This is a genomic window from Paenibacillus xylaniclasticus, from assembly GCF_004001065.1.
Taxonomy (GTDB): Bacteria; Bacillota; Bacilli; order Paenibacillales; family Paenibacillaceae; genus Paenibacillus_T; species Paenibacillus_T xylaniclasticus.
Map to the genome: position 1 here is coordinate 173,014 of NZ_BIML01000003.1, position 115,343 is coordinate 288,356.

Here is a 115,343-nt window from a genome sequence, read left to right on the forward strand (position 1 = left end):
TAAGGTAGCGGCATGTCGTCTTCGAGCCCGTCGCATCCAGCGTAAGCACGCCGTCAAAATCAAAAAAGATTGCTCTTACCTTTGTCATCTCATCTATTCCCCTGTCGTCATGCTGCGAGTTGTAATTGTACCCCTTATATTTGTTACACAGAAGTCGTTAAATACGAATCGCCTAAGCTTAATTTTGCAACATAAAACACTTGTCCCATATGCTCCGAATAATGTGCCGCGCATTGATGCAGCATATCGAGATTCGAACGCAGCTTGCCTCTTACATCCTGCAGCTCCTCCAGCGTCTCATCCGACACATCAGCCAGTACCTTAATAATAAGCTGCATATTCCGCTCAATTAGTTCAACCGCTTCTTCCTTCTTCATATTCGCTTGCTCCAGTAAGCTTCTTCTATCAATAACTAACCCTTCATGCAAAATACAATTTCTTACCCGGATCATAACGTTGTCTTCGATGTGCCGAAGAATCGATGGAATGCTCTGAACGGACGGGCTAGGCGTCCAATTCAGCTGCTCTTCACTAAGCTGATCAATTGCTTTCAGGAGCCTCCTACGAATTTCCTCGAACTTCTTCGTCAACCATTGGCGGTGAAATTCATATTTCATAGCATCGTCCTCCTATTATAGTGTTTTCTCACTCACCTAATGAAAGGAGCAAACTATCGCTTCCTTCTCTTAAATACGATAATAACTTCCCGCGATTGGCCTTGGTAGCTGCTCGTATCGAAGCAGGAGACAAGTTCCCAGCCCTCGAAGCCGTAATTGTTCAGCTCCTGCTCCAGCAGCTCCTCATTCACTTTACCGCCTAAAAATCCGCCTGTTTTTAGCTTGATCGTTTTGTATTCCCATTGCTCTATAGAACTTCGCTCCTAACCGACTCATGCTCATCGTTCTGTCATATATTCCGATACTCCCTAATCATACTCAATAATATAGTAACCAAGAGCATTGATAATCTTCGTACCGTTGCGCTAATGAATCCGCTGTCCTCTCAATGCTAATGTCCATGAAACACATACTTCGGTTGATAGCGGTCGATATAATCAACGAAGCATTGAAATCCCCGATGACATTCATCGACGCCATCGCCGCATGAAATGATGAGTTTGATGTCCTTTAACCGGGTCCTGTCAAAATGATCCCAAATATACTTAGATTCCTCGTCAGATACGATCAAGATTTGCAATAGACGCTGCATCGACGTTTCATCATTAATTGTATCAAAGCACCAATTCAACCGATCCATAACTTCAATTCCACCAACACTTGCTCCCATCTTGCTTTCATCTCTTCCCGAACCGCTGCATCTGCGAGATTTTCTTGATGGAAGCTAATCGTTGTCTTGTCGCTGCCGCTGGCAATCGTTCGAATTTGAAGCGTCGACGGCTTGCTCCAGCTCTTCGGCTGCCAGGTTAGACGAACGTTCTCAGCCTTGTTCACTACCCGAATCTCCCCGGTAATCCCATCGGCAGTTACGTACGTTTCGCCAGCCTGCAGTCCGGTTAAAGCTGTGCTGCCAAGCCATACCTTTATACCATGAGCAGAGGATATAAGCTGCCAAGCCGCCTCTAGCGGAAGCGGAAACGTTCTTCGCACACCTACTTGGAACCCGGCGGCTTTAGTTTGCCCGATCGGTTTAGTTTGCTTATCCACCTTCTTCCCTCCCCTAATCGTATCTCGTACATCGCATTTACGATTCTTCGCTTCGGATTACATTATTTCACGACCATGTACAACCCCGAACATGCCTTTCATTGCGTTGTGCGCTTGAAGACCGTATTTGTTATAAAACGTCTCTTGGCCATCGAATACACATAAACCGACAAACGCTTTACTTCATCTCCAAATAATCGCCCGACATCTCGAATGGCACCTCCGACTTCCCGTCTTGGACCAAACCGTTCAACTCGATCTGAGGATGGTCCCAATCGAGCGGTGCAGATGTACCGAACACTTCGAATATTGGAGCAGTAAACGTAAATATAAGGGCTCCTCCTGCCTTGAGATGATTCGGTCGAACTCCCGACTGCCCTTCCAGCTTGAAAGGATTCCCTTCCGATCCACTTGTCTTAATGATCGGATAGTACAAATACAAATTGACGTACTCCACATCCTGCAGCCCATTATTGCGAACTTCTACCGTGTAGGATCTGATACCGTCTTCCAATTGGGAATTAATCAATCTGATCTGAATATCTTCAGCGTTAAACTGAAGCTCGTGAGCGTTGAACTGAATTTCTGGCAGTGAGCATCCATTAACAATCAGCATGAACAACAAAATGACTGCCCCTATCCGCTTGCGGGTCATAGCTTACCCCCTTCGAATTGCATAATATCCAAAAGCTCGCTGCTGACAATGTCCTTATCGTTCCGTCCATGTCGTTCTTACGTAGCCTAATTTCATTCCGGCTGACTCCAAATTGCGATGGCTTTGAGAAGCAAAGGAGCATTGGCATACGACCAGTTTACAACTGAGCGAATAGGCGTCTGAAATTCTACGTGCTATAAGCTGCTGATGCAGCCCTCGCCTCCGAAACTCCGGTAAAGCTGGTGCGAACGTCAACTACTATACAATGCTACGGCGCCTCCAAAAGTTTGAATCTCGATTCCTTCCGGATTGCCGGGCCGATCATTCTATAAAAAAAGACGAGGTCTCTTCGACTTCGCCATCCTACTCTATATAATTAAGTATAATATACCATATTTTATGTAAGTCATAAACACCGAAAGCTACTTCATTTCGACTGACCATTCCACACAGCCCTCATTGTAATAGGTAACCTCTACATGATTCCTCACGATACCGCTTAGTCTTCCTTATAAAAGGGCATCAACCGGTCCGCTTCATTTAAATCGATCCGCATGATTTCGCCAATTTCATCCGGACTGACGATCTTCTCGCTGCCTCCAACGATTTCCGCTCTGAACGTAATAAATACGACAAACTCGTCTTGTTGCTCTACTTCTCAGCGAAAATTGCACGAAAGCAGCCTGGCTACGTTAGCGGATTACCTCCGAACTTTTCCCATAGAATCGGATATTTCTCAGGCAAATCGTCCTCATCCCAATCGATCTCGATATCTAAAGCTGCATATTCATAACCGCGAGCCTCTAATAGGTCCCAGAACTCGTTTTGTACATCTTCATTATATTCTAATGAACCCGTTCTAAGATACGTATAAGCATCCAAGGCCGCCGACAACACTTCCTCGCATTGAGGCATCAGCTCATCTTCCCAATTCACCTCTAGTATATATTCAGCAAGATATTGAGGATCAGCAAGCGCCTTCTCGAACTTACAGCTCAAATTTCTCGATCAAATCGTGCCGTCCCATGCGTTCCAGAACCTCGCGCTGCTTAGGGCCGATCACATCGAAATGAGGATAGTGCTCGCGCTGGTGAATATATTTCGGCTCCAATCCGTTCGACCTGCACCAATCCGACAGCCGATCCAGATCACTGCAGCCGACCTTGGTCACCGACCGGTTGCCGGGAAACCGTTCATCATACCAATAATGCGTCATTACGGCGATTTCGCCGTTACAAACCCGCCTCTTCCATTCCTGCAGCTCGCGCCGGTTAACACCAAATGCCATTGCCCGATCTCCTTCATTACATTATGATTCATACTGCCACGACGACGCATGCCACGAGATCGTTTGTTCGCGTTATTATACCACAGCTATCCAGTTCGATTAAAGACTAGGAACAGGAATAGGACGAAGGATGCGCTTATCTCCTATAACTGGTATACTAATTAGGATAATTGACGGCTTGGTGCCGCACATACAGAGGAGTTTTGGAATGGCAACTACATTTATGTCGCTTGGTGTCTCGGAAGAGCTGTCAAGCGTATTACAATCATACGGAATTACGAAGCCGACACCTGTGCAGGAGAAGGCTGTTCCGAGAGCACTTAAAGGCACAGACGTCATTGTGCAGGCTCAGACCGGGACGGGCAAAACGCTCGCGTTCGCGCTGCCGCTGCTCGCACGTATCGATACAGAGAAAAGCCAAACGCAAGCGCTTGTACTTACCCCGACGCGGGAGCTAGCTATTCAAATTACATCGGAGATGAAAAAGCTTGCTCCTGCCGCAGGCGCGACCGTACTCGCCGCATATGGCGGACAAGACGTCGAAGCGCAAATTCGCAAGCTCGCCAATCGGGAGCCGCATATTATCGTTGCGACGCCGGGACGGCTGCTCGATCATTTGCGCCGGGAGACCGTCTCTCTTGGCAAAATCCGAATGCTTGTGCTCGATGAAGCGGACCAAATGCTCCATATGGGCTTTTTGTCCGAGGTGGAATCGATCATCTCTCAGATGCCGAGACAGAACCGTCAGACGATGCTGTTCTCGGCCACGATGCCAGAGCCGATCCGTAAGCTCGGTACCGAGTATATGAACAATCCCGAGGATATTCGAATCCGTCCGGAACGGGTAACAGTCGATACGATTAAGCAGGTGGCGATCGAGACGACGGACCGCCGCAAAGAAGATACGCTTGTGGAGCTGATCGGCCGGTACCGCCCTTATCTGGCAGTCGTGTTCTGCCGGACGAAGATTCGTGCGAAGAAGCTGAACGAAGCGCTTCAAGAACGCGGCATCGACAGCGACGAGCTGCACGGCGATCTGTCGCAAGCAAAGCGCGAGCAAGTCATGAAGCGATTCCGCGAGGCTAAGCTTCAAGTGCTTGTCGCGACGGATGTCGCCGCCCGCGGACTTGACGTTGAAGGCGTAACGCACGTATTTAACTACGATATTCCGCAAGATTCGGAAACCTACATTCACCGGATCGGCCGTACAGGCCGCGCCGGCAATGAAGGCATGTCCGTCACGCTGACGACAGCGCGCGACAGCGGTGCCATGGCGCAGATCGAACGCGCGCTAGGCACAACGATTGAGCGCCGCGACGATTCGGCGGTTGCCCGCGGCGATGCGCCGATCCGCGTCAAAGCGGCTAGAGGCGGTGCGGATCGCGATGGCACCGCTAATTCGCGCAGCACAGCTGTCGCCCGCGGCGGGCGGAGCAGCGCGGCAGGCTCACGCGGCAGCGCTGGTTCGCGCGGCAGCCGAGACGGCGCGGCTAGCTCGCGCAATCAAGCGGGCGCCCGCAGCGGACGCGGCGGCGCGGCGGGCGCGCGCGGCGGCTGGAATCCCGACAGCGATTGGTCGCCAGCGGCAGCAACAAGCCGCGGCGGCTCACGCGCCGGCGGAGCAGCCGTACAGCGCGGAAGCGCCTCGCCATCCGGCAGCAAACGAGCAGCAGCCTCCGCTAATCCATGGGATGACGTGTCGCTGGCAGCGGCAGGTCGCAGCGGCGGCAAATCACGCGGCCCCAACAACCGCGGCTCACGCAGCAGTAGTTCGGCTAACGGCCGACGCGGAGGAGGACGAAGCGGAGGCCGTTCGAACGGCGGAGGACGCCGGGGACGCTGATCGTTATTCCTGTTAGCTAACTAACAATGCATGAATGATAACCACTACGACTCGCCGCCTGCCAGATGTCTATCGCTGGCCGGCGGCGATTTCCAGTTTGACGCAATAGAAGGAGTGTTACCGTTGTCTAATTCTCCAACAATCCATCCCGCTCTTCCAGCAGCCTATATTCAACAAACGCGAGAGCTGCTCGGTGACGAGGCGGACACTTTTCTAGCAAGCTATAATGCGCCTCGCGCATATGGATTGCGGCTTAACCCGCTCAAAATCAATACATCTGATATTCTCGAACAAGAGGAGCTTCTAGCTCTTCGTTCGGAATTCCGCTTAACTCCAATCCCGTGGTGCAGAACCGGCTACTATTACGATGAGGAGACTCGACCAGGCAAGCATCCTTATCATGCGGCAGGCTTGTATTATATTCAGGAGCCGTCGGCGATGTCGGCAGCAGAGGCGCTCGAGGCCCAGCCTGGCGAGACGATTCTCGATCTAGCGGCTGCACCCGGAGGTAAAACGACGCAAATCGCAGGTGCAATGCAAGGGGAAGGACTGCTGATCGCCAACGAAATTCACCCTGCCCGGGCCAAAATATTAAGCGAAAACGTTGAGCGCTGCGGTATCCGCAACGCTGTCGTCACCTGTGCAGCCCCCGATCAGCTGTCGGCACGCTTCCCAGCCATGTTCGACCGAATTATGCTCGATGCCCCCTGCTCCGGAGAGGGCATGTTCCGTAAAGACGCCGTCGCGATAGCCGAGTGGTCGCCCGAGCATGTACAGATGTGCGCGGATCGACAAGCGGACATACTAGAGCATGCCGCCATCATGCTGAAGCCAGGCGGACGGCTCGTCTACTCGACTTGCACGTTCAACCGTTCTGAGAACGAGGACGCAATAGCAGCCTTTATTCAGAAGCACCCCAACTTTACGGTGCTGCATATGGAACGGTTGTGGCCTCATCAATGCAAGGGTGAAGGGCATTTTGTAGCCGTATTGACCAAATCTTCGGAAGCCGAAGATGATATCGCAAGGCTAAGACCAGAAGCCGAATTGCGGCCGCGAAGACGGGGCAAACAATCGAAAGGCGGCAGCAAACCGAGCAACGCCGCCAGTGATATGGCCATATTTGATGCGTTTGCCAAGGAACATATCCCCCATCTGCTGTTAGGGCCTGGTGAGCCGATTCGATTTGGAGATGCTTTATACTGGCTGCCTCACAGCAAGGATGGCCAGTTTACCGCTGAGTCCCTCGAAGGATTAAAGGTTGTTCGCCCCGGACTCCAGCTTGGCGAGCTGAAAACGAAGCGAATCGAGCCTGCTCACTCGCTTGCGCTTGCGCTTCAGCCGAATGAAATCACAGCCGCAAAGGTTGTTTCCTATCGTGCTGAGTCGCCGGAAATTGCCGCATATCTTCGCGGTGAGACACTGCAGACCGACGACGGCTTAAGCGGCTGGACGATCGTAGCAGCAGACGGTTATCCGCTCGGATGGGCCAAAGCAAGCAGCGGCCAGCTCAAAAACCATTTGCCCAAAGGTCTCCGCAGGCTGACCTAGTTCCCGTCACAAAGAACAATGGAGTGTCTCCTTCGACACTCCATTGCTATAACACGGCGCTCGTCTCCCATCTCTAATTGCTATGCATTCTTTGTACAGGCCTACCCATTATTCCGTCCCTTCAAGATCCGTAACAACTGCCTCTTCCCGGTACATGACTTACAGCCGATAACGAATAAATCCGAAGCACCGGCCAATGACATATGCCCAAACTGTCGACGTACGGGATAAATGTCCAATCGAATAGAGTTAAAATTCATACTATACTGTATACCGATCAACGAGATATACGCACCCTGCACATTCTCCTTCTCGAAGAACGGAATTTCGATTCAGGGAGGAATATCGCATGTCCGGTGTATACGGCGGAGGTTTCACGACGGCAGGTGTCATCCTGGTACTGTTCATTCTGCTGGTCATTGTTACTCGCGGAATCTTGTACTAATCACTGAGCGATGCGAGACCTATACCAAAACAGCCAGGCAACTTGCTGCCTGGCTGTTTTTCCTGCATTTATTCGCCGTCTCCAAGCACATACTTCATCAAAGCATGCTTGACGCCATCCTCCGCATTCGAGCGCGTACTGACATCTGCGGCGTCTTTGACCTCTTGTGGTGAATTGTCCATCGCAATGCCTAACCCCGCATAGCGAAGCATCGAAATATCATTAAAGTAATTGCCAATCGCCATAATCCGCTCGCGGGCAATGCCACGCTTGATCGCAAATTGCTCCAGCGCATTTCCTTTGCTAGCGGAAGGGTGCTGAATATCGATAAAATATTCCCCGCTCCGAATAACCTGCAGCCCTCCATCCCATTCCCGCCAGTCCGCCTCCACCTTATCGAGCGTCTTCGGATCAGCGAACGCCGTCAGCTTCACAATCCCGCCTTGCAGCTTCGTGCCATGGTCCACCAGAATCGGTGTAATACCGAATTTCGCATATAAATCATAGCCTTCTTGATCGATCTCTTCAAAAATATACAAGTCGAACGCCGTATTCAGATCAAAGTGAACGCCGTTCTCCCGGCAGTACTTCACATATGGCTCCGCCTGCTCTTGAGCAAAGTCGAATTGATGTACAATTGTTCGAGCATCTGCATCGATCGTAGCTGCACCATTATGCGTAATAATAATCCCGCCCAGCTCCAGCTCCTCCAGCAAATGATAGGCCGCGTTCGGCCCGCGTCCTGTACAAAGCATAATTTGCGCACCGCTTATTCCAGCTGCACGCACCGCCTCGCGCGTTCCTTCCGTCAACTCATGATCGTCCGTCAGCAGCGTACCGTCTACATCCAATGCGATTAACTCATAGCGCAGCTCTTGCCGTGTTGTCATCGTAGCACCTCTATTTTTTCAACATACCGAAACCGTGCCTTTCTTCAATCACCAACGATTAAAGTGATTCTCTATTCACTTACCAGCACGATTAAGGCCTATCCTATCACACCACTCTACCACCGAGAAGACGCCATCTATCCGTTGCGATGTGCCCGCAGCAGCTCCAGCTCTTCCTCCGACAATTCCCGATACTCACCAATCGGAAGCGTCTCGTCAAGCACCAGCGGTCCCATCGAGATTCGCTTCAAGTAGACAACCTGCTTGCCGACTGCTTGAAACATCCGTTTAATCTGATGGAACTTCCCTTCATGTATCGTAATTGTAATCGAAGATTCGTAGCCTTCGCGGTTCGGCTTTACCTCGTCAACCGTTAGCTGTGCAGGCATCGTCACATAACCATCGTCCAGCTCTACTCCTTCAGAGAACCGTTCACGGTCGTGCAAGCTGACCGGCGTATCGCCCTGCACTCTCGCTACATAGGTTTTCGGCACATGCTTCCGCGGTGAGAGCAGCTCGTGCGCGAGCTGTCCATCGTTCGTAAGCAGCAGCAAGCCCTCTGTATCCTTATCAAGCCGTCCTACTGGAAATGGAGACAGCACCTGATCCTCCGGCGCCAGCAGATCAATAACGGTTCGGTCACGCGTGTCCTCTGTCGCAGATACGACGCCAGGCGGCTTATGCAGCATCAAGTAAATCACATTGCGGTAGACGACCGTCTCCCCGTTGATCACGACCTCTTGAACATCGGGCTGCACCTGCATCCCGCTGTCCTTCACGACGCGCCCATCGACGGTAACCATCCCTTGCTTCACTGCCTTCTTAATCTCACTCCGCGTACCGTAACCCATATTCGCAAGCAGCTTGTCCAGCCGCAGCCGCGAGGGAGCGGCTGTTTTATCCTTTTTTGCCATTTTACATCCATCTCCATCCGGCAGGCAGTTCATTCTTGAGCATGCCGTCCGAATATTTGCCCCAGCCAAGCGGAAAGCCATCCACGCAGACGAGCGTGTACCCTTTGCTATTCGCGCCCCCAGTTATCGTCAAGCTGTCGGCATCCAGTTGAACCGTTTCACCTTTCAAATATCGCATGATCGCTTCATCCGTCGGCGGTCCGCTCCACACTTGCTTCACTTCTTCCGCCTTCAGCCCCATCGCCAGCGGCTGAGACGGCTCGAATCGGTGAGGACCCGCATCGCCCAAATACCAGCCGGCACGCACGACGCGCAGTCCATCCAGCGGCGGAACCTGCTCCGGCTGCAAATAGACGCGGGAGCCATACGAAATAATTCTCCCTTGCCAGTGCTCTGCTCCGATCAAATACTCGGCAGCGAAGGTGCGCCATGACTCTTCAGGCGTCTTCGCATCTCGGGCAGCACTCGCACCAGCATGCGCCGATTTACCGCCTCGCCGACTGCCGGTTGGCCTGCCACCTCTATGGTCATACTCCTCCCGGCCGCGGCGCTCATGCTTTCCGCTTCGCCGCAGCGGTACCAGCTCTTCACGGTGCACACGCTCCTCGCCCGAACGCAGCGCTTCAGACCTTCGGTGCTTCAGACCGTGAATCTCCTGCCGTCCAGCTGTACGATTCTCCTGCACCAGTCCATTGCCCTCGTCCGTTGACGCCCCTACGTAAGCATCCTCCCTGCGCCGAAGAACGGCGGCAAAATGCCCTTCACCATCTAGCAAATGCGGCCACAGCCTCACCATTCCAGTACGGACAACACCTCTTCCGTCCGCCTGTCCAGATTCCTCCGCGCCAAATGCGCACCACTGCTGCTCGGACCAATCCGGCCTGCCTGGAGCAAATCCCGGCGCAAGCTGCACCGGCACCGGCTCAAGCTCCGGATACTCGGTGAGCAGTCTGGCGATCTGCGTCTCGTTCTCTGCTGGAGAGAAGGTGCAGGTCGAATAAACGAGCACTCCTCCTGGCGCGAGCATCGATACGGCATGCCGCAAAATGTCGCGCTGCATCGCCGAGCACCGCTCAACCGAATGCCGCTCCCATGAAGCGATCATCGAATCGTCCTTGCGAAACATCCCCTCTCCTGAGCAAGGTGCGTCGATTAAAATTCGGTCGAACCAGCCGGCGAACACTGGAGCTAGCGATGCCGGCTCCTCATTCAGCACGACCGCATTGCGCACGCCAGCCAGCTCAATGTTTTTCGCCAGCGCTTTCGTCCGTTCAGCCGCATTGTCGTTCGTTACAAGTACGCCCATGCCCTGCAGCTTGGCTGCAATTTGCGTTGATTTGCCGCCCGGCGCTGCGCACAAGTCCAGAACCCGGTGTCCCGGGCGAACGTCCAGCAGCTCGACCGGCGCCATTGCGCTAGGCTCCTGAATATAATACAAGCCCGCATGATAGTACGGATGCTTAGCTGGACGATCTTCCCCGTCATAATAGCTGCCTGTTTCGCACCATGCTACCTGCCGAAGCCGAAACGGAGAATGCTCGCGCCACTTTGCAGCATCAATCTTTAAGCTGTTCGAACGAAGACCATATAGCCTTGGCGCATCATAGGAAGCCATAAACGGTTCAAATTCGTCTCCAAGCCGCTCCTTCATTTCTTGTAAGAACAGCTCCGGCAATTGCTGCTTTATCATTTCGTAATCCTCCTGCTGGTCACCCCGACGCATTGCTTCGGTATGCCATCATAATGAAAACCGGGCTCACCTCGAGGCATGCCCGGTCTTCATCTATTTCCTGCAGCTACTCCGTAGGCTGATTGCCGCGTTTCGCTTTCATAATTGCAAGCTCAATCTCTTCGGACAGCTGCTTCAAGCCGAATACGTCTTCCTGCTCCCACAGCTCATTGAACTTCAACTGGAACTGCGCCGCCTCGCGGAAGCGATGGAAAAAATAAAGATGCTGAATACTTGTCAGCACACGTGACACGATGTTCGACTTCTCCTCGAAGCCGCGCTGCGCATCGAGAATTTCCTGACGGATGCTGGACATCTCCGCATCGAGCAGCGATGCAGCCTCCGCCGCCTTCTTCAGCCGATCCCTTACATCCTCCGGCAAGCTCTCTTTATATTTATAGTTCAGTGAATGCTCGATCGTCGCCCAGAAATTCATCGCTAACGTCCGAATCTGAATTTCTGCCAGCACCTTCTTCAAGCCGAGCGCCGTCTGAACAGGATACTCCACGATCATATGATAGCTTCGGTAGCCGCTGTCCTTATAATTCGTTATATAGTCCTTCTCATATACAAGCGTCAAATCATGACGAGAACGAATCAATCCGGCCACTCGGTGAATATCATCGACGAATTGGCACATAATCCGAATGCCTGCAATATCCTCGATGCCGCTCTCTAGTTGATCCGGCGGCACAGATAAACGCTTTGCCTTCTCCATGATGCTGGATATTTTTTTGACTCTGCCTGTAACGAATTCAATTGGCGCATAAGCCTCGCGCATCTTCAGTTCCGTTCGCATCGTCTTAAACTTGACTTTCAATTCTTCAACGGTTTGTTCATACGGTTGCAAAAAAAGAGTCCAATCTCTTCCGTCCATCCGGCCGCCTCCTGATTCGATTAGTGATGACTGGAGCCTACCGCTTCCATTATGTTGCGGAAGCCGTCCCGTCTAAGCCGCTCCTTCAGCCCTTCGGTCAGCTCGCGGAACACATCCGGTCCTTTATAAATGAGCGCCGTATATATTTCGACCAAACTCGCCCCCGCGCGAATTTTATCGTATGCATCATCTGCCGTAAAGATGCCACCCGAACCAATAATCGGCAGCTTGCCGCCCGTTATGCGGTATACGGCAGAGATAACCTCAGTCGAACGGTCACGCAGCGGCTTACCACTCAACCCGCCCGTCTCGCTCTTGTTCGGATGCGTCAGTCCTTCACGCGAAATCGTTGTGTTCGTCGCAATAATACCGGATACACCACTGCTCGCAATCGTCTCCACCGTATACTCGAGCTGCTCATCCGTCATGTCAGGTGCGATCTTAACGAGTACAGGCTTCACCGCTTTGGCCCGCTTCGCTGCCTGCGTATCCATCTCTTCCCGAACAGTCGAGAGCAGGAGGCGAAGCTCATCGCCGTGCTGCAGCGCCCGCAGGTCCGGTGTATTAGGCGAGCTGATATTGACGACGAAGAAGTCACCGTGGTCATACAGCTTCTGAATACATAAGCGGTAATCCTCATGTGCCAGCTCATTCGGAGTCGTCTTGTTCTTACCAATATTGACCGCAAGCGGCATCCTGCGGTTGCGGCGGCGCGACAGCTTGTCCACCATCGCATCCGCACCTTCATTATTAAAGCCCATCCGGTTAATGAGTGCTTCGTCGGCAGGAAGCCGGAACAGCCGCGGAAGCTCGTTGCCCGCCTGTCCTTTCGGCGTTACCGTCCCGACCTCCATAAACGCCAAGCCAACGTTCGAGAAGCCGTCCGTCGCCGCGCCGTTCTTGTCTAGTCCAGCTGCCAATCCTACTGGATGCTCAAAGCTAAGGCCGAACAGGCTGACTGCTAGCTCAGGCGACGGCTTAACGCCGTACATCGAGCGAAGCATGGACAGCGCTCCTGGAATTCGAGGCGCAGCAGCAAGCCCGTCGATCGTCAAATGATGCGCTCGCTCGGCATCAAGCGAGAACATAATTGGCTTGAAAATTTTGGTATAAAGCAATGGTGTTCACTCCGTTCAATTTATCTACAGGTCGCTTATTCTCTATCGTTCAGTTTATCTGTTTCTGAAACAAAAGAAAAGAGCCGCGCACAAGCTTACGGCTCACCAACAGGTCTGATAGTCTTGCAGACGGACAAGTAAACGATTACAATATTAATAATCGTCTATTCATTTATTGTCGGAAAGAAGGGTGATGGGCATGAGCGCACCGAAACGGAAAGCGCCAGCGATAAAGGCTAAGCCGGTCGAGACGGTGAACAAGAAGCTTCTGATCTGGCTAAGCTCTATTGTAGGCGTCATAATTATCGGTATGGCACTTTTACTCATTCTGAACAACGCCTAACAGGCGGCTCAGTCCAGCCATGTGTACGTCTTATGGGGGTTTGTCTCGTCCTGCTTCGGAACCAGTCGGAAACGGCTGTCGGGTACCGATACAGTGTCGGGCAAGCCCCCTTGTTGTATCGTCACCTTTGTACCGAGTGGAACAAGATCGTACAGCTCCTCAATGTCCTCGCGATTCATCCGGATACAGCCGTGCGAATCGTCCTTGCCAACTGACAACGGTTCGTCGGTTCCATGGATGGCGTATAAAGTATCCGACAATGTCATCCCTCTGCTCCCGAAAGGACCGTTATCACTGCCGTTCGGATTTTTAACTTTCTCACTAATATAATAAGTACCTCTCGGTGTCCTTTCCCCACCTAGTCCAACTTTATAAGAGCGCACAAGGACATCCCCGCTTAATACCGCTAGCCGGTGCTTTGACGTATCGACAATAATGCGCAGCGGCTCATCCGGTAAGCCCGAAGCGGCTACGGTGCTTGTCCCATTCGATGCCCGCTTCGCGCCGCCATCTGCCCCCTTACCTGACTTATTGCTATTGGCCGCTGCATCCTGCAGCTGAGCGAGCAGCTGCCCGAACATCGCTTGCATTAACGTTGTATCTCCAGATAACGTATTATTCGGGTAAGGCTTCACAAGCTCTTCCATTGACGCCGGCCACATCTCCGTACGGTTATAATAATGCTGAATAGCGCTCGACAATGTCCACCGCTGTTCTTGCTCCTGGCTCCACTGTTCATAAGCTTCGTACGACTTCGAGGCATCAGCAGGTGTACAAGCGCACAGCCTTGACTCGTACCAATTCATCTCCATATGGCCGCCTTGCTCCGTCTGACGTACCGCAAACAACAGCTCGGTAGTGCCATTCCAATTGCGCCAGCCTTCAATGGACCCTAGCTTTGCTGCAATGCCGAGCGCTGACCGCTTCTCGCCCGCGGTCAGTTTAACCATCGCTGCTCCGAGATCCGATGCAGCTGTTGAATCGACGTATACGACGCCGACCGCGGCCGCATCTAGCGGCCTTGAATGGCTGGGCAGCGCCTCTTCTTTCTTCTCCTGTCTGAACGGCAGAAGCAAGGTAATCAGCAGCAGCACAGCTGCCAAGGCGCTCCAGCGCAGCAGCAGTCTTCGCTTGCGTGCGCGGCGCAGCCATTCCATCGCATGCTCCGCTTGAGCTCGTACCTGCTCCTGCGCTTCCGACAACGGGTCAAGCCGTTGTTCGAACGCGGCGAAGATGTCTCCTGCCTGAATAAAACAATAATTCGCTTTCGCTGGCTTTCCCTGCTCTTCGTAATATTTGCCCAACAAGTACCAGCCCATTTGATTGTCAGGGTGCCGCTTCACATATTGCTTCAAATGTTCCGAATGCTGAATTGGCTCCATGGTCGAACATTCCTCCTTTCGAGAGCGCTCTCATCTCTACCTGTTATATCGGCGGATTGATACTTTTCTATAATTCAGATTGAATCGCATAATTAGGAAGAGGTATATCCATATCGTACGACACGAAAAAAGCCTTGTCCCTATCGGACAAGGCTGTTGTTCACATATAAAAGATTAGGCGTTGAACGGAGTATCCGCGATCTTGATGGAATCCGTCGGGCAGCCGTCGGCTGCATCCTGCAGATCATCATACAGCTCCTCCGGAATCGCCTTCGTTCCCGTGTTACCGTCGCCGTCATAGATCGTCTCCGCAAGGCCTTCATCGTCATAATCGTAAATATCAGGAGCCGTTGCTCCGCAGGCGCCGCAAGCGATGCATGTATCTTTATCGACCCAAGTAAATTTACCCATCGTGAACCCTCCTCATTTATTGCATAAGCTGGCATCATTATATTCGTAATAATGCGGATCAGGTAGCTTGTACTTCGAAAAACCTTCAATCATCACTATATAACATATGCTCGTCTGTTTGCAAGGATGTCCCCCGAATTCGCTTATTGCGAATTAATGCGGAAGGATCATCCCCCAGCATACCGGCTGTCAGCACCGCCCCTTCTCCGAACTTGTCGCGCAAGGCGTCCATCGCTTTAGTCAACGCTTCCTTCTTCGGCTGTTCCTCATAATCAAACAGATCGAGTTGAACAGCCGTATCTTCGCGCGGCGTAAGCTGTGACAGCGTAACACCAAGCAGCCTTATCGGCTCGCCTTCCGTCCAGTTTGCATCAAACAGCTTGCACGCTTCCTTATAAAAGATGTCCGCCGATTCCGCTGGTACGTCCAGCGTTGCTGAGCGCTGTATCGTCGTCATGTCCGGACGCCGAATCGTAACCTGCACGACCTTCGCCATCAGCTTCTGCCGACGCAGTCGACGCCCTGTCTGGTCCGCTAGATTAAGAAGCACACGGTGCGCGTCTGCCCGTTTCGTCAGGTCGGCTGGAAGCGTCGTTGTATGGCCAATAGATTTATTTTTCTCGCGCCCCTCTTTGACCGGCGAATCATCTTGACCATGAGCCGCCGCCTTCATCCAAGCGCCGTATACCCCGAATTGACGTGCAAGCAGCGCTTCATCCGCCGCCGCCAATTCGCCGATTGTCGTAATATTGAGCTTACGCAGCTTCTCTGCTGTTTTACGCCCGATACCGAACAACGTATCGCAAGGCTTGTCCCACAGCAGCCGTGGAACATCGCGTATGCGCAATACCGTAATCCCATTCGGCTTGCGCATATCAGACGCCATCTTCGCAAGCAGCTTGTTCGGCGCAATTCCGATTGAGCACGGCAGCGACCATTCCGTTCGGATTCTATCCTGGATCGTTCTTGCAATATCAAGCGGAGAGCCAAACTGCTTCGAGCCTGTTATGTCTAAATAACACTCGTCAATCGACGTTACTTCAACGAGTGGGGTATACTGCATCGCGATACTTATAAATCCACGTGAATAGCGCCGATACAAATCAAAGTCCGGTCGGATTAGCATGAGCTCCGGACATACTCTCGTCGCTTGCCGGACCGTCATTCCCGTCCTTACCCCCCGTGCTCTTGCCGTGTATGAGCAAGTAACGACGACCCCTTTGCGAAGCTCGACGCTGCCGGCAACCGCTGTTGGCTTGTCCCGGTACAGATGCGGCTCTTCCGCCTCATGCACCGAGCAATAGAATGCATTCATATCCAAATGAAGAATGACGCGTCCTTTGGCTGGATAATATCGCTCATTCCCCTCCATGTCTTCTAGGAACCCCCTTCCCCTTCTGATTCGCCCTGCTACAGCCTGATTACCAACAGCATACAATTGAATTCAAGCATCGGCAATGCGAACCTGTACAAAAAAAATAACGCTTCCCCTCTACATTCGTTATTACAAATGGTATAATCGAATTTATGACCTGCCTACGGTAATTGATTGAAGGAGGAGACGTCTAGGCTATGACTAATGCCATCTCGATCTTTGATACGACGCTTCGTGACGGCACACAAGGTGAAGGAATCAGCTTGTCTGCTGAAGATAAAATCAAAATAGCTCTGAAGCTGGATGCTTTGGGCGTTCATTATATTGAAGGCGGTAATCCAGGCAGCAACGGCAAAGACATTGAATTTTTCCAACGCGCGAAGAGCCTTGGCCTCAAAGCCAAGCTAACTGCTTTCGGTAGCACGCGCAGGAAGAATAGTCTCGCCGAACAGGATTCGAGCTTGCTCCGCATTATCGAATCCGGAGTACCGGCAGCGACGCTCGTGGGCAAATCGTGGGATTTCCACGTTCATACTGCTCTGCAGACGACGCTAGAAGAGAACCTGTCCATGATTTATGATTCCATCGCATTCTTGAAGCGTAACAATATTGAAGCGATGTTCGATGCCGAGCATTTCTTCGACGGCTTCAAGAACAACCCGGAATACGCAATCTCCGTATTGAAGCATGCACAAGACGCAGGAGCTGACTGGCTCGTTCTGTGCGACACGAACGGAGGTACACTGCCAGGCGAAATTCATGAGATTGTTTCGCATGTGCGCCGCGCGATTAACGCGCCAATCGGCATACATACGCACAACGACTGTGAGCTTGCGGTTGCGAACACGCTCGCAGCCGTCCAAGCGGGAGCTCGCCAAGTACAAGGCACGATTAACGGCTACGGCGAACGCTGCGGCAATGCCAATCTATGCTCCATCATTCCGAACCTGCAGCTTAAGCTAGGCTATGACTGCATCTCTGCCCAACAGCTGCAATCGCTAACCGGTACAGCTCGTTTCATCAGCGAGATCGCGAATGTGCATATGCCGGTCGGCCAGCCTTATGTCGGCAATGCAGCATTCGCCCACAAGGGCGGCATACACGTATCCGCTATTATGAAGGACTCCAAGACGTACGAGCATATCGTTCCAGAGCTCGTCGGCAATAAGCAGCGAATTCTCGTCTCCGAGCTTGCCGGCCAAAGCAACATCGTATCGAAGGCTCATGAGCTTGGGCTCGACGTTAACGCGAATACAGACAAAACGAGAGAAATTATGAACCGGATCAAGGAGCTCGAGCATCAGGGATACCAATTTGAAGGTGCTGACGCATCACTTGAGCTTTTGCTAAGGGAAGCATACGGCGAATCGACCGAGCTGTTCAAGGTAGAATCGTTCAAGATGCTTGTCGACAAGCGGAACGACCACATGGTTTCCGAAGCAATCGTGAAAATTTCGGTTGACGGCGAGGTCGTCTACACAGCTGCGGAAGGTAATGGCCCGGTTAACGCTCTTGACAATGCGCTCCGCAAAGCGCTCGTACAATTTTACCCTGAAATTATGAACATTCACCTGTCCGACTACAAAGTTCGCGTCATCGACGAGAAGGATGCAACAGCCGCTAAAGTTCGCGTGCTCGTCGAATCATCCGATTTCGATAACACCTGGAGCACAGTTGGCGTATCCAGCAACGTCATCGAAGCTAGCTGGGAAGCGCTAGTCGACAGCATTCGTTACGCTCTGCTCGGCATGTCCAAAATCGAGCCCGTCCATATGAACGTGAACGAACGGCTCGGTCTTGTGAACCATTAAATGAAGAACCTCCAGGAAGAAGTCACTTCCCTGGAGGTTTTTTTGCTGCACTAACAAAAAGCAGAGAGCTGCATACCGCTGCCCTCTGCTGCTTCTCAATATTATGCTCCGTTCGCATATTCCTCTACGAACCGGTCAATGTCCTCCGCTGTAATTACACCGTTAATCCGCTCCACAATCATGCCTGTCTGATCAACAACGAGCGTTGTTGGGAACTGACTAACCTTATATTGCTCGATAGCCTTACCATCGCGATCCATTAAGATCGGGAAGGTCAACTTCTGATCCTCCACGAATTGCCGCGCATCTCTCTCTCGATCCTGGCTGGTTGCATTAATGCCGAGTATAACCATTTTATCACTATATTTCTGATACGATTGCTCGAGCTCCGGCGCCTCTAACTCACAAGGTCCACACCACGCTGCCCAAAAATTAATAAGCGTCAGCTTATCCTTCGGTCCACCCACTGTAACCGCAGTATCCTGTAAATCAGGCAAATCGAGCACCGGGGCCGCATAGCCTGTCTTGGGCTTCGTATCGACTGCCGCTGCATCGGATTCTTTCTTCGTATATTGCGTAACCGCGATCACAACAAGAGCAATTATGGCCAATACTGCTAATATCGTCTTTTGCTTAGGCTTCATTAGCGGTCCTATTCCTTTCGTCATGACACTAGCTCTAAATTTGTAACTGCTAACATGGTATCATGGGCGCCGTCCTTCGCTCAAGCGAACGGAATGTTTCAAATGCAGCAATGTATCAGATGTTCAACAATATGTCACAAACGCCGTTTCGTGGTATCTATTTCTTCGATTTCCTCTCCCTCACTATTGTCGTCCGCAATTCGTCAGTTTATCCAAAATGCTGTATAGATGCGGTATGATATAATGAGAAGCAAGTGATTTTTATATTGATGTCATGATGTCAGGAGTTTTCAGCCCACATGAAACGTTATGCAAATCCCTTATCGGAGTATATCTCCAACGTACCATCTAATGAACATCTTCTATGTATGTCGAACAATATCTATAAATCCATTGCCGCCCACTGCCAGGCCACTCTGCCGAATGAAGCATGCGGCTTGCTGTCCGCTAGTTTTAGCGCCATTATGAACTCCCATACCGTCGTCGAACGGTTCATCCCGATCCCAAACATCCACCCCGAGCCGCTACACGCTTTCGCTTTCGAGCCTAGTGCTTGGACAGCCGCATTATATGAATTAGACAGAGCCAGCCAGCAGATCATCGGCTTCTATCACAGCCACCCTGCCACAGCCCCTGTACCATCAAAGTCCGATATGATCGGCCTACCTGCATCGAGCTCAACGTTTATGCTCATCCTTTCTTTTGCCTCTCCTATTCCGGAGGCTCGTGCTTATCGCTTCACACAAGGCAAGTCTGCTCACCCACTATTCTCTGAGGTGAAACTGCACTTCATGTGAGCCCATTCTCCTCTGACCCGCGCTGGCCGCTTGCGAAGCCAAATCAAACAAGGCAGCCTTTATCGCTTGGCTGCCTTGTTCGTACTATCTACTCAAATATGCGTACAAATCTCCTAATGTTACAACGTTCCGCTCTAATATCCGCTCCAGATACGACACCCATAGCTTAGCTGTCATAATCGAATCCTCCAGCGCATGATGCCGGTTATGGATCGGAATGCCGGCGCTCTCGAGAAGTTCGTCCAAACCGTAGCCATCTGGCCGCCCCGGCTCTAACCACTTGGCAATCATCATCGTATCCAGAACACGGTGCGTCAGCTGCACCTTGGATGTTCTCCACAGCGCCGCATTCAAAAATTGTTTGTCGTGCCCGCTGCCATGTGCAACCAACACTCTTCTCCCGATAAATTCCATAAAATCATGAAGAACCTGCATCAGATCGGGCGAGCCTTCCGACATTTCGTTCGTAATGCCAGTCAGTGAAGTAATATGCATCGGTATTCGGCGCTTCGGATTAACTAAGCTATAGAATGACTCGTTCTCGAAAATTTCATCGCCCTTCACGAGCACACCGCCGAACGAGATAATTTCATCATCATTGTATGGGTAAAAGCCCGTCGTCTCCAGATCGAAGACGACGATCTCCAGCTCGCGCAACGGAACATCAAGCGTTGAATGCTTACGCTGCTCTTTGGCCATCGAACGGATAAACGCCATCTGCTGCGCATTAGGAGAACCGAGCATGGATGCGATCGCAGGTGTAATACCGCCCATTTTGTACAGATGCCACATCCGCCCGGCGCCCTTCTGTTCCTTCATTCCCGTCCCCTCCGAATTACCTGAACCTGCTTGAAGCTTGTTTGAAGACACGCCGTTGAAGCTTCTGACCGACACGAAGCCCATCCTTCAGTTCCGCAATCATTTCACGTGTCAGCTTACTTACTAGAAGCTTTCCGTTATTAGCGTACATCCCCATTTCTAACTTCTCTGTTGCCATCAGACGCAGCTTCAGAAATAATCGGAACGTACGCCCGTACGTTTCTGCCTCCGAATCTGTCAACACGCCGGCATCACGCAGCCCCGCCATTCTCGTTAAAGTAGAGGTGCTGCGAATATTGTGCCGAATCGCTAACAGCCGAATCGCGTTCACCATCGGAATATACGCTCCGTACTTCATATCCAGGCTGCCCGCGTCCTCCCCGTACTGCTCCTTGAGCAGTTGACCGAACACACCAATTAGCACTTTATGACGCATCGTATTGTCAAGCATACGCTGTACCATGACCGGATGCTTCAGCATGTCATGGTTAAATGTGTCGTGCAAACGCTTCATGAGATCATCCGCACCATAAACACAGCGACCGTCAGCTACAATAAGCAAATGCCGAACCGATTCCCACGCCGGCTCGTCAAACCAACCATTAAGCTGTTCTACCCATTCGGACAGCGACTTTCCCCACCCTGGATTGTCGCTAAGTACATTTCCTTCGCAGCGCGGAAATCCTAACCGTTCCAGCAGGATAACAATCCTTTTCGACAGCTCGGCAAAATAATGACGGTACGCCTCCCTCTCCTCTGGGCACGATCCGTCCTCATAGACGAGACCGCTGTCTTGATCGCTGGACAGCGTCTGCTCTTCCCTTCCACCGCTTCCGAACATAATATACGCATATGGCACGGGGGGAGAACCCATCCCAGCCCGTGCCATATCTGCTTCTGCAAGTATGATGACGCGTCTGGTCAGCGCATCATAATACTCGTTCAGCTCGGTATAAAATTGTTCGACCGGTAGAGTGGACAGCATCGCTTCCATTCGTGCGTTAACATGATCCCGCAGGCTGCGCAGCGTACCCGCATCATCGGCTTCACCGATTAACTGCAGCAGCTGCGACCGTTGCGGATCGCTCATGCGCCGTCCTCTCCCCTCGGTCAGAATCCATCATAACATTCGTTAAGCTTGGATGTTGTTTTGAGCTTTTTTCATTTGCTCAGGATAACCATACGTGCCATGCTCGCTCAAGTCAAGACCGATAATCTCTTGTTCCTCCGTAACACGAAGACCCATAACCACTTTCATAATGCCAAGTACGATGAACGAAGCGACGAGTACATATGCACCGCAGACGACAACCGATTCAATTTGCACCCACAGTTGGTGCCAGTTGCCCGTGTCAATCAGGCCGCCTACGCCAACGCCTGCTTTATTAGCCAGCTCTTCTGTTGCGAAGATACCGTTTGCCAGCGTACCCCATACACCTGCAGCGCCGTGTACCGACAGAGCAAAGATTGGATCATCGATGCGAAGCTTCTCAAACAATTTAGCAGAGAAGAAGACGAGTACGCCTGCTACTAGACCGATCACAACGGCTGCCCAAGGATCTACGAATGCACAGGATGCCGTAATGGCAACCAGACCAGCAAGCGCGCCGTTAAGCGTTGTCGTAATGTCGGCTTTGCCGGATACAGCCCACGAGATTAACAATGCAGCAACTGTACCAGCGCCTGCGCCGAGCATCGTGTTGAATGCAACGAAGCCGAAGAAGCCGTCACCTACGCCCAAAGCACTACCTGCATTGAATCCGAACCAGCCGACCCACAGCAGGAGCACCGACAAAGCGCTGAATACTTGGTTATGACCGAGAATTTCGTTCGCAGAACCATCTTTGTTGAATTTACCGATCCGCGGCTTCAGCATGATCGTCGCCGCCATTGCAGCAAGTGCACCGGTTAAGTGAACGACAGTGGAGCCAGCAAAGTCTTGTGCGCCGTCTTGCGCGAGCCAGCCGCCGCCCCATACCCAGTGTGCGATAACAGGATAAATAACGATCGTGAACAGTACCGTAAATACAAGGTATACGGACAATTTAGCACGTTCCGCGAAGCCGCCCCATGCGATCGACAACGAGATCGTCGCGAATGCGAGCTGGAACAGGAAGAACGTCGTACTCGGATAAGCGTCGCTTTCAGTTGCAGCGTTCTCCGGACTGTAGAAGAAATCGCCCCAGCCGATAAACTTGCTCAAGCCGCTGCTAATATCGGCGCCGCCGTTGAAGATTCCGTAGCCGAAAGCCCAATAGATGAGTGTACATAGACCAACCGTGAAAATCGTTTTGCCGGCCACGTGACCAGCATTTTTCATTCGAGTCGAACCAGTTTCAAGCAGGATAAACCCGCCTTGCATTAGAAAGACGAGTACGAACGCAACGACGATCCACAATGAGTTCAACCCCATGTTCAGCATGGAGGTCGATGGAGCCTCATCTGCTGCGAATGCCATTGCCGGGAAGAGCAAGAGTAAGGCACTAACCGATAGTAATAATTTCTTAACCACAACGACCACTCCCTTAATGTCATGTATTCTAACATTTGGCGAAAATCTTACTGTCATTATAGTAAGGAAATCTGATTTTGACAATACGTTTTTTACATAAAACACTGACATAAGCGAACAATCGTTATCCGAACGCTATTTTATGTAACATAAGTTTACGTACAAGGTTTGCCTGTACATTTGATATGGATTGGCAGAAGTCTGTATCTTTTGTAAGGGAAATACAGAGGTATTAACTACCTTCTGTTCGTTTCGACTTTAATTTTTTACAATTTGCGTAACTTAAAAGTATGACGTTTGACTGTATGGTTCCTTACCCGTTATCATAAATATAGGCAATTAGGATGTGAAAGAAAGAAGGTGCGAATGTGGCAGAGCAATCATTGTACCGCATCGGAGAGTTGGCTAAACGAGCGAACGTCAGCCCTAGAACGATCGATTACTACACTTCGCTTGGTCTTATTGAAGCTGTACGCCGTTCAGACAAAAATTACCGCCTCTATAGCGATGAAACCCTCATACGTCTCAAACGTATTGAACAAATGAAGACCGACAAGCTGTCGCTCGACGAAATTAAGCGCACGCTTCAAGTATGGGACCGAGTATCACCGGAGGAGCAAGTGTCTCAGAAGCTAAGCGAGCTGCAGAAGCAGCTGGTCAAGCTGGAGAAAGAAGTGAAGGAGCTCGAACCGGTCATTGACCAATTGAAGCCGCGGCAAGCCAATCGGTTATATACCCGACTGCTACCACAGACGGCAGCATGTATTGAAGCACTCATGCTGATTATGAACAAGAGCAATATTATGTAGCTTCTTTACAATCGGGTATACAAACACTCTTCGTATGGAGGGAACACAACTATGTTATTATTTCACCCGATGGATTTTTTAATTTTGATCGCTTTTGCCGTATCACTCTGGGCACAATTCCGCGTTCGAAGTACGTTCAACCGTTGGTCGAAGGTACCTGTTACAAGCGGAATGAGCGGCTATGATGCCGCCCGCCGCATGCTCGACGCGAACGGATTGTACAACGTGCCAATCGAACCTGTTCGGGGCACGTTATCTGACCATTATGATCCCATTCACCGCGTTGTAAGATTATCCGAATCGGTATATTACGAACGTTCCATCTCGGCTGTATCGGTCGCCTGCCACGAGGTAGGACACGCGATTCAGCACCATAAGCGATATCCGATGCTGACGCTTCGCCACCGGATGTTTCCAATCGTCAACTTTGCTTCCGGACTGGCACCGTTTCTCCTAATCGCAGGCTTTCTGTTCCAGGCAACAGGCTTGATTGGAATTGGCATCATCTTTTTCGCCGCAGCGGTAGCTTTCCAGCTCGTAACGCTTCCAGTCGAGTTCAACGCAAGCAGCCGAGCCCGTGATTTAATGATTGCCGAAGGCTTTATTCGCAACGACGAGGAACGAGGCGTCGCCAAAGTGCTTAACGCAGCCGCACTAACCTATGTAGCTGCTGCACTCATCTCTTTGTTAGAGCTTGTGAAGTACATTCTGATCTTCACATCGTCTAACAACGACGACTAATTCATAGGCTGACCCCCTTTAGTTAGGGCGAAGGTAGACCCTACTTCTAACCCCCTACTCAAGGGGGTTAATTACGTTTATGCGAGAAAATGCGATAGCTTTCTACCCCCTTTACGTCGTCTAACTAGTAAGCTCGTTACGGGCTGTAACGAAGCTCAACTTTCTAGTTGTATTTAAATTTATCCATATGCAAATGAGGAATAAAAAAAGACTGTACCTTCTCAGGGATATCGCACGACGTTAGAAGCTCACTTGAATTTGCAACGAACCCAAATTCAAAGTTGACCATTTGCGGAGAGGAGTTGAAGAAAAAGAGGCGGTCCTTAAAGCCTGTTTTCACAGACCTTCTGGACAGCCTCCACACTAACGGTTCCGGTTAAAACCTATTACATCTTATCCTGCATACCGTTATTGAAATAGTCAATCAAGAAGCTACGGAACACTTTTGCAACGAGCGGCAGCTTTTCATTCGTCCGGTGAATGAGGCCAATCGTACGTGTAACACTCGGTGACCTGAGCTTCACCTTCGCCGGCTGCAACGGTCCTGTCTGACGAAGTGCCATCTCCGGAAGCAAGCTGACGCCCATCCCTGCCGCGACAAGCCCACGAATCGTATCCGTCTCCTCGCCCTCAAATCCGATCTTCGGCGTGAAGCCTGCCTCATGACAAGCTTCCCAGACGATTGGACGAAGAGAATAGCCTTCACTAAACATCACGAACGTCTCGTCCTTCAGCTCCGCAAGATCGATCTCCTCGCGGCTTGCAAGCGCATGATTTTGCGGCAATATTGCGTACAGCGACTCCGTTAGCAGCACTTCTCCACAGACTGCTTGGTGATCATCCGGGAATGGCGAGATGAACGCCAGATCGATATCGCCCTGCACCATATCCCGGAGCAGACTCGGGTACATCCCCTGCTTGAAACGGAATTGTACTTTGGGATGCTGCTTACGGAATGCTGCTACTACTTGCGGGACGAGCGACATACCTAGACTATGCGGAAAGCCTAAACGAATTTCTCCTCTTTCCGGATCCATAAATTCATGAATCTCAATAACGGCACGCTCGATATCGTCCAAAATGACTTCCGCGCGCTTTAGAAACAACTGACCGGCAGGCGTTAACTGTAAATTGCGGCCTTTCTGCAGAAACAGCTTGACGCCAAGCTCCTCCTCCAGCTGATGGATTTGTCTGCTGACAGCAGATTGCGCGACATGAAGCTCTTCGGCCGCTTGCGTCACATGCTCTTTCTTGGCCACTTTAACAAAGTAGTATAACTGACGAAGTTCCATGGTATGCCGTCAAGTCTCCCCTTCCTTACTTCCGATAACAACATCCCTATTATAGATACGCAGTTCCTCCCTCTTGGCTTCAATTGGACAAGCCGGAAACAAAACGATTATAATAATGGGTGGTATCCACCAATTATCCGAGGGAGGAAATAATCAAATGTCTCAAGAACGCAAAGCAGCCTTTAAAGGAAATCCTATTACGCTTGTAGGCCCAGAGCTTAAAGCAGGTGACCAAGCGCCTGATTTCCAACTTCATAAAAACTTGCTCGAGACGGTGACGCTGAATGATTATGCCGGCAAAATTAAACTGATCAGCGTCGTACCATCGATTGACACCGGCGTATGCGACGCGCAAACCCGCCGTTTCAACGAAGAAGCAAGCAGCCTCGGAGACAATGTAGTCATCCTTACCGTCAGTGTCGATCTTCCATTCGCACAAGCACGCTGGTGCGGCGCTGCAGGCGTCGATCGTGTCGTACTGCTCTCCGATTACAAATCGCATAGCTTCGGTGAGGCATATGGTGTCTATATTAAAGAATTCGGACTCGATATGCGTTCAATCTTCGTCGTCGACGCGAGCAATAAAATCCAATATGTTGAGTACCTGAGCGAAATGACAGAGCATCCGAACTACGAGGCTGCTATTAGCGCCGTAAAATCGCTCCTGTAATGGCCCATCTCATAGACAAAGCGAGTGAAGGAGCTTCCTTCCTCGCTTTTTATATGATGTCCAATTCTTGTGTCTGCATTATTGAGTTGGGGTCGTCTTGTAAGCCGCCAGCTTCTTGTCCAGTATCCGGTAAATAGCTAAAATGACCCGATAGTTCGCCCCAAGGTCGCCCAGTGATCCACGTGACGCCGAATAAATATCGACCGCACTTGTCCACGCATTCACACCGATTACCGATACGGTAATGTCCATCGTCCGTCCGGTAACCGTCCGTTTCTCCAATACGATCTCACCGACGTTCGGAACCTCGTGTATAACCTTGTAGCCTTGAATTTTCTTAAGTGTCGATAAAACCTCGTCCCAAGCTTGCTCTTTAGACAGCGTGTAGTAATGGGATTTCAATAACGGATCCTTCGCTCTATCCCCTGTTGACTCTTGACTGCGTATCAATCCGATCAAGGTCCGCTTCAACAAACGAAATCTCCCCCTCCGACTTCAATGAACACTAACACCTATAATAACACGATTAGGGCTCATCCGACAAATTATACGTCTTAATATACAAAAAATCCTGGTTCATCATGGAACCAGGATACCCAGTCATTAGAAACCCGCATATGCCGTCCGACTCACATGTTTCTGAACCCGCTCTCGCAGGTGGGTGACCGCAGGAACGGTTATGAAGTCCCCACGAAGGGGCGTGTCAGCCGCGTTCCGATTTAGATCTCCCGTGAAACAGCCATTGGTTCAAAACAACGAAGAGCCGTTACGAACACTGCAGGATGTATCGTTATTATAGACGTTACAGCAGCAAAAGTAAACGTTCTATTGGGCGTTAATTTTTACCGGTAGTTTCTGATTCTCTAGTCCCTACACCCTCGTTAGGCTCTTCCTGCTCCCCTTGTTCCTCCTGCTCAGCTGCATTCTGCTTATCTTGTTCCAACTGGGCTTGTATCTTCTGATAAATAAAATTAAAGTTCCAGAAAGAGATGTATCCGATTATGCTCGCCGTAAAGAACGGGAACAAAAATGTAAACTGCAAGCTCACATAGAACACAATAGCGGCCATAAACAATGTACTGATCGAGCGGAACGGCTTGCCGATCGTAATGAGAATGGAATTTTTCAGCAATTGTATCGTCTTCATGTGATAGTGAACAATCATGGAAAAGAAATTAAACATCGATACGACTAGGATGAACAGGAACCCTACGAACAAATAGGAGATGAGTTGCATGTTCGGTTGATCCCAATACACTTTAAAGTCAATGAGAATGATAGCGTAGGCAACCGTATACAGCAGACCGCCTACCATGCTCTGTACATAATTCTCCTTATAGCCGCGGAAGAACGTCTTGAACAATGGTACGTCAACTTCTCCCATCACCCACTTGCGTGTTACGGTAAATAACGCTGCCGTTGCCGGAAAGAGTGTGAATGGCACAAAAACGAGCGAAGTATACAGCATCGACAATTGAACCTCTCCGTCGGTGCTGAAGAAAAGCGCAGATAAAACGAAAAATAAGAACGGAATCGAGCAAATCGCCCAGAGAATGTTTGTTACCGCAAGACGCATTACCCATTCGGAAATGCGATACATTCCTCCCATGAGGCCTTTCATTTCCATATCGTTTCCTCCAATTCAGACTTAAGCTTCCCGCGAAAGCGGTACCATAATGATGCTCACATCAGAATCGTACTTCTTCAAGCTATAAGAAAGACCGGTGGCTGGCTACGCCAGCGGCGCAGCCCAATCCCCCGGTCTTGTTGTCTTATTGGTTTACGAAATCTTCAGATGCTTGATATTTGCGGCGCGGCTCGCCGGAGCGCTCGCTCCGTCCTTCGCCGCTGCGACCCCGGCTGCCTTCGCCGCGATTACCGCCGTAGCTGCGTCCGCTGCCGTATCCACCGCGACCGCCTTCGCTGCGATTACCGCCGCGATAGCCGCCCTCACGGCTGCCACTGCTGCGATTGCCGCCAAACGAACCGCCAGGATAACGGCGTCCGCTTGAGCGAACGTCTGGACGGCGCTTCTTCGCACGAATCGGATCTTCCGGTGTCAGCTCGATCGCAACATCCCTCTTCTCACCCGTGAGCAGCTTAATCGCTGCTGCGAGAAGATTAACGGAATCATATTGCTCAAGCAAATGTATCGCAATCCCTTTATATTCTTGGAAGTCATTGTTCTGAACATTCTCGATCAGACGCTCAGCCGTTACGCGCTGCTTGCCTTCAATTGCTTCTGCAATGCTAGGGAGCGGCTTACGCGTAATCTTATGACGTGTTACACGCTCGATAAAGTGCAGATGATCGATCTCACGAGGCGTTACGAATGACCAAGCTGTACCCTCCTTGCCTGCACGACCCGTACGACCGATACGGTGTACGTAGCTTTCCGGATCCTGCGGTAGGTCGAAGTTAATAACGTGCGTAACACCCGATACGTCGAGACCGCGTGCTGCAACGTCTGTCGCGACGAGTACGTCGATGCTGCCGTCGCGGAATTTGCGCATCACATTGTCACGCTGGTTCTGTGACAGGTCGCCATGCAAGCCTTCTGCCGAATATCCACGCTTCTGAAGCGCTTCGCTCAGCTCGTCTACCCGACGCTTCGTGCGTCCGAAGATGATAGCAAGCTCTGGCGACTCCATATCGATTAGGCGGCTGAGCGCTTCGAACTTCTGGCGTTCATGTACTTCGATATAAGCCTGGTCGATTAGTGGAGCGCTGACTTGCTTCGGAATAACCGATACATGCTCTGGATTGCGCAGGAACGTCTGAGCAAGGCGTTGGATGTTCGGCGGCATCGTTGCCGAGAACAGCATCGTCTGGCGTTCTTCCGGCACCATACTGAGAATGGTCGTAATATCTTCCATGAAGCCCATATCGAGCATCTCATCCGCTTCATCAAGCACGACGGTCTTAACGTCGTTCAGCTTAATCGTCTTACGGTTAATATGGTCGAGGAGACGGCCAGGCGTACCGATAATAATCTGCGGATGCTTCTTAAGCGCACGAATCTGACGTCCAATTTCTTGGCCGCCGTAAATTGGCAGCGTCCGAAGTCCTTTGTAACGTGTTAATTTACCAATCTCATCCGCTACTTGAATCGCAAGCTCGCGAGTTGGTGTCATAATGAGGGCTACGATCCGATCTTCGCTTGTCGGAATTTTGTTAATTAACGGAATACCGAAAGCAGCTGTTTTACCTGTGCCCGTTTGCGCTTGGCCAATCAGGTCGCTACCGGTCAACGCAATAGGAATTGATTTGGATTGGATCGGGGTTGCTTCCTCGAATCCAAGCTCCGTAATGGCCTGAAGCACTTTCGGCTCCAGTCCGAATTCAGCAAATGTTTTCAAACTTCTTCAAACTCCTTCTATCTTCAGCCTACTTAAAAATATCCAGTTCATTATAACACACCTTGAACAACGAATACCACAAGCGCCGATTGGAAGGATTTGTTGAAATTGTGTCAGAAACGTTTCGTGAAGCTCATCAATGCACCACAAATGCAGTAACGGCGGGCTCCCTCACATCCCGATCAACAGACAAGCCGACTGCTTCCGCAGCAAAAAAAAACGGGATATGCAGCTTATTCTTGATTAATTTTGCAGGTGAAGGCACTTCCTTTTTTTGATCATCCACAATTGCAAACGCTTCCCCAATTGTCATGGTGACCACATGCTTGTTATGTTTCAATGTTATTGTCCTGCTTCCAGCGTCCCATCGCCATTGCAGTTTAAGCTCAGCTGCAAGCTCTTTGGCCGGCACGAGTAGATCTTCTTCGCCCGCTGCTTCACGAGTGGAAAAGAAGACGTCTCGCCCTCCAATCCGAACCGGATTAGCCGTTACCGAATCGTCAGGCCGGATAACGAACGTCCGCACCTGCTGCTCCAGCCTTCTGTTATGCTCATCAATATTATCGGATGTAAGCCGATACGCCGGATTCCGGCCGCCGACAGCTTCTGCAATTGCTGTATTGATGCTGCCCCGATGATGGGACAAATCCTTGTATTGGTTAAGATCGAACGTCCAGCTGCTTTCGGCTTGAAAGTCATACACGTCCGCATTCGGCCGGTCACTCAATCGTTCAAGCATCCATTGGCGCATCGTCATCTGATTCTCATAACGAACCGGATTGGTCTGCTTCCAGACAACGTGTCTCAATACGGAATAAGGCGGATAATAAAAATCGAACTGTACCTCAGGATAAGCCACTACTAGCGGCATCACGTAAGTGTCGAATGCATCCTGTACGTCCGCCAGCGGATCCTCATTCAATCCGAAGTAAGCTTCCTTCTGCAGCGCCTCCTTGTAATCCGCAACAACGAGTTCCTTGCCGAACCTCGTCCAGCTGTCCCAGCTGTCGAGCGTCTCAAGCTCGGTTTGTTGGCCTATCAGCTTCTTGAACGCTCCTTTGGCGAGCTCCGCATAAGGCGTAATACTGAACCAATACGGATAATCGTTCCACAGCTTGTCATCGTATAAGTAACCAGGAAACCCCCCTTCTCCGGTATCCGATTTGGTACGTAGCGCGAAGTAATCGAGTCCCCACAAAACCCGTTTCACTTGACCGGTCGAGAGGGCGAGCTTCGCTGTTTGATACTGTTCGGAAATAATCGAGCCCCGAAGAGGGAGCTTCATCGCTTTCCCGCCAAGCGCTTTTCCGACTTCTGACGGACGAAAGTTCTCGGTCATCGATGTCCCTATAATGATCGTGTCGTAGCTGTAATTCCTCGCCAACCCCGCATTTTGGAACCGTTCCTCATTAGAGTAAATCGGCGGATACCACGACTTGTGGTAATGCTGCAGCGGATCGATTGCCCACGAGAGAAGGATAGCTGACGCAGCAAAGCCTATCGTATATACGCCGGCCAGCAGCACCATACGCTTGGCTGCTCGATTAGTCGATTGCTTCGTCCGACCGAGCACCACAGATCGGGATGGCGCTTCCGCTGCAGTCATGGCTGCTGGATTAGAATGAATAGAAGCTTTATTCGTCACATTGCAGCCCCCTTAGAAGTTGAAATACAAAAACGTACTAATCCGATTAAAATAAAGCAAGGAGTAAATAAAAAGGAATCCAACAAGCGCAGCGGTCGGCCAGCTTGGACGCAGCACCCGCTCCCTCTCGCTGCTATTGCGAAGCAGCAGCACGGCTAGCAGCAGCAATGCGATTAGCATTATGGTCGGCGCCAGCTCCTTCAGGCCATATATCGAAATGCCGGATAATCCAGCCATACCGCGCAGAATGCGAAGTGCCTCCTGCCACGATTCTGCCCGGAAGAACACCCAAGCGGCATTAACGAAATGAAACGTAATCAGCCAAGCAAGCCAGCGCGGCATCTTAGGTCCGTAACGCGACCATAGACGATGCACCACTTGAGCAGCGCCGTGCAGAAAACCCCAAAAAATAAACGTCCACCCTGCGCCGTGCCACAGCCCGCCAATCAGAAACGTAATCATGAGGTTCGCAAGCATACGAGCCTCACCCTTGCGGTTGCCGCCGAGCGGAATGTAGATGTAATCACGAAGAAATCGGCTAAGCGTCATATGCCATCTGCGCCAGAAGTCTTGAATGTTTACCGCCTTGTAAGGCGAGTTAAAGTTTTGCGGCAGCCGGATATTGAACAATAGAGCGAGCCCGATCGCCATGTCCGTATAGCCAGAAAAGTCGAAGTAGAGCTGAAACGTGTAGGAGAGCGATGCGACCCAGCTGTCAATGAAATGAACGGCGCTTGCAAAGCCGTCATCTGCATAGGAAGCCATCGTGTCGGCGACGACTACCTTTTTAAACAATCCGAGTACGAACAAATAGATGCCTGATGCCGCATTGCGCCAACTCCACAGCTTGTTGCGAAGACGGTCAAACTGCGGCATCATCTCGCTGTGATGAAGAATAGGACCCGCTATTAAGTGAGGAAAGAAAGTAACGAACAGCACATAATGAACAAAACTTGCCTCGCGTGCTTTCTTTTTATATACGTCTACCAAATAAGCAATCTGCGTGAACGTGAAGAAGCTGATACCGAGCGGAAGCGCAAGCTTAAGCAGTGAAACCGGCGTGCCGGTTACCGATGACCAATTGGACAAGAAAAAGTCGGCATACTTATAGTAGGCAAGCAGCAGCAAATTTGCCGTTATGCCTCCGATCAATAAGGCTCGTCTGCGTCCGCCCTCCATTCTCACTTCACCGTCTGCTCTTCGAGCGCCGAGCAATCGGCCAATCGTATAGTTAAAGCCGATCGAAGCGACAATAAGCGGTAAGTATCGATAATCCCACCAACCGTAGAAGAACAGCGAAGCTGCCGCAAGCCAGCATTTGGCCGCGAACGTATACCGTATCCGAACCAGCAAGAAATAGACCAACAACGTAACCGGCAAGAACACAAACAAGAACGGGTAAGAGTTGAATAACATTCAGCTTCGACTCCTCTGTCGTATGCGGCGTACAATCGTCATTCGACGTATTCGACATTCGCTTGGGGAAATCCTGTTTATTCGTCAACGTAAGCGTAAGGGAGGATGAGCCGCAGGATGGCTTACTATGCACGCAAGGTCAGCCGCCGATTTATCGCTATCGTGCTGACCGTCGCAAGCGCTGTACTCGTAGCAGCAGGGTTCAATCAATTACTCATTCCGCATCAGCTACTTAGCGGCGGAGTTTCCGGTATCTCGATGATGATCGGTTATCTGCTTGGCGGCAACATCAGCTTGTTGTATTTCATATTGAACGTTCCTATCCTTATTTGGGGATGGATTGAGCTGGGCAAGCGGTTCGTGCTGCTCAGCATCTTATCCGTGCTCGTGACAACGATTACGCTGCAGTTTATCCCTGTTCGCCCTCTGGCAGACGATATACTGCTCGCCTCCGTCTTCGGCGGCATAATTGTCGGATTCGGCAGCGGTTTGTCACTGCGTTATGGCGGTTCGTCCGGCGGATTTGACATTATTGCCTCCATTGTGTCACGCAAACGGGACTATCCCGTCGGCATGTTCATCTTTATATTAAATGGTGCCGTTATCGCAGCGCTCGCATGGTTCACCCGCGACCCAGATATTGCGCTCTATTCGCTGCTCTCGATTTATACAGCTGGCAAAGTAGTTGACTTGATTCATGTGCGACATGTCAAAATTACAGCGTTCATCGTGACCCAAAAGAGCGATCAGCTTGTCAAGAAGCTGCTGGAGGTTAAGCGCGGTATTACGATTATTCGTACGAAAGGCGCTTTTACCGAGCATGAGCAGGATATGCTGATGACAGTTACGACAAGATACGAGCTTGCAGAGCTGCGCAAAACGATTCTTACACTCGATCCGAAAGCATTCGTCAATATTGTCGAAACGGTCGGTGTAATAGGACAGTTCCATAAGCCACTACCATAACGATAAACAAGGCGTGAATGGATTTCCATGGAAATCGCTATTCATTTGTTTTCACCCCTGTTATAATAAAGCTATCCCGTAGAGTTTTTGTTTTACGTTTCTAGTAGCCTGATGTTTTACCCTGAACATGACTAATGAAAGGGTGATGCCGGATGGATATGGAAACTGTCAAATTATCGCGGATAGTGGAAAAGCTGGCGCCTGAACTTGAACCTTTCCTTACCGAACGCGAACGGCAATTGAACATCGTGCTGCGGGATGGGCTAAATGTATTAGAGCCAGAGGATGCAATGGAGATTGTGCAGTTAAGCATATGCGAGCAGCAGAAAGAAGCACGTCTGCATTAATGCTTTACTCTTTGAATAAGAAGCGGAGCATAAAGCGGCCTACACCGCTCGCTGCTCCATACAGGGGCTATCCGGAAAGTCAATGAAAGCGGACTAACGGATCGCCCCTTTCTTCAACTCATCCTTCACCCTATGCTTAAATTGTTGCAATGGGATGCGACAGCGAAGAAGGTTGTACGTTAAATCAGGCCTCCTGTTTTAACGTACAACCTTTTTATCTGGAGACGTAATAGAAATCTACTATTTTCACTACCCGGCAGCTGTTTAGGTTACAAACGTCTACAATTTTCATACATTTTCATCAAAAATCGATCTTTAGACGTCTATTTCTATTTCCAATTCTGCTTTATAATCAAAGAGATTACATACGAGGAGAGAGCACTATGGACATCTTGCTGACCGTGTTACTACTACTGAATCATCTGTTTACTGGAAGCGGTAATGAAAGCGCCTCAGCACAAAAACTGCTGACTGCCGCTGTACAGACTGGCACTGAAGGCACAACGGGCTCCGCAGCCAGCGGCGCAGCGGGACAGCCGTCCAATGTGCTTGTGAAGAAGGACCCGCAGCCAGACTCGCCGAAGATCAAAGGCATCTATGTGACGGCGCACAGTGCAGGCGGCTCGAGAATGAGCAAGCTCCTCGATTTGCTCGACAAGACGGAGCTGAACAGTATGGTCATCGACATTAAAGATGACAACGGATACATTACATATCCGACGGATAATCCAGAGCTGCTCAAGCTTGGCACGTCTCAGAAAATTATTAAGGACTTGCCGGCAACGATGAAGCTGCTGGAAGAGCATAACGTCTACCCGATTGCACGCATCGTCGTCTTTAAGGATACGGTACTGGCTAGGAAGCATCCGAAGCTATCATTCATCACAAGTAGCGGTGCCGTATGGGAGAACGGCAAAGGCCACAGCTTCGTCAATCCTTACCTGCGCGAGGTGTGGGAATACAATGTGGAAATCGCGAAGGAAGCGGCCAAATTCGGCTTTAAAGAAATTCAGTTCGATTACGTCCGTTTCCCAGAAGGCTTCGAGAAGAAGGAAGCGTCGCTGAAATTCGAGAAGACCGAAGAGAAGCGTGTGGACGTCATTGCCGACTTCGTCAAATATGCGCGAGAGCAGCTAGAGCCATTGGGCGTACGCGTGTCCGTTGATATTTTCGGCTATGCAGCGTCTGTACCAGCGGCCGAGGGCATCGGACAAGATTTCGTCAAAATCTCAGAGCAGGTTGACGTGATTAGTCCGATGGTGTATCCAAGCCATTACAGTACCGGCTGGTTCAATGTCAAAGAACCGGACATGGAGCCATACGCTACCATTAAGGGCGCTATGGAGGATACGCATGAGAAGCTTAAGCCGCTCGGGTCGGATACGCCGATCATCCGACCTTGGATTCAAGACTTTACAGCAAGCTGGCTAGGCAAAGGACATTATATCAAGTATGGCAAGGCACAAATCGATGCACAACTCAAAGCGCTTAAGGATACGAACATCGAGGAATTTCTACTGTGGAACGCGAATAACAACTACACTTCAGACGGAAATTATTAACATATAAGTGATGGCTATTATTTATTTTTTACTTCCCTTTATAAGAGCAAGGCTGGCATCAGATCTAATCATCTGACGTCAGCCTTTTTTGTACCATATTATGCTTGTCATTATTGTATTCTCTTTTCCAATATTATAAAATACAATTGTATAAAATTTATATAACGGGAGTGTGATGATCATGCTGCAAGTCGGTACCCCCGCTCCACTGTTCGAGGCAGACAGCACGCAAGGCCGGATCTCGCTTGGCGATTATGTCGGGAAACAGCCGATCGTCCTCATCTTCTACCCAATGGATGAGACGCCCGGTTGCACGAAGCAGCTATGCGCCGTTCGCGATTCACGCTCGCTGTACGCCCAATATGACGCACTTGTTATGGGCGTCAATCCTGCTTCATTAGATCATCACCGCAAATTCGCTGAGAGGCAAGGCTACGACTTTCCGCTTATCGTTGATCGCGGCGGGGAGATCCGCAAATCGTTCGGCGTAGGCAAAATGCTCGGATTAATTGCACAGCAGCGTGTCGTATTCATCATCGACCTCGACGGCAAAATAGCATTTGCTCAAAAAGGTAATCGGCCGACCGAAGAAATTATTAGCGTGCTGCATACGTTACAGAACACCAACTCATAAGCTGGATAATCAAAAAAGCCTTATGCATTCGACATCATAAGCGTATTCGGAATAAAGTCCGCCCGTCTCACGATTCAGCATAAGGCTTTATATGGTTTGTTATTGCGACAAGCGAAGTGCCAGCTCGTACAGATCCATGTTGAACGATTTCTTCGTACTAACGACCTTATCGATATCGGTAGTAACGAGCTCACCCTTAATGATACCGCATGACTTCGCTGATTCACCCTCCATCAGCTTCCGAACCGCGAAATCGCCTAGACGGCTCGCAAGAATACGGTCATTATGTGTCGGAGCGCCACCGCGCTGGATATGGCCGAGAACCGTTACGCGCGGCTCGATGCCATTATGCTTCGTAATTGCATCAGCGATGTCTTGTCCGCTTGCCGCACCTTCTGCCACGACGATAATACTGTGGCGCTTACCAGCTCGGAAATTTTCCGCCATCCGGGTTGAAACCTCCGCCAGATCGAACGGCACCTCTGGCACAAGAATCGTCTCCGCGCCGCTTGCCAGACCGGCGTATAACGCGATATCTCCACAGTGACGACCCATTACTTCAACGATCGAGGACCGTTCATGAGACGTCATCGTATCGCGAAGTTTATTGATTGCATCGACAACAATGCTAACTGCCGTATCAAAGCCGATCGTAAAGTCAGTGAATGGAATGTCATTATCGATTGTGCCCGGCAGGCCCATCGTCTTAATGCCAAGCTTGCTCAGCTTGTTGGCACCTTGGTACGAGCCGTCACCACCAATGACAACCAAGCCGTCAATTCCGCGTTCCCGCAAAATATCTGCGCCGCGCTGTTGGCCTTCCGGCGTCATAAATTCTTTGCAGCGTGCCGTTTGCAGCACTGTACCACCGCGTTGAATAATATCGCCTACGCTCCGAAGGTCCATTTGCCGAAGATCGTTGTTCAGAAGTCCTTGGTAACCGCGCTGTACACCGTATACCTCAATCCCGTGATAGATAGCGCTCCGTACGACTGCACGGACAGCCGCGTTCATTCCTTGCGAGTCACCCCCGCTCGTTAGTACGGCGATCGATTTAATTGCTGACATCATCATGTCCTCCTTATGCTTTCTCACGTATGTCTGGTTCGTATCCAAATACTGTTTAGATAAAAAAACAACCGGGTCCAAGGACTTCCACGCATCAGTCTGCGTGCAATCCTCTTGACATCGCCTTGTCTCTTTACTTTCGGATCGGATAAATATAGGGCAAGCAGCCCTTCTATAATTAGACGGTGAAACTTCGCATCCTGTAGTCCGGCTACATCTTCACGCGCACGTTCAACAATCATCACGATTCTCGACATAAGCGTCTCATGATCCGGATAATAGCTGCAAAAGTTTAAATCTCCGCCTTCCCGATCCTCTGCTTGATCGATCAAATAATCGAGCATTATATGCAGACCGCAAACATGCGGGAAATAGCTGTCTCTAATGCGAGCGGCTTCCTCATCGGACAGTTCAGACACCGATGCAGCCAGAAAAAGCGTAAACATGCCCAGCGTCGAGCCGGTTGCCGCCGCAAATTCATTCCATAGCAAATGCGGCCCAAGCTTCCGGTTCCTCTCGCGCCAGGCAAGCAGCTCCCGCTCTCTTAACTCTGTTCGAATATGTTTATATACTTGCAAATCACAATATAATTGAACAAGCTCCGTTACATACGGCTGTACACAAGAATATGAAGGTAGCTGACGGACTGCCCGTTGGCAGGTACGTACAAGCTCCTGCAAATATCCCCCATCTTCTTGCTCGCTGCGCAGTTCATAATAGAATCGAACCGGGCCGTCCGGATTGATCGCATCGAGCATCGATTGATGCAGCAGCCGAAAATCATCCGGATCGAGCGACGTGCTCCGATCACACAGGTTATCCAGATAGTCGCTTATAGTCTGTAATGCAACGATAAGCATAACGAGAATATGGCGATACTCCGGGTTGGCAGCAGCATAGACCGAACCACCCTGACAATGAAATTGTTTCGTCGCGATGCTGTCTAACGCTTGCGTCCGAAGCTCCTTATCCGGGATCAAAGCAGCCATCGTACGCCATCGGTCCAACTCCCGCCGAACCTCAGGAAGTACGTACTTGTATACCCGATGCATCAAACGCAGTGCCCCGCTTGGCTTCGCTAAGCCTCTTCGTGCAGGAAGCTTCATTCGCACTGGCGCCTCCTTCTTCTATTTCGTCAGGAATGACGCCGCGGTTCAATCTCTTGATTGATGCGGTACCAGATATGTAAATCGTTAATCCGGCTTGCGAGCTCCGCAATATCGGAATTAATCTCGCAGCTAGTATCGAAGTCATCTTCCTCGTATAGACGGGCTTGCTCCATCTGAATTCGCTTCTCCAGTGCAATTATTCGATCCGGGATCGTCCCTCTAATCGTTTCCCACTGCTCGATGATTCGTGCCTGTTCGTCTTCGGAATAGGCATCCCAATCGAATTCAAGTACCGGTAACGGGATACCGAGCCGGTCATTCCACTGAAAACGATATCTGTCCATTGTCCGAATCCTCCATACCTAATTTAACATTTTACTACGTATAAATCTAGCCTTCGACAATGGACGGACAATGTGTACTCATCTCTCGCCCTACCTGGTTCAACTGAGTAATATAATAAGAATGGGCGATGTACGCTTGTACATGCAAGGGGTGAAATTTCACCTAAGTCTTAATTAATGTACGAGAGTGCAGACTCAAGCGACTTTCATCGCAGAAAAAAAATGAGCGATCTTCCATCTTCCACAAAACTATTATCACGCTATCCATACCGCATTCACTTTTGGTGTTATCCCAGCACGCTGGCCCACTCTTACCGCGCTGCTGTATCACTTTTTGTGTCACACCAGCATGCTCAGCCTCTCATTCCTTGCCCACAGCAACAGCAGCATTTCCGCACAAAAAAACCCCCTGCTTAAAGCAGGGGGTTCTTCACGTTGCTAGGGCATCTATTATAAGAAGCTTCTTATCTTATAATTTAATGACGTTAGCTGCTTGTGGACCGCGGTTACCGTCGGTAATGTCGAATTCTACAGCTTGACCTTCATCCAGCGTTTTGAAGCCTTCGCCTTGGATTGCGGAGAAGTGTACGAATACGTCTTCGCCGTTCTCTACTTGGATAAAGCCATAGCCTTTTTCTGCGTTAAACCACTTAACTGTTCCTTTCAATTGAACAACCTCCTAAACTTATCGCCGTATACGACGAATAAATTCATTATACACAGCCCGAAGACAAAAAGCAATCAAACATCAATGACCAACAGCATAGAGCTTCCTGGAATAAAGGGCAACTGGGATTGCTCAAGCCGAGGCGTGCCTCCCGCCTTCCGTATCGCAGCCAACAGCGGCTCCAGATGCGGATATGGCTCCCAGCGAAGCGTTATTAGCGGATAGATCCTTACCTCTCCGCCCGGGCGGCATAGCCGAATCATCTCCAATACCGACTGTTCATGAAACTCAGTTCCGAACTGATCGGCATACAGAAACAAAAAATGACTGCACAGCACCAAATCGAACGATGCGTCTGTGAAAGGCAACGCAGGTAGCGAGCCTGCTACATAGCGACCTTCATTACCAAGAGCCGTAAAATCCTCTGCGAATCGGGCATACGAACGCAGGCGTCCCTCCCGATGAAGATCGACGTTGCCATAATACGAAAAATCAAACCGGTGAGCGAGTGCTCTAATCTTCTCCGTCGACGTTTCGATTTCTTGTCTGGCATCCGCCAGCACCGCTTCCGGTTCTAGGCTATAGCGCGGGTCGACCGCTCTTATATCAATGCCCCTCGACCAGCAGTCTGCCGTGAATGAAGAGGCCCCTGCGGCAACATCAACAATACGTTTGCCTTCCAGGCTGCCGGTCAGGGCAAACATGCGCACATATTCATTATAACCCCGGCATGTCGCTGCTACTCCTACCTGCTCATACACTTCTTGACGTTGTTTCCTCATCTCATCTCGTCTCCTTTACTCTCTCGTCTCATCTCGTCCAGGAGCCGGTCGATCAATCGCCGCCGCATCTCGCTGGATACCCAATGTTACCACCTGCTCTAGTTGATTTCCACCCCTTTTTTTGGCTATGATGAATGCATACCGTAAGAGAGGGGACATGTGCCCATGATCAAGAAGCATCAAATATATAAAACAGACAAATACAACATGCTGACTGTCGAAGTACACGGCAAAACGCTTGTTGTGCGCGAAATTTCTGATCAATGGGGCGAGGAATGTCATACATTCGTCAGCCGTCCTGAGATGCTGAATTGGGCGGAGAACCGGTTCAAGGCTTCTGACTTCGTCGGACGTGAAGAAGAGCGCGAATCGATCATGAAAGCATTCAAGGAAGTATAATCCTAATAAGCGCCTTTCGGGCGGAAGGAATTCCCTAATCCGCGGCGAACCTATTCGGTTACAGCTTCTGCTTTCAAGTTCTTTACGAGAGGATCTAGTTGTCGATGAATACGCAAACTACGATTATTTTCATCATCGCGGCATTCGTACTCGGCGGTCTTATGATCATGTACCGGAGCTCTATACCGGACCGTCTTCGCCGACCGCTTGCCATAACGGCTATCGTTTTTATTTTGTTCGCTTTTTTCCTTATTGTGTACAGTTTGACTACTATGGGCAGCTAGAAGGGCTGACTCAACATGAGCGGATATCCGGGACGATGTATAAGCATACTATTGGCAAACTATGCCTTGAGGTGTTAAGTATTGAAATGGCTGCCCGCTCTAATGTCCGTACTGCTGCCTGCCTTGCTATTAACAGGCGAATCTTGGAGTGAGAAGGCTCGCTCCATACCGTCTGACCGAAGCGCTGCCGCTTCATCGAGTCAGGCGCAATCGCGACTTAATTCCCAATTGAGGAGGAATACGATGTCTAGCGTACCGAAACGTTCCGAAATCGCACCTGAATTCCGCTGGAAGCTTGAAGATCTTGTAGCCAGCCAGCAGGCATGGAATGAAGAATACGAAGTCGCCAAGCAATTAATCAAGAAAGCTGCTGATTTCGAAGGCAAGCTGTCCGACCCTAAGCAGTTGAAAGCTTGCTTCGAGCTCGAGGATGAGCTGTCGCTGCACGTTGAACGTCTTTATGTATATGCCAATATGAAGCATCATGAGGATACGGCGGAGCCAGAATTCCAATCGTTGTCTGACAAATCGAAGAAGCTAAGCGTCGAGACTAGTGAAGCACTATCTTTCGTTACACCGGAGGTGCTGAGCCTGTCCGATGAGCAGCTGGACGCTATGATCAACAATCCAGACCTAGTCGTCTATCGCAAGACGCTTGAGGAAATGCGCCGTCAGAAAGCGCATATTTTATCCAAGTCAGAGGAAGCGCTGCTTGCCCAAGTCGGCAGCATCAGCCAGGCTCCGAATACGATTTTCGGCATGCTGAATAACGCCGATATGAAGTTTCCGAAAGTCAAGGACGAGAACGGCAATGAAGTTGAGCTGACGCATGGCCGTTACATTCAGTTTCTGGAGAGCAAGGATCGCGAGGTTCGCAAAAATGCATTCAAAGCGATGTACGATACATACGGCAAGCTTCGCAACACGTTAGCATCGACGCTGAACGCGAACGTCACGAAGAACGTTTTCTACTCCCGTGCACGCAAATATCCTTCCGCTCTCGAAATGTCGCTGTTCAGCGACAACATTCCGAAGGAAGTGTACACGAACCTGATCGATACGATTCATAAGCACCTTCCGCTCATGTACCGCTACATGGAGCTGCGGAAGAAGCTGCTGGGCGTCGATGAGCTTCATATGTACGATCTATTCGCGCCGCTCGTCGAAGAGTTTAAGCTCGACATTACGTATGAGGAAGCGAAAGCGACCGTGAAGGAAAGCTTGAAGCCGCTCGGCCAAGATTATTTGAACGTGCTGCAGAACGGCTTCGACAACGGGTGGATCGATGTATACGAGAACGAAGGCAAGCGCAGCGGCGCTTACAGCTGGGGCGCTTACGGCACGCATCCATACGTGCTGCTTAACCATAAAGACAATCTGAACAGCATGTTCACACTTACGCACGAGATGGGCCACGCCCTTCATTCGTACTACTCAGACACGAATCAGAACTACCGCGACGCGCAGTATACGATCTTCCTGGCGGAAGTCGCTTCTACGCTGAACGAAGCTCTGCTCATGGACTACATGCTGAAGAAATCGACCGATCCGAAGGAAAAAATGTATCTGCTTACTTACTACGCCGATCAATTCCGGACGACGGTATTCCGTCAGACGATGTTCGCCGAATTTGAAAAAATTGTTCATGAGCGCACTGAGGCAGGCGAGTCGCTGACACCAGCCGACCTGTCCAAAATTTATTACGATCTGAACGTGCTCTATTACGGCAGCGGTATGGTCGTCGACAAAGATATCGAAATGGAATGGGCACGAATCCCTCATTTCTATACAAGCTTCTATGTGTACAAATATGCGACCGGCTTCTCCGCTGCAACGAGCTTCGCAAAGCAAATTCTCGACGAGGGCGCGCCTGCCGTCGAGCGTTACCTTGGCTTCCTGAAGAGCGGCGGCAGCGACTATTCCATCAATATTCTCAAACGTGCCGGCGTCGACATGTCATCGCCTGAACCGATTGAGCAAGCGATGGCCGTATTCGAGGATTTGATTACACAGATGGAGCAATTGACCAAATAACGTTCAAATGAGCAAAGGCTCAGAGGAACGTCGGATATCCGACATTCCTCTGAGCCTTTCGTCATTTCGAAGCGTTGGTCGCTACTTGTCTTTCGCCTTCGCCATCTCTGGGGGCGTCAATATAATCCTGCCGTCCTCCCAATCCACGCGTACGCGCGTATGATCCTTGAACGATTCGTTGTCCAGATAAGCGGCTGGAATTTGCAGCCGACCGGTCTTATCGATGACGGCATATTCGATATGCGTATCGGCTGCCGATTCTTCATGCTCCAACGACGCTATCGATTCCGCCTCCGCACTTACGCTGCGAAGCATCTCTGACGATGTCCGGCCGTCCCGAATCGCTACAACCCGATCGACCTTACGCGCTAACTGCGGATCATGCGTGACGATGACAATGGTAAGACCTAACTCCCGATTGAGCCGACGGAACAAATCAAGCACCTGGTTAGCTGTCTTCGAGTCAAGTGAGCCGGTCGGCTCGTCAGCCAGCAGCAGCTTTGGCTCATTCGCCAGCGCGATCGCGATCGCAACTCGCTGCTGTTCACCGCCGGACAGCTCGCTGAGCCGGTTGTGCCGCCGATGCTGAAGGCCAACCGCGTCCAACAGCTCAAGCGCACGTGCCTTCCTTCTTCTCCCCTTCAGCAGAATGGGCAGTTCCACGTTCTCCTGTGCCGTCAAATATGGGATCAAATTGCGGGCATTATTTTGCCAGACGAAGCCGACCGTTTCTCTTTTATAGCGAATCAATGCCCGCTCCGACATCGTCAGCATATCTTTGCCGTCAACGAACAGCTTGCCTGCCGACGGTCTGTCCAGCCCGCCCAGCATATTGAGCAGCGTCGATTTGCCGCTTCCGCTCGTCCCGATGATCGCCATAAGCTCGCCGTCGTCCACCTTCAGATCAAGACCTTGAAGCGCCACAACTTCAAGCTCCGCTGTTTTGTATATTTTGACTAATCCATCGCAGCGAATCATGCGATCACTCCTCTCCGAGCTTTAACGCTTGATGAACCCGTATTCGGAACAGCCTAATGCCGAGCACAGCTAGACCGACCGCTAGCATAAACAGAACAACCGTCAATATCCGTATATAGTCGGATGGGTCATTCGCAATCTTAAACGGCAGCATCTGTACCTTCATATCGAATGACATCTGGAACAGCGGCACGAACCACTCGCTAGTCAGCCGTCCGGATATAAGTCCGATCAATACGGCAACGCCTGATGTCAACACTTGTTCGCTAATGAGCATACCGATCAGTTGTCCGAATGGAATGCCCATCGCACGCAAAATGCCGTATTGAAGCGTTCTTCCCGACAATGTCAAGATCCAAAACAACAGAAAACCGCTCAAGCTGATGAGCATGGAAATAACAAATCCGAGCGTCATCACCCCGTTAATAGCTAGACGGAAAGGATCGTTACGCGATTCTATCAGCTGCGACTGGCGGTCTGTTACGTTCGCAAGTCTCAATTTTTTCGATTCAAGCTCAGCGAAGACGTCGCTAACTAAGCTGTCCGGCTTCTTCTTCAGCCATACCTGGTAAGGCTCGACGGTTAGCCGGTTTTGAATCGTTTGTAAATGGGCGATAACGAGTCTTGGCTGCTCGCTCTTCTTCCCGTCTGTCGTCACTTTAGAGGTTGGATTCCACGATGGCCAGTAATCGACAATACCGTACACGACGAACGGCGCGGGAGTAAGATCGAGCCAATGAATATCGATCGTGTCCCCAACTTTAATATTTTCCTGCTCCGCCAACGATCGAGAAATGAGTACCGCTGTCGGCTCTGGTGCAATTAAATTCAAATACAGATTCAAATGATGGTCCAACAGATCGCTTCGCAGGCTGGTCACGCTGCCGAAGTCGTCCGTTTTAATCCCCATCAGCTCCACTGTGTTCGTACCGCTGCCGGTCGTTACTTCAGCGCTTGAATTGATATAAACTTGAGCGGCAGCTTCCACCGTCTGCAGCTGCTGATACACCGTAAAATCCGGCTCTATATACTGCACGCGGTCCGGCTTGGCTGTCGTAATCGGCTCAGCCTCTCCCGGCTGTCCCCTCCAAGGAGGAGGGGAATTGTTCTCCCACTCTTGCTTAAGTACAATGTCGCTGCCCGTCGCATAATTAATTTTATCCTCCAGATTATTGTTAATCGTCCGGGCAGAATGAGCACTGAACAGGCCTGTCGCAACGGTCAGCACGAGAAACAGTTTAATGGTCAGAAACTGTCGGGACGATCGGCTCGTCTGGATGAGCACGGAATACAAGGCAGGCGGCCACCATCTTCTTCCGAGCCAATAAACAAGCCGCAGCAGCCACGGATAGATTCGCAGCAAGAGCAACCCAGCTCCGAATGCGAACATTGCCGGCGTTAGAAACAGCATCGGATCGACATTCATCGCCTGGTTATCAAGCCCTAGCTGTTCAAATCCCTTCATCTGCTTGCGGAAGCCGATCAACAAATAAACCGAAACGCCGAGCAGCACGAAATCAAGCGCAAGCTTATGCCATAGCGATACCCCTTCTCCCCGAGCCGCGCTTCGCTTACGGTCGACTATGGAGACGTTCGCTGCAATCATGACCGGAATAAGGACTAGCACGATTGCTCCAAGCATTGAATAAACGGCCAGCCGCACTGCTTCTTGCGACAAATAAACTTCTATCGCATTACGGTTAACGAATTCGAGAAATCCGTTCGCAGAACCGAGCACCTTCGTGAAGAACTGACCGATATATACGCCCCCGATGAGCGCCGGTACAGCAAGAAATAGTGCTTCGATGGCGTAAATACCGACAATTTGTAATCGGCTCGCGCCGCGGCTGCGCAGTACCGAAATCTCGTTCTTCTGCCCCTCGATCATTTTGTTCGAAATGAGAAGCAAATAAAACACGAGCATCATCATAAGCGGTGCATACAGCGCCCATAACAACCGGGACAGCCGCTCCTCTGTATCTCCGAAGCCATTCAAAACGCGGGTCGCAGGAAAATCGAGCTGATAGCTGCCGAGGCGGCCATTAAAATAAGTATCGAACCGGGTAACGTCGCTTAAAAATGTTTCCATATTTCGAAACTTCAAATCGGTATAATCAAGCGCCGCCTGATATTTCAATGAAAACAATTGCATTCGGGACGCTGCTACCGCCTCGTGCTCGAACCATTCAAAAGGCGCGTACATCGAAAGCTTCGTGCTGTCCAGCTGAAATCGCAAATAAGACATGCCATCCTTCTCATGCTGCTCAATAAGTCCGACCGGCTTAAAACGCAGCTGCTCACCGGTCTTGTCGTTATATAACATAATGACCGTATTCAAATCGCGTTTGAAATCAATAAGAAACTTCTCGGTGACAAGCACCTCGACTACGCCATCCACCGGTTCAGCTGCCGGCATGCGTCCGTCGATTAATCGAATATGCTCCTCCAAATCCGATACCGCAACAACTGAGGCGGCTCGGTTCAAAAATTTTCGCTCGGACTCCGTTACATCCTCGGCGAAAGCTGGATAAGCAATCGATTCTCTCACTTTCTGATAGGAGATAACATCCATATCGAAGCGTTGAAACTGCCGGTCAAGGAACTGATCGGCCGCCGCGACTTTTTCGGGCAGTTGGTCTACCTTTCCCATCACGGTTGTCGATACGCGAAACCAGCCGGGATAGTATGGAACCGTTTCGTTCTGCAAGCTCTTCAGCTGCTTCTGCATCGTCTGCTGCATAATCGCATCTGTATACATCGGCATCGAACTGAACAATGCGGCGCATATAAGAAGGCCAATCAGCAGATTAAACTGGAGCCAGCCGTTTTTGCGCATTTTTCGAACGATCATCGTCACAATGGCCACAACATCACCTGCTTTAAGTGCCGGCCTATTAACCGGTTAGTTATTAAGGACGATCTTGTCGCCTTCTGATACACCCTGGACAATTTCAACTTCCGTAGTCGTCGTCAAGCCGATCTCTACGTCCACCTCTTTGCGGCGCTCACCGTCGAGCAGCTGTACGTATTGGCGGTTCAAATAGGTACGAATGGCCGCCTTCGGAAGAATCAATACATCCTCCTTCTTGTCCAGGAACACCTTGACCTCGGCTAACTGTCCAATTCTCGCTTCCATGCCTTCTGTTCCTACGATTAACGTTCTCATGTTATAGTCATCCATACTTTGATCTCCGGTTATCGGTGCCGAATTGGGGGCTTGAATAATTGTCCCTGGGTAAGTTACTTTATTTATCGTCACTTCAGCCGGCATATTAACGTCCAGCCTCGCTAGCTCAGACGGATTGTTCGACTTATAGACGATCTGTGTCTGCTTCGGATCGGCGATCGTCACAATTGTCGAGTATGCGCTTACATTTTCTCCAGGATTGATATCTGCCAAATAGGTCACAACACCGTCGATCGGCGACTCAAGACGAGTGCGCTCCCACTGCGATTCCAGCGCATCAAGCTGAAGCTTGGCCGATTTCAAATCGAGCTTCTTCATCTCGATCTCATCGGTGTTCCCGCTCTTGACCGTTCGTTCAACGTCCAGCTTCGTACGCTCGTAAGCGATGCGTTGAAGCTCCAGCTTCAACTCCAAATCCTCATTCTCTAGCTGAACAAGCAGCTGCCCTTTCTTCACTTCGTCTCCTTGAGAGACGAATATATCCGAGACTCGGGCTCCATTCTGCTTAAAATAAACATTATGCGTCGATCTCGACACAACGGTCGCTGTTCCTTTGAAGTAAGTCGACAAATCACCTTTCTTCACTTCAACGACGTCAAACTCCTGCTGTGCAGGCTTGACGAGTGGAGGTGGAATCGGCTCTTCCTCGCTAGGCAGAAGAGAACACCCTGACAACGTTGTGACTATAAGGCATAATGCCCCGAAGATTAACGCAGCTTTCCTTCTTCTACTCGATATTGTTCCTGCCAATATGCCCATCCTCCAGTGCGATCGTCTGATCCATCATATGGAGCACGCTCAAATCATGCGTCGTCATAATAATGGTCATGCCAAGCTTGTCCACAAGGTCCCGGAACAACCGGATGACGGTCAATCCAGTCTTCGAATCCAGCTCTGCTGTCGGCTCGTCTGCTAGGAGTAAGACCGGATGATGAGCGATCGCGCGTGCAATCGCAACCCGCTGCTGCTCGCCTCCCGACAATTCCCCTGGACGATGCTTCATTCGCTCCTTCATACCGACCTGCTCAAGCGCCTCCTCAGCCATCTTCTTCGTTCGGGACGATGGCACGCCTGCAATTCGTAATCCGAACTCCACATTCTCATAAGCGGACATCAACGGGATTAAACCGTACGATTGAAATACAAGTCCGATTCGCTGCCGCCTAAGTGAGCCCCGCTGCTTCTCCGTCATCGCCGTCAGATCTTCGTTTCCGAGCCACAGCTTCCCTTCCGAGGGACGATCCAACGCCCCGATAATGTTAAGAAGCGTTGTTTTCCCCGAGCCCGAGCGTCCTCGCAGCGCGGTAATCGTTCCTTGCTGCGCCGTAAAGCTAACCGCTTTCAATGCCGTTACGGCACTTTCACCTTTGCCGAAAATACGCGTAACCCCTTCAGCCGTAACTAACGTTTCGCGCGCTTGTGACGCCGTCATCTGCCTGCCCTCCTTCGTCCTGTTCAGCATTAATCATGTCGAGGAGCTGCTGTCGATTGCCGGACAATAAGTTCAACGTCTTCAACGAGTACCCGCGGAGACTGCTCCGGATTCTCAATCAGCTCGATCAGCTGTTGAATCACTTTCGAGCCAATCGATACGATATTCTGATTGACCGTCGTTAATCCCGGCTTCACGATAGAAGCAATGGCCGTATTGTCAAATCCGACGACCGATATGTCGGCCGGCACGTTAAACCCTGCGTCAGCAGCCGCATTCATGACACCAATTGCCATTACGTCTGATGTACAGACGACAGCCGTCGGACGATCGGGCAGCTTCAACAAATTTTGCATCGCTCCATAGCCGCCTTCAATATCGAAGTTGCAAATCTCGACATAATTAGAATAATACTCTAGGCCGAATTCGCGCAATCCCTGTTGATAACCCTCGAACCGTGTCCTGCCTGCGACATAGCCCAAGTAGCCCGATACGAACGCGATTTTCCGATGACCGAGCTCATATAAATGCTTCATCACCTGCAAAATCCCGTTCTGATTGTCGGCAGTGATATAGCCGGCCCGGCGGCCGATCAGATCAGTATCGACGAACATCGTTGGCAGCTCGGCCTCCACTAAATCAACGCCGATCTGATGATCCTTACCAACGCCGAACACGACCATTCCGTCCACGTTACGGCTCGAGCAGTGTCTAACGACGGAATAATCCGGATTGTTGAAGTCCGCTGTCAAATGGAGCAGATCATACCCGCTTGTTTCCAGCGCTTTCTGCATGCCAGTCATCAATTCAGAGACGAACGGGTTCGTCATAATGTTGTGCAGCAGAATGCCGATTGTCCAGGAACGCTTCTTCACAAGCCCTCTGGCTACTACATTCGGCTCATACCGCAGTATACGAATTGATTCGTTTACTTTCTTCCTCGTCTTCTCGCTTACGTCTGAATAATTGTTAATGACTTTCGATACGGTCGTAACCGACACACCCGCATGCTTGGCAACATCCGTAATTGATGCCACAGCCATCACCTCATCATCTCATCGAATCTATCTGTTTAACGCAGTGCTTGTCGCAGCCGGATGAATGCCGCCAGCTCAAAAGGGCCGTCATGTTGACGACCCTTTATCATTTCCTTATTTTACACTAAAATCTATCCACATTAGTATACCATTGCGTTTTTACCTGCGGCAACGACATCTCATTAAATAGTCAACCGATCATTTGGCTTATGACGAGCGCCGCTGCGCCTGCGGCGACGGACGATAAAAGATTGACGGCATCGTTATTCAGCCATCGGAAGCCGCGAATAACTGAAGCAGGGCGTCCGCAATGCAAAGCTCGCTCTGTTTCTTTCATGCATACCTCACAGCGATACATAACCTGCACTGCAGCTCCTAAATAAGAGTCAACAAAAGCGCCGAGCATTCCACCGAGCAGCGCCGTCACAACAATCGTTCCGATGACCGCACCTGCCGCTCCTTCCTCGGACCAAGCACCGGGAATGAGCGCTGCGCATCCAGCAAATATACCGATAGTCAGTGCGCCTGCGGCAGCTGCTCCACTACCGGCCGCAGTAATGCCGCCGCTCGTACCGGCCGGTACACGCTTGCCCGTACGTATCGAGATCGGCAGCACCCGGCTTAACGATCCGAGCTCGGTCGCCCAAGTGTCAGCATTGACGGCTGCCATTACGCCAATGAATGCATACAGCCATCCATTATGCGGCCAAATAGCATTCGCTGCGCACAGCGCCAAGCCGACACCGCCATTGGCCCATACTTGACCGGCATCGCGTGCCCCGGTCTTCTCATAGAGCAGCTCCGCCTCCGCTTTACGGCGATGCTTCCTCTTCCAGCGTGAGAGCATCGAAGAGGTCGTAAAAAAAACGAGTAACGAGCCGAACCAGAGCAGCCCTCCAAGCGCCGTATAGCCCGTACCCATAATGGCTGCCGATACAGCTCCTTGCCGCGTTAACGAGCTCGAACGGACGGCCGTCGCTGCAATGGTTATGCCGCCTGCAGCCCCGATCACCGCTCTCACCCACAGCCCCTCTGCTCCTCCGAACAGCCATGCTATCGATTGCAGCCAATTGTACAACTCGCCCCACATAGTCATCGCCTAGCCTCTTATATGATGATGATGGCAAAATTACTTGTTCAAGGACAGCACCGCTTCCCGCCATCGGTCAGGATAATTCGTACATATCATGACATCAGGATCTAATGCTGCATACTTCTTAATCGTTCTTACATCGTTAAGCGTCCAAAGCATCGTCGTTATGCCCGCTTCCTTAAGCGCTTTAATCCGTTTGGGCGTCGCATGCGGATAGCCGAGTGATAAGAAATCAGCCTTCCACCCCTTCAGCTCCGATATTAAAGACTCCCGCCAGCCATCAATGATTAGACCGATCGACACCTCGGATGACTGTTCACGCGCTTCACGAAGCGTCGGCGGATGAAAGGAGGTCAGTACAATATCATGCTGAAGACCATACTTATACACCAACTTCAGCACCTCACCAGCCAATCCGGCATACCTTCCGTCCGTCTTCAGCTCGATATTCAGACGGCATCGACCGCAGGTTTGCGACAGCACCTGCTCCAGCGTCGGCACCGGCTCCCCCCGGTAGGACTCGTCGAACCAACTTCCTGCATCCAGCTTCTGCAGCTGCTGCGCCGTATGCGCCCTTACTTCGCCGAAACCGTTCGTCGTACGCCCAAGAATATAATCGTGAATGACTACCGGCACGTTATCCTTCGACAGCTGCACATCGATTTCCGTCCAGAACAAATCTGGCTCGCGCATGGCCAGTTGAATCGCCGCCAGCGTATTCTCCGGGGCCTTGCCTGACCAGCCTCTGTGAGCGACACATGGGTTTCTCACAGCCTCACTCCCTTTGCCGTAGCATTATTGCGCTGAAACTTTACCGTCTCGATCAACCTTCGCACCGATAGATATACGGGACAAATAGTCCGTTATATCCGCAGCCTTGGCCGAATCAGCGGGCGCTGGCCTTGATTGCACTGCGACCATCGGATGGAATGTAAGGCTGCATTCCCCGCTCTTCGTGCATACAGCATCTAGTACGCCAGTATCTTTCGTCCGCGGCGTCGAGGTTACATTAAATATAAAGTTGCCCAAGCTATAGGCGATCCATTTGCCTTTATAAAGCTCGAAGCCTTGAAGCACATGCGGATGGCTGCCAATAATTAGATCAGCCCCTGCATCGATCAACACCTTGCCCAAGCTGGTTTGTTCCTTGACCGGATTCTCCGCCCGCTCAACGCCCCAGTGCACGAGAACGACGACAAGATCAGCCTGCTCCTTCGCCTTCTCGATGGCTGCAACTGCACGTCTCGAATCATACCCTTCAGCCAAGCCCGGATGATTCTTATCCGCTTTCCATTCCGTAACAGGCAGTACGCGGCTAATGCCTAAGTAAGCAACCTTAATCCCATTCGCTTCGAGAATGACAGGGGCATACGCTTCTGTGTCGTTGCTGCCGCCGCCAACGCTCGGTACACCTGCCTCAGCCAAGTGCGAAATTGTATCGAGCAGCCCCTCGGTTCCTTGATCGAGCGTATGGTTATTTGCTACCGACACGACATCGAAGCCCGCATCTTTCAGCGGAGGAAGCAGATCAGGTGCCCCTTTAAAAACATATTGTTTATTAGTCGCCGGTGTGCCGCGTGTCGTAATCGGATTTTCCAAATTACCTGCTGTCAAATCAGCCGCGGTCAAATAGTCGATTGCTCCCGAGAACGGAAACTCAAGCCCGTAGCTCCGCATCGTCTTCTCCACAGATGAGCCCAGCATAATATCGCCGACGAATGCCAGCTTTACTGTCTCGCCGGAAGAGTCGCCTCCATTAAGTTCCGATGGCGTTGTACCCTCGCTGTCCTCCTGCAATTCACCCGTAATCGGTGACAATGAGACGCCGCCTACCCGGCTCGACTGATCTTCAGCCTCTTCTGTCGATGTATGGCTGTCTTCTGTCTCAGATTCGCCGACAGGCTCTAATTCATCCTCTTCATTCGGCGTACCCGCAGCTGGCGTGTCTGCACCAGATGATTCTAAGTTCTTATGAGGCCCATTCGCGTCCAATGTTTCGCTCTGCCGCTTCGATTCGGAAGCGGAATCAGAAGGGAACAGAGTAGACCAGAAAACGGCTCCTAATATTAAAATTACAGCTAGCATTGCTAGATTCATAATCGCTAATCTTCGAACACGGCGTTGCTTGCGCTTCTTGTTCTGCTGATGCGTTTCTGAGCGCGATACGTACATAATTGAATAACCTCCGATAAATACTAAGAACTACTAACACAAGTAACGCAAGCCTTATAGTACTTACCTATCAATACAAGCTATTAACCTCTGGACAAGATCTTGACACGAATAGATTTCAAGCTAGCAGACCTTCTCATTATACCAGCAATTGGAGTGTCCATGAAGGTTCATATCACATGAAACAAAAAGCGGAGATCGGCAATCGACCGGTCTTGTATCAGACACGGTCCTCACTTGCCAATCTCCGCTATATACGTTATAACTTATCGTTATTCGCCGTGAAGCTTACCGGCAGCCTCTATAACTGAGTCCGCCAGCACCTCCATATAGTAGGGATCACTGTTCAGCATCCTCGTCCGCTCCATCGACATCCCAATCTCGCTAGTGAATGCCTTCGCTTCGATATCAAGATCGTACAGCACCTCGAGATGATCGGATACGAAGCCGATCGGCGCGACAAGCGCCGCTTCATAGCCTGACTCGCGTAGTGTACGGAGCGTATCGAGCACGTCTGGTCCGAGCCACGGCTCCCGGGTGCGTCCCGCGCTCTGCCATGTGAATTGCCAATCCGTCACACCGGCCGCCGCTGCAACCGCAGCAGCCGTCTCTAGCAGCTGACGTTCATAAGGATCATTCATTTCACGAATTTTCTCTGGCAGGCTATGTGCGCTGAACAGCACCTTCATCCGTCCGTCGAAAGCTTCACCATGTTCCTTCTTCGCCGTAACCGCCAGCTTGTTCAAGCCGTCCTTCACACGCTCTGTCAACGCTTCAATCAGCTTCGGATGAAGGTGGTACGAATCGACGCAGGACATCTTAATCCCAAGCTCAGCCGCCTTCTCCTTCGCTCGTTTATTGTAAGAGCCGACGCTCATAACAGAGTAATGCGGTGCCAATACGATGCTCACCGCCTCCGTAATGCCGTCGTCCGCCATGCGCTGTACGCCGTCCTCAATGAAAGGCTGCGCATGCTTCAAGCCTTGATAGCATGCATATCGGCCTGGAGCAAGCTGCTCCAGCTTGTCCTGCAGCGAAGCGACCTGATGATTCGTATTCTCGCGAAGCGGAAATACGCCGCCGACAATTGCTTCGTAACGGTCACGCAGCTCCTTCAGCTGCTCCGGCGTTGGTGGGTGACCGCGGCGAATATGCGTATAATAAGCTTCCACATCATCCATACTTTGCGGTGTTCCGTAGGACATAACGAGTACGCCGATTTTGTTAGACATGACTGTTCGCTCCTTCTGCTTTGCCCGCTGCAATTGCCTCTGATGAATACCGGTGGATGAACGCCGTCAGCTCCTTCAGTTTGTCCAGCGACGCTTCCGGGAACAGCCCGTGTCCGAGGTTGAACACAAAGCCCGGCTGCTCAATGCCTTGATCGATAATCGTCTTCGCATGCGCCTCGATGACATGCTGCGGCGCTGTCAGCACGACCGGGTCAAGATTACCCTGTACGGCGAACCGACCGCCTAGACGACGTCTGCCTTCCGGAATCGATACGCGCCAGTCCAGCCCGATCACGTTAGCCTTTAGGTCATGCAGCTCCGTTAGCAGCTCTCCGGACGCGACGCCCGGGAAGTAAATTTTCGGCTGTGGCAAATCGGACAGCTCTGCAAAGATGCGCTCGATTGTCGGCAGCACGAAGGTACGGAAGTCGTGCGGCGCAAGCGCGCCCACCCAGCTGTCAAACAATTGAAACGCCTTGCCGCCCGCAGCCATATGGGCACGCAAATAAGCGATGACCATATCGCCGAGCTTGTACATCAGCTTGTGCCATACTTCCGGTTCGCTATACATTAGCGCTTTCGTACGTAAATAATTTTTGGACGGACGGCCTTCGATCAAATAGCTAGCTATCGTAAAAGGAGCGCCAGCGAATGTAATAAGCGGCACTTCCAGCTCGCGGTCGAGAATCCGGATCGTCTCCAGCACATGGCCTAGATCTCCCTCCACATCAATCGGCTTGAGCCGTTCGACATCCGCTGCGGAGCGGATCGGATTCGCGATAACCGGCCCGACATTCGCTACAATATCAAAATCGATGCCGATTGATGCCACCGGATTCATGATATCGGAATACAAAATAGCCGCATCGACGCCAAGCTTTCGTACTGGCATCATCGTGACTTCCGCAGCAAGCTCCGGCTGCTGGCAAATTTCGAGCAGCGAATATTTTTCTTTAATTTTCCGGTAATCGGGGTCGTAACGTCCTGCCTGACGCATGTACCATACAGGCACACGATCAACGGGCTCCTTGCGAGCAGCCCGAATAAATCGGTCGTTGTAGCTCATTTCCGTTCCCCATTTCTACTGATTTCCCTTCGTTTCCATTATGCCCGTTTTGGATGGAGCTAACAACTAGCCCGTTTCGACTTTCGTTGACAATAGTTTGACAATCCTATGAAGGGCACCTTCATCTGTGAACGTTCGTTGTCGTTTCTATAAAACTCGCAGCAGCTCACCTAATTTCGGACCATCAAGCTTTTGCTTCCCCCTTGTCGAATTATGCTATACTGGGTAAACATACAACTTAAGCGGAATGCTTTACCATATACCGTATTACCGTTCAAGCTAACGTCAAGTCAGACAGGGGGTTATCATCTTGGAGCGATGGAAAATAAACTTGGCCGTCCTCTGGGTCGGTCAATTTCTCGTTAATGGCAGCATGACGATGATTATCCCTTTTCTGTCTCTTTATTTGCAGAGTGATCTCGGCGTTCAGGGCGAGCATAACATCTCGTTATGGACAAGCGTCATATTTGCCGCCAACTTTATTACTTCGTTTCTATTCCAGCCGTTATGGGGCAAGCTGTCGGACCGGTATGGGCGCAAGCCGATGCTGCTTCGCTCCGGCTTCGGCATGGCGTTCGTCATGGTGCTGATGGGCTTCGCGGCCTCTCCCTGGCAGCTGCTGCTGCTGCGGATGCTTAACGGGACGATCTCGGGCTTTAATCCGGCGTCTGTCTCGCTCATCTCCTCGAATACGCCGAAGGAACGAATGGGCTTCGCAATGGGTACGCTTCAGTCTGGCGGCATCGCTGGTACAATTCTCGGCCCTTTCTTTGGCGGTCTGCTCGCTGATGCGGTCGGCTTCCGTCCGATTTTCTATTTGACCGGTGCTTTGTTGTTTCTTGCCTCGGTGCTATCGATGATTATTGTCAAAGAAAAATTCGATAAACAAGCCGCAGCAGCCAAACCGCAAATGTCCGTAACGGAAGGACTGCGCAGACTAAGCCGCGTTCCTCAAATCCCAGCGCTTCTGGCCGCAACGTTCCTGATTCAATTCGCGATGATGAGTCCGATGTCACTTATACCGCTGTACGTACAGCGGCTGCACGGCACACCGGAAAACCTTGCGTTCTACGCCGGCTTCGTCAACTCGGTAACCGGCTTGTCCAACATGATCGCCTCGCCGCTGCTTGGCAGACTAAGCGATAAGGTCGGCGGCGAGAAAGTGCTGTTCGTCTCACTTATCGGCGCCGCTGTCGCATTCATCCCTCAGGCGATGGTCCATACGGTATGGCAGCTGCTGCTTTGCCGTTTTGCGCTCGGTATATTCCTCGGCGGACTCGTGCCGTCGGTCAACGCGCTCTTACGCAAGTATGCACCGGAGGGCATGTCGACACGGGCGTTCAGCTTCAACAGCAGCACGCTCGGCCTAGGCAACATGGTAGGCCCGATTACGGGCGGCGTGCTGTCCGCTTGGACCGGCATCGAAGGGCTGTTCCTTCTGTCAGCTGCGCTCATGTTCACGAACGCGGTATGGGTGTACCAGAGCCTGCTTCGCCGCAAGCACATCCAGGCTCAGAATGGAGTTTAACATTCTCCCGCACATAGGGCAGCTTTGCGTTAACGTACCTGTTCTGGTTCGCTAACCGCTCGCCGTTCGCCTCACTGACATGCTAACGTATCAGTTCTCGTACGTTAGCGCCGCTCCAAACATTAAATAGGCTCACTTCACAGCAGCAAGTTTTATTGTCCCGTTGCTGTGAAGTAAGCCTATCCTCGAATACTGATGACTCTGTCGGCTGATTTGCTACTTCACAACCGCCAGTGCGAGCCCGTCGTACGCCGGCAGCATAGCGCCGATCAGCCGCTCGTCGCGCCCGATCGCTTCGTTGAAGGCGCGTATTGCCTGCACCGACGGACCGTTGCGCGTCTTGTCGATTGTTTTACCGCGCAGCAGTGTATTGTCCGCCGCAATGATGGCGCCAGGTCTAGCCAGCTTGATCGCCCATTCCAAATATTCCGGATAGCCGCCCTTATCTGCATCAATAAAGAAGAAGTCAAACTTCCGCCCTTCCTCTGCAAGCGCTGCAAGCGACAGCTTGGCATCTCCAAGACGGTACTCGACGATGCTGCCGAAGCCGGCCGCCTCCATGCTGGACCTAGCAACCTCGGCGAACTCCGGCTTAAGCTCCAGCGACACCAAAGAACCGCCTTGTGCCATTCCCCGTGCTATACAAATCCCGCTGTAGCCGCCGAGCGCGCCGATCTCCAGCGCATCCCGCACGCCTGAAGCCCGGACGAGCAGCGTCAGCAGACGGCCATAGCCCGGCTCAACTGAAATATCGGGCATATCGTGAGCCTCCAAACGCTCCCGAACGCGAACCCAATCCTCATCCACAGCAAACAACCCGTCCACATACGACTCCGGCGTCGGAGCTTCGTCAGAGCATCCCCCGTCCGCATTCGCACTAGTCGATCCCGCGCCGCCCGTATGTCCCGCATCGCTGTTCATTGCCCATCTTGCCAGTCTATCGTCTGTCATTGCCGTTCCTCCAACTCCCTGTTTGTACAGGTAACCTTTTTTATTCTATACTTGATTGTATGATTTTGACCGACGGCGCACAACTGTAAGAGCGGGACGCCGCTTAAGCTACGAAACGGGGATGACTATGACTGAACGTACAATTCAATTAATCGCTACGGCGCCGATGGGGCTGGAAGCGATTGTAGCACGTGAGCTGAAGGAGCTCGGCTACAACGAGATTCAAGTGGAGAACGGCAGAGTCACGTTTACCGGCACTCCTGCCGATATTTGCCGCACCAACATATGGCTAAGAACGGCCGATCGGGTGCTTGTGAAGATGGGCGAATTCGAGGCGACGACATTCGACGAGCTATTCGAGGGAACGAAAGCGCTCGATTGGCCGGACTGGATTCCAAGTAACGGAGAATTTCCGGTAGAAGGACGCTCACACAAATCGCAGCTGTCCAGCGTACCGGCATGCCAAAAGATCGTAAAGAAGGCTGTCGTCGAGAAAATGAAGGATCGTTATGGAACCGAATGGTTTCCAGAGGACGGCGCCCGCTTCGTCATTGAGGTGACGATGCTGAACGACCGCGCACTGCTTACGCTAGATACGACCGGTCCTGGTCTGCATAAGCGCGGTTATCGCAAGCTTGTAACGGAAGCGCCGCTAAAGGAAACGATGGCAGCAGCTATACTACAGCTTAGCCGCTGGGGCCCGCACCGTCCGCTGTACGATCCGTTCTGCGGCTCCGGTACGTTCCTCGTCGAAGCGGCGATGATCGGCTGGAACGTCGCGCCCGGTTTACGCCGCTCGTTCAACAGCGAGCATTGGCCGCTCGTGCCTAAGGAGCTGTGGGCTCAGGCGCGCGAGGAAGCATTCGATGCGGTGAAGGACGATATCCCACTCGATATTGCCGGCTCCGACATCGATCCGTCCGCTATCGAGGTCGCCGAAGCCGCTGTCAAGAGGGCAGGCTTCGCCAAAGAGATTAAGCTGCGGGTGCTCCCCGTCGCTAAGGCGCAACCACAAGGCTCGTACGGCGTCATTGTGACGAACCCGCCGTACGGTGAGCGTCTTCTCGACGAGAAGGAAGCGGAGAAAGCGATCAAGCAGCTCGGCTTCACCTACTTGATGCTTCAGAACTGGTCGTTGTTCGCGATCAGCTCGTCTAAGAGCTTCGAGCATCATTTTACAAGAAATGCGGACAAGCGGCGCAAGCTGTATAACGGGCGCATTGAATGTCAGCTGTATCAATACTTGGGCCCGCTGCCTCCAAGAAACTAATAAACGAAGCATGTTCAGGGAGAACGGTTATAGTCTCCCTGTTTTTTATTGTAATCCCTCATATTTATCCAATTGACTGTGGCCGCCTTGCATTATAAGGTCACTGGACTATAATGAAATAATGTTTATTAATCATGTGTAAAGAAAGAAGGCTTATCAAGGAATGGAAAGATCGTTGCAAAATGCGGCACGGCGCGGTTTGCAAGCATCAGCAGGACTGGCGATGCGTTTTATCGCCATTGACGTGATCGCTTTCTACGCCATCATGATCGTGAAGCTGGTCATGTTCGACCGTTATATCAACGTGAAAAATATGACGATGACGTTCGACGACGTCATTATCGGATTCGGCTCTCTGGCGCTTGCGTCGTTCTGGACGATGCTGTTGCCCAAGCGTGGAAGAATGATTGCCCTTCTGCTGCTGAATCTCGTTCTCACGTTCATCATATTCGCTGACTTGATCTATTACCGCTATTTTCAGGATTTGATCTCTGTTCCGGTGCTAACACAGGCTGGTCAAGTCGAATCGCTCGGAGACAGCATCTTCACGCTTCTGTATGGGGTAGACATATGGTTTTTTGTAGACTGGCCGTTCTATATCGTGCTGACGATACTCGGTCTCCGCAAGAAAAGCAAACCCGCTTCCGACATCGGATTAAGCTTTCATCGGCCGCGGATGCCTATGCTTCGACGAGTACTGTTCCGTATCTCGATGACGCTCATCATTTTCGCTGCCGGCGTTACGCTCGTGTTCGTACCGGTCAATATCGCCAAAAAAACATGGGCGGTCGGCTTATTCGTCGGCAACTGGTGGAACGTCTCGATCTATAACGTGACCGGCGTTCTCGGATTCCACGGCTATGACGTATACCGTTATGCGAACCAGCACTGGATTCATAAAGCAATTGCGACCGAGGACCAAATCAACGAGTCTGAGCAATGGTTCAAGGAGCGCGGCGACGTCCGGCGCGCATTGGAAGCCGATTCGAGTTTCGGTAAATACAAGGGCAGCAATGTGGTTATGGTACAGGGCGAGGCATTCATGAATTTCGTCATTGGAAGCTCAATCGGCGGTCAGGAAATTACACCGAACTTGAATGCGTTAATTAAAGAAAGCGCCTATTTCGACAATTTCTCTCACCAGACGTCGCAAGGCCGTACGTCGGACGCCGACTTCGCTGTCCAATGCTCTCTGCAGCCACAGCCGAGTGGGTCCGTCTTTATTCAGTATGCGCACAACGATTTTGACTGTACACCGGCAGTGCTCAAGGCAGCAGGCTACTCGACCTCGGTATTCCATGCCTACGATGCCGGCTTCTGGAATCGCAATACGATGTACCATCGGATGAAATATGATACGTTCTACAGCCGGACTCGCTTCGCGAACGACGAGCCGCTCGGCTGGTCAATTGGCGACAGCTCGTTCTTCCGGCAATCGGCCGATGTAATCGGGGAGCAGAAGCAGCCGTTCTACTCGTTCCTCATTACGCTGTCGAGCCATCATCCATATTCCTTGCCGGAGAGCTATCAGAAGCTGGACGTTGGCTCATTCAAAGGCTCTATATTCGGCAACTATTTGCAGGCGGTTCATTACGTCGACGAAGCACTTGGCCAATTTATCGCGAAGCTAAAAGAAGAAGGCGTATGGGATAACACGATCTTCCTGTTCTACGGCGACCACGATAACTCTATCCGAGATTGGGCGCCGTTCGAGCAGCTAATCGGTCATACGATGAATGAAATCGAGCGCCAGCAAGTGCTTCACGAGGTACCGTTCATCGTCCATCTGCCGGACGGCGGCCATGCAGGCACCTACCATAACGTAGGAGGCCAGCTCGACGTCTCGCCAACGATTATGCATCTGCTCGGCATATCCAGCGCCGATCTGCATCAGGTCGGTACGCCGCTCATTGTGGACGAACCGCTCGAAGGCAATCAAGTCGTCTATCGCAGCGGAGCATTCACGGACGGCACCGTATTCTATATGGCTCCGACTGACGGTATTCTGGAGCACGGCACATGCTACGACGCTAACACCGGCGGCACAATCGATATATCCGGCTGCCTCGACGGTGCGAAGGAAGCTCACGAGGAGCTAAGCATTTCCGACCAGACCGTAGCGTACAACATTATCGGCCGTCTGAACGAACGAAGCGCAGCGGCGGTCAATAGCGCAAGCACTGATCCCGCTGCTGGTGCCGATACTACGAACTAACGCCACCTAGCTGTAAGCTGCTCACCAGCATAACTAATAACGAAGGCCCCTTATTCATTCCCAACGGAATGAATAAGGGGCCTTCGTGTTCTTCTGTTAAGGCTTAATATATTGCTTTGCCTTCTCGATCGCTTCGTCTTCCGTCGCCGCTTTCAAATACCGGCCATTAATATAAATAAACGGATACTTCGCGCAAGGGCCACAGTAGGACTTGCAGCCCACTTTAATTTCCGATTCGGGAACGAGCTTTGCCAGCTTCGGCAGCATCGTCTTTACGCGGATATGTTTGCATTTGTCGCAGATGCGAATATCGTTAGGCATAATGTTCTGTGCCCGCGCGATTAATGATCGCCGTGATTGCCCCGCGAAGGATTCGACAAAACGAAGCCCTCTTGCGGCACATAGAAGTAATCGACGCGCACGCCGTCAAGGAAATCGACGCCCTTCTCCAGAATGACATCGATGCCGGAATCCGTCGAGACGACAACATCGTTATCCCCCGGCGTACCGATCGACATGCCGTAGTGGGCATGATCGCCATGCGCGTGCGTCACATGAATGCGAAGCAGCTTGCCTTCATTCTCCGGCTTGTCCAGCTCTGTACGGAGCACTTTAGCTGCCGCTCGCGATATTTTGCATTTCATTGTTATCCGCTCCTTCAAATCTAGGTTCGTGACGATTATTAAGCTCGTTTATCTTAACTATTGTATAGAATGCACCGCATATGTCAACCCATAAACTGCAGCGCTGCTGCCGGTATTTGCCGTTTATCAACGGATGCCGTACTTATGCTCCATCCAGCTAGCGAACCCACCAGCAGCCAGCAGCGTAACGGCAATGTCGTCGATCGGGAGGAACGGGATCGGGAGCACGTCCGGCAGCACCCAATACAGGCCGACAGGAATAATAAAAATAAGCTTGTCACGAAGCGCAATACGCGGCTCTTTCAGCAGACGGTAGACCCGAATGAGCGTCCCCTTCCAGCGGCGGAGCGACAGCCATTTGCTCATGCCGTTCTCCTCCTCTTCCAATTCTGTATACACACAGTATACCACGCGAGCAAAGGCCGCTAAACCTGTTGTTCAGCGGCCTTTGCTCCTTTATCAGCTACAGCCGCCAGCTCATCGCCTCCAGCAGCAGCTTGGCAATCTCATCATACATGTCATCGAACTGACTAAGCGGCAGCGGATTGACGCCGATCCCCGCTTCTATCGTAAAGCCTGGCTTCCGATAGGTATGGATGAACCAATCCTTGTAGCCGGCATCGCTGCCGCTCAGCTTCACGGGACGATAACCGCTCACTTGGCCGAGCTTGGCGGCCAGCCATTCCGACTGCTCCGGTTCATATCCCCGATAATTCCAATATATTTCTTGCCCTTGCGTATGGAAAGCAAGCACCAGCTCAAACGGCAGCTCGTTCGTGAAGGCAGCCATCGCTGCAGCCTCCGGCTCGCTAAGCGGCTTCGGGCCGGGATAATCGCGCGGCCCAGGTCCAGGCGTTCCCCTTCGGCGGCACTCCTCCTCCCAGAAGGCAGGAAATTGATCGTTCAAGTCGACGCCTCTCACATTAGCCTTCCAACGATTAAACCGAAACGAGCCCCGGTTCATCGCCAGTAGCTGATCGTACAACGGGTGACCGGTATGCAGCCCTTCCTGCACCAGCTCTACGCCGTCGGGATTCACCATAGGCACGAGCCAGAGCGACACCTCGCTTAGCAGCTGCTTCATATCGTTCCCCCGCCATATGCAGCCCGACTCATAAGCTTCGGCGGCATCCTCAACGAATGTCATCAACAGCGCGCTCGTAATCCACTCATTCGCGTGGAACGAGCCGTTGGCATGGATGCACCGCGCCCCTTTGCCCAGCTTCAGCGCTATAATGGGCTTGCCGAGTACGCTTTGCCCAATGATGGTCGTCTCGACTAAGTCACCATACTTGCTCTGCAGCAGCCGGCAGTCTCTTGCTACTTCCTCGGGTCCATATTCCGCCCTTGCATCGACAATACGATTCGGCGGACCGGCTGGAATACGCAGCAGCGTACCTGTTGTCCAACCGCCGGCGGGAATGCCTTTGTTAGACGCTTCGATCGCGGAAGCCGCTACGCCGAACAGCTCCGACAGCCTCTCCAGTGAATCGCCTTCCTGCAGCGTATACCAGACGTCGGAGGCAGATGGTATTCGCAGCACGATGCCGGGCGGGATCGGTTCCCCTTCCGTCAGACGCGGATTGCAGGCCAGCACAGATGCAGCGGATATGCCGAAATGCCGTGCAATACGAAGCAGCGTATCTCCAGGTCGAGCCGTATAAGAAAGCACGGGATTTCCTCCCTTCACGTTCAATCGGTTATCATACAGGTTTATCCGTACATGTTATTCATTACAGGGATCGCTCATGCAGCGAACATGAAAGTGCTATCCTCCGAATGATGACATGAACACAAAAAGGGCATGCAGCGGCATACCGTCCTTCGGCTGCCTTACTGCTGCCCTTTTACAATTTCATCTTAACCAATATGGGATATCTGCCAGACGACAGGCGTCAGTTCGATCTGCTCACCCAGCCATTGCTGAGCAATGGCTTTGAACACAGCCGGCTGCCCGCTGCAAAAAAAACGATGAACCGGCATACGCTCCGTTACCGCCAGCTTCCCATGCATCTTCAGAACGCTGCGGATTTCTCTTGCCGTCTCTTCAGCCGAATTAATAAGCGCTACCTTGGGACCCATCACTTCACTGATTGCTTCCGCCAGAAACGGATAATGCGTGCAGCCTAGAATGAGACAATCAAGCTCGAGCGGATATTCCCGCAGATGGAGGAGCGAGGAGCGGACAGCCTCATAGGTCTCCTCCGAGCGGAAGTTACCCTGTTCAACCAGCGGAACGAATGTGGGACACGCTTGACTTATAACGTGCACATTCGGCGACAGCTGCATCAATGCCATTTCATAAGCTCTGCTTTTGATCGTGCCTTCGGTGCCGATAACGCCGACGACTCCGGTTCTCGTCCTTCCGAGTGCCGCACGCGCACCAGGATAAATCACACCGACGACAGGGACTCTTACCTGCTTCTTAATGGGTTCCAGCGCGACTGCAGTTGCAGTATTGCAAGCGATAACGATCATTTTCGGCTCGTATTGCACTAAATAATCAACAATCTCTTCCGTAAAGCGAATGATCTCACCGGCCGGCCTTGGTCCGTATGGCGTGCGAGCGGTATCGCCGAAGTAGACAATCCGCTCCTTGGGGAGCTGTCTCATAACTTCCTTGGCAACCGTTAGTCCGCCAACCCCGGAATCTAATATTGCAATCGGCTGCTGCACATCCACACCGCTTTCTGTTCAACAATTATCCAGGCTTCAATAACATATGAAACTCCGCTATGAAATGTACCTATATTGTCATTGGCGATCTATCTTTAGTCATATACGAAAAAAAAGGGGCGGTCCGTCAGTCAGTTTTCACTAACCTTCTGGAAACAACCCCTTCAATACCGCTTACTTATAGTTAGTAGCCGATCGGCTGTAGAGCTGAAGAAGAAGTCTGCGCCTCTTCAATCTGCTCTGTCTCCGGTTCCAATTCGGAAAGTGCGGTCACAGAATCGGCCTCTTGCTCAGACGACTCGATGCCGGCTGTCAGTGTGCTGACAATCGCTTCCTCCAGTTCCTCCTTCACATCCGATCCGCCGCGCCACGATTTAATATTCGTGATGACGTTCGATGCTGCCTGTTTGGCGCGTTCTGCTGCATCTGATGCACCGTCTCCGACTTGCTTCGCCAGACGCACCGTCGTGTCACTTACCTTCTGTGCGCTGTCCGCGATATCGCTGCGCAGCTCTTTACCAGACTTCGGCGCGAACAACAGTGCCGTTATCGAACCGACAACCGCCCCTGCCAATGCCCCGAGCAAAAAGCCTTTCGTACTTGTCGATTTTGCCATTATGAATCGCTCCCTCCACGTTTATCGTACCCATCGTCCTCCCCGGAGCATGCAGACTTTTTCGCGATTTTGTCACGAACGGACTGCCACAGCTGCCAAGCCGTCATGCCGACCTCCGCCCAATCGAGCGCTTCATCTAACCCGCGAAGCTTCTTGTTCTCGATTCGCTCCGCCTGCTGCCGGGCTTTGTTCGATAATGCCGCTGTCATCGAATTGACAGCCGCCGATGCGTTCTCGACCGATTCACCGAGCAGCGACGCCGCTTGGAATAATCCACTTACGGCTCTTAGCTGAGCACTAATCAGCTCCAGCGTCTCATCAGCCCGCTCGGACGTCTTCTGCAGCTTTATCAACAGTGCTCTTACATCCTGCTCCAGCCGCTCCGATGACAGCTGTATCAGCACGACTCGGCTGACGATCGTTCTTAGCCCAATAAGCAGGCCGGCCGTCAGCGCGGCGAATATGACAGTAACGGCAACGATGCACCCTATCGTAATCATGACCTTTCGCTCCTTTCCTGCATCGTCCCTCCGGTGAAATAGACGAATGCCTATTGTGTAGTGACAGTATAAGCACATTGGGCTCGTCTCGACACTACGAATTGACAGGAGATGACAAAAAAAGAACACCGCATGTCCGCTCTGGACAATACGATGTTCCCTGTGACGCATCTTATAATGACTTAAAATCATTTACGATCATTAGCTCTTGTCCGCTGCAGGTCCAATGACGTACGTACACTTACCCCCGCCCTTAGCGAGACATTCTGTACGCTCTACCTTCGCCTGCAGTAAGTCTGCGAACAGCTGCAGCTCGCAAGCGCACGCCTGCTGGTAAGGCTTCGCTACTTGTGCAATCGGACAGTTATACTCATGCAGACGGTAGCTATTGTCGCTCTCCAGCTGCTCTACCTCCACCATATAGCCACCGGCGTTCTGAATAGCTGCCAGCTCGTAGACGCGGCCCTCCAGCTCCTTGCCTTCCATCCGCGGAGCATATCGCTCCAGCAGCTTACGCTTGCGGCTTGCGAACAGCTTATCGATTAATGGAGCCGTCTCTTCATCCGACGACAGCTCGTCGAGCATTTCGAGCGTTAGGCCTTGATAATTTTTCGGAAACAATTCCTCAGATGCAGCCGTCAGCGCGTACATATGCTTCGGTCTTCCGGCGCCCCGCACGACGGACGATTGCTCAATATACCCGTCCTGCTCCAGCGCATACAAATGCCGGCGCACGCCCATCTCCGTTAACCCAAGGCTAGACGCCAGTTCCCCGGCACTCTGAGCTCCCCTTGTCTTCAGCAGTCCGATAACCGTCTGCCTCGTCGACCGTTCGCTGCGAAGTGGGGGATGGCCGATTTCGTCCCTGCGTTCGCTTCGTTTCATCCTCCCACCGCCTCTCCTGCTTTTACGACATTGTAACCGATTTTACTGCTTTCGTAAATTTGCTTTGTATGGATGCTCGGCGCTTGTCTGCCAAAAAGCCTGCTGCCGGCGCACCGGCAGCAGGCTTCTACATTCATTCTAGCGCAGTTCCCGCTCCAAATATTGCTCGACTGCAGACTTGAACCCAGTCAGCAGCTCCGGCAGCTTAGGCGACAGCGGATGAAGCTCCGCACGCGGCCATTCATAATAATATTGGACCAGCGGCTTGCGCAGCTTTACGAGCTCCGATAACGGCCCGCTCATCGTATCCGGCAGCACGTTCTCTTCGGCAATAATGTCGACGAGATCCTCGTAACTGCTTGCATCCCTCATAATAAACCCGTCAATAAGAAAGCTGCCGACATCCGTCACCGTCTCGATGGCGAGATGAAGCGCCCTCTCCTGCGCCATTCCTTCCAGCAGCGATCCGCTCCAACGGCTGACCAGAATGGTCAGCGTCTCCGCAATAGCTGGAATGGCCTCCAGCCGCTGCCGGATCTGATCTACGTTAACGTAATACATGCTGTTGCTGCTGCTCCTTTCTATAGCCGCACGGCGGCTTCTCTTTATTCCACGTCCTGGCTCGAACCCGAGCGACGTCCGCGGCGCTTAAGCCATGCGACCATAATAATGCTGCTAACAATTACGATGATCAAATACGTCATCAACTCGAATACGTCACCCATCGATATACGCTCCTTAGCTAACGAAGTCGACGCTAACCGACGCTTCGCGCGCTTGCGCCATATGCTCGATCACTTTTTTGTGAACTGGATGTACTTGGTAAGCCTCCAATGCTTCCAACGATTCGAATTTTGTAATGAGTGCAATGTCATACGAGCGCTCGGAATGAAGCACGTCCAATCCAACCTCCAAATGCTTCAGCTCCTCTATCTTTCCTTCCATATCACGAAGCACTTGTGCCGTGCGCTCAACGCTCTCAGGACTGCGGTCCTTCAGTTTAAACATGACGATGTGCGTTATCATTTGCTGTCTTCACTCCTGTTATGTCTTCAATTTTGATTCTCAGCTTACATTATCGCATGAATCACCGTTCGTTGTCGCATAATATCGTTACGAATAGAGGCCAAATTATCGTACAAAGGGGCTTGCAACGTTTATGCGCTATACGATTACGATTGCGGCCACCCTCATCGGGCTGGCCCTATGCTTATTCAATGCGACGGGATACGATCCGCACAACTTCGTATTCTTCATGCTTAGCATCCCCGCCTGGATCGCCGATCTGCTGTTCGATATCCATAACGTCAGCGTTCTATCCATATACGTATGGACAGTGTTATCATGGGCTGCGCTTGGATTTATTGCGGATACGATCATTAACCGGCAGCGTGCGGCCAGACGCTCACGTTCGCGCTATTAACTTAACAAGGAAAAGGAGCCGACCGGCTCCTTTTCTCTTATTCCACAATAAGTACGGATTTCATGTCGGCATGTCCGGAACCGCACAGTACAGAGCAATGCAATTCATAAGTGCCGGGTTCGAATGTAACATCAGCTTGCGTAGTCTCCTGATTCAAATTCACGTTAGCCCCTTTGATCTCGACTCCGTGAATTCCACTCTTGTTCTGGAGAATAACGCGTACAGGCTCTCCTGCCTTCACATGATATTCCTTCTCGTTGAACTCATAGTTTGAAGCTTGGATCTTAAGAAGCTGCATTCCTTCAGGCAGTCCTTCCGATTCGTCCTTAGGCTTCTCCGGAAGACCAAACGTGAGCAAGTAGACGCTCAGTAAGGTCGCCGCCACGAATAAGACGAGCATCGTCCATTTGTGCATAACTCTGTGCTCCCCCTTGCATGCATTTGTCTACTCCTTATAATAACCAACTTCGTCCATTCTTCTCAACCTTAAACATCATTGTGAATAAACTTTTTTCTACGGAATGTGACAAAACTTTGAACGTTTCATTCTCGGAAATAAGATTTCATCAGCCGTTCCGATTCCGCCTTCACAAATCCCCACACCATCGAAAATTGGTGATGGTAGCCGCGGCATACATATTTGGCATGGAGGCCGTCCTTCTCTTGAAGCTCCTCGTAGATCTTAATGCCGGCATCGCGGAATTGCTTGCGAAGCGCAGCTAAGTCAAGCAGCACCCGATCCTGTACCGCTCGCAAAATCGATTCGTACAGCCGCGGCAGCTTCATGCCCGAACGGTTGACGACCCGTATATCGTGATCCAATATGCGCATGACGATGCCGAGCAGCATATACCGCTTTACCAGCTCGAGCTCCGCATCGCTCTGCACGGGTGGAAGCGCAGCCAGCTCTCTATTCCTAATCGCCATCGGCAAACCCTCCAAATGAGAACATTTGTTCTTATTATAACGATAATAGGCCCGCTTATGCAAGCGGACCGTCGCCTTTTGTCCAACAGTTTGTCCCATCTGGTTCGCCCCTCCCGTTACTTGCTGCCTTTATCTTTATCTTTAAGCACCTCGATAATCCGTCTTACTTTATCGGGCAGCGGCAATCCGATCCGTCCGTAGTTTTCGGTAATCGAGATGAGTTCATTCGCCAAGTAAAAATAGATTGCGGCTGACATTGTCGCGTCACCGATTTGAAGCAGCAGATCGATCTGATGAGCTAAAAGCACGATCAACAAGGACATCCCTTTGCGAGTTAATCCCCATGATCCAATATGGCTGTTCAATCCTTTCTTCTCTCTCAAAGCCGCCGCGACGCCAGTCACATAATCAATCGCCATCGCTATAAGCAGAACGGTAAGCGATTGCGGCCACACACCGAACGCGTACGTTGCGATCGTGCCCAGACAGGCAACAGCAGAATTAAACCAAGCAAGCTGCATATTCCTCCCTCCTTCATTAGTTATAAAGATCCGGTGTCTCCCTGCCGGCACAAACCGCACAGCATGGATAACCTACTCTATCTATATGCAGGCGCAGGAGAGGTTGTCCGATCCGTTCGCCTATTTTGCAAAAATTATAAATTTTCATATTCTGTATAAATAATCGCTCATCCTTAAGTAAATTTGTGTTACGATAAAAATAAGGGTTAGCGCCCGCCATTTTTCAACCATAATTTTGGAGGCGGTTTCATTGGCAGCAGAACAACAAGCGGCAGAAGGCTACTTCGGGCAATTCGGCGGAAGCTTCGTCCCACCCGAGCTGCAGGAAGTGCTAGACTACTTAGCGGAACAATTTAATACCTACAAAGACGATCCTACGTTTAACGAGGAACTGCAGTACTATATGCGCGAATATGTCGGCAGAGAGAATCCGCTTACTTACGCCAAGCATTTAACTGAGCAATGGGGCGGCGCGAAAGTATATTTGAAGCGGGAAGATTTGAATCATACCGGCTCTCATAAAATTAACAACGTAGTCGGTCAAATTTTGCTTGCGAAGCGGATGGGCGCCAAGCGTGTTATTGCCGAGACCGGTGCAGGACAGCACGGCGTCGCAACGGCTACGGCATGCGCGATGTTCGGCATGGAATGCGTTGTATATATGGGCGCTGAGGATACCCGCCGCCAAGCGCTGAACGTATTTAGAATGGAGTTGCTCGGCGCCAAGGTCGTGCCCGTCGAGAAAGGACAAGGCCGTCTCAAGGACGCCGTCGACGAAGCGTTGAGCGATCTGGTCGCGAACTACAAAACAACGTTCTACCTGCTCGGCTCCGCCGTCGGTCCGCATCCTTACCCAACAATGGTGAAGCATTTTCAAGCGATTATCAGCAAGGAGTCGAAGAGACAAATTCTTGACAAAGAAGGACGCCTCCCAGATGCGGTTATTGCCTGCACAGGCGGCGGCAGCAACGCGATCGGCTCGTTCGCTCATTATCTCGATGAGCCGACAGTCCGCCTGATCGGAGTAGAGCCGGATCAAGCCCCATCGCTAACGCAGGGCGTGCCGGCCATCCTTCACGGCTTCAAATGTCTCGTACTGCTCGATGAGCAGGGCAATCCGAAGCCGACGTATTCGATTGCCGCTGGCCTCGACTACCCGGGCATCGGACCGGAGCACAGCTACCTGAAAGAAAGCGGCCGCGCCGAATACGTGACGGTGACGAACGAAGAAGTGCTGGCAGCGTTCCAGGAGCTGTCGCGCACCGAAGGCATTATCCCAGCGCTGGAAAGCGCGCATGCCGTCGCCTACGCCAAGAAGCTCGCCCCTACGCTCAGCAAGGACAGCATCCTCATCGTCAACCTGTCCGGACGCGGCGACAAGGACGTCGAGCAAGTGTTCCATATGCTGAAGAAGTAATTCGTTATTGTTAGAGCGCCCCTACGTGAGGGGTGCTCTTCTTACATCACTTTTTGTGTCACACCAGTCGGTCCGGCGGCTTTCACGAAGCCAGCAACCTTGCAGTTACGGCACACTTTCGTGGCGTTACAACGGCGGCGGAGCCAGCAACCTTGCGGTTACGGCACACTTTCGTGGCGTTACAACGGCGGCGAAGCCAGCAACCTTGTGGGTACGGCACACTTTCATAACGTTACAGCGGCGGCAGTGCCAGCAACCTTGCAGTTACGGCACACTTTTATAACGTTACAACGGCGGCGGAGCCAGTCGGCGTTCTAAATAATCGTTCATGCCGGAAGATGCGTCTGAAGGCTATGGAGGTTTTGTGCCGAACCAAGCCGCCCACGCCCAGCATCGAAACAAAAAAAAGCGGTTGATCCAGCGCCTTAACGCCTTGATCAACCGCTAGTTATTCATTCAAGCTTAGCCTGCCGAGGCCGTTGCTTCGTTGAACGCCCGAAGCAGCGTATGGCGATTGGCTCTTACGCGATGCGCCTCGCGCAAGCTGCGCGCAAGCAGCCCTCTGTCAATGCCGAGCTCCTCCGGCGTTGACGGCGCGCCTGCCGTCTGCAGCAAGCGCTGCAGCTCTTCGGCTGGCGGAATTTCGGCAATCGCCTGCTCGAGACGATTGCGATCCGCTGCCAGCAGCTCCGCCTGCTCGCCTGCGATGCGGCGGTATTGGTCGGCAATAATCGCGCATGCGACGCCTACCTTTGCGCCATGCAGCAGTGCGCGACGACCAAGCCGCAAATATTCCATCTCCCAATAATGAGACAAATGATGCTCCGCACCGGAAGCCGGATGTGATTGTCCAAACAGCAGCATCGCTAGACCCGATTCGATCAGCGCTTCGGTCAGCACCCGAATGCCTTCCTGATCACGGCGTCCGATCGCCTCCGCGTGCTCAACGCATTTGTGCAGCGCCTGCTTCGTAATAGCCGCAACTGCATCTGCATAAGGCTCATTCGCAGCTGCGGCGCCATATGTCCAGTCGAACAAGGCCGTATACTTGCCGAGCATGTCGCCGAAGCCCGCTGCAACCATCGCACCCGGAGCAGCACATAGAACGTCCAGGTCAGCAAAAATCGCCTCCGGCGCAATCGCTGCGAACGTTCTCTTCTCACCGCGAATAATAAGCGGCGCACCCTTCGAGTTGAAGCCGTCCACAGACGGCGCCGTCGGCACTGAGATAAATGGAATGCCTGTCGTATACGCCGAATAACGGGCAATATCATGAATCGTTCCCGAGCCGACAGCAATAACCGCTTCCGCCCGCGTCTGACGAATATCCAGCATTAATTGAACGAGGGATGCTTCGTCGGCGATGACATCGCCTTGAGAATCCGGCTTAATCAGCGTCGTCTGCACGGAAATGCCTGCGTCCGCAATCCGTGGCCACAGCTGTATTCCCGCTGCCGCATGCGTATTGACGTCGGCAGCTATCAGTACACGCCGAAAGCCGCGGTCGAGCAAATATGGCGCCACCTGCCGGATCGCACCAGATTCAATTACGATCGGATCGATCATGATCGAAGCTAGCGCCGCATCTTGCAGCTCCGGCGCTGCAGCCTTCAAATTCTGATATACATTACTCATCCGTTCCCTCTCCTTTAAAATCCAACTATCCTGACCAGCTCCGCTATGGAGGACCATACCCAATCCGGTCTCGCCGTCCATGATTCGTCCGTCCCCTCAACTGTTGAACCACTCAGCACGAGCGCCGTCTTCATGCCAGAGCGCTTGCCCAAGCCGATATCTGATTCGATGCTGTCACCGATCATAAGGCAGCGGTCGGCCGGGAGCCCAAGCGCTGACAGCGCCGCTTCCGCCATGTATGCCGAGGGCTTACCGACGACGACCTCGACCTTCGCGCCGGTCGACGCCGTAATGGCACCAATCATACCTGCTACATCGATTTGATCGCCCTCCGCGCCGGGGAACGAACGATCCTCGTTCGTCGCGATAATACGAGCGCCGTGCCTTACCGCGCGGAACGCCTCATTAAGATCCCGATAAGTCAACGTTTCATGCAGCGTAATGACGAGCCAATCCGCAGCCTCGGGCCGCTCGGCATGCATAATGCCGCACGATGCAAGCTCTTCCCGCAGCCCGTCATCGCCCAGCGTCCACACTCGAGAGTCCGGCTCCCGGTCAAGCAAATAACGGGCCGTCACCGTAGACGACAGCACAATCTCTTCTTCTGCCGCCTCGATGCCATACCGGCTGAGCCTCGCTCGGCACATCGCTCTCGAAATATTGCCGCGGTTGCTTAGGAACACAAACCGTTTGCCAGCTTGGCGGAGTGTCGCTATCGCTTCCGGCGCCCCTTCGATAACGCGGTCTCCTCGAAATACCGTACCGTCCAAATCTATTACAAATCCGTCCAATGCCGCTGCAATCATCGATGGAACCACGCCTCCCGCGAAACGAGTGTGATCGCTTACGTTAGGCGATCCTTACTCTACTATTTTCCTTCTCTTAACGTTCGAATGTCAACGATTGTTTGCTTTTATTAGCGTTTGTATTCGTTATCCTTACGTCAGATATTTATTGATATTTGATCATCATAATTTTGTTGCTATATCATCGTTTGCCGTTATATCAATCCGTCGAATGACGATATTCGGCAGAACTATCCGCAATATGAATTTCAATCCCGCTTATTCGCCGCAAAAAGGCCGGATCGGCCCCATCATCGGTAATGATTGTATGCACTGCTCGCGTCTGCACGCTCGTCGCAATCGAACGGCGTCCGAGCTTCGTATGGTCAAGCAGCCCGACGATCCGCGTGGCATTGGCCGCCATCAGCTTCTTCAACTCTGCCTCATATAAGCTGAAATCGGTCATTCCCTCTTCGATCGTAAACCCTAGGGAAGAGGTAAAGAACAGGTCAGCATGAATTTCTTCCAGAATTGTCCGACCGAGCACCCCTTCTACTGATCCCGAACCAGGCCGCAGCACACCTCCGATCAGAATGACGTTAATACGCGGATTGCGGTTCAACGTTAACGCCGCCTCTACTCCATTCGTGACGACGGTCAAATAGTCACAATCGACAAGCGCCTTCGCCAGCTCCAGCACCGTCGAGCTTGCATCAAGCAATATGCACTGCCCTTGATGAACAAGCTCCGCCGCTTTGCGGCCAATTGCCTGCTTCAGCTCCGTATTCAGCTCCGTCCTATATGTTACGCGCAAATCCTGGAACGACGGCTTCTTCGACCGCACCGGCACCGCTCCGCCGTGCGTCCGTTCAAGCAGCCCTTCCTCCTCCATCTGACGCAAATCGGCTCGCAGCGTGCCTTCCGATACGTTTAATTGGCGGGCCAAGTCTTTCACGATTACTTGCTTATGCTGCTGCAGCAGCTGTAATATAAGTTCCCGGCGATGAGGGGCAAACATCGTAAATTCCTCCTAGAAGTTCGTCATACAGCAATCTATTATTGTCATTATATCGAATTTCGTCATTAAACAACAGGAAACAACAATTAGATTGCAGCAGCCCCTTATCCGATGACATTCCACGCCGCGATAGTAGCTCTCACCACCACCCCCTACTCCCCTACTAATTTAAATAAAAGGGCCATCCTTCACCATATGGCGATTAGGACGGCCCTGCTGTACCCCCTTACGGCGGTAACGAAGGTTATGAAGCTCTTAAGCTTGCAGCTTATTGAACGTATCGGTCAGAACCGGTACGATTTGTTTCTTACGGGATACAACGCCTTTCAGAACAGCTGTATTGTTCGAGAGCGTTACATTATATGCTTTCTCTACAACGTTAGCGGAGCGGCCGAGTGCCAGACCAACCGAATCGTTCGTCAGAATGTCCGTTACGACGAACAGGAACAGGTCGAGTCCTTTCTCCTCGATGATTGCGTTCAGCGCAGCTTCCAGCTCACCTTGACGGGACAGAATGTCGTTCGTGTCAACCGCATTCACTTGCGCGATTTCGACTTTCGCATTGCCCATCGAGAATTCTTTGGAATCGAGCGAAATTAGCTGGGCAATCGATTTGTCGCTCAGGTCTGCGCCAGCTTTCAGCATAGCCAGACCGTAGCTTTCCGCATCTACGCCTGCAATTGCCGCGAGCTCACGGGCTGCGTCAACATCCTCTTGCGTGCAAGTAGGCGATTTGAACAGCAGGGAGTCGGAGATGATAGCCGACAGCATCAGACCCGCGATTTCTTTGCGAATTTGGATGCCTTTTTCTTTAAAAATTTTATTCAGAATCGTCGCCGTGCAGCCAACTGGCTCAGCGCGATAATATAGCGGGTCAGCCGTTTCGAAATTCGCGATCCGGTGGTGGTCGATGACTTCGAGAACGCGTACATCTGCAATATCATTTGCGCTTTGCTGACGCTCGTTATGGTCGACGAGGATAACTTCCTTCGCTTCTGCAGCTACCGCTTCAACAAGACGCGGCGCTTCGATGCCGAAATGGCTGAGCGCATATTGCGTTTCGCCGTTCACTTCGCCGAGACGAACCGCTTCCGCATCAACGCCAAGCTGCTTCTTCAGCTCCGCATATGCGATAGCCGAGCAAATCGTATCCGTGTCCGGATTTTTATGTCCGAATACAAGAACTTTAGCCATGATTCACTTTCGCTCCTTCAATAACGATATTTAATTCCGACATTCTTCGCCTTAATAAATAAGGGAGAAATAGGCTCGTCCCTTATCATAGCACACTTATCGGAAAATTTTCACGTTGAAAATGTCCGAATTCCTTTACCAACCCGTTTGCGATTTTACAAATTCTGCACAAAGCATTGAAGCCGCTCCCATAGAGCGGCTTCTGTAAGACTGAGTTATCATGCTGCAAGCTCTATGCACTGGAATGCGGCTACCCTTTCACCAGCGCTTCGATCGCTGCTCTCGTCTCAGCGCTGAACTCACGGAAGAATGCGACCAGCTCGTCGTTACACAAGCCTGCGTTGTACAGCATCTGTATCATCACAAGCTCCGCATGGCCTTTATCGTTCGAGGTTGTAATATAGCCCGCGCCTTTCGCAGCGACAATGGCATCGTTCGCCCAAGCCGGAGGCGTCTGATTGCCGGACATGTTCACGCGCTTCTCAAGCGCCGCCACTCGTCTGATCAACGCTTCTAGCTGCTGCTTCTCCGCTTCCGTCATCGGCTGCCCCTCCTTATCGTCTGCCCCATCTTCATCCCTAGGCTTATTTTCATCACCGCGGTTCACCCCGTATGTCGCATTCAGCTCCTGTACCGTTCCTTTATATACGTTCAAATCGACCGGTCCGCTAATGCCGTCAACCGACCGGCTGCCGCTAGACCGTACACCGCCCTGCGAGCCGTCGCTGTACTGCCAGAACGTCCAGCTGCTCCAGCCCGCAATCTTCCCAGGAGGATCGTTCGCATATCGAGCAATCCACAGCTCGTAAGAAGCGAGAGAGTCGTCAAAATAGTTGTTGGCAAAATAAGGGTACGTATACACGATTGGCCGTACACCAATAAGCCGCTCCGCCTCCTGCAGGAAGGCATGAGCAATTTGAGTCACCTGTGACTTCTTCAGCCCTGCCGCAGCAGACTCATAGTCCATGACAGGCGGCAGCTGGAACGCGAAGGCGCCCCCCGCCTCCTCGATCGCTGCAGCGAAATTTTCCGCTTCCCGCTTCGCCTCTTGGACGCTCGCAGCGTCCACAAAATGATAAGCGCCAATAAGAATGCCCGCCTTCCTTGCGCCAGATGCATTCGTCTTAAACGTACGATCTCGATAACGCTGCCCTTGGCTCGCTTTCAAGAAAGCGAACGACACGCCGTCCGCCCTTACCCGGGACCAGTTAATGCTGCCTTGATAACGGGACACATCAATCCCCTGCGCTCTACCGGGGCTGCTTGGCTGCATACCGAAATGATCCGCCTCCTTCTCCATCGGATAAATGCAGTTCATTGTATGCTGCAGAAGCTGCTTTATGGAACTATTTTCGAAGCCGCCCTTTCGTTCAGAGGTAGTTATCATATAAAATAGGAGAGAGTTGCCTAAACGCATCAGATGAAATACTCGGAAGCTACATACAGAAAGGGACGTTCTCATGATCATTCAACCGAAATCACGCGGATTTATTTGCACGACAGCGCATCCGGAAGGCTGCGCAAGCCAAGTACAGCGTCAGATTGAATATGTCAAAAGCAAGCCGGCCATCAAAGGTCCGCGCAACGTGCTCGTCGTCGGCGCATCGACCGGCTACGGCCTCGCTTCCCGCATCGTAGCCGCATTTGGGTCCGGCGCCAACACGATCGGCGTATACTTCGATAAAGGAGCAGAAGGCTCTCGCACCGCAACGGCAGGCTGGTACAATTCCGCTGCATTCGAGAAAGCGGTGCAGGAGACAGGCAGCAAGTCGTTCAGCATCGTAGGCGACGCATTCTCCGACGAGATTAAGGCCAAGACGCTTGACCTGATTCGCACGGAGCTCGGCAAGATCGACCTCGTTGTCTACAGCGTCGCATCCCCGCGCCGCACGCATCCGAAGACGGGTGAAACGTTCGTATCGGTTATTAAACCGCTCGGCGAGACCTATTCCAACAAGACCGTCAACTTCCATAACGGCGAAGTCTCGACAGCGACGATTGAACCGGCGACAGAAGACGAGCTTCGTCAGACGATCGCCGTCATGGGCGGCGAAGACTGGGAAATGTGGATCGACGAGCTGCAGAAGGCCGGCTTGCTGGCGGAAGGTGCTACGACGGTTGCTTACTCCTACCTCGGACCAGAAATTACGCATGCCGTATACAAGGAAGGTACAATTGGCGCTGCGAAGGACGATCTCGAGGTAACATCGAATCGTCTGAACGAGAAGCTCGCTGCAATTGGCGGCCGCTCGTTTATCTCGGTCAACAAAGCGCTTGTAACGCAGTCGAGCTCTGCAATTCCTGTCGTGCCGCTGTACATCTCTGCCTTGTACAAAGTGATGAAGGAAAAAGGACTGCATGAGGGCTGCATCGAGCAAATGTACCGCTTGTTCAGCGAGCGGCTGTATAGCGCTGAGCCTGCAGCGCTCGATGAGAAAGGCCGCATCCGCATCGACGATTGGGAAATGCGCGAAGACGTGCAAGCGGAAGTCGCTCAGCTGTGGGCGGATTTGACGACCGAGAACGTGTATGAGAAGTCTGATCTGCTCGGCTACCGCAAAGAATTTTTCCAGCTGTTCGGCTTCGAGACGGATGGCATTGACTACGAGGCGGACACGAACCCGGCAGTCGACATTCCGAACCTTCGTTAATCGATTATTACATGCAACAAGCCTCCGAGAATATTCGGAGGCTTGTTTGCACTGTTATTCTTACTCTGCGTCGCTTACGCTTTTCTCTTCTGCCGGGTATAAATATCGATATACACAGCTAGGATGAGGATGCCGCCTTTAACGATATACTGCCAGAACGATTCGAGGTTCATCAGACTCATGCCATTATCGAGGCTCGCCATGACGAGTGCGCCGATAATCGCGCCCGCAATCGTGCCAGTACCGCCCATCAAGCTGGTGCCGCCGATGACGCAGGCTGCGATCGCGTCAAGCTCATAGTTCTGACCGGCACTCATCGTCGCCGCATTCAGCCTTGCCGTCAAGACAAGAGCAGCAATAGCGGCGAGTGTATTACAGAGGACGAAGACAAGCAAAATGCGGCGTTTAATGTTAATGCCCGATAGACGAGCCGCTTCCGAGTTGCCTCCGATCGCATAGACATGGCGTCCGAACGTCGTATTGCGCGAAATAAACGTAAAGATAAGCGCCAGCACAATGACCATAACGAATGGCACAGGAATGCCTTTATAGCTGTTCATCACATAAACGAAACCAATAATGAGTGCGCCCGTTACGCACAGACGAAGCAGGCTGACCGGAAGCGGCTCCACCTCAAACCCGAATTTGGCGCGTGCGTTCCGTTTGCGCAGGACAAGCAGCGCAGCTGCTGCAAGACCAATAATGCCGAATACCCAGCCGATCCCGTCTGCGATATACGATTGGCCGATTGATTTCAAGGACGGCGACAGCGGCGCAATCGTCACGCTGCCTGTCGTACCGAACAATGCACCGCGGAATATGAGCATTCCGCCTAGCGTGACGATGAAGGCCGGAACGGCTCGGTACGCGATAAACCAGCCTTGAATGAAGCCGATAGCGGCTCCGGCAGCAAGCGTTGCAATAATGACCGGTACGGTGCTCCAATCGTACCAGACGTTCAGCATCGCAGTGATCCCGCCTAGAAAGCCGACCAATGAGCCGACCGACAAGTCAATCTGTCCCGCGACAATGACAAGCACCATGCCAATAGCCAATATCGACGTTACAGACATTTGAAGAAACAGGTTGGATAAGTTCGTCGCGGACAAAAATCTTTCGTGTAGCAGCGAGAACAAAATCCAGATCGACATTAAAGCTCCGATCATCGTATATGCACGAGCATCGAATTTAAACCAGTTCGGGCGCTGCTTCAAGCCCGCATGCTCCGCTATTGTTTCATGCTTAACGCTCATGCTCGATTCCCTCCAGTGGCAGCTGCCATAATCCTCTCTTGCGTTGCTTCCTCAGCCGTGAACTGCCCCGTCTGCCGTCCCTCGGAAATAACCATAATCCGATGGCTCATCCCGAGCAGCTCCGGCATTTCCGACGAGATCATAATAATCGCGACGCCTTGACTGACCAGCTCGTTCATCAAATTATAAATCTCGAACTTCGCGCCAACGTCGATTCCTCGTGTCGGCTCATCGAGAATCAATATTTTCGGATTCGTCATCATCCATTTGCCAAGCACAACCTTCTGCTGATTGCCGCCGCTCAGCGTTCCCGTAATCGTCTCTACATTATTGGCCTTAATTCGTAGAGTACGCATATACTGGTTGCCGCTGGCCGCCTCTAAATTATGATTAATGATGCCTGCAGGCGAGATGCTCGCAAGACTTGCCATGCTAACGTTGCTCTTAATATCCATGCCGAGCACAAGCCCATATTTTTTCCGATCCTCAGACACGAGCGCCAACCCTTCGCGGATCGCAGCTCTCGTGCTGTTCAGTTTCACCTGCTTGCCGTCAATTTCGACCTTACCGTATGCTTTACCCGCATACGCGCCGAATAAGCTCATGACAAGCTCCGTTCGACCAGCGCCCATTAGTCCGGCAATTCCGAAAATTTCGCCTTTACGTACCTCGAATGAAATATTGTCAATGATTTTGCGTCCTGGACGATCCGGATTCATAACCGAATAATCGCTTACCTTCAACACGACATCGCCCGGCTTAGCCGGCATTCGTGGAAAACGCTCCTTCAGCTCACGACCAACCATGAGCGAGATGACCTTGTCCTCGGTCAGCTCTCCGATCGGATACGTTCCGATCGTCTGTCCATCACGCAACACGGTAACCGTATCGGCAATGGCGAACACTTCATTCAGCTTGTGTGAAATGTATATACATGTTACGCCGCGGCGTTTGAATTCCTGCAGGATGCCAAGCAAAATCTCAACCTCCTGCTCCGTTAACGCAGCAGTCGGTTCATCCAAAATAAGCAAATTCGCGTTCTTCGACAGCGCCTTAGCAATTTCGACCTGCTGCTGCTTGCCGATACCGAGCGTTCCGGTTAATTGCTCCGGGTTCACATCAGTCAAGCCGACTTCACGCAGCCACCGTTCACTCTCACGGAACACATATTCCCAGTTAATAACACCCCATCGAGCCGGCTCTTTGCCGAGGAACAAATTCTCACCGATAGACAAGTCCTTTACGAGCGCAAGCTCTTGATAGATGATCGCAACGCCTGCATGCTCTGCATCGCTAATCTGACGGAACTGCTTCTCTTCCCCATTGATTAAAATCTGCCCTTCATACGAGCCATAAGGGTGCAGACCGCTCAACACCTTCATCAACGTCGATTTGCCCGCACCGTTCTCGCCGCAGAGCGCATGTACCTCGCCCTTCTTGACCGTGAACGTCACATTGTCCAACGCGGTCACACCTGGAAACCGCTTCGTTATATTGCGCATCTCTAATGCGGCTGTCATCGGTCTATGCTCACCTCTGTTAAGACGGAAGAAGGAGATTAAGCGGGAATGATCATGCCGCTTCTTCCCCTTCTAATCCGATCGTATTCAATGCTTTCTTTCGCGCGTGTTACTTCACGTTCTTATATACGTCTTCTTTCGAATGGAAACCGTCCGCGATAATCGTATCATCGATGTTGCTCTTATCGACCGCAACTGGCTCCAGCAGAACAGACGGAACATCGATCTTGCCGTTGTTAACGACTTTATCCGCACCAACATCTTCGCCCTTCGCCATCTTCATCACGAGCTCTGCTGCCGTCTCAGCCAGCTTCTTGATCGGCTTATAAACCGTCATCGTCTGCGTGCCTTCTACGATACGCTGCGCAGCAGCAAGCTCGGCGTCTTGACCGGATACCGGTACTTTGCCTGCCAGACCTTGCGCTGCAAGCGCTTGCACGACACCGCCGGCCGTACCATCGTTCGCTGCCACTACAGCATCGATCGCGTTATTGTTCGCCGTAAGAGCGTTCTCCATATTCGCCAGCGCGTTAGCAGGGTTCCAATCCTTCGTCCATTGGTCGAAGACGACTTGAATGTCACCCTTGTCAATCAGCGGCTGCAGTACGTTGAATGCCCCCTTCTTGAACAGATGCGCATTGTTATCCGTCTCGGAACCGCCGATATAAACGAATTTGCCTTTCGGCGCCAGCTTCACGATCGCTTCTGCTTGCAGTTCGCCGACTTTTTCGTTATCGAACGAGACGTACAAGTCAACATCCGAGTTTTTGATCAGACGGTCGTAAGCGAGTACTTTAATTCCGGCTTCATGAGCCTTCTCCACGATCGCTGCCGTAGCTTCTGCGTTATGCGGCACGACGACTAGAACGTCAACGCCTTGACTAATCAGGCTTTCCGCTTGAGCGATCTGCTTCGCGTCATCGCTGTTCGCGGCTTGAACCTCAACTTCGCCGCCAAGCTTCTCAACCGCCGCCTTGAACAGGTCGCGGTCTTTCTGCCAGCGTTCTTCCTGAAGGGTATCGAGCGACAAGCCAATTTTTATTTTGCCATTCGAATTCGAGGACGCCGGAGTCGTCTCCGAGTCTTTCTTATCCTTGCCGCCGCAAGCTGCAAGTGAGAACACCATCGCTGCCGTAACGAACAGCAAACCGCCTTTTTTCCAACCGGATTTCATTTTGTTCTCCCCCTTAATCATATAATGTAAATGCTTACATTTGAAATAATACCACCACAAAGAGTCACGCCGAGCAACGATGACCTGCAATCTTTTGCGATCGTCTGTATTTTTTGGCTAGCCAATCATTCGTCATATCTGTATTAACGAAACACCATTTTGCGGTATTCGCTCGGCGAGCAGCCGCACACTTTTTTGAACACCTTGCTGAAGTAATTCGGATCGTTATACCCTACCTCGAACGTTATCTCTTTCATACTGAGCTGAGGATCAAGCATGAGCTTTTTCGCTTTATCAATACGGCACTCTGTCAGAAAATCGATATAGTTGATCCCGAGCTGATCCTTGAACATTTTACTAATATAATAAGGACTCATCTGCACGCGCTGCGCGATTGACTCCAGCGATATTTCCTCCTTCAAATGCTGGGTAATATACTGCTTGATCTGTCCGATCATATCTGGCTCCAACTTGCCTCGATGCGTAATCAGCGACTCAATCAGACTATCCAGCATACAATTCGCCTCCGTGCGCAGCTGATAATAATGACCGGCTTGAAAAGAAAACAACGGCCGCTCCGCATCTGCTCCAAGCTCAATCGCCGTTCGATATACGATCCACATAAACTCCAGCAGCGATTGGCTGCACTGCACAAGCGGCATCGCCCGACGTTCACCAGCGTCGATAAGCGCATTCAGCGAGGAACGAAGCTCCTCCCATTGGCCGAGCCGAATCCATTCAATCAGCTCCTTCTCTTCTCGGTGCAAATGCTGATGCTTCCGCTGCGGTTCGCGTACCTCCATGTTCATATCAATGTAAAGCATATAACGGGACGGCAGTGATACGTCAGCCGTCGCAAGCAGCGCCTCCCGGAACGAATGTCGAATATCGTAGAGAGACGGATACGGGCTACCTACCCCGATGAAGCCGCCTGTACCGATGATGCGCTGCTGCGTCGTCAGCAATTGCTGCACAAGTGAAGCTGCCTGCGCCCGGTATGTCGTGCCGACCTGCAAGAATACGATGATTGGCACCTGACGGCCAACCATAGCGCCAACCCAGCCGCAGCCAAGCTGACGGATCTTCGCCTTCAACGCGGCGTACGCCGCTTCCGTCTGGCCTTCGCCGAGCACGATGAGCATAACGAACGCTTCCTTCGTTATATCCCCGCCGAGCATAGCCAGCATCTCCTCGATATGAATTTCGTGCACATGGTCATACAACAGCCCCATGACGACATCACTCTCGATCAACGGCATCATACGATGGAGCGTCTGTCTTTCCTGCTCGATCGACTCCGACAGCTCCCGCTCGCTCTTCAGCTCGTCGATTACTTTCCGAACCACCGCTACAATTTCACTTGCTTTGCTCGGCTTCAGCAAATAGTCGCGAACGCCGAGCTTAATCGCCTGCCGTGCGTAATCGAACGTCTCATAGGCTGTCACCATAATGAATTTAGTAAGCGGATTACTCTGTCTCATCAATTCAATTGCTTCCAGTCCGGATATGCCAGGCATCTTAATGTCCATCAGTACGAGATCAGGCTTGAACGTCAATGCCTGCTCTACAGCTGCTGAGCCATTGCGGGCCTGCTCAATCGTAAGTCCCGGAATACTGCTTTGTACAATCGCCTGCAAACCGTCCCGTTCCACTTGCTCGTCATCCACGATCATGAGCTTCAACAAGCGGCTCCAACCTCCTCGTGAGCGGAATTTTTAAAGAAACCTTCGTACCGTGCGGCACTGCGCTGCCGATTTCGATGACATCGTCTTGGCCTGTGAACAGCCTTAGTCTTCTTACGACATTACTGAAGCCGATACCGGTCGAATGCCCCTTACCAGTCAGCTCTTCACTCGGCTGCTCCTCCACTATTCTTTGTGCCAGCTCAGGCGCCATCCCTTCGCCGCTGTCCTCAACCTCGACCCTAACATGATTGCCTACTTGGAACACCCGGAGTGTAATCGTACCTCCATCCTCCATCGGTTCAATCGCATGAATGACTGCGTTCTCGATGATCGGCTGCAATGTCAAGCAAGGCACATGCACATCGAGCAGCCCATGATCGATCTGCTGACGGAACGTCAGCCGATCAGTGAATCGGGCTTGTTGAATCTCGATATATTTCAGGACGACGTTCAGCTCATCCGCCAGTGTGACGGAGCGGTCGAGCCGCTTCAGATTGTAACGAAGCAGTCCAGCTACACTAGCAATAAGATCGCTTGTTTCTTCTGAGCCGTCCAGATAAGCCTTCTTCGATAACGTATCGAGCGTGTTGAATAGAAAGTGCGGATTAATCTGGCTTTGTAAGCTTCTCAACTGGCTTTCCTTCAGCAACAGCCTGCTTTCTTGCAGTTCAAGCTCCAGCTGCGCCTTCTTCTGCATCTCAGAGATCAGTCTATTAATATCGACGCGCATCCGATCAAACGTATGGGCAAGGAACGAAATCTCGTCATTGGAGCGCACCTCGATCTGTTTATCGAACTTCCCTCTTGCCAGTTCTCTCGCTGCAACAGTAAGCTGCTGGATCGGTCTCGTAATGCTCCGAGAGAACCAATAAGCGAACAGCAGCAGCGTAACGGTTAAGAAGGTCAGCAGCCATATGCCAAGCCGCTTCAGCGTCGTGCTCTGAGCCATTATATCGCGGTAAAACTGATCGTACGTTTTCAAATCTTGATCGATAAGCGTCAGTGTCATCTCCGCTATATAGGTATGAATGCGTGTCGCTTCCTCGAATCGGTCTAACGACAGTTCATTGTTGTGCTGCCCTGCAAACATAACAGACAAACGCTCCGCTTCGACTAAGCTTTCAATCATATGCATATAGTTCGTCAATGTAAACGAATTGTTGGCGGTCCGCAGACTGGATAGCTCTGTCTTCGCCGTCAGCAGCCGCTCTGCTGCATCATTAAAGGCTGTCTGCGTCGTCTGAGACGGCTGCGACAAATAGACATTCAGTCCAGCAATCGTCTGTTGGCTCATATTCGTAATTTCATTCATATGCAAATATCGCTGAAGCACCTCATTGTACTGCTCCTGCGTTTTTTGATTGTAATAAGTTAGAACCGCCCAAATGACCACCATAATGAACAAGACGATAAAGGACAACGACATAATTTTACGTTGAATGCCATTCATTGAACGTCCTCCGCTGTTAATACCCGAATGTCTGTGAAGTAGCCGTCCGGATGAAGCGGAACTGTCTTACCCTGTAGCCAGTCCATCATCAGCTTTACACTCAGTTCACCCATCTTATCGGGAGACTGCATAATAAGTGCATCCAGCTTGTTCTGCTTCAGCAGCATCATCGACTCTGGGTTGTCATCGAACGAATATATATAATAAGACTCCACGCGGGACCGCTTCTCTATCTGTTGAATAATAACGCCGGAACGATCAGCGGATACCGCGATAAACGCCTTCGCAGTCGGTTGGCTGTTCAGCACGTTATCAATCGCTTTGACGATTGCATCACGCGAACCGCCGGAGGTTACTTGGAACGTCTCTATATCCGGGTAAGGCTTCAAAACATGGAGAATACCTTTCATCCGCTGGCGTTCATAATCCTCTTCTTCGTCAGAGGTCATCAGCACAACTTTACCAGACGTCCCCATCTGCTCGACTAGCTGCCTCGCCATTAACATCCCGGCCTCGAAATGGTCAGAACCGACATACGTCCGGCGTAAGCTTTCCTGCATTGGCACGTCATTCGCAACCGTAATGACCGGAATGCCACTGCCCGCCGCCTTAATTTTCGTAAGCTTCGTAAATTCTGGTGTATCTAGTCCTTGCACAATGATCCCGTCGACTTTGGAAGCGATTGCAATTTCAATTTGCTTAAGAAATTCAATTCGGTCTGAGCTGTACGTTCCCCACATTTCTAGACGTGCTCCGTTCGATGCAGCAGCAGCGTCGGCCCCTTTCTTGAACTTCAGCCAGAACGGTGTATCAAGCTCCTGCGTAATGACGACGAGCCGAGGTCCATCCTCGTCATCAGCAGCCGCTGCAGGCAGTGATGTCTCAGAAAATCCAGATGCCGTCAGATTGGAGGCGGCCTGGAGTGTAAAGAAGAGAAGAACAATACAACCGATCGATAGTAAGGCAATTACAATCGTACGCATAGTCGATGCTCCTTCGTAAGCATTCTTCTTAAGGTCCGCGCAGCATGTACGCGTATGCATCTATTCTAAACAACGGCTCTATCGCTGTCTATTCCTTCTATTTCCACCCCATAATAGAAAAAAGGCTCTCGCCCAACAGACGAGAACCTCTTGTTGTAATAGCTGTATAAAGATTAGCCTTTTACGCCACCAAGCTGCATACCTGTTACGAAGTAACGCTGCATGAACGGATAGACCATAATGATTGGAAGCGCGGCAACGATCGTGATCGCTGCGCGAATCGACAGTGGCGTAACCATACCGGCTGCGGAATCACGACCACCTTGGTTAACACCAGCTGCTTGTGCAGCATTGCCAGTTCCTGCGTTCATAGTGTTATTAAGCAGCTTCATCAGCTCGTACTGAAGCGTGCTGAGGCTTTGCTTCGGCGCGTAGATGAACGTGTCGAACCAGGAGTTCCATTGTCCAACTGCGACGAAGAGCGATACGGTTGCCAGTACCGGCATACAAAGCGGAAGAATAATGCTGATGAACGTTCTGAACTCGCCTGCACCGTCAATCTTAGCGGATTCGACAAGTGCTTCTGGAAGTCCATGAATATACGTCCGCACGACGATCATATTGAACGCACTGATCATACCAGGGATGATATATACCCAGAATGTATTCAGCATGTGCAGGTCTTTGATCAGGAAGTACGAAGGAATGAGACCAGCGCTGAAGTACATCGTCAGAACGACGATAATCGTAACTGATTTCTTAAACATATATTCCGGACGGCTCAGTACGTAAGCAAGCATCGACGTGAAGAATACACTTAGTACCGTACCAGCAATCGTACGTGCAACCGAAATCCAAGCTGCCTGGAACAAGTGACCCGAGTTAAATACGGATTCATAGTTTTTCCAAGTGAACTCACGTGGCCACAAGTAAATGCCGCCGCGCGTTGTATCAAGACCTTCATTTAAGGATACTGCGATCGTATTCAAGAACGGATACAAGGTTACAACGAGTACACAAAGCAGTAAGAAGTAGTTGACCGTGTTGAAAATTACCGGCTCCAGTCCGAACCGTTTTTTGACAGTATTCATGCGGAGCCCCCCTATATAAGTCGTTCTTCGCCAAGACGTTTGGCAATGTTATTGGCTGCGAACAGAAGTATTATACTTATGACGGTTTTAAACATGCCTGCTGCAGTAGCCAGCGAGTAGTTACCAATCCTCAAGCCATACTTCAGAACGAATATATCAATCGTCTGCGAGTAATCGATGACTTGACCGTTACCGAGCAAATATTGTACCTCGAAGCCTGCTTCGAGAATATGTCCAAGGTTCATAATCAGCAGAATGACAATGATTGGACGAATACCTGGTAGCGTGATGTGATAAATTTTGCGATAGCGGTTTGCGCCGTCCATTTCTGCTGCTTCATAGAGAGATGGGTCAATGGAAGTGATAGCTGCCAAATAGATGATCGTGTTCCAGCCCACTTCTTTCCATACGTGAGAAGCACCAACGATGCCCCAGAAATATTTTGGTGTACCGAGCCATAGAATTGGCTCGCTGATCAAGCCTAGTCGCATGAGTACGTCGTTAACGATACCATCCTCAATGGACAGGGAAGTCGCTACGATACCCGTTACGATAATCCAAGATAGAAAGTGTGGCAAATAAGAAACCGTTTGAATGAAACGTTTCGTAAACTTTTGTTTCACTTCGTTCAGCATCAGTGCAAGCAAGATTGCTGTAACGAATCCAAGCACCATATTAATAACACTCATCGCGAGCGTATTTCTCAATACTTGAAGGAAGATCTCATCTTCGAACAAAAATTTAAATTGATCAAATCCAACCCATTCTTGATCGAATATACTTTTACCTGGTCGATATTGCTGGAAAGCCATAGTCCAGCCCCAGATCGGGACATATGCGAACAAAATGACAAGTGCCACTAGTGGAAATGACATCAGAATCAGCTCGCGCTGACTCCACAGACGTTTCCGGAACGTGGCGGTTTTTCGTTCCGTACCTACAGCCGCAGCTGCCTTAACATCCTGCATACTCTCCGCCTCCTCACCCATTGTATGAACGCCAGTTGGACGTTTTTAGTTTCTGTGTTTTCAAGGAAAAAGGAAGGACGAAGGAACCTTCGTGCCTTCCTTTTATTCAGTCCTAATTATTCAAAGCTGCCGTTGCTGGACGTCCACGTTTCAGCACGCCATTTCAGTTGCTCGTTAATACGATCCTCGTATGCTTTAACGTCAACTTTGCTCATTGCTTTCACGTAATCTTCCCAAGCACTTTCGAAGTTTTCAGGCTTCGACATAATGATCTTAGGCAGATGTTTCAGAGCGAGCTCTTCCATCTTCGTGTTCGCAATCTTAGCAGGCGAACCTTCGATGAGGTCGATGCTCCATGCTGGATACGATACACGGTTTTCTGGCGGCGGCGAGAACAGGTCAGATGGCAGTTTAGCGCCATAAGCTGCGTATACTTCTTTATCGAAATCTTTCTGAGCCGCGAAGAACTCGTCAGGCTGGAAGCCAGCGCCTTGTGCTGCGTTACCGTCGCTGTATTGACCTTGCAGTTTAGGCATATACTCGTGGAGCGATTGAGCTACGTTCGAAGCTTTCCAATCGGCATTGTTAAAGTTAGCACGCATTTGTTCGTTCAGATAGAATTTGCCGTTTTCGTCTACGAGATAGTCTTCACCTTCGATACCCCATTGGAGTACTTTCATCCATTTCTCGTCGAGCAGCGTGTCGAAGAATTTGAGGATCGCAACTGGATCTTTCGCATCCTTCGTAATACCGAAGCCGTTGTTCAGGTTGAGTGCTGGACGGTCGAGATAGTAATCCTTGATCGACTCATCATACACGATTGGAATACCGAGGTACGTGCGCTCGATTTTGCCGGCGTCCGTCAGAGCCGTCTCAGCGTTGTTGAAGTTCCAGTGTTGGTCGAACATACCGAGTACGCGGCCGCTGGAAATCTTCGCTTGGTATTGGTCATAGTTCTGAGCGAATGCTTCTTTGTCGATCAGACCTTTAGCATTCATCTCGTTCAGTTTCTTGTAGTAAGGCTTATCGATGTCCGTTGCGAAGAACGCTTTTGCTACGTTCGTCTCATGATCAACAACGACGATACCATCGTTCGGATGGCCCGACAGATGCGCTGGAACGTTGATCAGAGGCCATTTGCGCCAGTCGTATGCAAGCGTCGTGAAACCGATCGTCGGTTGTCCGTCGATTTCTGGATACTTCTCTTTATATTTCTCGATGAGATCGAAATATTCGTCAAGCGTCTTCGGCTTAGGATAACCGAACTCCTTCAGAACTGCTTTTTGAATCCAGAATGCTGGGCCAGAGTACCAAGTCGTTACATAGTCGCCTTGATATACGCCGTAGTTAGGCAGCCAGTAGATATGGCCGTCTTCTGGATCTTTCATTTGCTCCCAAACTTTCGCATAGTGCTCTTTCAGTCTTGGAGCGTGTTGCTCGATCAGATCCTCGAGCGGCTGCATAGCACCTGCAGCTACAAGCTTCGGATTTGCCGTAATGATGTCAGGATAGTCGCCACCGGCGATCATTACGCCGAGTTTTTGCTCGATGTCGCCAACGAGAAACTCTTCTTTCAGCGTTACGCCGAGTTCGTCTTTAATTTTTTTGTAAATCTTGTTGTTTTCATTCGGAATTGGACCTTGAACACCATAGAACACAGAGATTGTGAGCGGTTTAACCGTCTCAGCAGTCGTTTCCGTATTCTGTTGCGAATCCGTCGTGGTAGCGTTTTCAGTTCCCGGCTTAGTTTCTTCGTCTTTCTTGTCTGAGCAAGCTACTAACACAGTACCGAGCGTCAGCACAGTGGCCATGCTCAACATAGCCGATTTCTTTACGTTAACCCCCATGCAATGTCCCTCCTTATGCTTTTACGGAACGATGGGAATATTCCAGTTGTTCCGTACACTTCTATTATCTACTTTTTGAATGCGGTTACAATTCACGAATTATAGGTTGATCCCCCCAAAAATTATAAAACTACGGGGGGATTCGACATATTCATAAATTGGGTAGGCTTGGAACGAAAGCGTTTCTCATATTCTTTAAGAAAATGGTTGTAGTGCGAATAACCCACACTCTCAGCAATATCAACCATCTTGCGGTAAGGCTCTGCCTCCATTAGCCTCCGTGCCTCCTCGATACGCAAATCATGAACGTATTCCAATATGCCTCGTTCGTAACGCGCTTGAAATGCCTGCCCCAAATAGGACGGATTCATGTAAAACCGTTCCGCAAGCTCCTTAACCGTAATCGGTTCCCGATAATGCTCAAGTATATATTTCTCCGCCTCTTTAAGCGGATGCCTGCCCTTCTCTTCCCGCTTCTTCACCAGCTTATCAATAACATCTCCCGCAAACCGATTGAACGAATCGAACCGATTCTCCAAATCATACATCGCATTCATGGAAGCTACTTGCTCTTCCCACGTTCGCAGGACGTCAACCGTCTCAATATCCGATTCTTTCAGCAGCAGCAAACAGCGGTATATGAGATGCTCAATGAATGACACGATCCAAGCCGGCTCGACTCGCCGCTCGCGAAATAGTTCCTTCATCCGCTCAAGTTCACCGCTCAGACGGGCCTTATCACCCCATTCGACCGCTTCCAGCAGTCCCTGATCCCTCCAGAAGTCCTCCAGTTCAACCGACGCATTGCCACCGTCCTCTTGGGCATAGCGTACCGATTCGCCGCTCGTCGGCTCAAAGAAAAAGTTCTTCATGCATTCGCATGCAGACCAATAGGACTTACGGATCTCGACCAATTGCTGCTGTCCAAGCCCAACCGAAATCCGGTATTGACCGGTCTTCAACAGCTGGTTAAGCTCGTCAAGCAAGTGCTTCGTCTCTTCGCTTGACTTCGTGCCGTGTACAAGTAGAAACGTGCTGGCACTTTGGACAAGCACATATAGATGTTTATAACGCTGTGATAGCTGCATAACCAAGAGACCAATCGAATCTTCACCACTCCATTCGAGCAGCATCGCGCGCCACTCCTCGCACTGACCGGATAGCGACTGGACAAGCATTACATCTGCATCCTCAAGCGCGCAGCTTTCGCTTCCGATTAACCGATGTAATAGTTCCTCAGGTCGTTTCAATCCTTCCTGTGATCGTACGATAGACCTGCTTCGCTCTTCATCCAGCTTATACCGGACATCGGCCATGACGGCTGACGCTTCGCTCGGAATGATCGGCTTCAGCAAGTAATGGGATACGCCGCTTCTTAGTGCTCTTTGTGCAAATTCAAAGTCGCTGTAGCCGCTTAGCACAACGAAATGGATTTTATAATCATTTGCTTCACTCGCCCGCTCAATCAGCTCCAGCCCGTCAACAATAGGCATACGGATATCGGTAAATACGACGTCCGGCTTGAGCTGCGCAATTGCCCGAAGCGCCTCTTCCCCGTTCTCGCATGTGCCGCAAATTTCGAATCCGTACGCCTCCCAATCAATAAACAGCATCAACCCTTCAATCGCAAGAGGCTCGTCGTCCACTAGTAACGCTTTATACATCTGGAAGCTCTCCCTTCTCTTGAATTTGCGAACGTATCGGCATTCTGAACATAACCTTCGTTCCTCCGTTCGGCTCACTGTCAATCCGGAAGTCAACCCTGTCGTCATAATAAAGCCGCAGACGCTGGTATACATTGCGCAATCCGATCCCCTCTCCATTGCCGCGCGCCTTCCGCATCTTAGCCTTAATCGAATTAAGCTTCTCTGAGCTCATGCCGATACCATTATCTTCAACCTCGACAATCATGTAGGATGAAACGATTTTGACATCAACCCGAATTTGTCGCATTCCTCTTACCGCTTGCAGGCCATGCTTGCAGGCATTCTCTACGAGTGTCTGTACACACATCTTCGGCACTGGCAGCAGCTCAGCTCCCTCGTCGATACGAATCGTATAGTCAAACCGGTCTGAGAACCGGAATTTCTCAATCTGCAAATACATCTCCGTAAAATGAAGCTCCTCGCGCAGCGGCACTAGATCCTCGGTCCAATCGATCAGCCGGCGCAGCAGCAGCGATAAATTGCGAATAATTTCGGTAATGTCCGTATATTTGTTCTTAGCACTGACGACGAGGAGCGCATTGAGCGTATTGAACAAAAAGTGGGGATTCATCTGGCTTTGCAGCAAATTCATCTCAGCACGCACACTTTCGAGCTCCAGATCTTTTTTCTGAATTTCGAGCTCATACACGTCATGAATTAGGGAATGAATTTTCTTCGTCATCAAATTAAAGCTTCGAATAAGACCGCCGATCTCATCCTTGCCTTCTACCGTTTCAATTAAATCGAATTTTCCGTTCTTTACTTTCGTCATATGACGCAGCAGACGCTTAATGCGATCGTTGTACGAGCGAAGTATAATGACAATGAGCGCCGTCGGCACAAAAGTGCTTACAATTGCTACAATCCAAATAAACTTCCTCGATTCAAACAACGCGGCGGATATGCGATGCGGATCAGCCGTGCCGACTAGTCTCCAGCCTTCAAAATAATTAGCCTCGCCGAGTAGGCGTTCGAATACGATCGATTGGCCCTCCTCCGCCGGCCTGCTCTCATCGTAAAGCGGAAACGTCTCATTCTCGAGCAGCTTCGGCTGATTGGTGGAAAACACGATTCTACCGTTAGGATCGATCAGCGACAAATTCAAATCCATTTTATCTTGATTCATCAATTGCTCGATCCGGCCGATGTTTATATCTATTTTCAGCCATTTACGGTACGTATTATAAATTGGATACTCTCTCATCTCGCGTACGACGCTGAAATAAGTCTTCTTCTTCTCCGCATTCATTGGGTGCTGCTCACGGTGTACGTACAAGCCGATTGGTCCCCTAGCCTCCTGCATCTGTTCGTACCATACACTTCTGCGGACACTGTCCGATAAAAAGAAATAATTACCTCCGCTCTCAATCGTCGGATTATCCGTATAGATACCAATAGTATCAACATACGGATAAGCGGACAGGAATGGCGTCATTTTATCTCTTAAGCCTGAGTTCAGCGCTTCATAATATGCAACTGTATCTTCATATTGCAAGTCCAGCTTCTCATAGAACGACCGATCGACCGAGATCGAGTGGCTGAGCGTCACGGCGCCTAGCAGAATATCTCTCAACTCGCGAACAGATCGGTCCATCGTAATTTGCAGGTTACGTTCCTCTCTCACTTGTATGTTACGGGAGACTTGCTCAAAGAACATCACATTAATAGAAATAATCGGAACTAGCACACAAAGCAAATAAATTAGACTAAATTTATAGTTCAACGAAATGTCGTTCACTTTACGGAAAAGACCAGAAAAAAGACGCATCCGAACTACGACCCCCGTTTGAATTGGTTTTTGTACGCGGACGGCGTCATGCCGGCAATCGATTTAAATTGACGGGCGAAATCTTCAGCATCGGCAAACCCGACGTTTCTGGCTACTTCCGCAATCTTCATATCGGTACGGCGAAGCAATGTCTTCGCTTCCTCGATTCGAGTAGTGCTGAGATACTCGTGAAAAGAAACACCGATTTCTTTCTTGAATAGCTGCCCGAGATACGCTGGCTGATACTGCAGTTCTTCTGCCAGATCACGTAACTTCAAAGGTTTACGAAATCGTTCTTTGACAATGCGGATCGCTTCGGTAATAATCGGTTTTCTGTCCGGCCTGCCCAGCTTCTCGGAGGCCTGCACACACAAGCGGACCAGTGCTGCTCGAAGCTCACGTATACCGGCATAACCATTCGTCGGGTTCGCTGCCAACTGACGCCATTCCACTCCCGGATCAGAAGACAGGTAACGACGCAGCAGCACAACGGCCAGATCGGATGCAATCGCACGCGCAACGGATAGCGTTGTTCCTTGATTGTGAAGACGAACGAATAAATCTTCAACCCCTCTTGCAATCGATTGAGCATCGCCGGACTCAATTAGCCGTACCAGCTCATCCTCATAATTAACGACTGATTCAGCAGATGTCACATCACTTACAATAGACTGTACGCCGTACACTTCCTCCGCTAATAAAACCGTCCCGAACGGCCGATTGTCCCGCAATTGAACGGCCTGCTCATACAGCTTACTCAAGTTTGCCAGACCAAGTCCCCAATCGCTTACGTACAAACATATATCAGCTCCTGAGCTTTCAGCGATTGCCGTCCGCAGACCCGCTAAAGCGTTGGCTGCGTCAGCAGGGCGTCCTGCCGCTATAAATCCGGTACGGCCGATGCTATCGTCGAACGGAAACAGCCGCAAGCCTGTAATTTGCCCGATACTTACCTGAGCCGCGCGCTGCACCGCTTCTCTTTGCTCCGCCTGTCGTTCTTCTGTTAAGATTACGCACACTTCCGTATCCATTCCGATACCAAGGCTGCTAACTGACTGCCTTGTAATCGAAGATAATTCCATGCCCTGTACAAGCATTGTGAGCGAATAGCGCGTGAACTTCTCCTTCTCGTTCAATCTCGCCTCCGCTGTCTCGCGTTGTTTATCCAAATCGGCCCGAAGTCTTCGCAAAGTACTGCTGAACTCCTCGGAATCGATCGGCTTCAGCAAATAATCTGCCGCTTCATAACGCATTGCTGTATGCGCATAGCTGAAATCTCCATAGCCACTTAATACAATAAACTGTGTATCGAGCTTTAAGCTCTCACGGGCTTGCCGAAGTAACTCAAGTCCATTCATAACAGGCATACGTATATCGGTAACGACAAGGTCGGGACGAAGCTGCTCGATCGAAAGCAGCGCCTCCTCGCCATCCCTTGCTTCTCCGCAAATTTCAAATCCTTGCTTCTCCCAATCGACTAACAGCTTCAAGCCTTCTAGTACCAAAGGTTCATCGTCAACTAGAAATACTTTATACAAGAAATTTATCTCCTTTGCTCAAACGTTCACAGCCCGCCATGCATAGTCCCGATGTAACATATGCACTGCGCTCGACGGTTATATCCTCTATCAAGGATGGCGCTTCCTCCATCCATGCACAGGCCACTTTGCCGGCTCATTTATTCCCATGATAACATAACCATTGCATAAAGTTACAGGTAGTCCTATGGTATTGTATTCCTGCTGATACAATACATGAGCCTCGAAAACAGACGAATGATGGATCATAATCCGATCTCCGCAATAGGTCTTTCCTATAGTAAAATAAAGGAGACAACTTCAGAATCAAGGGGCTGACCTACAATGTTTCGAAAATTTATTAGAGTCTTATGCGGTATCGTTGTTATAGGCCTAATTGCCGCAGCCATCATCTTGCTTGTTCCTTCAGAACCAACGAAACCGCCGGCAGATCGCGATTATGACGTTAGGCTCGTCTTCCCGTCTGACCGATACCCAGAGACGGCCGACCACATTCGAGATGCGATTGCGCAAGGTAAGTCCGCGATCTGTACGATCGACAGAAGCAATGCCGACGAGCACCGCCAAGCATCACTTGCGCACATTCCAACGAAGAAAGGATTTGACCGCGACGAATGGCCAATGGCTATGTGTGCAGAGGGCGGGGAGGGAGCCGACATTCGTTACATAACGCCAAGCGATAACCGTGGTGCAGGTTCATGGATCGGCAACGAGCTCGATTCATATGCTAACGGTACAAAAGTATTGATCGTGGTCGATGAGGATAATGAGCCTTCAAACAAAAACATAACGAATACAGATATGTCAGAACAGCCTGCGAATAATGAGGCTAACCGTGCTCCCGCCGGAGGCGCATCGGCTGCATCGGACGTTGAATACCGCAGCTGCACTGACGTCCGGCAAGCAGGAGTCGCTCCGCTTCATAAGGGCGATGCCGGCTACAGCTTGAAGCTGGATCGTGATGGAGACGGCATCGCTTGCGAATAATAAATCAGCCCGGCTTGGCGGCAATCATTACCGCTGACCGGGCTGATCTTCAATATATGAGATATGAGCTTCTCACCACTAAATCACTCGAAAGAGCGGCTCCTCCTCAATAAAATGTACCTCTACTCCGGTGAACATCTCTCTGAGCCGCTTTGCAAATAATCGCATACCAGGCACTTCACTTTCCGCATGCCCCAGCACGATTAACGCTTTCGCCTTGCCCTGCTGGATGGCATCCCGAATATATTCAGGAGTTTCCCATTCTTGGCTTTCGCCGACGATTAGCAAATCAAGCTGCTCCGGATGGACGAGCGGAATAGCGGTCGAGCCGCCGCCTCGATAACCGACAAGCACGCCAGCGCGTTTACAAGACATATTGAGATCTCCCATTACGCGAACGTATCCAATACCAAGAGAGTGCTTAATATGGGATACGATATCCTGCAATGTCATCGCCGGCAGCTGCACAATCGAATAAATGGAATCATGCCTTTCCACATGCTCCATCCACTTCAACTCCTCGAGCAGCCCTGCCGCAATAATATCCGGAATTTGAGCATGCACATGATCATGATCGCGTAAAATCGCAATCCCCGCTTGCTCGATCAACTGCAGCTTATTAAGATAGACTGGATCCTCCTGTAGCTCCTCCAGCGGGTTAAAATGGCTGTAGTAAAATGCTTCATGAGCAATAAGCAAATTTGCTCCCAGCTGCGCGGCTTTGTGGATGACATCAACCGTTGGCATGAATGTGACGGCAATGCCTTTTACTTCATCAGATGGTTTGCCGAATGACAGCTTATCGACCCTAGCGTCAGGACCGGTTCCCGCCAGTCGGTTCATAACATCCTGTATCGTAATCGCCATAAAATAACCCCGCCTTAATTATAATAATGAACGTATCTTACCCCATTAAAGCTTCCTTATCTTCCAATATTCCTAATTAAGTAAGCGTTATTATTTCCCCGGAAATAAGGCACCAGTCTAAGCGTTCGGTCATACAATAGGATAAATGCCTACAATGAACGAACATGAAAGGCAGGGAAATCATCGTCATGGCCGTTTCTTATATGGATTTCACATCGCCATCTGTACAATTCACGTATAATTTAAAAAACAATCCCTTTTACCGCAAAGATGCCCGCAACTACATTAATTTATTATCTATAAACCAACTGAATACGCTTGGCAATGTATCAATGCTCGACATTTTCCTTAGTGCAGGCAACGTCATCGAGCCTCATATTCATCAAAATGCTACCGAGCTTGTCTATTGCGTATCCGGTGCTGCCGTTGTCTCCATTATCAATCCATTCACGAAGAGGTTGCTGAACTTTCCGATCCAGCCCGGACAAGTCGCTAACGTTCCGCAAGGCTGGTGGCATTATGAGATCGCGACCGTAGACCATACACATCTGATTGCAATCTTCGATGCGCCGGTGCCTCAGTTTATACCAGCTTCCGACATGCTGAGGCTAACGCCTGCCAACGTCTTCGCCCATACGTACTGCTTGAACGAAGTGAAGGTGAAAGACACATTCGCTCCTATTATGAATACTGTCATCATTGGTCCGCCAACCAACTGCAATACGAAGCCCGTTCAATCCACGATAACGGCTCCACCCTCTATTCAGCAGTCACATCATCATAAGCACAGACCATATCGTGATATCCCTTACCCCAGTATCAGTGACAACGAGTGGGGAGGAGTAAAGTATTATAAACTTTGATAAATATTTAAAGTAGACCTTTATGCCAAACATTAGGTAAAGACCTCCATTCCGCTTCTTCCGGATGGAGGTCTTGTCTTAACGGCTTGTACTATTTCAATTTGTCATAATCGAGCATTTGAATTGTGCCGTCTTCGTTATATTTGATTTCAGTATATTTCACACAGCGCTTGTGGTTTACACCGCCGGACAACGAGCTATCATGGTAGAACAGATACCATTTGCCCTGGAATTCAACGATCGAGTGGTGCGTCGTCCAGCCGATTACCGGCGTCAGAATCGTACCTTTGAACACAAACGGACCTTCCGGATTCTTACTCATCGCATAGACAAGCTTATGCGTCGAGCCTGTGGAGTACGACAGATAGTAGTATCCGTTGTACTTGTGCATCCAAGGGCCTTCGAAATAACGACGGTCTTCGTCACCTGCAACGATCGGATTGCCGTTCTCATCCACGATCGAAATTTCTTTCACTTCGCCTTTGATCGACAGCATGTCGTCGGACAGCTCCGCAACACGAGGTCCGATCGCCGGTGCATCTGCAGCAGGACCTTCCGTTACGTCACCAAGGAACTCACCTGTTTGCCATTTCTCCAGTTGTCCGCCCCACAGACCGCCGAAATACATGTAAGCGCGATTATCTTCATCCACGAAAACAGCTGGATCAATGCTGTAGCTGCCTTCAATGTAATTCGGTTCTGCCTTGAAAGGACCTTCCGGACGGGAGCTCGTAGCGACACCAATACGGAAAATTCCGTCTTTATCACGAGCTGGGAAGTACAAATAATACGTATTGTTTTTGAAGGCGCAGTCCGGTGCCCACATTTGCTTCGATACCCAAGGCACGTCCTTCATATGAAGTACTTCGCCATGGTCGACGCACGGCGAGTTAAAATCGTCGAGCGAGAGGACATGGTAATCCTCCATTTTATATTGGTCACCGTTATCGTTATCTGGTCCGTCATGATCGATATCATGAGAAGGGTAAATATAAATCTTACCTTCAAATACATGCGCGGACGGGTCGGCGGTATAGATGTGAGTCACGAGAGGCTGATTCGGTTTTACCGGTTTGTTGTCCATATCAACATTCTCCTTAGTATACAAAATGGTGAAACTAAGTTTATTCAGTCAACAAACTAAGTTTATCACAATTAGATCGACAATGTCATCCAATACATGCAATATTCATATAAATCATCTCTTACATTGTCTCCACAATCGGAATAATTACACACCATTTGTAAACAATGTGTTTCATAGTCGATTGGTCCGACCTTATAGAAGGCTGGCCAACATAGTGAAACGGTACTAAAAAGACGGTTCCTCAACATTGTGAAGAACCGTCTTCTTGATCATCATGGTTATGACTTAGATGTTTGCTGTGCTGCTTCGTGCTCATCCTTAATTTTGTACAAGGCTTGAAGAACGAGATCAGAAGGATCACGATTCATCAGAACGAGTGTTGCCAGCAAATTGATTGGAAAAGCACATACATTATTACCGTTTACGATCGATGGGAATCCGGCCTCGAACACAGGACCGTGTTCTTGGTGGAAACCTAGACCTGCATGAACCTGATCTGGTCCGAATTCTTCGTTAATGGCATCAATACATCGTGGAACGAGATACTTGTCAATCATTGCTTTCGCTTCATCTTCGTTTGCCGGCGGTTTAGGTAGCAATCTGCCGCCTTCCGTCTTCATCATGTCGACGAAGAAAGAAGCCATCCACTGAGCCGGATTACTTCCGTGTTGGAATTGCGTAATTAGCTCATGCAAAAAGAAACCGCATACATAACCGTTGTTCGAAGCGTCCTTCACTTGATAAACAAATACCGGACCAAATACTTCCTGATTCAACACTTGCCCTTCGACGTTGTCGAAATGCATGCGCAGTGCGGTGAGGCCGTTATGATGAACCGCCTTCACCAATTCGGCGAATTGCTCCGCATTCGCTTCTTCATTGGCTTCTTGATTACCATTGACTTCTGGATTAGTCGTTTCTTTGTTCATCGTCTGCTTCACCCGTTATCTATCTTATCACCCGTTCGTTTGCATAGTCTAGTCCACGTTGCATAAAGTTTCATACAATATTTAGATAAATGACCAAAATTCCAAATGTGACTCATTATAATCCGTCGCTATTACCCCAAAATCATTTCATCCAGCGATAATCCGGCTAAACCATATCGATCAGCATCGGTCCTTCTACCGTATCAACGCCTTTTGCCACCAATGCACGTCAGAAGAGCTTACGAGCCATTCATCTACTCCGGCTTACGTTCCGGAGCAACAGCAGCCTATCACGACTTCGAACGAAATGAATTCACCTAAATCAACCTCCTGTCTTCTTCCTATATCAAAAAAACCTTCCATCCGAAGGACACAGTTCATGTGCCCATAGGGACGAAAGGGGTTATCGTTCGTGGTATAGCGGCGCAGATAAGCTCTGCACCGCTTGATTCGTTTAGTCGTGGAAGTTCGTACCGTCCGTTACCGCTTTGACATAGCCAGTGCGGATGACGAAGTCACCGAAGTGTTCTCCTTTGTTGCGCTCTGCTGCATAGTGATTGAGGATCGGCGTCAACGTCTCAATAATTTCGTCCTCCCCGATGTTCTCGCGGTACAGCTTACTTAGACGATCACCGGTAAAGCTAGCGCCCATGTACATGTTATACTTGCCCAGCGACTTACCGATGAACGCGATCTCGCCAAGTGCAGGACGTGCACAGCCGTTCGGGCAGCCCGTCATCCGGATATTGATTTCCTCATCCTTAAGGCCAGCTTGCTCAAGAATCGGCTCCAGTTTATCGATGAGCGTTGGCAAATAACGTTCAGCTTCAGCCATGGCCAGACCGCAAGTCGGCAGCGCTACGCAAGACAGCGAGCTGCGGCGAAGCGCTGAATAGTTCGAGCCTTCGGCAACACCGTACTCCTTCAGAATGGCAGCGATTTTCGTTTTCTTCTGAGCCGTCACATTGGCAATGACCAAGTTCTGATTCGCTGTCAGACGGAAATCACCCGTATGAATCTTCGCAACCTCACGAAGCGCCGTTCTTAGCTTATTCCCTTCTTGATCGACAACACGGCCGGCATGGATATACAGGGTCAAATTCCATTTGCCGTTCTTGCCTTTAACCCAGCCGTAGCGATCTCCGGTATGCTCGAAATGGAATTCGCGCGCAGGTGCAAGCTTCCAACCGAGACGGTCATGCAGCTCTTCAACGAACCAGTCCAGACCATGGCGGTCAATCGTATATTTCATACGCGCATATTTCCTTACGGAACGGTTGCCATAGTCACGCTGAATCGTAACAACCTTCTCCGCTACATCGAGAATTTGATCTGGCTTAACAAAGCCGATCACTTTCGCAAGCTGCGGATACGTAGCAGTATCGCCATGCGTCATACCCATGCCGCCGCCCACGCTAACGTTGAAGCCGACAAGCTTGTCGTTCTCCACGATCGCTATAAAGCCAAGATCCTGAGAATATACATCGACGTCGTTAGATGGCGGGACAGCGATACCGATTTTGAACTTGCGAGGCAGATAGACCTTGCCGTAGATCGGTTCGACTTCTCCCTGCTCCTCCAGACTGTCCACAACCTTCTCACCGTCGAGCCAAATTTCATGGTACGCAGGCGTCTTTGGCGCAAGATGCGTCGTCAGTTTCTGCGACCAGCTGTGTACTTCGCTATGAATTTCCGACTGATAAGGATTCGGATTGCACATCACGTTACGGCTAACGTCACCGCAAGCTGCGAGCGTCGTCAGCATCGCTTGATTGATTTCTTGAATCGTCTTTTTCAGGTTCCATTTCAAAACGCCGTGCAGCTGGAACGCTTGACGCGTCGTCAGCTTCAATGTGCCCGTTCCATATTTGTCTGCCAGCTCGTCCATGAGGAGCCATTGCGCAGGCGTTGCTACGCCGCCTGGTGTCACGACACGAAGCATGAACTGATAATACGGCTCCAGCTTTTGCTTCTGACGCTCATTACGATAATCGCGGTCATCCTGCATATAGCTGCCGTGAAATTTCAGAAGACGATTATCGAGCTCTGGTAGGCCGCCCGTAATCCGGTTCGCCAGCGACTCCGTCAACGATCCGCGCAGGTAGTTACTTTCCAGTTTCAAATGCTCAACGTCGCTCGGCGGTCCGCCGACCGGCTGTACTTTTGTTTTGGCCATTTGTGCTGATCACTCCTTCACCCACATGAATGGGAACATGCAATGTGCTTCTATTTATGAATCAATGCGCTTGCAGGCGCTTCATCTTAATAAACGTCGCGCTGATATCGGCCTTGCTCCTGCAGCTCAGACAGATATGCCGCCGCTTCTTCCTGTGTCTTGCCGCCGTATTGGGCGATAATCGTGATAAGCGCTGCTTGCACGTCATGTGCCATATGCTTCTCATCGCCGCATACATAGACATGTGCACCTTCTTGCAGCCATTTGAAGAGCTCCTCACCATTCTCAAGCATCCGGTGCTGTACGTATACTTTCTCATCCGTATCGCGGGAGAATGCAACATCCAGCTTCGACAGAACGCCGTCATTCAGCATACGCTGCCAATCCGTCTGATACAGAAAGTCCGTTACAAAATGACGATCTCCATAGAACAGCCACGTCTTACCGGCTGCACCAGCTTCCTCACGCTCTTCCAGGAATGCGCGGAACGGTGCGACGCCTGTACCAGGACCGACCATAATAACCGGCGTATCCGGATTAACGGGCAGTTTGAAGTTCGGGTTCTGCTGAATAAAGATCGGGAGCTTATCCCCGATTTGAAGACGTTCTGACGCATAAACCGAGCATACGCCTTTGCGCTTACGGCCGTGCGCTTCGTATTCTACCTTACGGATTGTCAAATGCACTTCCTCCGGATGTGCATTCAAGCTGCTCGCAATGGAGTACAGACGCGGCGGCAGCTTGCGAAGCAGCGTCGCAACATCCTGCGCCTTCAGCGTCCACGGCTCGTAATCGCGCAGCAGATCAAGTAGATCGCGGCCGTTCAAGTACGCTTTCAGCTCTTCTTTATTTTCTGGCTTCAACAGCTCAGCAAGCTTCGCATTACCGGAGAAGGCGACCGCTTTCTCGAGCAGCGGCTTCGTCAGTACCGTAATCTCGTAGTGGTGCAGCAGTGCCGTACGCACCGAAGCCGTCTCGCCAGCCTTGCCAGCCGGCACCGCTTCGTCGCCGTTCCACTTCAGGAACGAAATAATTTCTTCCACAAGCTCCGGATCATTCTGCGGATATACACCTACAGCATCACCGGGCGCATAAGTCAGTCCAGAGCCCTCGAGAGACAGCTCGATATGGCGTGTCTCACGATCCGAGCCGCGGCCATTCAAGTTCAAATTGTCAAGAACTTCCGCCATGAACGGATTCGTACGCGTAAATTCCGACTCTGCCGCCGCAGAAGCCGTACCCACCGAAGCAGCTGCAACAGAGACTTGTGATGCGGCAGGCGCTGCGCTTACTGCACTGCTTACGGCAGCAATCCAGCCAGATGCTGCTTCCTCGAAATCTACGTCGCAATCGACGCGATCCGCAATGCGCTGCGCGCCAAGCTCAGCAAGACGCGCGTCGAAGTCTCGGCCTGTTTTGCAGAAAAATTCATACGATGTATCACCTAAGGCAAGAACGGAGAACTTCGTACCTTCCAGCTTCGGCGCACGCTTGCTATGCAGGAATTCATAGAACGTCAGCGCGTTGTCCGGCGGATCTCCTTCACCGTGCGTACTTGCGACGATGAACAGGTAAGGAGTCTCCTTCAGCTTGTTCGTCTTATATTTGTTCATTGCTGACAGCGTAACGTCGAAGCCTTGTCCTTTCAGCTTCTCTGCCAAACGGCCTGCAAGACGCTGCGAGTTGCCCGTTTGCGAGCCGAACAAAATCGTCGCTTCGCGCGGTCCTTGCGGCACATCAGCAGCAGCCGGAACAGCAGTCGTAGCTTCCAATACTGCTCCGCTTGCCAATTCCGCAGCTGCAGTACCTGCGCTGCCTGCTTGATAAAAAGTCAAAAATCCATTCAGCCAGTTAATTTGAGCTTCCGTCAAAGTCGGGAGCAGCTTATTTAATAGTTCAGCCTGCTCGCTCGTAAACGGACTATTCGTCACTAGAAGTTGCAACAACATCCACCTCGCATCAATCTGTAAAATCCGACTACGTTACTGTGCTTTGTATACTATTCTAATACTACCCCAGTCTGACGCAACGTTCAACGGCTTACGCGCGATTTGTCTATAATATATTTTATAAAATGAATTACTTTTCGTTATAAAGTAACGGATTAGCGGATGGGGATCGCTCATAAAGACCAAAACACGCCTCGCAAGGCGTGTTTCGTTTCATTAATGACAGTACTAAGAAGAATACCGAAAAAGGTCAAGATCAACGTCTAGTGAACGAAATCTTAAAGCTGTGCTTTACATCATTATGAAGCAAATTACTCGTCTCATTTTTTTCACCCGCTCCCTTTAATGTGAATTGTTGACTTCATCCTAATATGGGAATATGAACTTAATGTGAATTGGAAAATAAAAAAACCCGAACAAATTAGCTATTTGTTCGGGTATTTCTATTAAATCGACCGGTCACTTCGCTTGATGCCGACTCGACTGCCTCAACGGCAGAGAGACCGTAAAGCAGGCACCTTGACCTATAGAGGAGGCTGCCGTTACCGTTTCGCCGTGCAATTCGACTATTTTTTTGACGATTGCTAGCCCCAACCGTTGCCTTGAATACTTCGATTGCGCGAAGCGTCCGATTTGTAAAACCGTTCAAAAATGCTTTCCAGTTGTCCTTCCTCAATCCCGATTCCGTTGTCCTGCACTTCTATCGAAACCCGGCCTGCAGCGGGATATTTCATACGAATGGCGATGCTGCCCCCCTCGGGAGTGAACTTCATACTGGTCCGCTTCATTAAAATCCTGATCCCTTAACGCAATCGAAAAACCGCGAATCGAGGTAAGCGGCGATTGGATTTCATGCGATACGTTGGATACGAAATTTTGCCTCATCTTCTCTAATTGATTTAATTGCTTTGGACGGATGACCGTTACAGTCACCACAAGCACCATCATTAGACTACCCAGCAGCAGCGTAAGGCCAATTACAACTTCGAAACTCCAATCGTCCGACTCGGACTCCACGAATCCAAATCCGGTTCGAGGAATAATGAGTGTCTCTGCCCGTCCTTCTCGAATGGAAGACCGACGACCAGACAATCCGAACACTTATAAGCGTCCCCCCGGTCATCTGATAGAAACGAATGAAATCAAGGCCCACATTGGTTGTCTGCTGCTGATACTCTTGACGAAATTGCTTCTGATAGATCGCTTCAGCAGCCGCGATACCGCTAATAATGCTGACAATAACGATCAGTACGAACGCCGTGCCAAGCTTTAGATAAAGTGAAGCCTTCATCGGTCAGCCTCCAAGCGGTATCCGAGGCCTCGAATTGTACATATTCGAACCATGTCCGTTAATGTCGTTAGCCTTTCGCGCAGTCTCTTAATATGAACGTCTATCGTCCTGTACCCCCCTTCACAGTCCAGCCCCCATATTTGCTCAATTAATTGTTCCCTGGTAAATATTTGCTCAGAATAACTAGCCAGCTTAAACAACAACTCAAACTCTTTGGTCGGGAGAAGCGTCACCTGGCTCCCCTCTCCAGTCGAAAGGGTATGTTGTTTACGGTTCAGAACGATGTCTCCAGCTTAATCGATTGGGAGGCTGAGATATTAACCAATCGATTCAGTATAGCCTTTTCCTCCTGCTTCTTACATATCCATTAAACCCAAGATTCCGAACAATGCGATACCCCGTCCGCCGAAGCTCCACTCATGCCGAAAGTCCAAGTACACATCCCTTTCAATACAAATAAAAACACACCTTTGGAGGCGTGTTTTTATTATAATGCGCTATATGCGCTATTATTTCGCAAAGCTATGGCTGCCGATCGTTACGACGACATCGAGTCCGTCCCAGAATGGTCCGCTCGATACGGCTGGATTAAAGAAATAGACGGCACTCTTCACGTTATTCTTCCCATTAAGCGCATCCTTAGCCGCACGCAGCGCGGCCTGACTCGGCTTGCTCTTATCGAGCAATCCATTGTGAGCAGGCGGGAACTGCTTCCCGGAATATATAACCCCGCGAATCGTGTCCGGGAACCTTGAATCGTGCACCCGGTTCAAAATAACATTCGCGATAGCCAGCATGCCTTCATACGATTCATTACCCGCTTCGACCATCGTAATCTTTGCAAGCAGCATGAAATCCGCATCGGTATACGGCGCTGCCGGCTGGTCAAGGAATGAAGGAAGAACGATCCTCAGCTTCGTTCCCGCTTTAAGCTTCGCCTTGCCGTCCAATCCGTTGCGCTTCAACAGCTCCGACTTGCTGATGCCAAGCTCCTTACTAATCTCGTCGATTCCGCGTTCCTCAGTTACGGCTTCAGGATTAATCGATACTATCTCTGCAACATCCGAGTCTGACTTCCAGATCAAGTCTGCATGGAGTACATCGACTAATTGACGCAACGGAACGTACAGTCTGCCGTCGCTCGTGAATGGAAACGCATCCATCCGGTAACGAAGCTCGTTGAAATAGATGACTGGCACCCCGTTGCCGAACACAGCTGTATCGCCCAGTGCTGTATTTACTGTAAGTTCTTCATTATCATTATTCCAGTTTACGCTTGCTCCAAGCATTTTTGCGATTGAGGCGGCTGGCACATAGGTACGGCCTTCCTGAACGATGACCGAATCACCCAGCTTTACCTTATCGCCGTTCACTTTAATCGTTACGGCTGCCGCAGACTCTCCTGCGGAGACGACCGCCAGCGGTCCTAAGCAAAGCAAGAGCATTCCTAGCCCTATCATGCAAGTAAGTCTTCTAATCAGCTTACTGCTTCTGATCATGTGTACCTCCTAGCTTCTCTCTAGGTCTTCGGCTTGCTTCTTTCAATGGCTAGGCAAATTGTACCACAACCGTTTGCAAATCAATCATTAACATTTTTTCAGAATCCACTCACATTTCACATAACAGGTTGTCCAGCGTGCATCCCTTCAGCTTCCGAATTCGCTATAAATACGAAAAAACTCGCCTCTGCAGCGAGTTAGAAATAAACAGTATAGATTTAATTTTTCTAATCTTTGAATCGAGAAGCAGCTGCATATACACGCGAGGCTGAACGGTGAAATTCAGTGCGTCCTTACATAAGCGATATAATCGGTCATCGTTCCGCTCTGGCCAAGGCTTCGAAGAATCGTCGTAATATTACCCCGATGATAAGTACCGTGATTTACAACTTGCTGGATGATTTCAGCGATAGAATTGCTGAACGTCTGTCCAGCCGTATTCTTGTATGTCACAATATGCTGTAGGTCTACCCCTGATAAAAAGTGACGAATCTGTGACTGCAGCTTGTTCATATGCAAGCTAGCCTCATCGGGACCCGCGAACCTCCTCGCCGCTAACGACGGTGGCACTTGCTCCTGCATCCTCGCGAACCACACTTCTTCTGCTGCTGCTAGATGGCCGATAGCTTCCGCAACCGAATGAAAACCGAGCTCGACTTCCTGATGAAACAAATCTGCAGGGAGTGATCGAAGATGCTGAAGCACTCGTTCACTAGCCCAAGCATGATATTCGTATAAGTGCATTAACCATTCGTTCATACCTATTCTCCTCTCTATCCGTTGAAGCAGTCTTCGAATAGTCAGCTTATTGGTAGTCAGAGCACCTTCTTCTAAATTGTACCACTATGTACATCGTAAATGAACTACAAGAGAGCCTGCAGCAACAGACACGCCTCTTAACAGCATAAATTAAGCGGTTTACAGCTCTGGGCGCACGCAAAAAGCCGCTCCACACTCTTGCGAGTACGAAACGGCTGTAAGTAAAAATTTCGATTAATTCCGAATGAGGTAATCGAATGCTCCTAGTGCTGCTGTTGCACCCGATCCCATCGAAATAATAATTTGCTTGTATGGGCTGTTCGTGCAATCACCTGCAGCGAATATACCCGGTACGCTCGTCGCGCCGCGGCTGTCGACGACGATTTCTCCGGTACGCGTACGTTCAACCGTGTCGCCAAGCCAATCCGTATTCGGAACGAGACCGATCTGGACGAAAATGCCTTCCAGCTCGATATACTTCTCCTCGCCCGATTCACGATCAATGTAAGTGATACCGTTCACCTTGTCCGTGCCGGTAATCTCTTTCGTCTGAGCGTTCTTCAGCACCGTGACATTCGGCAAGCTGTACAGACGGTCTTGCAGAACACTGTCAGCCTTCAGCTCCGAGTGGAATTCCAGAACGGTCACGTGGCTGACGATACCGGCCAAGTCGATAGCCGCCTCAACACCAGAGTTGCCTCCGCCGATGACGGCTACGCGTTTGCCCGTAAACAGCGGACCATCACAATGCGGGCAGTAAGCGACGCCTTTGTTCTTGAATTCCGCTTCACCCGGAACGCCGATGTTGCGCCAGCGGGCACCCGTAGACAGAATAACCGTCTTGCTCTTCAGTACGGCACCGTTCTCAAGCTCGACTTCAATGAAGTCTTTCTTCTCGATGCGCTTCGCCTGCTGCAGCTTCATAATGTCAACGTTATACTCTTTCACATGCTCTTCGAGGCTGGCCGCAAGCTTAGGGCCTTCGGTATATTTCAAGCTGATAAAGTTCTCGATGCCGACCGTATCCATAACTTGACCGCCGAAGCGCTCCGCTACAATGCCGGTGCGGATGCCCTTGCGCGCTGCATAGATCGCCGCGCTCGCGCCGGCAGGACCGCCGCCAACGACGAGAACGTCGAATGGCTCCTTATTGAACAGCTCCGAGTCATCGCGATTAGTGCCAATTTTGGCCAAAATCTCTTCAATCGAAATGCGTCCGCCGCTGAAAAACTCGCCGTTCAGAAATACTGATGGAACAGCCATTACTTGTCTGCTTTCCGCTTCTTCCTTGAACACAGCGCCGTCAATCATCGTATGCGATACGCCTGGGCTGAGCAAGCTCATCAGGTTCAGCGCCTGTACGACGTCCGGACAGTTATGGCAGCTTAAGCTGACGAACGTTTCGAACTTAAATTCGCCGCGAATGCTGCGAATCTGGTCGATCACTTCTTGCTCAACCTTCGGCGCACGGCCGCTTACTTGCAGCAGAGCGAGAACGAATGAGGTAAATTCATGGCCAAGCGGGATACCGGCAAACACAATGCCCGTATCCTCACCTGGACGGTTAACGCTGAAGCTAGGCTTCATAGCAAGCTCAGCTTTCTCGACTTTAATTCGAGACGACATGCTGACGATCTCGTCCATTAGCGCCAGCATGTCCTTCGATACTTGATCGTCGGCTGCGCTGACTTTAATCAGCACGTCGCCTTCCATCAGCTGAAGGTATTGGTTTAATTGTGCCTTAATCTCTGGGTCTAATACCATACCAATCGCTCCTTAGATTTTGCCTACGAGGTCAAGGCTTGGCTTGAGCGTAGCACCGCCTTCTTGCCATTTTGCAGGGCACACTTCGCCTGGATTGTTGCGAACGTATTGAGCTGCTTTAATTTTGTTAACGAGCGCGCTTGCGTCACGGCCGATGCCGCCAGCGTGAATCTCAACCGTTTGGATAACGCCGTCTGGGTCGATAATGAACGTACCGCGGTCAGCAAGGCCATCCTCTTCAATGAGAACATCGAAGTTGCGGGAAATCGTGTGTGTAGGGTCGCCGATCATGATATACTCGATTTTGCTGATCGTCTCCGAGCTGTCATGCCATGCTTTGTGCGTGAAGTGCGTATCCGTCGATACGGAATATACTTCAACGCCGAGCGACTTCAGCGTAGCGTATTGGTCTTGCAGGTCGCCAAGCTCCGTTGGGCAGACGAACGTGAAGTCAGCTGGATAGAAGCAAACAACGCTCCATTGGCCTTTGAAATTTTGTTCCGTTACTTCGATGAATTTACCGTTGTGGTAAGCTTGAGCTTTGAATGGTTGGACTTCTTTACCGATAAGGGACATGTGTAATTTCCTCCTATAGATTGATTTGGTTGTTTGTAATAATTCTAAACTAATATTAATTACTCGACAGGGTGTTTGTCAAGTGCTCTGGGTCACTTTTTGATAATTATATTCATTTCAAATTTGTGAACAATTCTGATGGTCACGCTGTTTGTTTGACTCATGCTAGAACCACCTTCTATCCTTTCCTATTTATCGGTCGCTATACCTAGATTTCTGGAATTGTTCCCTCAAATTATAAAGCCACCCCCTATGCTTCGCTTCCTGGAACAGCTTCATCAGCTTAACCCAGTTCTCGCCTGTAATCTCCGCAGCAATGTACGCCCTCAACGCCGTTTTCGAAAAATACCCCCTTCTTCCCGCCGAACTTGGCTTAATGTTTATGCCGCTTCGAGAGCTCCTCTAGCATATTAGCGCTGCTTCTCTCTAACACCATTGGATACAGCTCTACTTTATCGGGTGCTATTTCTTTAAGCTCATCATATACAGCAGCTGAGGCATATACCTTATCGGACTGCTGAATCGCCTTCTCCAGTTGAGCACGGTTATCGCATCCGACCGCATGCGACTCGATATGCTCAAGTCCTGCATCAAGAACATTACGTGCCATCCACTGACCGCCTGCCTTGCCGAGGCAGACGAAGCTCACCTTGCTGCCAGGCTTAAATTTCGAAAGCTCGACAAGCAGAGGCATTCCGATCGTGGCGCCAATGACATGAACCGCCTTCTTCATTGAAGCGAACCGCTGCTTTACCTCTTCAGCATGGTTCAGCGTCGTCACGATTACGTCTGATTGCTCCATGATTTGTAAAGCCTTCCCCTCTGCCGATGACAGGTCCTCTACAAAAACAGTCGTAACCTCCCCGTTCGTCATTCGCTCAATTTGTTGTCGGTAAAAAAGATGATCGTGCTCCTTGCATTCGATCAGCACGACACGCAACGGTTCGATCGACTCCGATTCATTCAACAGAACATACGCTAATCCCGCCGTAAAAAAGTCCGTCAGAGGAATTCGCATAGCGGCAGCCTCTTCTATCGTCTTCACCACCAGTTGCTGCATCTTCTCCCGGCTATTGCGCAATTCCGATACGTGGTCATTGTTCAAAACTTGCGTACCTCTGCCCTTGTGCATCGCTAATAAGCCTTCATCCCGCAGCTGCGTATAGACTAGGTTCACCGTGTTGCGGTTCAGCCCCAGCAAATCGGCCATCTGGTTAGCAGACGGAAGCATGTCGCCCGGTGCGATCCTACCTAGTCCGATCAGCCATTTTATTTGCTCTTTCAGCTGCGTATTGACGCTAAAGTTCAATTTTGAATCTGCCTTGACGAGCAGCTCCTTATCGATCCTCATCGGCCTTCTCCGTTCCAGACTAAAATTCGAACCCCATATCCATTATTACTATACCACTATTAAAATAGTTATTTCATCAATCGCCTATGCTGACTTTGGATTGACATCCGATGAAGTCCAGCATATTATACATATATATCTATTCAACTAGTTAACTATGTATTTATGTAAAGGAGTTTTCTTATGCCATCATCCTCAACACCGCTACGTTCATTTTTCAGCAAAATGTCAGGAGCGGGCACTAGCCCACTCAACGTTTCGGCGCGAACGGCACTTATCGGCTTTATCGGCGGTGCTGCCACAATCAGCCTGCTTGCTTTATTAACGGATCTAAGCTCTGCAGCATGGCTGATGGCTCCGTTCGGAGCAAGCTGCGTGCTCGCCTTCGGCTTATGGGACGCTCCCCTGTCCCAGCCACGTAATATTGTCGGAGGACACCTCGTCTCTACTGCGACCGGACTGCTGCTGTTTTCTCTGTTCGGAAGCAGCTTTTGGGTCGTCGGCCTCGGAGTAGGTCTTGCTATCGCATTCATGCATTTGACCAAAACGACTCACCCGCCTGCAGGAGCAGACCCTATTGTCGTCATTCTCGCCGGAAGTTCATGGTCATTCCTAATCAATCCCGTGCTCATCGGCTCCATTGTCATCGTCCTGCTCGCCTTAGTCATCAACAATCTGGATAAGCAGCGGCGGTACCCGAAATTTTGGATCTAAAAAAGAGCTGAACAGAATGTCAGTAGCCACGGAGCAGATAACGCGATAGATATACATTTTGCACAGTCTTTCATGAACTTTCCTCTCACATATGGCTAGATTACTGCAAGATGTGCAGCAATTGGGCTTCGTTGCGGATAAACGATAAAAGGTTGCGTCAAAAAACAGCCTCACTGTTTTCTGCCACAACCTTTTGTTGTTGAAACTTATGAGAACAGTCGCTCTTCCTTTAATTGAGCCTTTAACGCTCCGGTCTCCAATCGCGAATGAACGATTGAATATCAACGCTCCGTGGTCTGCCGCTCAGCATGGCCGCCGCGTCAGCCATTTGCTGCTCCTCCTGCACAATACTTGCGAGCAAAGGAGCTGTGCCATATGATTTACGATCGAATGAGCTAAGCCAGCTTGCATGCTCGATGTCGCTTAGGTCCGAGAGCAGCTCCGCTGCATCATGAATTTGCTCCATCACCCAATCCTCATAGCTGCTGATCGTATCGATTGCAAGCTGCAGCAGTAGCTCCCTACCTTCTAAGCTCTCGGGAGTCGTGACATAGATGTCGCGCTGGGCTACGGATATCGAGCCGTCCGCAACGATCCGAATGCCGAGCGGCTCAATCCGGCTCAGCTCCGGCTCGGCGACCGCCCATGCATCAGCCTCCCGCCGTTCTAAGGAGCGCAGCGTATCGGCTGGCGCAAGCTTCTTCGACTTCACGTCAGACTGAGACAGTCCTGCGGAGTCGAGCGCCTGCAGAAGAAGCAAATGCTCATTGGAAGCCGGCGCATAAGCAACCCGCTTCCCTTTCAAGTCAGCCGCAGCAAACAGGTCGGAGTCAAGCGGAACAACGATTGCATAAGCAGCAGGATTCGCCGGTTCCACAGCCAGATAAATGAGCGAGGCGTCTTCCCGATGCAGCAGGGCAGGAACGGCGTCGCCAACGGCAACCATGTCGACACGCCCTTCTTCGACGGCTTGGAACAGCGATGCATCGTCATCGTAATGGTACCATTCGACCGTGACCGATAACGATTGCTCCGCCAGCCGAGCTTCCAGATCGCCCCGCTCCCGCAATCCAATTAGAGCGCTGCTGCCGCTGTACCCCAGCTTCAGCTTGCCGGTGTCAACAGGCTGCCTGACGAGACTCCCCGACTCGTAGCCTCCGCAGCCAATAAGAAGCAGCAGAGCCGTTAACAGAGCGATTCCCGCACACATCTTCAGAACTCGCATCATTCCCTCTTGCTGCCGCTAACCATTATTAGACAGTCCTTTCCGCCAGCGGGTGAACCGCGATTCGATTATCGCCAGCACGTAATTGAGCAGCAAGCCGAGAATCGCGAGCAAAATAATGCCTGCATACATGTCTGGAATTTGGAAAATCTCCTGCGAGTTCAAAATATAGAAGCCGAGTCCTCTCGACGAACCGATCATCTCAGCAGCAACCAGAGCCGTAATACAGTACGCCCCGCCCAGCCGGATGCCTGTAAAAATATTCGGCGCAGCCGCAGGCAATATGACACGGAAGAACAGAAACAGCTGCGAGCCGCCCATCGACTTCGCCGAATCGATCAATAGCTTGTCGACCTGCTTCGTTCCACTGACCGTATTGAGCAGAATCGGCCAGAACGATGCCCAAAAGATAATAGCCGTTTTGGACGATTCACCGATGCCAAGAAACAAGATAAAGACAGGGAACAAGGCGAATGCCGACACTTGTCTGGCCAGCTGAAGCAGCGGATCGAGAATCGCCTCGAACCGTTTGAACCAGCCAAGAAGCAGCCCGATTACGGTCCCCGCTGCAATAGCGAGCAAAAGTCCGGACAGGGAACGGCGCAGGCTTGCCGTTACATGCTTCCACAGTTCACCGTTCTCGATCAGCCTCCCAATCGAGACAATGACGTCCGTCGGCGGACTTAAGTAGGCGGAATTGACGATGCCCAGCCTCGGAAGCAGCTCCCAGACGACGAAGAATGCAACGATCGCCAAGCTTCGATCGACCACTTTTTTGAACCACGTTAATTTTCCGCTCATGAAGCTTCTCTCCTCCTACGGCAGCTACACCGACGGCTTAGTCGCAAACTCATTAAATTCATTCGTATAGACGTCCTTGACGGTCACTTTACCTTTTGGGATTTTGCCATTTTCCTCAAGAATGTCGATATAGTACTGAATCGGCTCCTCCGTCACAATAAGATCATCCACATAGGCGTATCTGTCGATGTACTTCACATCCATACCGAGCCGCTCTGCAATAATTTGCTTTGCTTCCTCTGGATGCTCATTTACCCAGTTCGCCGTCTTCGCGATAGCAGATACGAAATCCCGCACCGCCTCCGGATGCTTCTTCGCAAACTTTCCGTTAACGCTGTATGGCGCCATTCCGCCGAGTCCGCCGTCCAAATCGTAATCGCTCCATAATTTGACCAGCTTATCATTATGCTCTGCCTTGCCGGAGAATGGCGCATGGATTATCGCAAGATCGATGCCGCCCTGCTCCAAAGTCTGCTCCTGCTTGTCATCTGGGACGACAAGAAACTCGATTTTGCTCACGTCGACGCCCTGCTCCTTGAACCATTTCTTCGAAACGAACTCCGCGCAAGCGCCAAAGCTGTTGAAGCCGATCGTCTTGCCTTCCAGATCCTTCGGCGTCTTAATAGAGCCGTCATTGCGGGCAAAATATTTCATATGCGGCGCTTCCTCCAGCGTCTTGCCTCCCGCAGATACGACTTTAATATCGGCACCACTCGCGATGGCCGAGATGACAAGCGGCACCATCCGAGCACCGAAATCGATGTCTCCCGTTCCGACGAGCGGAATAATTTGCGGCGCAGCTATCTTGCCGACATACTTCGGTCTCGTACTCGTTCCTTCGAAGTAACCGAGCTGATCCGCTAGATAGACTAAGTCGAAGCCGGGATTGTCCGGATATTTAAATTCGACAACTTCTTCCTCATTGCCCGCCCCTTGCTCGTTGTCGCTGCCGCCGCCAGAGCTGCTGCTGCAAGCAGATAATACTGCCGCTAGTGTACTGATTACGAAGAGCTTTGCCCATCTTCTCCTCTTTAATAAAGAGTGATGAATCATTCGGACTCTCTCCTTTTCTTTCATTAAGTATCTATTTTAGGACCGTATGTTGACGATTGTTGATACGCAGCGCCAGCAGCAAGGCAATTACTCCCGTACTTAAGGCAGCCAGCGATATATAGAATGCCGTCGATTCCAGCAGACGCTCTCCGCTGTTGCTTGTGCCGCTATTGTCCAATGACGTACCCCTGCCTTCTGTTATGCCATGTGCCTGCTGAAC

The 115,343-nt window shown here is 50.8% G+C and carries 115 protein-coding genes, 1 other RNA gene and 2 pseudogenes (2 of these 118 only partly in view); 26 read left to right on the top strand and 92 right to left on the bottom strand.

The features are described from left to right. The 8 genes from PXY01_RS04405 to PXY01_RS04445 form a co-directional block, all read right to left on the bottom strand. On the bottom strand, positions 1-88 hold the start of the coding sequence (locus PXY01_RS04405) for an HAD hydrolase-like protein (protein ID WP_127567693.1). 518 nt of this gene lie to the left of the window's left edge; the window shows 88 of its 606 coding nt (coding positions 1-88); its start codon is at positions 86-88; its stop codon lies beyond the left edge, outside the window. A gap of 55 nt (positions 89-143) precedes the next feature. Further along, a complete protein-coding gene (locus PXY01_RS04410; RefSeq protein ID WP_127567695.1) occupies positions 144-617 on the bottom strand; it encodes a DinB family protein in 474 nt (157 codons plus the stop codon). 53 nt (positions 618-670) lie between these two features. Beyond that, entirely contained in the window at positions 671-868 is a 198-nt protein-coding gene (locus tag PXY01_RS04415; RefSeq protein WP_127567697.1) for a DUF4177 domain-containing protein, read from the bottom strand. A gap of 140 nt (positions 869-1,008) precedes the next feature. Beyond that, complete coding sequence (locus tag PXY01_RS04420; RefSeq protein WP_127567699.1) at positions 1,009-1,257, bottom strand: hypothetical protein; 249 nt, start codon at positions 1,255-1,257, stop codon at positions 1,009-1,011. Further along, positions 1,245-1,664, bottom strand: a complete 420-nt coding sequence (locus tag PXY01_RS04425; RefSeq protein WP_127567701.1) for an SRPBCC domain-containing protein — start codon at positions 1,662-1,664, stop codon at positions 1,245-1,247. The genes PXY01_RS04420 and PXY01_RS04425 overlap by 13 nt, the downstream gene beginning before the upstream one ends. Before the next feature lie 178 nt (positions 1,665-1,842). Then, positions 1,843-2,319, bottom strand: a complete 477-nt coding sequence (locus PXY01_RS04430) for a hypothetical protein (RefSeq protein WP_127567703.1) — start codon at positions 2,317-2,319, stop codon at positions 1,843-1,845. A gap of 687 nt (positions 2,320-3,006) precedes the next feature. Next, positions 3,007-3,318 (bottom strand): DUF4240 domain-containing protein, encoded by a 312-nt coding sequence (locus PXY01_RS22715; RefSeq protein ID WP_246027794.1) that lies wholly within the window; start codon positions 3,316-3,318, stop codon positions 3,007-3,009. Then, a complete protein-coding gene (locus PXY01_RS04445; RefSeq protein WP_127567705.1) occupies positions 3,308-3,607 on the bottom strand; it encodes a hypothetical protein in 300 nt (99 codons plus the stop codon). The genes PXY01_RS22715 and PXY01_RS04445 overlap by 11 nt, the downstream gene beginning before the upstream one ends. A 208-nt stretch (positions 3,608-3,815) precedes the next feature. On the opposite strand from PXY01_RS04445, the gene PXY01_RS04450 reads away from it, so the two are divergent. The 3 genes from PXY01_RS04450 (at position 3,816) to PXY01_RS04460 (ending at position 7,446) form a co-directional block, all read left to right on the top strand. After that, on the top strand, positions 3,816-5,450 hold the full coding sequence (locus PXY01_RS04450; protein ID WP_127567707.1) for a DEAD/DEAH box helicase: 1,635 nt from the start codon (positions 3,816-3,818) through the stop codon (positions 5,448-5,450). A gap of 123 nt (positions 5,451-5,573) precedes the next feature. After that, entirely contained in the window at positions 5,574-7,001 is a 1,428-nt protein-coding gene (locus tag PXY01_RS04455; protein WP_246027795.1) for an RsmF rRNA methyltransferase first C-terminal domain-containing protein, read from the top strand. A gap of 349 nt (positions 7,002-7,350) precedes the next feature. Beyond that, entirely contained in the window at positions 7,351-7,446 is a 96-nt protein-coding gene (locus PXY01_RS04460; protein WP_127567711.1) for a dihydroorotate dehydrogenase, read from the top strand. A 68-nt stretch (positions 7,447-7,514) separates the two neighbouring features. Here PXY01_RS04460 and PXY01_RS04465 read toward each other — a convergent pair whose 3' ends face one another. The 5 genes from PXY01_RS04465 to PXY01_RS04485 form a co-directional block, all read right to left on the bottom strand. Further along, positions 7,515-8,336 (bottom strand): Cof-type HAD-IIB family hydrolase, encoded by an 822-nt coding sequence (locus tag PXY01_RS04465; protein WP_174721797.1) that lies wholly within the window; start codon positions 8,334-8,336, stop codon positions 7,515-7,517. A gap of 137 nt (positions 8,337-8,473) precedes the next feature. Beyond that, complete coding sequence (locus tag PXY01_RS04470; RefSeq protein WP_127567713.1) at positions 8,474-9,250, bottom strand: pseudouridine synthase; 777 nt, start codon at positions 9,248-9,250, stop codon at positions 8,474-8,476. 1 nt (position 9,251) lies between these two features. Further along, a complete protein-coding gene (locus tag PXY01_RS04475) occupies positions 9,252-10,940 on the bottom strand; it encodes an RsmB/NOP family class I SAM-dependent RNA methyltransferase (RefSeq protein WP_127567715.1) in 1,689 nt (562 codons plus the stop codon). Between the two features lie 106 nt (positions 10,941-11,046). Further along, the gene (gene yjbM, locus PXY01_RS04480; protein WP_127567717.1) at positions 11,047-11,856 is read right to left on the bottom strand and encodes a GTP diphosphokinase; all 810 of its coding nucleotides are present in this window, start codon (positions 11,854-11,856) and stop codon (positions 11,047-11,049) included. Between the two features lie 20 nt (positions 11,857-11,876). Further along, positions 11,877-12,974 carry a quinone-dependent dihydroorotate dehydrogenase gene (locus PXY01_RS04485; RefSeq protein ID WP_127567719.1) on the bottom strand — a complete coding sequence of 366 codons (1,098 nt, stop codon included), beginning with the start codon at positions 12,972-12,974 and terminating at the stop codon, positions 11,877-11,879. Positions 12,975-13,173: 199 nt separating this feature from the next. Here PXY01_RS04485 and PXY01_RS22270 point away from each other — a divergent pair, with 199 nt between their 5' ends. Next, positions 13,174-13,317 carry a hypothetical protein gene (locus tag PXY01_RS22270; protein WP_164744302.1) on the top strand — a complete coding sequence of 48 codons (144 nt, stop codon included), beginning with the start codon at positions 13,174-13,176 and terminating at the stop codon, positions 13,315-13,317. A gap of 8 nt (positions 13,318-13,325) precedes the next feature. Here the strand turns inward: PXY01_RS22270 and PXY01_RS04490 are convergent, their stop codons facing one another. The 3 genes from PXY01_RS04490 to PXY01_RS04500 form a co-directional block, all read right to left on the bottom strand. Beyond that, positions 13,326-14,699, bottom strand: a complete 1,374-nt coding sequence (locus PXY01_RS04490) for a L,D-transpeptidase family protein (RefSeq protein ID WP_127567721.1) — start codon at positions 14,697-14,699, stop codon at positions 13,326-13,328. 174 nt (positions 14,700-14,873) lie between these two features. Further along, entirely contained in the window at positions 14,874-15,110 is a 237-nt protein-coding gene (locus PXY01_RS04495; protein ID WP_127567723.1) for a ferredoxin, read from the bottom strand. An 85-nt stretch (positions 15,111-15,195) separates the two neighbouring features. Further along, positions 15,196-16,482, bottom strand: a complete 1,287-nt coding sequence (locus tag PXY01_RS04500; protein ID WP_127567725.1) for a DNA polymerase IV — start codon at positions 16,480-16,482, stop codon at positions 15,196-15,198. Positions 16,483-16,682: 200 nt separating this feature from the next. Between PXY01_RS04500 and cimA the strand changes: the two genes are divergently transcribed. Next, positions 16,683-18,296, top strand: a complete 1,614-nt coding sequence (cimA, locus tag PXY01_RS04505; RefSeq protein WP_127567727.1) for a citramalate synthase — start codon at positions 16,683-16,685, stop codon at positions 18,294-18,296. 101 nt (positions 18,297-18,397) lie between these two features. On the opposite strand, the gene PXY01_RS04510 is transcribed toward cimA, so the two are convergent. After that, on the bottom strand, positions 18,398-18,940 hold the full coding sequence (locus PXY01_RS04510) for a TlpA family protein disulfide reductase (RefSeq protein WP_127567729.1): 543 nt from the start codon (positions 18,938-18,940) through the stop codon (positions 18,398-18,400). A 299-nt stretch (positions 18,941-19,239) separates the two neighbouring features. On the opposite strand from PXY01_RS04510, the gene PXY01_RS04515 reads away from it, so the two are divergent. Next, positions 19,240-19,737, top strand: a complete 498-nt coding sequence (locus PXY01_RS04515; RefSeq protein WP_127567731.1) for a M67 family metallopeptidase — start codon at positions 19,240-19,242, stop codon at positions 19,735-19,737. Between the two features lie 84 nt (positions 19,738-19,821). Here PXY01_RS04515 and PXY01_RS04520 read toward each other — a convergent pair whose 3' ends face one another. Genes PXY01_RS04520 through PXY01_RS04530 form a run of 3 tightly spaced genes read right to left on the bottom strand, consistent with a single transcriptional unit; the run spans position 19,822 to position 23,068 of the window. Further along, entirely contained in the window at positions 19,822-20,556 is a 735-nt protein-coding gene (locus PXY01_RS04520; RefSeq protein ID WP_127567733.1) for an exonuclease domain-containing protein, read from the bottom strand. Between the two features lie 16 nt (positions 20,557-20,572). Beyond that, the gene (locus PXY01_RS04525) at positions 20,573-21,646 is read right to left on the bottom strand and encodes a DUF294 nucleotidyltransferase-like domain-containing protein (protein ID WP_127567735.1); all 1,074 of its coding nucleotides are present in this window, start codon (positions 21,644-21,646) and stop codon (positions 20,573-20,575) included. A gap of 42 nt (positions 21,647-21,688) precedes the next feature. Next, complete coding sequence (locus PXY01_RS04530; RefSeq protein ID WP_246027796.1) at positions 21,689-23,068, bottom strand: ammonium transporter; 1,380 nt, start codon at positions 23,066-23,068, stop codon at positions 21,689-21,691. 368 nt (positions 23,069-23,436) lie between these two features. Between PXY01_RS04530 and PXY01_RS04535 the strand changes: the two genes are divergently transcribed. Together PXY01_RS04535 and PXY01_RS04540 are read left to right on the top strand one after the other, a co-directional pair. Next, on the top strand, positions 23,437-23,877 hold the full coding sequence (locus PXY01_RS04535) for a MerR family transcriptional regulator (RefSeq protein WP_127567739.1): 441 nt from the start codon (positions 23,437-23,439) through the stop codon (positions 23,875-23,877). 51 nt (positions 23,878-23,928) lie between these two features. After that, the gene (locus tag PXY01_RS04540) at positions 23,929-24,618 is read left to right on the top strand and encodes a zinc metallopeptidase (protein ID WP_127567740.1); all 690 of its coding nucleotides are present in this window, start codon (positions 23,929-23,931) and stop codon (positions 24,616-24,618) included. 386 nt (positions 24,619-25,004) lie between these two features. Here the strand turns inward: PXY01_RS04540 and gltC are convergent, their stop codons facing one another. Beyond that, entirely contained in the window at positions 25,005-25,910 is a 906-nt protein-coding gene (gltC, locus tag PXY01_RS04545) for a glutamate biosynthesis transcriptional regulator GltC (RefSeq protein ID WP_127567742.1), read from the bottom strand. Between the two features lie 157 nt (positions 25,911-26,067). On the opposite strand from gltC, the gene tpx reads away from it, so the two are divergent. Beyond that, complete coding sequence (tpx, locus tag PXY01_RS04550; RefSeq protein ID WP_127567744.1) at positions 26,068-26,580, top strand: thiol peroxidase; 513 nt, start codon at positions 26,068-26,070, stop codon at positions 26,578-26,580. 78 nt (positions 26,581-26,658) lie between these two features. Here tpx and PXY01_RS04555 read toward each other — a convergent pair whose 3' ends face one another. From PXY01_RS04555 to PXY01_RS04580, 6 genes are all read right to left on the bottom strand, one after another. Beyond that, positions 26,659-27,054, bottom strand: a complete 396-nt coding sequence (locus tag PXY01_RS04555; protein WP_127567746.1) for a DUF1499 domain-containing protein — start codon at positions 27,052-27,054, stop codon at positions 26,659-26,661. A 130-nt stretch (positions 27,055-27,184) separates the two neighbouring features. Next, positions 27,185-27,367: non-coding RNA, 6S RNA (gene ssrS, locus PXY01_RS04560), on the bottom strand. A 48-nt stretch (positions 27,368-27,415) separates the two neighbouring features. After that, positions 27,416-28,207 carry a YesL family protein gene (locus PXY01_RS04565; protein ID WP_127567748.1) on the bottom strand — a complete coding sequence of 264 codons (792 nt, stop codon included), beginning with the start codon at positions 28,205-28,207 and terminating at the stop codon, positions 27,416-27,418. A 145-nt stretch (positions 28,208-28,352) separates the two neighbouring features. Further along, the gene (gene cshA / locus PXY01_RS04570) at positions 28,353-29,939 is read right to left on the bottom strand and encodes a degradosome RNA helicase CshA (protein ID WP_127567750.1); all 1,587 of its coding nucleotides are present in this window, start codon (positions 29,937-29,939) and stop codon (positions 28,353-28,355) included. 136 nt (positions 29,940-30,075) lie between these two features. Further along, the gene (locus PXY01_RS04575; protein WP_127567752.1) at positions 30,076-31,584 is read right to left on the bottom strand and encodes a copper amine oxidase N-terminal domain-containing protein; all 1,509 of its coding nucleotides are present in this window, start codon (positions 31,582-31,584) and stop codon (positions 30,076-30,078) included. 12 nt (positions 31,585-31,596) lie between these two features. Next, complete coding sequence (locus PXY01_RS04580; protein WP_127567754.1) at positions 31,597-33,000, bottom strand: MBOAT family O-acyltransferase; 1,404 nt, start codon at positions 32,998-33,000, stop codon at positions 31,597-31,599. A 117-nt stretch (positions 33,001-33,117) separates the two neighbouring features. Between PXY01_RS04580 and PXY01_RS04585 the strand changes: the two genes are divergently transcribed. From PXY01_RS04585 to PXY01_RS04600, 4 genes are all read left to right on the top strand, one after another. Beyond that, complete coding sequence (locus tag PXY01_RS04585; RefSeq protein WP_127567755.1) at positions 33,118-33,966, top strand: YitT family protein; 849 nt, start codon at positions 33,118-33,120, stop codon at positions 33,964-33,966. 152 nt (positions 33,967-34,118) lie between these two features. Beyond that, positions 34,119-34,313, top strand: a complete 195-nt coding sequence (locus PXY01_RS04590; RefSeq protein WP_127532498.1) for a hypothetical protein — start codon at positions 34,119-34,121, stop codon at positions 34,311-34,313. 383 nt (positions 34,314-34,696) lie between these two features. Beyond that, the gene (locus tag PXY01_RS04595; RefSeq protein WP_127567757.1) at positions 34,697-35,875 is read left to right on the top strand and encodes a putative glycoside hydrolase; all 1,179 of its coding nucleotides are present in this window, start codon (positions 34,697-34,699) and stop codon (positions 35,873-35,875) included. 181 nt (positions 35,876-36,056) lie between these two features. After that, complete coding sequence (locus PXY01_RS04600) at positions 36,057-36,509, top strand: peroxiredoxin (protein ID WP_127567759.1); 453 nt, start codon at positions 36,057-36,059, stop codon at positions 36,507-36,509. Between the two features lie 99 nt (positions 36,510-36,608). Here PXY01_RS04600 and pfkA read toward each other — a convergent pair whose 3' ends face one another. The 5 genes from pfkA to PXY01_RS04625 form a co-directional block, all read right to left on the bottom strand. Then, positions 36,609-37,577 carry a 6-phosphofructokinase gene (gene pfkA, locus PXY01_RS04605; RefSeq protein WP_127568074.1) on the bottom strand — a complete coding sequence of 323 codons (969 nt, stop codon included), beginning with the start codon at positions 37,575-37,577 and terminating at the stop codon, positions 36,609-36,611. A 23-nt stretch (positions 37,578-37,600) separates the two neighbouring features. After that, positions 37,601-38,683 (bottom strand): tetraprenyl-beta-curcumene synthase family protein, encoded by a 1,083-nt coding sequence (locus tag PXY01_RS04610; RefSeq protein WP_127567761.1) that lies wholly within the window; start codon positions 38,681-38,683, stop codon positions 37,601-37,603. Between the two features lie 29 nt (positions 38,684-38,712). Next, a complete protein-coding gene (locus tag PXY01_RS04615) occupies positions 38,713-39,030 on the bottom strand; it encodes a hypothetical protein (RefSeq protein ID WP_127567763.1) in 318 nt (105 codons plus the stop codon). Positions 39,031-39,499: 469 nt separating this feature from the next. After that, positions 39,500-39,697, bottom strand: coding sequence for a cold shock domain-containing protein (locus tag PXY01_RS04620; RefSeq protein WP_127567764.1), 198 nt, complete (start codon positions 39,695-39,697; stop codon positions 39,500-39,502). A gap of 74 nt (positions 39,698-39,771) precedes the next feature. Continuing rightward, complete coding sequence (locus PXY01_RS04625) at positions 39,772-40,479, bottom strand: class I SAM-dependent methyltransferase (RefSeq protein WP_127567766.1); 708 nt, start codon at positions 40,477-40,479, stop codon at positions 39,772-39,774. 165 nt (positions 40,480-40,644) lie between these two features. Between PXY01_RS04625 and PXY01_RS04630 the strand changes: the two genes are divergently transcribed. From PXY01_RS04630 to pepF, 3 genes are all read left to right on the top strand, one after another. Next, the gene (locus tag PXY01_RS04630) at positions 40,645-40,878 is read left to right on the top strand and encodes a hypothetical protein (protein ID WP_127567768.1); all 234 of its coding nucleotides are present in this window, start codon (positions 40,645-40,647) and stop codon (positions 40,876-40,878) included. Positions 40,879-40,982: 104 nt separating this feature from the next. Further along, the gene (locus tag PXY01_RS04635; protein WP_127567770.1) at positions 40,983-41,162 is read left to right on the top strand and encodes a hypothetical protein; all 180 of its coding nucleotides are present in this window, start codon (positions 40,983-40,985) and stop codon (positions 41,160-41,162) included. A gap of 243 nt (positions 41,163-41,405) precedes the next feature. Beyond that, positions 41,406-43,196, top strand: a complete 1,791-nt coding sequence (gene pepF, locus PXY01_RS04640; RefSeq protein ID WP_127567772.1) for an oligoendopeptidase F — start codon at positions 41,406-41,408, stop codon at positions 43,194-43,196. Positions 43,197-43,277: 81 nt separating this feature from the next. Here the strand turns inward: pepF and PXY01_RS04645 are convergent, their stop codons facing one another. The 10 genes from PXY01_RS04645 to hemE form a co-directional block, all read right to left on the bottom strand. Then, the gene (locus PXY01_RS04645; protein ID WP_127567773.1) at positions 43,278-44,174 is read right to left on the bottom strand and encodes an ABC transporter ATP-binding protein; all 897 of its coding nucleotides are present in this window, start codon (positions 44,172-44,174) and stop codon (positions 43,278-43,280) included. Between the two features lie 4 nt (positions 44,175-44,178). Beyond that, positions 44,179-47,040, bottom strand: coding sequence for an FtsX-like permease family protein (locus PXY01_RS04650; protein WP_127567775.1), 2,862 nt, complete (start codon positions 47,038-47,040; stop codon positions 44,179-44,181). Positions 47,041-47,076: 36 nt separating this feature from the next. Further along, positions 47,077-48,111 carry an efflux RND transporter periplasmic adaptor subunit gene (locus tag PXY01_RS04655; protein WP_164744303.1) on the bottom strand — a complete coding sequence of 345 codons (1,035 nt, stop codon included), beginning with the start codon at positions 48,109-48,111 and terminating at the stop codon, positions 47,077-47,079. Further along, positions 48,089-48,793 carry an ABC transporter ATP-binding protein gene (locus tag PXY01_RS04660; RefSeq protein WP_127567779.1) on the bottom strand — a complete coding sequence of 235 codons (705 nt, stop codon included), beginning with the start codon at positions 48,791-48,793 and terminating at the stop codon, positions 48,089-48,091. The genes PXY01_RS04655 and PXY01_RS04660 overlap by 23 nt, the downstream gene beginning before the upstream one ends. 29 nt (positions 48,794-48,822) lie before the next feature. Further along, a complete protein-coding gene (locus PXY01_RS04665; RefSeq protein WP_127567781.1) occupies positions 48,823-49,830 on the bottom strand; it encodes a LacI family DNA-binding transcriptional regulator in 1,008 nt (335 codons plus the stop codon). 190 nt (positions 49,831-50,020) lie between these two features. Then, positions 50,021-50,926: a DUF92 domain-containing protein gene (locus tag PXY01_RS04670; RefSeq protein WP_127567783.1), complete on the bottom strand. Its 906-nt coding sequence runs from the start codon at positions 50,924-50,926 to the stop codon at positions 50,021-50,023. 33 nt (positions 50,927-50,959) lie between these two features. Then, the gene (locus PXY01_RS04675) at positions 50,960-51,694 is read right to left on the bottom strand and encodes a glycerophosphodiester phosphodiesterase (protein ID WP_127567785.1); all 735 of its coding nucleotides are present in this window, start codon (positions 51,692-51,694) and stop codon (positions 50,960-50,962) included. 24 nt (positions 51,695-51,718) lie between these two features. Next, positions 51,719-53,095: a CapA family protein gene (locus tag PXY01_RS04680; protein ID WP_127567787.1), complete on the bottom strand. Its 1,377-nt coding sequence runs from the start codon at positions 53,093-53,095 to the stop codon at positions 51,719-51,721. Between the two features lie 272 nt (positions 53,096-53,367). Beyond that, a complete protein-coding gene (gene hemH / locus PXY01_RS04685; protein ID WP_127567789.1) occupies positions 53,368-54,327 on the bottom strand; it encodes a ferrochelatase in 960 nt (319 codons plus the stop codon). Beyond that, entirely contained in the window at positions 54,320-55,393 is a 1,074-nt protein-coding gene (gene hemE / locus PXY01_RS04690; protein WP_127567791.1) for a uroporphyrinogen decarboxylase, read from the bottom strand. Before hemE ends, hemH begins: the two co-directional genes overlap by 8 nt. A 310-nt stretch (positions 55,394-55,703) precedes the next feature. On the opposite strand from hemE, the gene PXY01_RS04695 reads away from it, so the two are divergent. After that, positions 55,704-56,921 carry an MFS transporter gene (locus PXY01_RS04695; RefSeq protein WP_127567793.1) on the top strand — a complete coding sequence of 406 codons (1,218 nt, stop codon included), beginning with the start codon at positions 55,704-55,706 and terminating at the stop codon, positions 56,919-56,921. Positions 56,922-57,137: 216 nt separating this feature from the next. Here PXY01_RS04695 and PXY01_RS04700 read toward each other — a convergent pair whose 3' ends face one another. Then, complete coding sequence (locus tag PXY01_RS04700; RefSeq protein ID WP_246027797.1) at positions 57,138-57,872, bottom strand: O-methyltransferase; 735 nt, start codon at positions 57,870-57,872, stop codon at positions 57,138-57,140. A 127-nt stretch (positions 57,873-57,999) separates the two neighbouring features. Here PXY01_RS04700 and PXY01_RS04705 point away from each other — a divergent pair, with 127 nt between their 5' ends. Both PXY01_RS04705 and PXY01_RS04710 read left to right on the top strand, forming a co-directional pair. Continuing rightward, positions 58,000-59,142, top strand: coding sequence for a THUMP domain-containing class I SAM-dependent RNA methyltransferase (locus PXY01_RS04705; RefSeq protein ID WP_127567795.1), 1,143 nt, complete (start codon positions 58,000-58,002; stop codon positions 59,140-59,142). Positions 59,143-59,305: 163 nt separating this feature from the next. After that, positions 59,306-61,357, top strand: a complete 2,052-nt coding sequence (locus tag PXY01_RS04710) for an LTA synthase family protein (protein WP_127567797.1) — start codon at positions 59,306-59,308, stop codon at positions 61,355-61,357. Positions 61,358-61,453: 96 nt separating this feature from the next. Here the strand turns inward: PXY01_RS04710 and PXY01_RS04715 are convergent, their stop codons facing one another. The 10 genes from PXY01_RS04715 to PXY01_RS04760 form a co-directional block, all read right to left on the bottom strand. Further along, a complete protein-coding gene (locus PXY01_RS04715; RefSeq protein WP_127567799.1) occupies positions 61,454-61,678 on the bottom strand; it encodes a YuzB family protein in 225 nt (74 codons plus the stop codon). A gap of 20 nt (positions 61,679-61,698) precedes the next feature. Continuing rightward, positions 61,699-62,001 carry an iron-sulfur cluster assembly accessory protein gene (locus PXY01_RS04720; RefSeq protein WP_127567801.1) on the bottom strand — a complete coding sequence of 101 codons (303 nt, stop codon included), beginning with the start codon at positions 61,999-62,001 and terminating at the stop codon, positions 61,699-61,701. A 126-nt stretch (positions 62,002-62,127) separates the two neighbouring features. After that, positions 62,128-62,367: a hypothetical protein gene (locus tag PXY01_RS04725; protein WP_127567803.1), complete on the bottom strand. Its 240-nt coding sequence runs from the start codon at positions 62,365-62,367 to the stop codon at positions 62,128-62,130. A gap of 97 nt (positions 62,368-62,464) precedes the next feature. After that, positions 62,465-63,673 carry a M14 family metallopeptidase gene (locus tag PXY01_RS04730; RefSeq protein ID WP_127567804.1) on the bottom strand — a complete coding sequence of 403 codons (1,209 nt, stop codon included), beginning with the start codon at positions 63,671-63,673 and terminating at the stop codon, positions 62,465-62,467. A gap of 188 nt (positions 63,674-63,861) precedes the next feature. Next, positions 63,862-64,677: a glutamate racemase gene (gene racE / locus PXY01_RS04735; protein WP_127567806.1), complete on the bottom strand. Its 816-nt coding sequence runs from the start codon at positions 64,675-64,677 to the stop codon at positions 63,862-63,864. 184 nt (positions 64,678-64,861) lie between these two features. Then, on the bottom strand, positions 64,862-65,293 hold the full coding sequence (locus PXY01_RS04740) for a YtxH domain-containing protein (protein ID WP_127567808.1): 432 nt from the start codon (positions 65,291-65,293) through the stop codon (positions 64,862-64,864). After that, positions 65,293-65,793, bottom strand: a complete 501-nt coding sequence (locus PXY01_RS04745) for a DUF948 domain-containing protein (protein ID WP_127567810.1) — start codon at positions 65,791-65,793, stop codon at positions 65,293-65,295. Before PXY01_RS04745 ends, PXY01_RS04740 begins: the two co-directional genes overlap by 1 nt. A 201-nt stretch (positions 65,794-65,994) precedes the next feature. Further along, positions 65,995-66,678, bottom strand: coding sequence for a helix-turn-helix transcriptional regulator (locus tag PXY01_RS04750; RefSeq protein ID WP_127567812.1), 684 nt, complete (start codon positions 66,676-66,678; stop codon positions 65,995-65,997). Positions 66,679-66,816: 138 nt separating this feature from the next. Further along, on the bottom strand, positions 66,817-67,239 hold the full coding sequence (locus PXY01_RS04755) for a DUF86 domain-containing protein (RefSeq protein ID WP_127567814.1): 423 nt from the start codon (positions 67,237-67,239) through the stop codon (positions 66,817-66,819). A gap of 177 nt (positions 67,240-67,416) precedes the next feature. Beyond that, the gene (locus PXY01_RS04760) at positions 67,417-67,704 is read right to left on the bottom strand and encodes a Dabb family protein (RefSeq protein ID WP_127567816.1); all 288 of its coding nucleotides are present in this window, start codon (positions 67,702-67,704) and stop codon (positions 67,417-67,419) included. 133 nt (positions 67,705-67,837) lie between these two features. On the opposite strand from PXY01_RS04760, the gene PXY01_RS04765 reads away from it, so the two are divergent. Further along, complete coding sequence (locus PXY01_RS04765) at positions 67,838-68,101, top strand: hypothetical protein (protein ID WP_127567818.1); 264 nt, start codon at positions 67,838-67,840, stop codon at positions 68,099-68,101. A 37-nt stretch (positions 68,102-68,138) separates the two neighbouring features. On the opposite strand, the gene PXY01_RS04770 is transcribed toward PXY01_RS04765, so the two are convergent. From PXY01_RS04770 to PXY01_RS04780, 3 genes are all read right to left on the bottom strand, one after another. Further along, positions 68,139-68,516, bottom strand: coding sequence for a cupredoxin domain-containing protein (locus tag PXY01_RS04770; RefSeq protein ID WP_127567820.1), 378 nt, complete (start codon positions 68,514-68,516; stop codon positions 68,139-68,141). A 128-nt stretch (positions 68,517-68,644) separates the two neighbouring features. Then, positions 68,645-69,028 (bottom strand): YhjD family protein, encoded by a 384-nt coding sequence (locus PXY01_RS04775; protein ID WP_127567822.1) that lies wholly within the window; start codon positions 69,026-69,028, stop codon positions 68,645-68,647. 116 nt (positions 69,029-69,144) lie between these two features. Further along, positions 69,145-69,549, bottom strand: coding sequence for a phage holin family protein (locus PXY01_RS04780; RefSeq protein ID WP_127567824.1), 405 nt, complete (start codon positions 69,547-69,549; stop codon positions 69,145-69,147). Between the two features lie 250 nt (positions 69,550-69,799). Here PXY01_RS04780 and trpB point away from each other — a divergent pair, with 250 nt between their 5' ends. Next, positions 69,800-70,966 (top strand): tryptophan synthase subunit beta, encoded by a 1,167-nt coding sequence (gene trpB, locus PXY01_RS04785; protein ID WP_127567826.1) that lies wholly within the window; start codon positions 69,800-69,802, stop codon positions 70,964-70,966. A gap of 462 nt (positions 70,967-71,428) precedes the next feature. Here trpB and PXY01_RS04790 read toward each other — a convergent pair whose 3' ends face one another. The 5 genes from PXY01_RS04790 to PXY01_RS04810 all read right to left on the bottom strand — a co-directional run bounded on the left by PXY01_RS04790 (position 71,429) and on the right by PXY01_RS04810 (position 76,916). After that, positions 71,429-72,601, bottom strand: coding sequence for a sn-glycerol-1-phosphate dehydrogenase (locus PXY01_RS04790; RefSeq protein WP_127567828.1), 1,173 nt, complete (start codon positions 72,599-72,601; stop codon positions 71,429-71,431). A 14-nt stretch (positions 72,602-72,615) separates the two neighbouring features. Then, positions 72,616-73,407: an HAD-IIA family hydrolase gene (locus PXY01_RS04795; protein WP_127568078.1), complete on the bottom strand. Its 792-nt coding sequence runs from the start codon at positions 73,405-73,407 to the stop codon at positions 72,616-72,618. 199 nt (positions 73,408-73,606) lie between these two features. Then, positions 73,607-74,404, bottom strand: coding sequence for a DeoR/GlpR family DNA-binding transcription regulator (locus PXY01_RS04800; RefSeq protein WP_127567830.1), 798 nt, complete (start codon positions 74,402-74,404; stop codon positions 73,607-73,609). Between the two features lie 255 nt (positions 74,405-74,659). Further along, positions 74,660-75,598: a manganese-dependent inorganic pyrophosphatase gene (locus PXY01_RS04805; RefSeq protein ID WP_127567832.1), complete on the bottom strand. Its 939-nt coding sequence runs from the start codon at positions 75,596-75,598 to the stop codon at positions 74,660-74,662. 250 nt (positions 75,599-75,848) lie between these two features. Continuing rightward, entirely contained in the window at positions 75,849-76,916 is a 1,068-nt protein-coding gene (locus tag PXY01_RS04810) for a glycoside hydrolase family 25 protein (RefSeq protein WP_246027798.1), read from the bottom strand. A gap of 142 nt (positions 76,917-77,058) precedes the next feature. Between PXY01_RS04810 and fabV the strand changes: the two genes are divergently transcribed. Beyond that, the gene (gene fabV, locus PXY01_RS04815; protein ID WP_127567834.1) at positions 77,059-78,249 is read left to right on the top strand and encodes an enoyl-ACP reductase FabV; all 1,191 of its coding nucleotides are present in this window, start codon (positions 77,059-77,061) and stop codon (positions 78,247-78,249) included. Positions 78,250-78,323: 74 nt separating this feature from the next. Here fabV and PXY01_RS04820 read toward each other — a convergent pair whose 3' ends face one another. From PXY01_RS04820 to PXY01_RS04875, 12 genes are all read right to left on the bottom strand, one after another. Further along, positions 78,324-79,502, bottom strand: a complete 1,179-nt coding sequence (locus PXY01_RS04820) for a sugar ABC transporter permease (protein WP_127567836.1) — start codon at positions 79,500-79,502, stop codon at positions 78,324-78,326. Beyond that, complete coding sequence (locus PXY01_RS04825; RefSeq protein WP_127567838.1) at positions 79,499-81,022, bottom strand: xylose ABC transporter ATP-binding protein; 1,524 nt, start codon at positions 81,020-81,022, stop codon at positions 79,499-79,501. Before PXY01_RS04825 ends, PXY01_RS04820 begins: the two co-directional genes overlap by 4 nt. Positions 81,023-81,131: 109 nt before the next feature. Continuing rightward, complete coding sequence (gene xylF / locus PXY01_RS04830) at positions 81,132-82,196, bottom strand: D-xylose ABC transporter substrate-binding protein (RefSeq protein ID WP_127567840.1); 1,065 nt, start codon at positions 82,194-82,196, stop codon at positions 81,132-81,134. Between the two features lie 143 nt (positions 82,197-82,339). Then, positions 82,340-83,881 carry a response regulator gene (locus PXY01_RS04835; RefSeq protein ID WP_127567842.1) on the bottom strand — a complete coding sequence of 514 codons (1,542 nt, stop codon included), beginning with the start codon at positions 83,879-83,881 and terminating at the stop codon, positions 82,340-82,342. After that, positions 83,856-85,331, bottom strand: coding sequence for a sensor histidine kinase (locus PXY01_RS04840; protein WP_127567844.1), 1,476 nt, complete (start codon positions 85,329-85,331; stop codon positions 83,856-83,858). Before PXY01_RS04840 ends, PXY01_RS04835 begins: the two co-directional genes overlap by 26 nt. After that, positions 85,328-86,314 (bottom strand): substrate-binding domain-containing protein, encoded by a 987-nt coding sequence (locus tag PXY01_RS04845; protein WP_127567846.1) that lies wholly within the window; start codon positions 86,312-86,314, stop codon positions 85,328-85,330. Before PXY01_RS04845 ends, PXY01_RS04840 begins: the two co-directional genes overlap by 4 nt. 173 nt (positions 86,315-86,487) lie before the next feature. Further along, entirely contained in the window at positions 86,488-87,405 is a 918-nt protein-coding gene (locus PXY01_RS04850; protein WP_127567848.1) for a carbohydrate ABC transporter permease, read from the bottom strand. 11 nt (positions 87,406-87,416) lie between these two features. After that, complete coding sequence (locus PXY01_RS04855) at positions 87,417-88,373, bottom strand: ABC transporter permease (protein WP_127567850.1); 957 nt, start codon at positions 88,371-88,373, stop codon at positions 87,417-87,419. Positions 88,374-88,489: 116 nt separating this feature from the next. Further along, on the bottom strand, positions 88,490-90,220 hold the full coding sequence (locus tag PXY01_RS04860; RefSeq protein WP_127567852.1) for an ABC transporter substrate-binding protein: 1,731 nt from the start codon (positions 90,218-90,220) through the stop codon (positions 88,490-88,492). 122 nt (positions 90,221-90,342) lie between these two features. Beyond that, on the bottom strand, positions 90,343-91,884 hold the full coding sequence (locus PXY01_RS04865) for a response regulator (RefSeq protein WP_164744304.1): 1,542 nt from the start codon (positions 91,882-91,884) through the stop codon (positions 90,343-90,345). Beyond that, on the bottom strand, positions 91,877-93,694 hold the full coding sequence (locus PXY01_RS04870) for a sensor histidine kinase (RefSeq protein WP_127567856.1): 1,818 nt from the start codon (positions 93,692-93,694) through the stop codon (positions 91,877-91,879). Before PXY01_RS04870 ends, PXY01_RS04865 begins: the two co-directional genes overlap by 8 nt. Positions 93,695-93,699: 5 nt before the next feature. After that, on the bottom strand, positions 93,700-95,232 hold the full coding sequence (locus PXY01_RS04875) for a response regulator transcription factor (RefSeq protein WP_127567858.1): 1,533 nt from the start codon (positions 95,230-95,232) through the stop codon (positions 93,700-93,702). Between the two features lie 324 nt (positions 95,233-95,556). Between PXY01_RS04875 and PXY01_RS04880 the strand changes: the two are divergent. After that, positions 95,557-95,988 (top strand): annotated as a pseudogene (locus PXY01_RS04880) (NucA/NucB deoxyribonuclease domain-containing protein); the annotation flags it as partial. 45 nt (positions 95,989-96,033) lie between these two features. Further along, on the top strand, positions 96,034-96,219 hold the full coding sequence (locus PXY01_RS22720) for an excalibur calcium-binding domain-containing protein (protein WP_246027808.1): 186 nt from the start codon (positions 96,034-96,036) through the stop codon (positions 96,217-96,219). A 78-nt stretch (positions 96,220-96,297) separates the two neighbouring features. On the opposite strand, the gene PXY01_RS04885 is transcribed toward PXY01_RS22720, so the two are convergent. Further along, the gene (locus PXY01_RS04885) at positions 96,298-97,086 is read right to left on the bottom strand and encodes a Nif3-like dinuclear metal center hexameric protein (RefSeq protein WP_127567862.1); all 789 of its coding nucleotides are present in this window, start codon (positions 97,084-97,086) and stop codon (positions 96,298-96,300) included. Between the two features lie 188 nt (positions 97,087-97,274). Here PXY01_RS04885 and PXY01_RS04890 point away from each other — a divergent pair, with 188 nt between their 5' ends. Continuing rightward, positions 97,275-97,949 carry a cupin domain-containing protein gene (locus tag PXY01_RS04890; protein ID WP_127567863.1) on the top strand — a complete coding sequence of 225 codons (675 nt, stop codon included), beginning with the start codon at positions 97,275-97,277 and terminating at the stop codon, positions 97,947-97,949. Positions 97,950-98,040: 91 nt separating this feature from the next. Here the strand turns inward: PXY01_RS04890 and PXY01_RS04895 are convergent, their stop codons facing one another. The 14 genes and pseudogenes from PXY01_RS04895 to PXY01_RS04950 form a co-directional block, all read right to left on the bottom strand. Next, on the bottom strand, positions 98,041-99,033 hold the full coding sequence (locus PXY01_RS04895) for a glycoside hydrolase family 43 protein (protein ID WP_127567865.1): 993 nt from the start codon (positions 99,031-99,033) through the stop codon (positions 98,041-98,043). A gap of 281 nt (positions 99,034-99,314) precedes the next feature. Beyond that, entirely contained in the window at positions 99,315-99,965 is a 651-nt protein-coding gene (locus PXY01_RS04900) for a hypothetical protein (RefSeq protein WP_127567867.1), read from the bottom strand. Between the two features lie 454 nt (positions 99,966-100,419). Next, positions 100,420-102,141 carry an assimilatory sulfite reductase (NADPH) hemoprotein subunit gene (gene cysI / locus PXY01_RS04905; protein WP_127567869.1) on the bottom strand — a complete coding sequence of 574 codons (1,722 nt, stop codon included), beginning with the start codon at positions 102,139-102,141 and terminating at the stop codon, positions 100,420-100,422. An 86-nt stretch (positions 102,142-102,227) separates the two neighbouring features. Beyond that, a complete protein-coding gene (locus PXY01_RS04910; protein ID WP_127567871.1) occupies positions 102,228-104,084 on the bottom strand; it encodes an assimilatory sulfite reductase (NADPH) flavoprotein subunit in 1,857 nt (618 codons plus the stop codon). A gap of 465 nt (positions 104,085-104,549) precedes the next feature. Further along, positions 104,550-104,684: an ATP-binding protein gene (locus tag PXY01_RS22725; RefSeq protein ID WP_178943802.1), complete on the bottom strand. Its 135-nt coding sequence runs from the start codon at positions 104,682-104,684 to the stop codon at positions 104,550-104,552. Continuing rightward, positions 104,675-104,878: an ATP-binding protein gene (locus PXY01_RS22730; protein ID WP_246027799.1), complete on the bottom strand. Its 204-nt coding sequence runs from the start codon at positions 104,876-104,878 to the stop codon at positions 104,675-104,677. The genes PXY01_RS22725 and PXY01_RS22730 overlap by 10 nt, the downstream gene beginning before the upstream one ends. 40 nt (positions 104,879-104,918) lie before the next feature. Then, a pseudogene (locus PXY01_RS23135) lies at positions 104,919-105,038 on the bottom strand (hypothetical protein); the annotation flags it as partial. Positions 105,039-105,042: 4 nt separating this feature from the next. Then, positions 105,043-105,381: a hypothetical protein gene (locus PXY01_RS04920; RefSeq protein ID WP_127567873.1), complete on the bottom strand. Its 339-nt coding sequence runs from the start codon at positions 105,379-105,381 to the stop codon at positions 105,043-105,045. Continuing rightward, the gene (locus tag PXY01_RS04925; RefSeq protein ID WP_307719365.1) at positions 105,378-105,614 is read right to left on the bottom strand and encodes a winged helix-turn-helix domain-containing protein; all 237 of its coding nucleotides are present in this window, start codon (positions 105,612-105,614) and stop codon (positions 105,378-105,380) included. The genes PXY01_RS04920 and PXY01_RS04925 overlap by 4 nt, the downstream gene beginning before the upstream one ends. A 276-nt stretch (positions 105,615-105,890) precedes the next feature. Beyond that, a complete protein-coding gene (locus PXY01_RS04930; RefSeq protein ID WP_127567875.1) occupies positions 105,891-106,880 on the bottom strand; it encodes a cell wall hydrolase in 990 nt (329 codons plus the stop codon). Positions 106,881-107,162: 282 nt separating this feature from the next. Continuing rightward, a complete protein-coding gene (locus PXY01_RS04935) occupies positions 107,163-107,639 on the bottom strand; it encodes a DinB family protein (protein ID WP_127567877.1) in 477 nt (158 codons plus the stop codon). A gap of 234 nt (positions 107,640-107,873) precedes the next feature. Further along, entirely contained in the window at positions 107,874-109,403 is a 1,530-nt protein-coding gene (gene ahpF / locus PXY01_RS04940) for an alkyl hydroperoxide reductase subunit F (RefSeq protein ID WP_127567879.1), read from the bottom strand. A 12-nt stretch (positions 109,404-109,415) separates the two neighbouring features. After that, positions 109,416-109,979 carry an alkyl hydroperoxide reductase subunit C gene (ahpC, locus tag PXY01_RS04945; protein WP_127567881.1) on the bottom strand — a complete coding sequence of 188 codons (564 nt, stop codon included), beginning with the start codon at positions 109,977-109,979 and terminating at the stop codon, positions 109,416-109,418. A gap of 373 nt (positions 109,980-110,352) precedes the next feature. After that, positions 110,353-111,330: a GntR family transcriptional regulator gene (locus PXY01_RS04950; RefSeq protein WP_127567883.1), complete on the bottom strand. Its 978-nt coding sequence runs from the start codon at positions 111,328-111,330 to the stop codon at positions 110,353-110,355. Between the two features lie 183 nt (positions 111,331-111,513). On the opposite strand from PXY01_RS04950, the gene PXY01_RS04955 reads away from it, so the two are divergent. Beyond that, complete coding sequence (locus PXY01_RS04955) at positions 111,514-112,044, top strand: HPP family protein (RefSeq protein WP_127567885.1); 531 nt, start codon at positions 111,514-111,516, stop codon at positions 112,042-112,044. Between the two features lie 241 nt (positions 112,045-112,285). Here the strand turns inward: PXY01_RS04955 and PXY01_RS04960 are convergent, their stop codons facing one another. The 4 genes in view from PXY01_RS04960 to PXY01_RS04975 are tightly spaced (at most 31 nt apart) and all read right to left on the bottom strand, a layout consistent with a single transcriptional unit that may run on beyond the window. Beyond that, complete coding sequence (locus PXY01_RS04960) at positions 112,286-113,272, bottom strand: PhnD/SsuA/transferrin family substrate-binding protein (RefSeq protein WP_127567887.1); 987 nt, start codon at positions 113,270-113,272, stop codon at positions 112,286-112,288. A 15-nt stretch (positions 113,273-113,287) separates the two neighbouring features. After that, positions 113,288-114,070 carry an ABC transporter permease gene (locus PXY01_RS04965; RefSeq protein WP_127567889.1) on the bottom strand — a complete coding sequence of 261 codons (783 nt, stop codon included), beginning with the start codon at positions 114,068-114,070 and terminating at the stop codon, positions 113,288-113,290. A 24-nt stretch (positions 114,071-114,094) separates the two neighbouring features. Further along, the gene (locus tag PXY01_RS04970) at positions 114,095-115,123 is read right to left on the bottom strand and encodes an ABC transporter substrate-binding protein (protein ID WP_127567891.1); all 1,029 of its coding nucleotides are present in this window, start codon (positions 115,121-115,123) and stop codon (positions 114,095-114,097) included. Positions 115,124-115,154: 31 nt separating this feature from the next. Beyond that, positions 115,155-115,343, bottom strand: partial view of a YcnI family copper-binding membrane protein gene (locus PXY01_RS04975; RefSeq protein ID WP_164744305.1) — the final stretch only. It continues 495 nt past the right edge of the window; only the last 189 of its 684 coding nucleotides appear in the window; its start codon lies off the right edge, out of view; its stop codon occupies positions 115,155-115,157.

What these genes read in the sequence shown, in the direction of transcription:
- PXY01_RS04820 (WP_127567836.1), bottom strand. Translation starts at nt 79,502, where the DNA reads ATGAGCGTTAAGCATGAAACAATAGCGGAGCATGCGGGCTTGAAGCAG.
- PXY01_RS04595 (WP_127567757.1), top strand. Translation starts at nt 34,697, where the DNA reads ATGGACATCTTGCTGACCGTGTTACTACTACTGAATCATCTGTTTACT.
- PXY01_RS04955 (WP_127567885.1), top strand. Translation starts at nt 111,514, where the DNA reads ATGCCATCATCCTCAACACCGCTACGTTCATTTTTCAGCAAAATGTCA.
- PXY01_RS22720 (WP_246027808.1), top strand. Translation starts at nt 96,034, where the DNA reads ATGTCAGAACAGCCTGCGAATAATGAGGCTAACCGTGCTCCCGCCGGA.
- PXY01_RS04670 (WP_127567783.1), bottom strand. Translation starts at nt 50,926, where the DNA reads ATGACTATGTGGGGCGAGTTGTACAATTGGCTGCAATCGATAGCATGG.
- PXY01_RS04725 (WP_127567803.1), bottom strand. Translation starts at nt 62,367, where the DNA reads ATGAGCAAATGGCTGTCGCTCCGCCGCTGGAAGGGGACGCTCATTCGG.
- PXY01_RS04860 (WP_127567852.1), bottom strand. Translation starts at nt 90,220, where the DNA reads ATGGGGGTTAACGTAAAGAAATCGGCTATGTTGAGCATGGCCACTGTG.
- PXY01_RS22270 (WP_164744302.1), top strand. Translation starts at nt 13,174, where the DNA reads ATGAGCGCACCGAAACGGAAAGCGCCAGCGATAAAGGCTAAGCCGGTC.
- PXY01_RS04840 (WP_127567844.1), bottom strand. Translation starts at nt 85,331, where the DNA reads ATGAATGGCATTCAACGTAAAATTATGTCGTTGTCCTTTATCGTCTTG.
- PXY01_RS04635 (WP_127567770.1), top strand. Translation starts at nt 40,983, where the DNA reads ATGAATACGCAAACTACGATTATTTTCATCATCGCGGCATTCGTACTC.
- PXY01_RS04885 (WP_127567862.1), bottom strand. Translation starts at nt 97,086, where the DNA reads ATGGCGATTACGATACAGGATGTTATGAACCGACTGGCGGGAACCGGT.
- PXY01_RS04625 (WP_127567766.1), bottom strand. Translation starts at nt 40,479, where the DNA reads ATGAGGAAACAACGTCAAGAAGTGTATGAGCAGGTAGGAGTAGCAGCG.
- PXY01_RS04745 (WP_127567810.1), bottom strand. Translation starts at nt 65,793, where the DNA reads ATGATTACGATAGGGTGCATCGTTGCCGTTACTGTCATATTCGCCGCG.
- PXY01_RS04965 (WP_127567889.1), bottom strand. Translation starts at nt 114,070, where the DNA reads ATGAGCGGAAAATTAACGTGGTTCAAAAAAGTGGTCGATCGAAGCTTG.
- PXY01_RS04930 (WP_127567875.1), bottom strand. Translation starts at nt 106,880, where the DNA reads ATGATCAGAAGCAGTAAGCTGATTAGAAGACTTACTTGCATGATAGGG.
- cimA (WP_127567727.1), top strand. Translation starts at nt 16,683, where the DNA reads ATGACTAATGCCATCTCGATCTTTGATACGACGCTTCGTGACGGCACA.
- PXY01_RS04525 (WP_127567735.1), bottom strand. Translation starts at nt 21,646, where the DNA reads ATGAGCGATCCGCAACGGTCGCAGCTGCTGCAGTTAATCGGTGAAGCC.
- PXY01_RS04855 (WP_127567850.1), bottom strand. Translation starts at nt 88,373, where the DNA reads ATGCAGGATGTTAAGGCAGCTGCGGCTGTAGGTACGGAACGAAAAACC.
- cysI (WP_127567869.1), bottom strand. Translation starts at nt 102,141, where the DNA reads ATGGCCAAAACAAAAGTACAGCCGGTCGGCGGACCGCCGAGCGACGTT.
- tpx (WP_127567744.1), top strand. Translation starts at nt 26,068, where the DNA reads ATGTCTCAAGAACGCAAAGCAGCCTTTAAAGGAAATCCTATTACGCTT.
- PXY01_RS04600 (WP_127567759.1), top strand. Translation starts at nt 36,057, where the DNA reads ATGCTGCAAGTCGGTACCCCCGCTCCACTGTTCGAGGCAGACAGCACG.
- PXY01_RS04475 (WP_127567715.1), bottom strand. Translation starts at nt 10,940, where the DNA reads ATGATAAAGCAGCAATTGCCGGAGCTGTTCTTACAAGAAATGAAGGAG.
- PXY01_RS04610 (WP_127567761.1), bottom strand. Translation starts at nt 38,683, where the DNA reads ATGAAGCTTCCTGCACGAAGAGGCTTAGCGAAGCCAAGCGGGGCACTG.
- PXY01_RS04775 (WP_127567822.1), bottom strand. Translation starts at nt 69,028, where the DNA reads ATGGCGATTAGGAATAGAGAGCTGGCTGCGCTTCCACCCGTGCAGAGC.
- PXY01_RS04765 (WP_127567818.1), top strand. Translation starts at nt 67,838, where the DNA reads ATGCGCTATACGATTACGATTGCGGCCACCCTCATCGGGCTGGCCCTA.
- PXY01_RS04465 (WP_174721797.1), bottom strand. Translation starts at nt 8,336, where the DNA reads ATGACAACACGGCAAGAGCTGCGCTATGAGTTAATCGCATTGGATGTA.
- PXY01_RS04445 (WP_127567705.1), bottom strand. Translation starts at nt 3,607, where the DNA reads ATGGCATTTGGTGTTAACCGGCGCGAGCTGCAGGAATGGAAGAGGCGG.
- PXY01_RS04900 (WP_127567867.1), bottom strand. Translation starts at nt 99,965, where the DNA reads ATGAACAAAGAAACGACTAATCCAGAAGTCAATGGTAATCAAGAAGCC.
- PXY01_RS04630 (WP_127567768.1), top strand. Translation starts at nt 40,645, where the DNA reads ATGATCAAGAAGCATCAAATATATAAAACAGACAAATACAACATGCTG.
- PXY01_RS04935 (WP_127567877.1), bottom strand. Translation starts at nt 107,639, where the DNA reads ATGAACGAATGGTTAATGCACTTATACGAATATCATGCTTGGGCTAGT.
- PXY01_RS04500 (WP_127567725.1), bottom strand. Translation starts at nt 16,482, where the DNA reads ATGGAGGGGAATGAGCGATATTATCCAGCCAAAGGACGCGTCATTCTT.
- hemE (WP_127567791.1), bottom strand. Translation starts at nt 55,393, where the DNA reads ATGAGCTACAACGACCGATTTATTCGGGCTGCTCGCAAGGAGCCCGTT.
- PXY01_RS04755 (WP_127567814.1), bottom strand. Translation starts at nt 67,239, where the DNA reads ATGTATTACGTTAACGTAGATCAGATCCGGCAGCGGCTGGAGGCCATT.
- PXY01_RS04780 (WP_127567824.1), bottom strand. Translation starts at nt 69,549, where the DNA reads ATGCAGCTTGCTTGGTTTAATTCTGCTGTTGCCTGTCTGGGCACGATC.
- PXY01_RS04540 (WP_127567740.1), top strand. Translation starts at nt 23,929, where the DNA reads ATGTTATTATTTCACCCGATGGATTTTTTAATTTTGATCGCTTTTGCC.
- hemH (WP_127567789.1), bottom strand. Translation starts at nt 54,327, where the DNA reads ATGTCTAACAAAATCGGCGTACTCGTTATGTCCTACGGAACACCGCAA.
- PXY01_RS04810 (WP_246027798.1), bottom strand. Translation starts at nt 76,916, where the DNA reads ATGAACTGCATTTATCCGATGGAGAAGGAGGCGGATCATTTCGGTATG.
- PXY01_RS04450 (WP_127567707.1), top strand. Translation starts at nt 3,816, where the DNA reads ATGGCAACTACATTTATGTCGCTTGGTGTCTCGGAAGAGCTGTCAAGC.
- PXY01_RS04710 (WP_127567797.1), top strand. Translation starts at nt 59,306, where the DNA reads ATGGAAAGATCGTTGCAAAATGCGGCACGGCGCGGTTTGCAAGCATCA.
- PXY01_RS04865 (WP_164744304.1), bottom strand. Translation starts at nt 91,884, where the DNA reads ATGTATAAAGCGTTACTAGTGGACGACGAGCCTCTTGCGATTGAAGGG.
- PXY01_RS04580 (WP_127567754.1), bottom strand. Translation starts at nt 33,000, where the DNA reads ATGTTATTCAACTCTTACCCGTTCTTGTTTGTGTTCTTGCCGGTTACG.
- ahpF (WP_127567879.1), bottom strand. Translation starts at nt 109,403, where the DNA reads ATGGTATTAGACCCAGAGATTAAGGCACAATTAAACCAATACCTTCAG.
- PXY01_RS22730 (WP_246027799.1), bottom strand. Translation starts at nt 104,878, where the DNA reads ATGAAGCGGACCAGTATGAAGTTCACTCCCGAGGGGGGCAGCATCGCC.
- PXY01_RS04660 (WP_127567779.1), bottom strand. Translation starts at nt 48,793, where the DNA reads ATGACGGCGTCACAAGCGCGCGAAACGTTAGTTACGGCTGAAGGGGTT.
- PXY01_RS04895 (WP_127567865.1), bottom strand. Translation starts at nt 99,033, where the DNA reads ATGGACAACAAACCGGTAAAACCGAATCAGCCTCTCGTGACTCACATC.
- PXY01_RS04410 (WP_127567695.1), bottom strand. Translation starts at nt 617, where the DNA reads ATGAAATATGAATTTCACCGCCAATGGTTGACGAAGAAGTTCGAGGAA.
- PXY01_RS04515 (WP_127567731.1), top strand. Translation starts at nt 19,240, where the DNA reads ATGAAACGTTATGCAAATCCCTTATCGGAGTATATCTCCAACGTACCA.
- PXY01_RS04645 (WP_127567773.1), bottom strand. Translation starts at nt 44,174, where the DNA reads ATGATTCGCTGCGATGGATTAGTCAAAATATACAAAACAGCGGAGCTT.
- PXY01_RS04680 (WP_127567787.1), bottom strand. Translation starts at nt 53,095, where the DNA reads ATGTACGTATCGCGCTCAGAAACGCATCAGCAGAACAAGAAGCGCAAG.
- yjbM (WP_127567717.1), bottom strand. Translation starts at nt 11,856, where the DNA reads ATGGACGGAAGAGATTGGACTCTTTTTTTGCAACCGTATGAACAAACC.
- fabV (WP_127567834.1), top strand. Translation starts at nt 77,059, where the DNA reads ATGATCATTCAACCGAAATCACGCGGATTTATTTGCACGACAGCGCAT.
- PXY01_RS04850 (WP_127567848.1), bottom strand. Translation starts at nt 87,405, where the DNA reads ATGAATACTGTCAAAAAACGGTTCGGACTGGAGCCGGTAATTTTCAAC.
- ahpC (WP_127567881.1), bottom strand. Translation starts at nt 109,979, where the DNA reads ATGTCCCTTATCGGTAAAGAAGTCCAACCATTCAAAGCTCAAGCTTAC.
- PXY01_RS04420 (WP_127567699.1), bottom strand. Translation starts at nt 1,257, where the DNA reads ATGGATCGGTTGAATTGGTGCTTTGATACAATTAATGATGAAACGTCG.
- PXY01_RS04490 (WP_127567721.1), bottom strand. Translation starts at nt 14,699, where the DNA reads ATGGAGCCAATTCAGCATTCGGAACATTTGAAGCAATATGTGAAGCGG.
- gltC (WP_127567742.1), bottom strand. Translation starts at nt 25,910, where the DNA reads ATGGAACTTCGTCAGTTATACTACTTTGTTAAAGTGGCCAAGAAAGAG.
- PXY01_RS04460 (WP_127567711.1), top strand. Translation starts at nt 7,351, where the DNA reads ATGTCCGGTGTATACGGCGGAGGTTTCACGACGGCAGGTGTCATCCTG.
- PXY01_RS04585 (WP_127567755.1), top strand. Translation starts at nt 33,118, where the DNA reads ATGGCTTACTATGCACGCAAGGTCAGCCGCCGATTTATCGCTATCGTG.
- PXY01_RS04795 (WP_127568078.1), bottom strand. Translation starts at nt 73,407, where the DNA reads ATGATTGCAGCGGCATTGGACGGATTTGTAATAGATTTGGACGGTACG.
- PXY01_RS04615 (WP_127567763.1), bottom strand. Translation starts at nt 39,030, where the DNA reads ATGGACAGATATCGTTTTCAGTGGAATGACCGGCTCGGTATCCCGTTA.
- PXY01_RS04590 (WP_127532498.1), top strand. Translation starts at nt 34,119, where the DNA reads ATGGATATGGAAACTGTCAAATTATCGCGGATAGTGGAAAAGCTGGCG.
- PXY01_RS04565 (WP_127567748.1), bottom strand. Translation starts at nt 28,207, where the DNA reads ATGGAAATGAAAGGCCTCATGGGAGGAATGTATCGCATTTCCGAATGG.
- xylF (WP_127567840.1), bottom strand. Translation starts at nt 82,196, where the DNA reads ATGAAATCCGGTTGGAAAAAAGGCGGTTTGCTGTTCGTTACGGCAGCG.
- PXY01_RS04495 (WP_127567723.1), bottom strand. Translation starts at nt 15,110, where the DNA reads ATGGGTAAATTTACTTGGGTCGATAAAGATACATGCATCGCTTGCGGC.
- PXY01_RS04870 (WP_127567856.1), bottom strand. Translation starts at nt 93,694, where the DNA reads ATGCGTCTTTTTTCTGGTCTTTTCCGTAAAGTGAACGACATTTCGTTG.
- PXY01_RS04700 (WP_246027797.1), bottom strand. Translation starts at nt 57,872, where the DNA reads ATGACAGACGATAGACTGGCAAGATGGGCAATGAACAGCGATGCGGGA.
- PXY01_RS04750 (WP_127567812.1), bottom strand. Translation starts at nt 66,678, where the DNA reads ATGAAACGAAGCGAACGCAGGGACGAAATCGGCCATCCCCCACTTCGC.
- PXY01_RS04740 (WP_127567808.1), bottom strand. Translation starts at nt 65,293, where the DNA reads ATGGCAAAATCGACAAGTACGAAAGGCTTTTTGCTCGGGGCATTGGCA.
- PXY01_RS04805 (WP_127567832.1), bottom strand. Translation starts at nt 75,598, where the DNA reads ATGGCTAAAGTTCTTGTATTCGGACATAAAAATCCGGACACGGATACG.
- PXY01_RS04845 (WP_127567846.1), bottom strand. Translation starts at nt 86,314, where the DNA reads ATGCGTACGATTGTAATTGCCTTACTATCGATCGGTTGTATTGTTCTT.
- PXY01_RS04970 (WP_127567891.1), bottom strand. Translation starts at nt 115,123, where the DNA reads ATGATTCATCACTCTTTATTAAAGAGGAGAAGATGGGCAAAGCTCTTC.
- PXY01_RS04825 (WP_127567838.1), bottom strand. Translation starts at nt 81,022, where the DNA reads ATGACAGCCGCATTAGAGATGCGCAATATAACGAAGCGGTTTCCAGGT.
- PXY01_RS04770 (WP_127567820.1), bottom strand. Translation starts at nt 68,516, where the DNA reads ATGCACAAATGGACGATGCTCGTCTTATTCGTGGCGGCGACCTTACTG.
- PXY01_RS04510 (WP_127567729.1), bottom strand. Translation starts at nt 18,940, where the DNA reads ATGAAGCCTAAGCAAAAGACGATATTAGCAGTATTGGCCATAATTGCT.
- PXY01_RS04790 (WP_127567828.1), bottom strand. Translation starts at nt 72,601, where the DNA reads ATGAGTAATGTATATCAGAATTTGAAGGCTGCAGCGCCGGAGCTGCAA.
- PXY01_RS04950 (WP_127567883.1), bottom strand. Translation starts at nt 111,330, where the DNA reads ATGAGGATCGATAAGGAGCTGCTCGTCAAGGCAGATTCAAAATTGAAC.
- PXY01_RS04800 (WP_127567830.1), bottom strand. Translation starts at nt 74,404, where the DNA reads ATGTTTGCCCCTCATCGCCGGGAACTTATATTACAGCTGCTGCAGCAG.
- PXY01_RS04470 (WP_127567713.1), bottom strand. Translation starts at nt 9,250, where the DNA reads ATGGCAAAAAAGGATAAAACAGCCGCTCCCTCGCGGCTGCGGCTGGAC.
- PXY01_RS04890 (WP_127567863.1), top strand. Translation starts at nt 97,275, where the DNA reads ATGGCCGTTTCTTATATGGATTTCACATCGCCATCTGTACAATTCACG.
- pfkA (WP_127568074.1), bottom strand. Translation starts at nt 37,577, where the DNA reads ATGTCAGCAATTAAATCGATCGCCGTACTAACGAGCGGGGGTGACTCG.
- PXY01_RS04720 (WP_127567801.1), bottom strand. Translation starts at nt 62,001, where the DNA reads ATGAAATGCAAAATATCGCGAGCGGCAGCTAAAGTGCTCCGTACAGAG.
- PXY01_RS04920 (WP_127567873.1), bottom strand. Translation starts at nt 105,381, where the DNA reads ATGAAGGCTTCACTTTATCTAAAGCTTGGCACGGCGTTCGTACTGATC.
- PXY01_RS04960 (WP_127567887.1), bottom strand. Translation starts at nt 113,272, where the DNA reads ATGATGCGAGTTCTGAAGATGTGTGCGGGAATCGCTCTGTTAACGGCT.
- PXY01_RS04430 (WP_127567703.1), bottom strand. Translation starts at nt 2,319, where the DNA reads ATGACCCGCAAGCGGATAGGGGCAGTCATTTTGTTGTTCATGCTGATT.
- pepF (WP_127567772.1), top strand. Translation starts at nt 41,406, where the DNA reads ATGTCTAGCGTACCGAAACGTTCCGAAATCGCACCTGAATTCCGCTGG.
- PXY01_RS04760 (WP_127567816.1), bottom strand. Translation starts at nt 67,704, where the DNA reads ATGATAACGCACATCGTCATGTTTAAACTGAAGGACCGCAGTCCTGAG.
- PXY01_RS04715 (WP_127567799.1), bottom strand. Translation starts at nt 61,678, where the DNA reads ATGCCTAACGATATTCGCATCTGCGACAAATGCAAACATATCCGCGTA.
- PXY01_RS04705 (WP_127567795.1), top strand. Translation starts at nt 58,000, where the DNA reads ATGACTGAACGTACAATTCAATTAATCGCTACGGCGCCGATGGGGCTG.
- PXY01_RS04520 (WP_127567733.1), bottom strand. Translation starts at nt 20,556, where the DNA reads ATGAAGGAACAGAAGGGCGCCGGGCGGATGTGGCATCTGTACAAAATG.